110 protein-coding genes and 1 tRNA gene (2 of these 111 only partly in view) are annotated in these 113255 nt (G+C 65.4%); 63 read left to right on the forward strand and 48 right to left on the reverse strand.

The genetic code is table 11. The annotated features are described in order from the left end of the window. From DK842_RS01425 to DK842_RS01440, 3 genes are all read left to right on the forward strand, one after another. Window positions 1-818: the 3' portion of an NRAMP family divalent metal transporter gene (locus DK842_RS01425; RefSeq protein WP_198414609.1), read on the forward strand. The gene continues 436 nt to the left of window position 1, outside the view; only the last 818 of its 1254 coding nucleotides appear in the window; its start codon lies off the left edge, out of view; its stop codon occupies window positions 816-818. Window positions 819-842: 24 nt separating this feature from the next. Beyond that, window positions 843-1907 carry a YjbE family putative metal transport protein gene (locus DK842_RS01430; RefSeq protein ID WP_114059764.1) on the forward strand — a complete coding sequence of 355 codons (1065 nt, stop codon included), beginning with the start codon at window positions 843-845 and terminating at the stop codon, window positions 1905-1907. Between the two features lie 382 nt (window positions 1908-2289). Further along, a complete protein-coding gene (locus DK842_RS01440) occupies window positions 2290-4662 on the forward strand; it encodes a chitinase C-terminal domain-containing protein (RefSeq protein ID WP_198414610.1) in 2373 nt (790 codons plus the stop codon). A 4-nt stretch (window positions 4663-4666) separates the two neighbouring features. On the opposite strand, the gene DK842_RS01445 is transcribed toward DK842_RS01440, so the two are convergent. Further along, on the reverse strand, window positions 4667-4867 hold the full coding sequence (locus DK842_RS01445) for a hypothetical protein (protein ID WP_145963952.1): 201 nt from the start codon (window positions 4865-4867) through the stop codon (window positions 4667-4669). An 86-nt stretch (window positions 4868-4953) separates the two neighbouring features. Here DK842_RS01445 and sgrR point away from each other — a divergent pair, with 86 nt between their 5' ends. Beyond that, the gene (sgrR, locus tag DK842_RS01450; RefSeq protein ID WP_114059766.1) at window positions 4954-6639 is read left to right on the forward strand and encodes an HTH-type transcriptional regulator SgrR; all 1686 of its coding nucleotides are present in this window, start codon (window positions 4954-4956) and stop codon (window positions 6637-6639) included. Between the two features lie 9 nt (window positions 6640-6648). Here the strand turns inward: sgrR and DK842_RS01455 are convergent, their stop codons facing one another. Continuing rightward, entirely contained in the window at window positions 6649-7221 is a 573-nt protein-coding gene (locus DK842_RS01455) for a hypothetical protein (protein WP_145963953.1), read from the reverse strand. Between the two features lie 492 nt (window positions 7222-7713). On the opposite strand from DK842_RS01455, the gene DK842_RS01465 reads away from it, so the two are divergent. The 7 genes from DK842_RS01465 (at window position 7714) to DK842_RS01495 (ending at window position 21165) form a co-directional block, all read left to right on the forward strand. After that, the gene (locus tag DK842_RS01465) at window positions 7714-9699 is read left to right on the forward strand and encodes a methyl-accepting chemotaxis protein (RefSeq protein ID WP_114059769.1); all 1986 of its coding nucleotides are present in this window, start codon (window positions 7714-7716) and stop codon (window positions 9697-9699) included. Window positions 9700-9703: 4 nt separating this feature from the next. Then, window positions 9704-11551: a methyl-accepting chemotaxis protein gene (locus tag DK842_RS01470; protein ID WP_114059770.1), complete on the forward strand. Its 1848-nt coding sequence runs from the start codon at window positions 9704-9706 to the stop codon at window positions 11549-11551. A gap of 121 nt (window positions 11552-11672) precedes the next feature. Further along, window positions 11673-16577, forward strand: a complete 4905-nt coding sequence (locus DK842_RS01475) for a PAS domain S-box protein (RefSeq protein WP_114059771.1) — start codon at window positions 11673-11675, stop codon at window positions 16575-16577. Window positions 16578-16895: 318 nt separating this feature from the next. Continuing rightward, window positions 16896-18056 carry a lytic polysaccharide monooxygenase gene (locus DK842_RS01480; RefSeq protein ID WP_114059772.1) on the forward strand — a complete coding sequence of 387 codons (1161 nt, stop codon included), beginning with the start codon at window positions 16896-16898 and terminating at the stop codon, window positions 18054-18056. Window positions 18057-18124: 68 nt separating this feature from the next. Continuing rightward, window positions 18125-18673: a cytochrome b gene (locus DK842_RS01485; protein WP_114059773.1), complete on the forward strand. Its 549-nt coding sequence runs from the start codon at window positions 18125-18127 to the stop codon at window positions 18671-18673. Window positions 18674-18885: 212 nt separating this feature from the next. Then, window positions 18886-18959, forward strand: a tRNA-Gly gene (locus DK842_RS01490). Window positions 18960-19014: 55 nt separating this feature from the next. Continuing rightward, a complete protein-coding gene (locus DK842_RS01495; RefSeq protein ID WP_114059774.1) occupies window positions 19015-21165 on the forward strand; it encodes an AsmA family protein in 2151 nt (716 codons plus the stop codon). Window positions 21166-21223: 58 nt separating this feature from the next. Here the strand turns inward: DK842_RS01495 and DK842_RS01500 are convergent, their stop codons facing one another. Beyond that, window positions 21224-23194 carry a cation:proton antiporter domain-containing protein gene (locus DK842_RS01500; RefSeq protein WP_114059775.1) on the reverse strand — a complete coding sequence of 657 codons (1971 nt, stop codon included), beginning with the start codon at window positions 23192-23194 and terminating at the stop codon, window positions 21224-21226. Window positions 23195-23305: 111 nt separating this feature from the next. Here DK842_RS01500 and DK842_RS01505 point away from each other — a divergent pair, with 111 nt between their 5' ends. From DK842_RS01505 to DK842_RS01575, 15 genes are all read left to right on the forward strand, one after another. Next, window positions 23306-24283, forward strand: coding sequence for a KpsF/GutQ family sugar-phosphate isomerase (locus DK842_RS01505; protein ID WP_114059776.1), 978 nt, complete (start codon window positions 23306-23308; stop codon window positions 24281-24283). A gap of 53 nt (window positions 24284-24336) precedes the next feature. Continuing rightward, window positions 24337-24861: a KdsC family phosphatase gene (locus DK842_RS01510; protein ID WP_114059777.1), complete on the forward strand. Its 525-nt coding sequence runs from the start codon at window positions 24337-24339 to the stop codon at window positions 24859-24861. Next, entirely contained in the window at window positions 24858-25427 is a 570-nt protein-coding gene (lptC, locus tag DK842_RS01515; RefSeq protein WP_114059778.1) for an LPS export ABC transporter periplasmic protein LptC, read from the forward strand. The genes DK842_RS01510 and lptC overlap by 4 nt, the downstream gene beginning before the upstream one ends. Beyond that, a complete protein-coding gene (lptA, locus tag DK842_RS01520) occupies window positions 25417-25974 on the forward strand; it encodes a lipopolysaccharide transport periplasmic protein LptA (protein WP_114059779.1) in 558 nt (185 codons plus the stop codon). The genes lptC and lptA overlap by 11 nt, the downstream gene beginning before the upstream one ends. Further along, window positions 25971-26699 carry an LPS export ABC transporter ATP-binding protein gene (gene lptB, locus DK842_RS01525; RefSeq protein ID WP_114059780.1) on the forward strand — a complete coding sequence of 243 codons (729 nt, stop codon included), beginning with the start codon at window positions 25971-25973 and terminating at the stop codon, window positions 26697-26699. The genes lptA and lptB overlap by 4 nt, the downstream gene beginning before the upstream one ends. A gap of 3 nt (window positions 26700-26702) precedes the next feature. Continuing rightward, window positions 26703-28106 carry an RNA polymerase factor sigma-54 gene (locus tag DK842_RS01530; protein ID WP_114063561.1) on the forward strand — a complete coding sequence of 468 codons (1404 nt, stop codon included), beginning with the start codon at window positions 26703-26705 and terminating at the stop codon, window positions 28104-28106. 73 nt (window positions 28107-28179) lie between these two features. Continuing rightward, window positions 28180-28512 (forward strand): ribosome hibernation-promoting factor, HPF/YfiA family, encoded by a 333-nt coding sequence (gene hpf / locus DK842_RS01535; protein ID WP_114059781.1) that lies wholly within the window; start codon window positions 28180-28182, stop codon window positions 28510-28512. A gap of 122 nt (window positions 28513-28634) precedes the next feature. Next, window positions 28635-29096 carry a PTS IIA-like nitrogen regulatory protein PtsN gene (gene ptsN, locus DK842_RS01540; RefSeq protein WP_114059782.1) on the forward strand — a complete coding sequence of 154 codons (462 nt, stop codon included), beginning with the start codon at window positions 28635-28637 and terminating at the stop codon, window positions 29094-29096. Next, window positions 29089-30045, forward strand: coding sequence for an HPr(Ser) kinase/phosphatase (gene hprK / locus DK842_RS01545; protein ID WP_011136882.1), 957 nt, complete (start codon window positions 29089-29091; stop codon window positions 30043-30045). The genes ptsN and hprK overlap by 8 nt, the downstream gene beginning before the upstream one ends. Continuing rightward, window positions 30026-30868, forward strand: a complete 843-nt coding sequence (gene rapZ / locus DK842_RS01550) for an RNase adapter RapZ (RefSeq protein WP_114063562.1) — start codon at window positions 30026-30028, stop codon at window positions 30866-30868. The genes hprK and rapZ overlap by 20 nt, the downstream gene beginning before the upstream one ends. A 44-nt stretch (window positions 30869-30912) precedes the next feature. Beyond that, window positions 30913-31521 (forward strand): flavin prenyltransferase UbiX, encoded by a 609-nt coding sequence (locus tag DK842_RS01555; RefSeq protein WP_114059783.1) that lies wholly within the window; start codon window positions 30913-30915, stop codon window positions 31519-31521. A gap of 1 nt (window position 31522) precedes the next feature. Beyond that, the gene (locus DK842_RS01560) at window positions 31523-32983 is read left to right on the forward strand and encodes an NAD(P)H-hydrate dehydratase (protein ID WP_114059784.1); all 1461 of its coding nucleotides are present in this window, start codon (window positions 31523-31525) and stop codon (window positions 32981-32983) included. Between the two features lie 68 nt (window positions 32984-33051). After that, window positions 33052-33963 carry a DMT family transporter gene (locus DK842_RS01565; protein WP_114059785.1) on the forward strand — a complete coding sequence of 304 codons (912 nt, stop codon included), beginning with the start codon at window positions 33052-33054 and terminating at the stop codon, window positions 33961-33963. 122 nt (window positions 33964-34085) lie between these two features. After that, window positions 34086-35597: a sensor histidine kinase gene (locus DK842_RS01570; RefSeq protein WP_168194797.1), complete on the forward strand. Its 1512-nt coding sequence runs from the start codon at window positions 34086-34088 to the stop codon at window positions 35595-35597. After that, window positions 35594-37192 carry a DUF3369 domain-containing protein gene (locus tag DK842_RS01575; protein WP_114059787.1) on the forward strand — a complete coding sequence of 533 codons (1599 nt, stop codon included), beginning with the start codon at window positions 35594-35596 and terminating at the stop codon, window positions 37190-37192. The genes DK842_RS01570 and DK842_RS01575 overlap by 4 nt, the downstream gene beginning before the upstream one ends. A gap of 61 nt (window positions 37193-37253) precedes the next feature. Here DK842_RS01575 and trhA read toward each other — a convergent pair whose 3' ends face one another. The 7 genes from trhA to DK842_RS01610 all read right to left on the reverse strand — a co-directional run bounded on the left by trhA (window position 37254) and on the right by DK842_RS01610 (window position 41742). Beyond that, a complete protein-coding gene (trhA, locus tag DK842_RS01580; protein ID WP_114059788.1) occupies window positions 37254-37871 on the reverse strand; it encodes a PAQR family membrane homeostasis protein TrhA in 618 nt (205 codons plus the stop codon). Window positions 37872-38036: 165 nt separating this feature from the next. Further along, entirely contained in the window at window positions 38037-38693 is a 657-nt protein-coding gene (gene adk, locus DK842_RS01585) for an adenylate kinase (RefSeq protein ID WP_114059789.1), read from the reverse strand. A gap of 58 nt (window positions 38694-38751) precedes the next feature. Next, on the reverse strand, window positions 38752-39507 hold the full coding sequence (gene kdsB, locus DK842_RS01590; protein WP_114059790.1) for a 3-deoxy-manno-octulosonate cytidylyltransferase: 756 nt from the start codon (window positions 39505-39507) through the stop codon (window positions 38752-38754). Beyond that, complete coding sequence (locus DK842_RS01595) at window positions 39504-39686, reverse strand: Trm112 family protein (RefSeq protein ID WP_114059791.1); 183 nt, start codon at window positions 39684-39686, stop codon at window positions 39504-39506. Before DK842_RS01595 ends, kdsB begins: the two co-directional genes overlap by 4 nt. Beyond that, complete coding sequence (gene lpxK / locus DK842_RS01600; RefSeq protein ID WP_114059792.1) at window positions 39676-40695, reverse strand: tetraacyldisaccharide 4'-kinase; 1020 nt, start codon at window positions 40693-40695, stop codon at window positions 39676-39678. Before lpxK ends, DK842_RS01595 begins: the two co-directional genes overlap by 11 nt. Window positions 40696-40708: 13 nt before the next feature. After that, window positions 40709-41125 (reverse strand): ExbD/TolR family protein, encoded by a 417-nt coding sequence (locus DK842_RS01605; RefSeq protein ID WP_114059793.1) that lies wholly within the window; start codon window positions 41123-41125, stop codon window positions 40709-40711. Between the two features lie 2 nt (window positions 41126-41127). Then, entirely contained in the window at window positions 41128-41742 is a 615-nt protein-coding gene (locus DK842_RS01610; protein ID WP_114059794.1) for a MotA/TolQ/ExbB proton channel family protein, read from the reverse strand. Between the two features lie 277 nt (window positions 41743-42019). Between DK842_RS01610 and DK842_RS01615 the strand changes: the two genes are divergently transcribed. Beyond that, window positions 42020-42478 carry a DUF4442 domain-containing protein gene (locus DK842_RS01615; RefSeq protein WP_114059795.1) on the forward strand — a complete coding sequence of 153 codons (459 nt, stop codon included), beginning with the start codon at window positions 42020-42022 and terminating at the stop codon, window positions 42476-42478. 57 nt (window positions 42479-42535) lie between these two features. Here DK842_RS01615 and DK842_RS01620 read toward each other — a convergent pair whose 3' ends face one another. After that, window positions 42536-42832, reverse strand: a complete 297-nt coding sequence (locus DK842_RS01620) for an ArsR/SmtB family transcription factor (protein ID WP_232538571.1) — start codon at window positions 42830-42832, stop codon at window positions 42536-42538. A 108-nt stretch (window positions 42833-42940) separates the two neighbouring features. Here DK842_RS01620 and gpmI point away from each other — a divergent pair, with 108 nt between their 5' ends. The 8 genes from gpmI to ettA all read left to right on the forward strand — a co-directional run bounded on the left by gpmI (window position 42941) and on the right by ettA (window position 53560). Continuing rightward, entirely contained in the window at window positions 42941-44464 is a 1524-nt protein-coding gene (gene gpmI, locus DK842_RS01625; RefSeq protein ID WP_114059796.1) for a 2,3-bisphosphoglycerate-independent phosphoglycerate mutase, read from the forward strand. Window positions 44465-44539: 75 nt separating this feature from the next. Further along, a complete protein-coding gene (locus tag DK842_RS01630; protein WP_114059797.1) occupies window positions 44540-45880 on the forward strand; it encodes a murein hydrolase activator EnvC family protein in 1341 nt (446 codons plus the stop codon). A gap of 43 nt (window positions 45881-45923) precedes the next feature. After that, on the forward strand, window positions 45924-47333 hold the full coding sequence (locus tag DK842_RS01635) for a S41 family peptidase (RefSeq protein ID WP_114063564.1): 1410 nt from the start codon (window positions 45924-45926) through the stop codon (window positions 47331-47333). Between the two features lie 141 nt (window positions 47334-47474). Then, complete coding sequence (argA, locus tag DK842_RS01640; protein WP_114059798.1) at window positions 47475-48782, forward strand: amino-acid N-acetyltransferase; 1308 nt, start codon at window positions 47475-47477, stop codon at window positions 48780-48782. Between the two features lie 98 nt (window positions 48783-48880). After that, window positions 48881-49153 (forward strand): oxidative damage protection protein, encoded by a 273-nt coding sequence (locus DK842_RS01645; protein ID WP_114059799.1) that lies wholly within the window; start codon window positions 48881-48883, stop codon window positions 49151-49153. Window positions 49154-49223: 70 nt separating this feature from the next. Further along, a complete protein-coding gene (gene ppk1, locus DK842_RS01650; protein ID WP_114059800.1) occupies window positions 49224-51302 on the forward strand; it encodes a polyphosphate kinase 1 in 2079 nt (692 codons plus the stop codon). Window positions 51303-51306: 4 nt separating this feature from the next. Continuing rightward, the gene (locus DK842_RS01655; protein WP_114059801.1) at window positions 51307-51786 is read left to right on the forward strand and encodes a DUF456 domain-containing protein; all 480 of its coding nucleotides are present in this window, start codon (window positions 51307-51309) and stop codon (window positions 51784-51786) included. 106 nt (window positions 51787-51892) lie between these two features. After that, the gene (gene ettA, locus DK842_RS01660; protein WP_114059802.1) at window positions 51893-53560 is read left to right on the forward strand and encodes an energy-dependent translational throttle protein EttA; all 1668 of its coding nucleotides are present in this window, start codon (window positions 51893-51895) and stop codon (window positions 53558-53560) included. Between the two features lie 51 nt (window positions 53561-53611). On the opposite strand, the gene DK842_RS01665 is transcribed toward ettA, so the two are convergent. Next, window positions 53612-54334 (reverse strand): substrate-binding periplasmic protein, encoded by a 723-nt coding sequence (locus tag DK842_RS01665; RefSeq protein WP_114059803.1) that lies wholly within the window; start codon window positions 54332-54334, stop codon window positions 53612-53614. 56 nt (window positions 54335-54390) lie between these two features. Here DK842_RS01665 and DK842_RS01670 point away from each other — a divergent pair, with 56 nt between their 5' ends. The 3 genes from DK842_RS01670 to DK842_RS01680 all read left to right on the forward strand — a co-directional run bounded on the left by DK842_RS01670 (window position 54391) and on the right by DK842_RS01680 (window position 57529). Further along, a complete protein-coding gene (locus DK842_RS01670; protein ID WP_114059804.1) occupies window positions 54391-55071 on the forward strand; it encodes a peptidoglycan DD-metalloendopeptidase family protein in 681 nt (226 codons plus the stop codon). A 96-nt stretch (window positions 55072-55167) separates the two neighbouring features. Continuing rightward, window positions 55168-56382, forward strand: coding sequence for a DUF1615 domain-containing protein (locus tag DK842_RS01675; RefSeq protein WP_114059805.1), 1215 nt, complete (start codon window positions 55168-55170; stop codon window positions 56380-56382). A 118-nt stretch (window positions 56383-56500) separates the two neighbouring features. Further along, on the forward strand, window positions 56501-57529 hold the full coding sequence (locus DK842_RS01680) for a DUF475 domain-containing protein (RefSeq protein ID WP_114059806.1): 1029 nt from the start codon (window positions 56501-56503) through the stop codon (window positions 57527-57529). An 87-nt stretch (window positions 57530-57616) separates the two neighbouring features. On the opposite strand, the gene DK842_RS01685 is transcribed toward DK842_RS01680, so the two are convergent. From DK842_RS01685 to coq7, 8 genes are all read right to left on the reverse strand, one after another. After that, window positions 57617-58297: a hypothetical protein gene (locus DK842_RS01685; RefSeq protein ID WP_114059807.1), complete on the reverse strand. Its 681-nt coding sequence runs from the start codon at window positions 58295-58297 to the stop codon at window positions 57617-57619. Window positions 58298-58432: 135 nt separating this feature from the next. After that, a complete protein-coding gene (locus DK842_RS01690) occupies window positions 58433-59038 on the reverse strand; it encodes a hypothetical protein (RefSeq protein WP_114059808.1) in 606 nt (201 codons plus the stop codon). Between the two features lie 208 nt (window positions 59039-59246). Then, window positions 59247-59609: a fumarate reductase subunit FrdD gene (frdD, locus tag DK842_RS01695; protein ID WP_114059809.1), complete on the reverse strand. Its 363-nt coding sequence runs from the start codon at window positions 59607-59609 to the stop codon at window positions 59247-59249. Next, on the reverse strand, window positions 59606-60004 hold the full coding sequence (locus tag DK842_RS01700; protein ID WP_114059810.1) for a fumarate reductase subunit C: 399 nt from the start codon (window positions 60002-60004) through the stop codon (window positions 59606-59608). The genes frdD and DK842_RS01700 overlap by 4 nt, the downstream gene beginning before the upstream one ends. Next, the gene (locus DK842_RS01705) at window positions 60001-60747 is read right to left on the reverse strand and encodes a succinate dehydrogenase/fumarate reductase iron-sulfur subunit (protein ID WP_114059811.1); all 747 of its coding nucleotides are present in this window, start codon (window positions 60745-60747) and stop codon (window positions 60001-60003) included. Before DK842_RS01705 ends, DK842_RS01700 begins: the two co-directional genes overlap by 4 nt. After that, entirely contained in the window at window positions 60744-62519 is a 1776-nt protein-coding gene (gene frdA, locus DK842_RS01710) for a fumarate reductase (quinol) flavoprotein subunit (protein WP_114059812.1), read from the reverse strand. Before frdA ends, DK842_RS01705 begins: the two co-directional genes overlap by 4 nt. A gap of 13 nt (window positions 62520-62532) precedes the next feature. Then, window positions 62533-63861 (reverse strand): anaerobic C4-dicarboxylate transporter, encoded by a 1329-nt coding sequence (locus DK842_RS01715; protein WP_114059813.1) that lies wholly within the window; start codon window positions 63859-63861, stop codon window positions 62533-62535. A gap of 239 nt (window positions 63862-64100) precedes the next feature. Continuing rightward, entirely contained in the window at window positions 64101-64721 is a 621-nt protein-coding gene (gene coq7, locus DK842_RS01720; protein ID WP_114059814.1) for a 2-polyprenyl-3-methyl-6-methoxy-1,4-benzoquinone monooxygenase, read from the reverse strand. A 128-nt stretch (window positions 64722-64849) separates the two neighbouring features. Here coq7 and ppa point away from each other — a divergent pair, with 128 nt between their 5' ends. After that, window positions 64850-65377, forward strand: coding sequence for an inorganic diphosphatase (gene ppa, locus DK842_RS01725; protein WP_114059815.1), 528 nt, complete (start codon window positions 64850-64852; stop codon window positions 65375-65377). Window positions 65378-65542: 165 nt separating this feature from the next. Next, window positions 65543-66268: a hypothetical protein gene (locus DK842_RS01730; protein ID WP_114059816.1), complete on the forward strand. Its 726-nt coding sequence runs from the start codon at window positions 65543-65545 to the stop codon at window positions 66266-66268. Window positions 66269-66494: 226 nt separating this feature from the next. Here the strand turns inward: DK842_RS01730 and DK842_RS01735 are convergent, their stop codons facing one another. Next, complete coding sequence (locus tag DK842_RS01735) at window positions 66495-67067, reverse strand: phasin family protein (RefSeq protein ID WP_114059817.1); 573 nt, start codon at window positions 67065-67067, stop codon at window positions 66495-66497. Between the two features lie 411 nt (window positions 67068-67478). Between DK842_RS01735 and minC the strand changes: the two genes are divergently transcribed. Genes minC through DK842_RS01755 form a run of 4 tightly spaced genes read left to right on the forward strand, consistent with a single transcriptional unit; the run spans window position 67479 to window position 70225 of the window. Then, entirely contained in the window at window positions 67479-68198 is a 720-nt protein-coding gene (gene minC / locus DK842_RS01740) for a septum site-determining protein MinC (protein ID WP_114059818.1), read from the forward strand. 20 nt (window positions 68199-68218) lie between these two features. After that, window positions 68219-69031, forward strand: coding sequence for a septum site-determining protein MinD (gene minD, locus DK842_RS01745; protein ID WP_114059819.1), 813 nt, complete (start codon window positions 68219-68221; stop codon window positions 69029-69031). 3 nt (window positions 69032-69034) lie between these two features. Continuing rightward, complete coding sequence (minE, locus tag DK842_RS01750) at window positions 69035-69292, forward strand: cell division topological specificity factor MinE (RefSeq protein WP_114059820.1); 258 nt, start codon at window positions 69035-69037, stop codon at window positions 69290-69292. A gap of 3 nt (window positions 69293-69295) precedes the next feature. Beyond that, window positions 69296-70225: a LysR substrate-binding domain-containing protein gene (locus tag DK842_RS01755; protein WP_114059821.1), complete on the forward strand. Its 930-nt coding sequence runs from the start codon at window positions 69296-69298 to the stop codon at window positions 70223-70225. Window positions 70226-70387: 162 nt separating this feature from the next. Here the strand turns inward: DK842_RS01755 and DK842_RS23280 are convergent, their stop codons facing one another. The 12 genes from DK842_RS23280 to metK form a co-directional block, all read right to left on the reverse strand. Further along, window positions 70388-71086: an alpha/beta fold hydrolase gene (locus tag DK842_RS23280; protein WP_168194779.1), complete on the reverse strand. Its 699-nt coding sequence runs from the start codon at window positions 71084-71086 to the stop codon at window positions 70388-70390. A gap of 5 nt (window positions 71087-71091) precedes the next feature. Beyond that, window positions 71092-72324, reverse strand: coding sequence for an MDR family MFS transporter (locus tag DK842_RS01760; RefSeq protein WP_114059822.1), 1233 nt, complete (start codon window positions 72322-72324; stop codon window positions 71092-71094). A 35-nt stretch (window positions 72325-72359) separates the two neighbouring features. Further along, the gene (locus DK842_RS01765) at window positions 72360-73319 is read right to left on the reverse strand and encodes a TauD/TfdA family dioxygenase (protein WP_198414611.1); all 960 of its coding nucleotides are present in this window, start codon (window positions 73317-73319) and stop codon (window positions 72360-72362) included. Beyond that, on the reverse strand, window positions 73316-74926 hold the full coding sequence (locus tag DK842_RS01770) for an asparagine synthetase B family protein (protein ID WP_168194798.1): 1611 nt from the start codon (window positions 74924-74926) through the stop codon (window positions 73316-73318). The genes DK842_RS01765 and DK842_RS01770 overlap by 4 nt, the downstream gene beginning before the upstream one ends. Before the next feature lie 4 nt (window positions 74927-74930). Beyond that, window positions 74931-76412 (reverse strand): class I adenylate-forming enzyme family protein, encoded by a 1482-nt coding sequence (locus DK842_RS01775; protein WP_114059824.1) that lies wholly within the window; start codon window positions 76410-76412, stop codon window positions 74931-74933. 47 nt (window positions 76413-76459) lie between these two features. Next, the gene (locus DK842_RS01780) at window positions 76460-77203 is read right to left on the reverse strand and encodes a class I SAM-dependent methyltransferase (protein WP_114059825.1); all 744 of its coding nucleotides are present in this window, start codon (window positions 77201-77203) and stop codon (window positions 76460-76462) included. After that, the gene (locus DK842_RS01785; RefSeq protein WP_114059826.1) at window positions 77190-78572 is read right to left on the reverse strand and encodes a 2-isopropylmalate synthase; all 1383 of its coding nucleotides are present in this window, start codon (window positions 78570-78572) and stop codon (window positions 77190-77192) included. Before DK842_RS01785 ends, DK842_RS01780 begins: the two co-directional genes overlap by 14 nt. A gap of 8 nt (window positions 78573-78580) precedes the next feature. Then, entirely contained in the window at window positions 78581-78808 is a 228-nt protein-coding gene (locus tag DK842_RS23535; protein WP_198414612.1) for an acyl carrier protein, read from the reverse strand. A 20-nt stretch (window positions 78809-78828) separates the two neighbouring features. Continuing rightward, on the reverse strand, window positions 78829-79470 hold the full coding sequence (locus tag DK842_RS01790; protein ID WP_198414613.1) for a phytanoyl-CoA dioxygenase family protein: 642 nt from the start codon (window positions 79468-79470) through the stop codon (window positions 78829-78831). Next, on the reverse strand, window positions 79467-80111 hold the full coding sequence (locus DK842_RS01795) for a thioesterase domain-containing protein (protein WP_114059827.1): 645 nt from the start codon (window positions 80109-80111) through the stop codon (window positions 79467-79469). Before DK842_RS01795 ends, DK842_RS01790 begins: the two co-directional genes overlap by 4 nt. Beyond that, the gene (locus DK842_RS01800; RefSeq protein ID WP_114059828.1) at window positions 80083-83340 is read right to left on the reverse strand and encodes an amino acid adenylation domain-containing protein; all 3258 of its coding nucleotides are present in this window, start codon (window positions 83338-83340) and stop codon (window positions 80083-80085) included. The genes DK842_RS01795 and DK842_RS01800 overlap by 29 nt, the downstream gene beginning before the upstream one ends. A 67-nt stretch (window positions 83341-83407) precedes the next feature. After that, complete coding sequence (metK, locus tag DK842_RS01805) at window positions 83408-84610, reverse strand: methionine adenosyltransferase (RefSeq protein WP_114059829.1); 1203 nt, start codon at window positions 84608-84610, stop codon at window positions 83408-83410. A gap of 18 nt (window positions 84611-84628) precedes the next feature. Between metK and DK842_RS22860 the strand changes: the two genes are divergently transcribed. From DK842_RS22860 to DK842_RS01825, 5 genes are all read left to right on the forward strand, one after another. Then, on the forward strand, window positions 84629-84907 hold the full coding sequence (locus DK842_RS22860) for a hypothetical protein (RefSeq protein ID WP_145963954.1): 279 nt from the start codon (window positions 84629-84631) through the stop codon (window positions 84905-84907). 213 nt (window positions 84908-85120) lie between these two features. Next, window positions 85121-87145, forward strand: coding sequence for a M3 family metallopeptidase (locus DK842_RS01815; protein WP_114059831.1), 2025 nt, complete (start codon window positions 85121-85123; stop codon window positions 87143-87145). Window positions 87146-87221: 76 nt separating this feature from the next. Further along, the gene (locus DK842_RS01820; protein WP_145963955.1) at window positions 87222-87815 is read left to right on the forward strand and encodes a hypothetical protein; all 594 of its coding nucleotides are present in this window, start codon (window positions 87222-87224) and stop codon (window positions 87813-87815) included. A 103-nt stretch (window positions 87816-87918) separates the two neighbouring features. Beyond that, a complete protein-coding gene (locus DK842_RS23285; protein WP_168191776.1) occupies window positions 87919-88074 on the forward strand; it encodes a hypothetical protein in 156 nt (51 codons plus the stop codon). Further along, window positions 88071-88532, forward strand: a complete 462-nt coding sequence (locus DK842_RS01825) for a MarR family winged helix-turn-helix transcriptional regulator (RefSeq protein WP_114059833.1) — start codon at window positions 88071-88073, stop codon at window positions 88530-88532. Before DK842_RS23285 ends, DK842_RS01825 begins: the two co-directional genes overlap by 4 nt. A 63-nt stretch (window positions 88533-88595) precedes the next feature. Here DK842_RS01825 and greB read toward each other — a convergent pair whose 3' ends face one another. From greB to DK842_RS01850, 5 genes are all read right to left on the reverse strand, one after another. Then, complete coding sequence (gene greB / locus DK842_RS01830) at window positions 88596-89150, reverse strand: transcription elongation factor GreB (RefSeq protein WP_114059834.1); 555 nt, start codon at window positions 89148-89150, stop codon at window positions 88596-88598. 28 nt (window positions 89151-89178) lie between these two features. Next, a complete protein-coding gene (locus tag DK842_RS01835; RefSeq protein ID WP_168194799.1) occupies window positions 89179-89649 on the reverse strand; it encodes an NUDIX domain-containing protein in 471 nt (156 codons plus the stop codon). A gap of 89 nt (window positions 89650-89738) precedes the next feature. Next, window positions 89739-90881 carry a pseudouridine synthase gene (locus DK842_RS01840; protein ID WP_406850467.1) on the reverse strand — a complete coding sequence of 381 codons (1143 nt, stop codon included), beginning with the start codon at window positions 90879-90881 and terminating at the stop codon, window positions 89739-89741. Between the two features lie 319 nt (window positions 90882-91200). Then, window positions 91201-91833 (reverse strand): SMC-Scp complex subunit ScpB, encoded by a 633-nt coding sequence (scpB, locus tag DK842_RS01845; RefSeq protein WP_114059837.1) that lies wholly within the window; start codon window positions 91831-91833, stop codon window positions 91201-91203. Between the two features lie 76 nt (window positions 91834-91909). Next, window positions 91910-92425 (reverse strand): GNAT family N-acetyltransferase, encoded by a 516-nt coding sequence (locus tag DK842_RS01850; RefSeq protein WP_114059838.1) that lies wholly within the window; start codon window positions 92423-92425, stop codon window positions 91910-91912. Window positions 92426-92542: 117 nt separating this feature from the next. On the opposite strand from DK842_RS01850, the gene miaA reads away from it, so the two are divergent. After that, window positions 92543-93520 (forward strand): tRNA (adenosine(37)-N6)-dimethylallyltransferase MiaA, encoded by a 978-nt coding sequence (gene miaA / locus DK842_RS01855; RefSeq protein WP_114059839.1) that lies wholly within the window; start codon window positions 92543-92545, stop codon window positions 93518-93520. Between the two features lie 45 nt (window positions 93521-93565). Here the strand turns inward: miaA and DK842_RS01860 are convergent, their stop codons facing one another. Both DK842_RS01860 and DK842_RS01865 read right to left on the reverse strand, forming a co-directional pair. After that, window positions 93566-94150 (reverse strand): C39 family peptidase, encoded by a 585-nt coding sequence (locus tag DK842_RS01860; protein WP_114059840.1) that lies wholly within the window; start codon window positions 94148-94150, stop codon window positions 93566-93568. A gap of 11 nt (window positions 94151-94161) precedes the next feature. Beyond that, window positions 94162-94839 (reverse strand): hypothetical protein, encoded by a 678-nt coding sequence (locus DK842_RS01865; RefSeq protein WP_114059841.1) that lies wholly within the window; start codon window positions 94837-94839, stop codon window positions 94162-94164. A gap of 270 nt (window positions 94840-95109) precedes the next feature. On the opposite strand from DK842_RS01865, the gene DK842_RS01870 reads away from it, so the two are divergent. Then, window positions 95110-95364 carry a hypothetical protein gene (locus DK842_RS01870; RefSeq protein WP_114059842.1) on the forward strand — a complete coding sequence of 85 codons (255 nt, stop codon included), beginning with the start codon at window positions 95110-95112 and terminating at the stop codon, window positions 95362-95364. A gap of 54 nt (window positions 95365-95418) precedes the next feature. Here DK842_RS01870 and DK842_RS01875 read toward each other — a convergent pair whose 3' ends face one another. From DK842_RS01875 to DK842_RS01895, 5 genes are all read right to left on the reverse strand, one after another. Next, window positions 95419-95766: a RidA family protein gene (locus DK842_RS01875; RefSeq protein WP_021478614.1), complete on the reverse strand. Its 348-nt coding sequence runs from the start codon at window positions 95764-95766 to the stop codon at window positions 95419-95421. Window positions 95767-95825: 59 nt separating this feature from the next. Continuing rightward, on the reverse strand, window positions 95826-96968 hold the full coding sequence (locus DK842_RS01880; protein ID WP_021478613.1) for a trans-sulfuration enzyme family protein: 1143 nt from the start codon (window positions 96966-96968) through the stop codon (window positions 95826-95828). Window positions 96969-97027: 59 nt separating this feature from the next. Further along, window positions 97028-98398 carry a pyridoxal-phosphate dependent enzyme gene (locus DK842_RS01885; protein WP_114059843.1) on the reverse strand — a complete coding sequence of 457 codons (1371 nt, stop codon included), beginning with the start codon at window positions 98396-98398 and terminating at the stop codon, window positions 97028-97030. Window positions 98399-98505: 107 nt separating this feature from the next. Beyond that, window positions 98506-99342 carry a class I SAM-dependent methyltransferase gene (locus tag DK842_RS01890; RefSeq protein WP_198414614.1) on the reverse strand — a complete coding sequence of 279 codons (837 nt, stop codon included), beginning with the start codon at window positions 99340-99342 and terminating at the stop codon, window positions 98506-98508. 172 nt (window positions 99343-99514) lie between these two features. Beyond that, window positions 99515-100732, reverse strand: a complete 1218-nt coding sequence (locus DK842_RS01895; protein ID WP_232538572.1) for a DesA family fatty acid desaturase — start codon at window positions 100730-100732, stop codon at window positions 99515-99517. A 127-nt stretch (window positions 100733-100859) separates the two neighbouring features. Here DK842_RS01895 and DK842_RS01900 point away from each other — a divergent pair, with 127 nt between their 5' ends. Next, a complete protein-coding gene (locus DK842_RS01900) occupies window positions 100860-102461 on the forward strand; it encodes a YdgA family protein (protein WP_232538573.1) in 1602 nt (533 codons plus the stop codon). Between the two features lie 57 nt (window positions 102462-102518). Here the strand turns inward: DK842_RS01900 and bfr are convergent, their stop codons facing one another. Both bfr and DK842_RS01910 read right to left on the reverse strand, forming a co-directional pair. Next, on the reverse strand, window positions 102519-102995 hold the full coding sequence (bfr, locus tag DK842_RS01905; protein WP_011136946.1) for a bacterioferritin: 477 nt from the start codon (window positions 102993-102995) through the stop codon (window positions 102519-102521). A gap of 124 nt (window positions 102996-103119) precedes the next feature. Then, on the reverse strand, window positions 103120-103320 hold the full coding sequence (locus DK842_RS01910; RefSeq protein ID WP_114059845.1) for a (2Fe-2S)-binding protein: 201 nt from the start codon (window positions 103318-103320) through the stop codon (window positions 103120-103122). Between the two features lie 60 nt (window positions 103321-103380). On the opposite strand from DK842_RS01910, the gene DK842_RS01915 reads away from it, so the two are divergent. The 11 genes from DK842_RS01915 to DK842_RS01965 all read left to right on the forward strand — a co-directional run bounded on the left by DK842_RS01915 (window position 103381) and on the right by DK842_RS01965 (window position 112158). Beyond that, window positions 103381-103848: an NUDIX hydrolase gene (locus DK842_RS01915; protein ID WP_114059846.1), complete on the forward strand. Its 468-nt coding sequence runs from the start codon at window positions 103381-103383 to the stop codon at window positions 103846-103848. Window positions 103849-103870: 22 nt separating this feature from the next. Continuing rightward, the gene (locus DK842_RS01920) at window positions 103871-104464 is read left to right on the forward strand and encodes a hypothetical protein (RefSeq protein WP_114059847.1); all 594 of its coding nucleotides are present in this window, start codon (window positions 103871-103873) and stop codon (window positions 104462-104464) included. Next, window positions 104461-105537, forward strand: a complete 1077-nt coding sequence (mnmA, locus tag DK842_RS01925; RefSeq protein WP_114059848.1) for a tRNA 2-thiouridine(34) synthase MnmA — start codon at window positions 104461-104463, stop codon at window positions 105535-105537. Before DK842_RS01920 ends, mnmA begins: the two co-directional genes overlap by 4 nt. A gap of 123 nt (window positions 105538-105660) precedes the next feature. Then, on the forward strand, window positions 105661-105897 hold the full coding sequence (locus DK842_RS01930; protein ID WP_114059849.1) for a type 2 periplasmic-binding domain-containing protein: 237 nt from the start codon (window positions 105661-105663) through the stop codon (window positions 105895-105897). Window positions 105898-105963: 66 nt separating this feature from the next. Further along, window positions 105964-106371: a type 2 periplasmic-binding domain-containing protein gene (locus tag DK842_RS01935; RefSeq protein WP_114059850.1), complete on the forward strand. Its 408-nt coding sequence runs from the start codon at window positions 105964-105966 to the stop codon at window positions 106369-106371. Continuing rightward, window positions 106368-107219 carry a substrate-binding domain-containing protein gene (locus DK842_RS01940; RefSeq protein WP_114059851.1) on the forward strand — a complete coding sequence of 284 codons (852 nt, stop codon included), beginning with the start codon at window positions 106368-106370 and terminating at the stop codon, window positions 107217-107219. The genes DK842_RS01935 and DK842_RS01940 overlap by 4 nt, the downstream gene beginning before the upstream one ends. 16 nt (window positions 107220-107235) lie before the next feature. Beyond that, window positions 107236-108312, forward strand: coding sequence for a TAXI family TRAP transporter solute-binding subunit (locus tag DK842_RS01945; protein ID WP_114059852.1), 1077 nt, complete (start codon window positions 107236-107238; stop codon window positions 108310-108312). A gap of 26 nt (window positions 108313-108338) precedes the next feature. Then, complete coding sequence (locus DK842_RS01950; RefSeq protein ID WP_114059853.1) at window positions 108339-108632, forward strand: hypothetical protein; 294 nt, start codon at window positions 108339-108341, stop codon at window positions 108630-108632. 23 nt (window positions 108633-108655) lie between these two features. Beyond that, window positions 108656-109723, forward strand: a complete 1068-nt coding sequence (locus DK842_RS01955) for an SLC13 family permease (protein ID WP_114059854.1) — start codon at window positions 108656-108658, stop codon at window positions 109721-109723. Window positions 109724-109939: 216 nt separating this feature from the next. Then, window positions 109940-111757 carry a glyceraldehyde 3-phosphate dehydrogenase NAD-binding domain-containing protein gene (locus DK842_RS01960; RefSeq protein ID WP_145963956.1) on the forward strand — a complete coding sequence of 606 codons (1818 nt, stop codon included), beginning with the start codon at window positions 109940-109942 and terminating at the stop codon, window positions 111755-111757. Next, window positions 111757-112158 (forward strand): 3TM-type holin, encoded by a 402-nt coding sequence (locus DK842_RS01965; protein WP_168194800.1) that lies wholly within the window; start codon window positions 111757-111759, stop codon window positions 112156-112158. Before DK842_RS01960 ends, DK842_RS01965 begins: the two co-directional genes overlap by 1 nt. A gap of 2 nt (window positions 112159-112160) precedes the next feature. Here the strand turns inward: DK842_RS01965 and DK842_RS01970 are convergent, their stop codons facing one another. Further along, a protein-coding gene (locus tag DK842_RS01970; RefSeq protein WP_114059857.1) for an MFS transporter crosses the window boundary here: on the reverse strand, window positions 112161-113255 show its 3' portion. Its footprint extends 159 nt past the window's final position; only the last 1095 of its 1254 coding nucleotides appear in the window; its start codon lies off the right edge, out of view — the gene reads right to left on this strand; it ends in the stop codon at window positions 112161-112163.

Below are 113255 nucleotides of genomic sequence, written 5' to 3' on the forward strand. Positions count from 1 at the left end.
GCAGCTACCGCTCGGTGGAACGCATCGCCATCTGCCTCGGCGTTTTCGAACTGGCTTTCCTGGCCGAAGCCTGGCTGGCCCACCCCGACCCGGGCCAGATGGCGGCGCAGTTGTCCAGCCTGCCGCTGGGCAACCATGACTTCCTGCTGCTGGCCGCCGCCAACATCGGCACCTGCGTGATGCCGTGGACGCTCAGCTATCAGCAGTCGGCGATGCTGGACAAGGGGCTGACGCTGGACGACCTGAAGCCGGCGCGGCTGGACACGCTGCTGGGGGCCGTGCTGTGCCAGCTCATCACCGCCGGCATCCTCATCGCCGCCGCCGCGGCCTTCGGCAGCGGCGCGGGCGGCCAGAGCCTGGACAGCATCCCCGAAATCGCCGGCGGCTTCACCCGCCTGCTCGGCCCCACCGGCGGCCGCCTGCTGTTCGCGCTGGCGCTGGGCGGCGGCGCGCTGGTCGCCGCCATCGTGGTTTGCCTGACCAGCGCCTGGACGCTGGGCGAGCTGGCCGGACGCCGCGACTCGCTGGAAAAGCATCCGCTGGACGCGCCCTGGTTCTATGGCGGCTTCGCCGCGATGCTGGCCGGAGCCGGCGCGTTGGTGGCCTCCGGCGTCAATCTGGTCAAGCTGTCCATCGCCACCTCGGTGGCCAACGCGCTGCTGCTGCCCGTCATGCTGGCCGGACTGTACTGGCTGGCCTGCCGCGAGCTGCCCGCGCCGCTGGCGCCCAGCCGCCGCTACCGGATGGCGCTGGCGCCGCTGTTGCTGCTGCTCGCCGGCTTCAGCCTCTACGCCGGCATCGTCGGCAGCCTGGGCTGAGGCCCGCCCCTCAAGGAATACGGTATGGAACCCGACAGCCTCGCCCACTCGCTGAGCCTGACCTTCCAGGTCTCCTTCCTGGACCTGATCCTCAGCGGCGACAACGCGCTGGTGATCGCGCTGGCCTGCCGCTCGCTGCCCGAGACGCTGCGCCGCCGCGCCGTGCTGTGGGGCACCGGCTGCGCCATCGTCCTGCGGGCGCTGCTGGCCTCGGCCGCCGGCGCGCTGCTGCGGGTGCCGATGCTGAAGCTGATCGGCGCCGTCATCCTGCTGGCCATCGCCATCCAGCTGCTGCTGGGCGGAGACGAAGACGGCGGCGGCGAGGCGCTGGCGGAGCGCGCCGGCCACAGCCAGCAATTGTGGAACGCGGTGATGCTGGTGGTGGGCGCCGATCTGGCGCTGAGCCTGGACAATGTGGTGGCGCTGGCCGCCGCCGCCCAGGGTAGCGTGATGTTCCTGCTGCTGGGCCTGGCGCTCAGCGTGCCCTTGCTGATGTACGGCAGCCTGCTGCTGTCCAAGCTGATGGACGACTACCCGCTGCTGATCCCGGCCGGCGCCGCCGTGCTGGGCTGGCTGGCCGGCGGCCTGGCCGCCAGCGACGCGCTGTGGGGCGACTGGGTGGCCAGCCAGGCGCCGGCCCTGCTGGTCGTCGCGCCCATGCTGGGAGCCGGCTTCGTCCTGCTGGAAAGCCGCATCATCCGCGAACAGCGCGCCAGACTGCCGCCGCCGCCCCTTTCGCTATCGATTCCCTTCGCCAGCCGCCTCGCCCGCCTTGGCGAGGCGAACGCGGATGCCGCGCCCTTCTCCCCGGTGCCGATCACGACCGCAGCCAAGCCGCATTCTCCAATGTCGGCGCTTTCGCCGGAGCCGGCTCGCCAGGCGCCCCCTCCGTCCGCGGCCTTCTCTACGACGCCCCCCGCGGCCAATGCCCCCGCTCTCGACGAATCCGGCCTCCCGCCCGCTCTCAAGGCGCTGGTAGGATTGACGGCGGCCATAGGCGCCATCGCGCTGCTATGGCTGCTATGGCATCTGTTCAGCCAAGGTCTGCTGCCCGCTCCGCATCATCGCGCGCCGTCTCTGCACCCCTGACAGCTGGTATGTATCTGGTATGCAACACATTGCGGCGCAGCATGGATAAGCCAGTCCATCATTAGCGCCTGCCGAACTGGCGTCGCCGCGCGCAACGACGCTGCCTCCCCGATTCGACAAAGCCCCCCTGAATTCAGACTCAACTGGAATGGCAAGCCTTTCCCCGCAAAGACAAAGGACATTGTCATTTTAGTGCTTTTGCGCCAAACACCACTATTGATTAACAGAAATCCTTTTATTTGAAAGTTAATAATTACAAGTAGTACCTGTAAAAAAGTACAGTCTCATTTTTCCTCCTAGTCGCTACATTCCAATTTGCAATACCACTTCAATACAACTCACAACGCTTGTTTCCGTAGCCACGCACAAAGGGAGAGACAGAGTGAGCAAGACCCTGATGCTTGTGAAAAGCGGCCTGGCGGCCGGCGCCATCGGCGGCGTCGCGCTGGTGGCCGGCACTGCGCCGACCCATGCGCCCCAACCCGCCCAAGCCGCCGCGCATATGGTCAAAACCGCAGCCGCCAGCTGCGCCGACCCGGCCTGGAACGCGACGACCGTCTATACCGGCGGCCAACGCGTCAGCTACCAGGACCAGACCTGGCAGGCCAAGTGGTGGACCCAGGGAAACACCCCGTCGGCCGGCGACGCCAGTCCCTGGCAATTGATCGGCCAGTGCGGCGGCGGCACGCCGTCCGATCCCCCTCTGGTCCAAGTGCCGCCGCCGACCGGCAACGCGCTGTGCCGTCCGGAGGCGCTGGCGCAGACCGGCGGCGTGGACGTGCCCTACTGCGCGGCCTATAAGCAAGGCGGCGCGGAACAGCTGGCCAACGGCAGCCGCCGCCGCATCATCGGCTACTTCACCAGTTGGCGCACCGGCAAGGACGGCAGCCCGGCCTACCTCGCCAGCGACATCCCCTGGAACAAGCTCACCCACATCAATTACGCCTTCGCCCACGTGGACGGCAACAACAAGCTGTCGGTCAATGAAACCGCGCCGGGCAACCCGGCCACCGACATGAGCTGGCCGGGCGTGGCCGGCGCCGAAATGGACGCCAGCCTGCCATACAAGGGCCACTTCAACCTGCTGACCCAGTACAAGCGCAAATTCCCCGGCGTGAAGACGCTGATCTCGGTAGGCGGCTGGGCGGAGACCGGCGGCTATTTCGACGCCAGCGGCAAGCGGATCGACAGCGGCGGCTTCTACGCCATGAGCACCAACGCCGACGGCAGCGTCAACCAGGCCGGCATCAACGCCTTCGCCGACTCCGCCGTCGCCTTCCTGCGCAAATACGGCTTCGACGGCGTGGACATCGACTTCGAATACCCCACCTCGATGAACGACGCCGGCAATCCGCTGGACTGGACCATCGCCAATGCCCGCCGCGGCGCCTTGAACAAGGGCTTCGTCGCGCTGGCGCAAACCTTGCGCGACCGGCTGGACCGGGCCGCCGCCCAGGACGGGCGCTATTACCAGCTGACCGCCGCCGTGCCTGCCTCCGGCTACCTGCTGCGCGGCATGGAGGCCTTCCAGGGATTGCGCTACTTCGACTTCGTCAACGTGATGTCCTATGACCTGCATGGCGCCTGGAACGAATTCGTCGGCCCCAACGCCGCGTTGTACGACGATGGCAAAGACGCCGAACTGGCGCGCTGGAGCGTATACACCACCCCGCAATACGGCGGCATCGGCTACCTGAACACCGACTGGTCCTACCACTACTACCGCGGCGGCCTGCCCGCCTCGCGCGTCAACATGGGCGTGCCCTACTACACCCGCGGCTGGAAAAACGTGAGCGGCGGCAGCAACGGCCTGTGGGGAACCGCGGTGGGCGGCAATTGCCCGACCGGCCTGAAAACCTGCGGCGACGGCGCGGTAGGCATCGACAACCTCTGGCATGACCTGGATGAGAAAGGCCAGGAAGTGCCTGGCGGCTCCAACCCGATGTGGCACGCCAAGAACCTGGAGAAAGGCTTGGCCGGCAGCTACCTGGCATCCTACGGCGTCGACCCTTCGCTGCCGATCAACCAGCTCGTCGGCAGCTACCAGCGCAACTACAACGCCACGCTGGCCGCCCCATGGCTGTGGAACGCCAGCAAACGGGTGTTCCTGTCCACCGAAGACGAACAATCTCTGGCGCAGAAAGCGGCCTGGATAGACGCCAACAACGTCGGCGGCGTGATGTTCTGGGAGCTGGCGGGCGACTACGACTGGAAACCGCAGCGCAACAACGGCCAAGGCGAGTACTTCATCGGCAATACGCTGACCAACTTACTGCACAACGCCTTCAGCCAGCCGGCCAAGGTTAGCGCCCGCCGCGCCGACGCCTCCCCGGCGCCGACCGCGGCGATAGACGTGGGCTTCAGCCTGAGCGGCTTCAAGCTGGGCGATCAGAACTATCCGATCAACCCCAAGCTGACCATCGTCAACCGTTCCCAAACCACGCTGCCCGGCGGCACCGAGTTCCAGTTCGACGTGCCCACCTCGGCGCCGGCCAATATCGCCGACCAGTCCGGCTTCGGCCTCAAGGTGATCAGCGCCGGCCACAGCGGCAACAACATCGGCGGCCTGAAGGGCGACTTCAACCGCGTGTCGGTGAAGCTGCCCAGCTGGCAGAGCCTGGGCGCCGGACAGAGCGTGACGCTGGACGTGGTGTACTACCTGCCCATTTCCGGACCCAGCCACTACACGGTGGGCCTGAACGGCAAGACTTACGCCATCCGCGACGAGGCGCCCTACTTGCCTTATCTGCGCTGAGCGCTCAGCCCTCTCGGGGGCTGTCGATTCGAATCCCTTGTTCCTCCGCTTGCGGCCGGTTTGCTCCGGCCGCCTTTTTTTCGCTCTCTTCCCACTGCATCACCTCGTTCAACCGGCTCAAGGCCTGTTGCGGGTCGATGCCGAGCAACTTGCGCTGCCCCCGCAGGTAATGCTGGAAAAAACGAGACAGTGAATGATTGGCCATGCTGGACTCCTTGTGCTGGAGGCCGTATTGTCGCGCCAATAATGGGAACAAAAAATTGCTGAACTTTTACTACAAATTTCCTCTTTATGAACCATAAACGCCTGTTGCAACAATACAGCCGCCTGCACCAGCGCTTTGAGGGGCAAGATGTCGACACCTCGCTGCAGGAACTGTCCGAACTGCTGTGCTGCACTCGCCGCCACATGCGCAGCCTGCTGGCGCAAATGCAGGCGCTTGGCTGGCTGGACTGGGCCGCCCGGCCCGGCCGCGGCCAACGCTCCCGGCTACGCTTCCTGCGCGGCGTCGCCGAATTGCAGCGACAGCAGGCGGAACAATTGCTGGAACAGGGCCGCGTGGAGCAGGCGGTGGCGCTGCTGGACGACGACCCTCGCCAGCTGGCACCGCTGCTGCTGTCGCGGCTTGGACACCGCTGGAACCAGGACCGCCAAGTGCTGGGCGTGCCCTATTACCGGCCGTTGCCCAATCTGACGCCGGTGACGCCGCTGCGGCGCTCCGAACGCCATCTGGTGGCCCAGATTTTCAATGGCCTCACCCGGCTAAATGAGGAAAAAGGGGAAATAGAAGGCGATCTCGCCCATCACTGGGAACAACACTCCGATCGGGAATGGCATTTCCACCTGCGCCCGCGCGTACGCTGGCATGACGGCCGCGAGCTGAGCCTGGACGACATCGCCGCCGCCATAGCCAGGCTGCGGCGGCAGCCGCTGTTCTCCCACCTGGAATCGGTTCAGCGGCTGTCGCCGCGCAGCATCGCGCTGCGGCTGTCCGAATCCGATCCCTGGCTGCCGAGGCTGCTGGCCGATCCGGCCGCGTTGATCCTGCCCGCCGACCACGAAACCCGCGCCGGCTTCGCCTCCCGCCCCGTAGGAACCGGCCCTTACCGAGTAGCGGTCAACGACGAACACCGGCTGTCGCTGCAAGCCTTCGACGATTACTTCGGCCTGCGGGCGCTGCTGGACCAGGTGGACATCTGGATGGTGCCCAAGCTGGGCGATCAGCTGGCGCTGGATGTCAAGGGCGCTTGCGACCTGACAGTGGAGATCAATCCGCAACCGGTTGCGGAGCAAACCGAGATGGCGCTGGAGACCGGAGTCTACTACCTGCTCTGCGACGGCCGATCGGAAACGATGCGGAGCGACGCCGTCCGCCGGTGGCTGGCGCAGACGCTGGCACCGCTGGCCGTCATGCAGCAAACGCCCGCCGCCGTCCGCCAATACTGGGTGGCCGCATCCGGCTTGCTGCCGCGCTGGCACCACAGCGAGCCGCAGGCGCCGCCCGCTGCGCCGGCCATCCGCAGCCTGCGGCTGGCTTATTACGAGCAACATCCGGAATACCGGCAGATCGCTGACGCCATCACGCAATGCCTGGCGCCGCTCGGCATCGAGCTGCGCTGCCAGGTCCACAGCTACCAGGACTGGGAGCGGGGCCTGGCGGAAACCGACTTGTGGCTGGGCACGGTCAACTTCAGCAGCGACGTCGACTACGCGGTGCCGGCCTGGCTGCTGGGCACGCCGCTGCTGCGCCGCTGCCTGGAGCCGGCGCTGCCGATGGACGAGTGGCTGCGCGGCTGGCGCGCGGGCTCGCAGCAGGCGAGCGGTCTGGCGGCGCAGGTGGTCAGGCGACATTGGATGCTGCCGCTGTTCCATAACTGGCTGCGGCTGAAAGGGCCTGGCCAGATCGAGGATTTCCGGCTGAACAGCATGGGCTGGTTCGACTTCAAGTCCGCCTGGCTGCGGCCCCAAACCAGTTGAACGCTCCGCTCAGTTATACGGCAGCTCGTACACCTGCAGCGTTTGCAAGGCCAGCGGATTCACCGACTCCACCTTGCCGCTGCGGTAGTCGACGATCAACGGATGCCGTGCCGGATCACAGGTGGTCGCGACGCCGCCAACCCTGTCCCCGCCGGAAATATTGACCGAAGTCGGCCCCACGCCGGAAGGCTTGCGGTCCAGATTGCTCAGTTCCAGCGCGTTGGCCAGATCGCCCGACAGCAACAGCGGACGCACGCCGCGCGGGTGGTTCCGCACGCACAGAAAGGACTGGAAATAACGCACCTTGCGGTCGTTGATCAGATAGAAGTTGTTGTCGTAAAGCGCCTCGTTGACCACATAGGCCATATCCTGCGCCTCTCCCAGCGCGCCTGCCGCGTTGACGATGAAGCGGCTGCCCGGCTTCAAACACCCCAGGCGCTGATCCAGCCACATGTCATCCTTCCCCGCCGCCGCGCACTTGAGCGGCCCTTGATAGGGCTTGACCGCTTCCATCGCGCGCGCGGGCATGGCCAGACAGGCCGCCAGCGGCAGCCACAACAATAATTGCAGTATTTTGCGCATTTTCAGCATCACCATAAGCAGAATGCATGCCCGGCAACCGCCCGCAGGCGAGATGCCGAGCGGCCGCCATGCCCCAGCCCTGGCTCGCTCATCCATGATGTTCCACGCCGCGCGCCGCGCGCCTCATTGTTTTTTCTCCCGGCCCCTCCCCAGGATGCCGGGCCGCGCGGCATGCGCGCAACCCTGCAGCATATTCCCTGGAAAACGTTATGTCATTAGAAATTTCCCCCTTCTGCCATTTCGCATGGCGACTCCGCGACAACCCGCCGGATCGCGACGCTTACGGGGGACTCTCCAGAATCAAGATTTCCGCATGGCCGGCGCCGATCGCCCCCCCTCCGGCCATGCCCATCCAGAATGACAATGAGTTGCCGCTCCGCCCGGCAATGGATTGCCAACTCGGGCCAATCCCCTCTGCATACTCGCCTATAGTGGAATCCTGCTTCCGCATCTGCGCCACCATGCGTTTTCCATTCCCGGAGGAATAGATTCATGCTGTCCAGAATGTCGATCGCCAGCAAGCTGCTGCTGCTGCTCATCCCCTTTTCCGCCGCCTTGATCATCCTTGCCTGCATCCTGTCTCTGGCGCGGCTGCAAACCCTGAACGAGCTGCAGCGCTCCGACCGCCTGATCGGCATCGCAGGCGGCGCCAGCCAGCTGATACACGACTTGCAGACCGAGCGCGGCCTCAGCAACGGCTTTCTCAGCGGACAAGCCACGGCGCCGCCTGCGCCGCTGCAAGCCGCCCGCGCCAACAGCGACAAGGCGCTGGCCGCTTTCTCCTCCGTCAGCGGCGAGCTAGGCGACGCCAAGCTGAACGAACGGCTAAGCTCGCTGAACGGGAAGTTGCAGGAACTGGGCCAGTTGCGCGGGAATGTGGAAAAGCGCGGCGTCTCCGCGCCTGACGCCTTCTCCGCCTATTCCAGCGACATCGACTCGCTGATCGGCCTGATCGCCCGCCTGGCCCAGGCCAACAACGACGGCGATCTGTTGCGCAGCACCATGGCTCTGCTCAATCTGCAGTGCGAGAAAGAATTCGCCGGGCGCGAGCGCGGCTACGTCAACGGCCTGCTGCAAGGCGGCGTGCTCAATCAGCAGAGCCACGCGCAGGCCGCCAGCCTGGCCGCCAAACAGGATGCCTGCGCCAATCAGTTCAAGCTGATCGCCGACGATACCCTGCGGGGCCAGAAGGAAGCGCTGGACGGCGGCGATGAAACCCGCACGGTGCAAGCGCTGCGCGCCAAGGTGATGGGCCAACCGCTAGGCCAGACGGTGGGCGTGTCGCCCGGCGAATGGTTCCAGGCCACCAGCAAGCGCATCGATGCGTTGAAAGCCGAACAAGACCAGCTGCTCCAGCAAATGTCCGACATGGTGGCCGCCAAGGTGAGCCAGGCCCGCTCCGACCTGACGCTGACCATGGGCGGATCCGCGTTGGTGATTTTGCTGCTATGCGGCCTGGGCTTCTCCATCTACCGCGGCATTCACGTGCCGGTGCAGCGGCTGGAAGACCTGATGACCACGATGAGCCAGGATTTCGACCTGCGTCCGCGCGCGACGATACATGGCCATGACGAGATCGCGCGCATGGGCCAGGCCTTCGACCACCTGGTGGACGCCTTCGCCCACACCCTGAGCGAAGTCAACCGCAACGCCCACACCCTGGTGGAAGCCGCCAACAGCATGCTGGACATCGCCGACCGCGCCGCCAAGGCATCGGAGACGCAAAGCCAGTCGGCGACGGAAATCGCCGCCGCCGTCGAGCAGATGTCGGCCGGCATCGAATCGGTCACCTCCAACACCCAGCAATCGCTGACCCTCGCCCAACAGATGCAGCGCAGCGTCAGCGACGGCCGCGAGCGAATGGGCGACACCACGTCCGCCATGCACCAGACCTCCACGGTGCTCAGCGACGCCGGCAACCGCATCGAATCGCTGCAGCAAAAGTCGGAGGATATCCGCTCCATCATCACCGCCATCCGAGAAATCGCCGACCAGACCAATCTACTGGCGCTGAACGCCGCCATCGAAGCCGCCCGCGCCGGCGAGATGGGCCGCGGCTTCGCCGTGGTGGCAGACGAGGTGCGCAAGCTGGCGGAACGCACCGGCAAGGAAACGCTGGACATCACCGCGCTGATAGAGGACATCCGCGGCGAGACCCAGACCGCAGCCCACCACATGCAAGAAGCGCAGGAAAAGATGGACACCGGCCTGCAGATGGTCAACCGCACCGTCGACGATCTGGAACAGATACACAGCGAAGCCGGCCATGCGGCCAGCAAGAGCCAGGACACCGCCAGCGCCATGGTCGAGCAAACCTCGGCCAGCAACGAGGTGGCCACCAACATCAGCGTGATCGCCTCGCTGGCCGAGGACAATGCCTCGCTGGTGCAGGAAGTGGCCAAACTGTCCGACCGGCTGAACGCGTCGGCGGGAGAGCTGGTGCGGCTGGTGGACCGCTTCAAGCATCTGACGGAATGAGGCCATGCCGCTGAAACTGAAACTGATCCACAAGCTGGTGCTGCTGACCGCGCCGCTCGCTCTGCTGCTGCTGGCAGGCGGAGCGATTTACACCATGGACCGGCTGCGCGCGGCCGCCGAGCTGCGGCAAGACGTGACGCTGTCGGACAACGCGTCCATGGTCGGCGAGCTGATACACGCGCTGCAGCGCGAGCGCGGGCTGAGCAATGGCTATCTGAACGCCGCCGCCCCGATGACGGATGAGTTGCGGCGGCAGCGCGCCGAGGCGAGCGAGCTGCTCACCCGGCTGCGCGGCCAGCCCGGCAACCGGATGACGCCGCAGCTGCGCGCCTTCATCGACGGCAACGTGCCCGACGCCGGCCAGTTGGAGCGGCTGCGCGACGGCGTCGCCGCCCGCCGCATCGCGCCGCTGGACATGTTTGCCCGTTATTCGGCGATGATAGACCAGCTGACCGGCGTGGCATCGCTGTTCGACAGCCACGGGGAAGGCATCCGCGCCCGCGTCCAGCAATGGTCGGCGCTGCAATGCCAAAACGAGTTCACCGGCCGTACCCGCGGCCTGGTCAACGGCGTGCTGTCCACCGGCCGAATCACCGTGGAGGACCTGCGCCGGGTCAGCGGCGTGGTGTCGCAGGAAGCGCTCTGCCAGCAGCTGTACCTGCAGCATGGCGGCGACCCGGTCTCGCTGACCGGCGCGCTGCAAGCCTCCCGCAGCTACGACACCATGCGCGACGCGCTGTTGGAGCGAGATCCGGGCGCCTTGCCCGGCCAGCCTACGCCCGCCGACTGGTTCCGAACCGCCAGCGCCCGCATCGACGCACTCTACGCGCTGCAGCGCCAATTGCTGCAGGACATCCGCCAGCGCGCGGCGGCGCAGGCGGATGAGGCCAACCGCCACGGCTGGATGACGCTGGCCGCATTGCTGGCCCTGCTGCTGCCGATCGGCGCGTCCATCCTGCTGGCTCGCGACATCATCCGCACGCTGGGCGCGGAGCCGGACGATGTGGCGCTTGGCATGCGCGAACTGGCCGACGGCAGGCTGGATTTCCAGCTGCCGCTGGCCAAGCGCGACTCTCGCAGCCTGGCGGCCCACATCCGCAAGATGGGGGAAAAACTGTCCACCGTCATTCTGCAGGTGCAGGCCGACGCCGATGCCGTCGCCAACGCCTCGCTGCAGCTCAACAATGCTTCGCAAAGCCTGTCCGCCAGTGCCTGCGACACCTCGGCCAACATAGAGAAGACCTGCGTGACGGTGAACGACATCAGCCGGGAGATGTTCCGCATGGCAGACCAGGCCAGCCATACCGGCGACATCGCCAGCGAAGCCGCCAGCCAGGCCGATGCCGGCAACCAGGTGGTCGGCGAGGCGATACAGGCGATGCGCAACATCGCCCAGCGCACCGACATCATCGACGACATCGCCTACCAGACCAACCTGCTGGCGCTGAACGCCGCCATCGAGGCCGCCCGCGCCGGAGAAGTGGGCAAGGGCTTCGCGGTAGTGGCCGACGAGGTGAGGAAGCTGGCGATACGCAGCCAGGACGCGGCCAAGGAGATCGGCCAGGTCGCCGCCCGCAGCGTCAAGCTGGCGGAAAACGCCGGCGCCAGCCTGGACGCCATCGTCGCCTCCAGCGGCCGGACCCGGCAGCTGGTGGAGGAGATTTCCCGCGACGCCACCATCCAGGCCAGGCAAGTGGGCGCGATCACGGCGACGATGCAAGGACTCAGCCACTTGTCGCAAGACAATGCAGCCACCAGCGAACAGCTGTCGGCAGCCGCTCATGAGACCGCCCAGCGAGCCGACAGCCTGCGGCGACAGATGGAGTACTTCCGCCAGCCGCCCATGAACTGACGGGGCCGGCTTGGGCGAAGCCTCCCGCTGGTTTATACCGATGAGATAAACGAAATAAAGCGCGGCGGCGCCCTGACGAATCCTGCAGGCTTCGCCGAGCATTCCACACCTGGGGAATCACATGCGCAAGCGCGGCCGTTACCCGTCGCAGCCCCAATATTATCTGGAAGGCTTCATCTCCCACCCTTACGCGGTGCTGCTGGTCGGCCTGCTGCTGACCGCGGCGCTGGCCTGGGACGTCTGGAGCCATAACCGGCAGGCGATCCAGCAGGCGATGAGCGCCACGCTGTCCAAGAGCGCCGACGACATCCAGAAGCAGTTGCAGCGCTATCAATACGGCCTGCGCGGCGCGCGCGGCGCGGCCGCTGTGATCGGCCTCGACCATCTGAGCCACGCCGACTTCCTGCGCTACAGCCAGACCCGCGACCTGAAGGCCGAGTTTCCCGGCGCCCATGGCTTCGGCATCATCCGCCGCATTCCGCAGCGGCAGGAGACGAGCATGATCGAGCGGATACGCGCCGCCGGCCAGCCCGGCTTCACCATCCACCAGTTGCAGGCCCACGACGGCGACCGCTATGCGATCCAGTATTTCGAGCCCGAAGCGCCCTACGCCGGCGCCATCGGCCTGGACATCGCGTCGGAGACCCAGCGCCGCGAGGCCGCCGTCGCCGCGATGCGAAGCGGCAGCGCCGCGCTCAGCGGCCCCATCACCCTGGTGACCGGCCGCAGCGCGCCGCTGCAATCGTTTCTCCTGATGCTGCCCATTTACGACAGCCCGGCCACGCCCGCCAGCGTCGCCGCGAGGGAAGCGCGGATAGCCGGCTGGAGCTTCGTCGCGCTATCCATGTCCGGCGTGCTGGGAGACGGCGGCCTCAAACCGAAGCAGGCCAGGCTGCGTCTGTTCGACCTGAGCGAAACCGCGCCGCCATTCGAGTTTTACAGCACCTCCGGCCCCTCTTCCGCCGCCGCGCCACTTAGCGTAGCGCTGCAGCGGAAAATCTACGGCCGCCAGTGGCGGATGCAGCTGGACGCCTATCCCGCCTTCATCGACGCCATGGCGCTGCCCTCGCCCTTCCTGATCGGCCTGCTCGGCGCGCTGGCAAGCCTGGTAAGCGCTGCCTTGTCCTGGGTATGGACGCAAAGCCGTCAACGCTACCAGCGGCTGAGCGAGACCCAGGCCGAGCTCGCCGCCATCGTCGAAGGCTCGCGCGACGCCATCATCGGCAAGACGCTGCAAGGCGTGGTCACCAGCTGGAACCGGGGCGCGGAGCGGATGTTCGGCTACAGCGCGCGCGAGGCCGTGGGCCGCGTTCTGGCCGACCTGATCGTCCCGGACGGGCTCAAGGGAGAAGAAGCCCATATCCTGGCCACCATCGCCAGCGGCGAACATCTGGAGCATTTCCGGACCCGCCGACACCGCAAGGACGGCAGCCTGGTCGAAGTGTCCGTGGGCGTGGCGCCCATTCTCAATTCTTACGGCGAAGTGGTCGGCGCCTCCAAAACCGTGCGCGACATCACCAAACAAAAGGAAATCGAAGACCAGATACGCGCGCTGAACGCCAACTTGGAAGAGCAAGTGGCGCAACGGACCGGAGAGCTGGCCGCCGCGCTGCACGAAAACCAGGTGCTGCTGGACACAATCAACGCCCAACTGCTGTACTCCTCCACCGACTCCGAGGGACGCATCACCGACGCCAACGACCTGCTGTGCGGCGCGCACGGCTACGGCCGGGACGAACTGCTGGGCAAAAAACACAGCATGCTGGGTTCTGGGCTGCATCCGCCGGAATTCTGGCGCGAGCTATGGCAAACGCTGAAGAGCGGCCTCGCCTGGCGCGGCGAAATCTGCAACCGCTCTCGCAGCGGCAAATTGTTGTGGTTCGACACCGTGATCGCCCCCATCTTCGACGACCAGGGCCAGCTTGAGCGCTACATCGCGCTGCGCGTAGACACCACCAAGCGCAAGCAGGCCGATGCCGAGGTGCAGCGCCTGAACCTGCTCCTGGCCAACGTGCTGCGTTCCGCGTCCGAGGTGTCCATCATCGCCAGCGACATCGACGGCCGGATCACCATTTTCAACGCCGGCGCGCAGCGGATGCTGGGCTACCGAGAGGATGAAATGGTGGGCGTCTCCACCCCGGCTCGCATCCACTTGACGGAAGAGGTCGCCGCGCGCGGCCGCGAGCTGACCGAGCGTTACGGGGAAACGGTGGAAGGCTTTCGCGTGTTTGTCCACGTGCCCTCGCTAGAGGGAGCGGAAACCCGCGAATGGACCTATGTGCGCAAAGACGGCAGCCATCTGACCGTATCCTTGTCCGTTACCGCGCTGCGCGACGCGGCGAATGAAATCGTAGGCTATCTGGGCATCGCCACCGACATCAGCGCGCTGCGCCGGCAGCAGCAGGAATTGGCGGCCGCCCGCGACCAGCTGGTATTGGCTGCGGAGGTGGCGCGGCTGGGCGTATGGACCTGGACGCTGGCCGACGACGCGCTGGACTGGAATCGGCAGATGTTCGAACTCTACCATCAGCCGGAATCGCTGAACGGCAACGGACTGAATTACCAGCACTGGCGCAGCCGCGTGCATCCGGACGATATCGCCGCCGCCGAGACGATGCTGATGGATGCCGTCGCCGGCCGCGGCGAATATGTTCCAGTGTTCCGCGTCGTGCATCCGGACGGCGCGGTGCGATACGTCCAGGCCGGCGCCTATGTCGAGCGCGACGCTGAGGGCCAGCCGTGGCGGGTAACCGGCATCAATCTGGACATCACCGAGCGCAAGGCCTTCGAGGAAACCCTGCTCGAGGCCAAGCGGCAAGCGGAGCAGGCCAGCATCGCCAAGGGGCAGTTCCTGGCCAATATGAGCCATGAAATCCGCACGCCGATGAATGCCGTGCTGGGCATGCTGCAGCTGCTGCGGCAAAGCCCGCTGGATGCGCGCCAGGCCGATTTCGCCGCCAAGGCGCAGATCGCGGCCAAATCGCTGCTGGGCCTGCTCAACGACATTCTGGACTTCTCCAAGATAGAGGCCGGCAAGCTCCAGTTGGACGAGCACCCCTTCGAACTGGATGAACTGATGCAGGATCTGGCAGTGGTGCTGTCAGGCAATCTGGGCGACAAGGACATCGAGCTGCTGTTCGAGATCGACCCGCAGCTGCCCAAAGCCGTGCAGGCCGACCGGCTGCGCCTGCAGCAAATCCTGATCAATCTGGCGGGCAACGCGATCAAATTCACCCGGCAGGGCCAGGTCGTCATCCAGCTGCAGCGGCTCTCGCTGAAGCCTAGACTGGCGCGCGTGCGCTGCAGCGTCAGCGACACCGGCATAGGCATCAGCCCGGAACAGGCCGCCCGAATCTTCGAAGGCTTTTCGCAAGCGGAAGCCTCCACCACCCGCCGCTATGGAGGCACCGGCCTTGGCCTCGCCATCAGCAAACGGCTGGTGGAGTTGATGGGCGGAGAGATGAAGCTGGAAAGCGAACCGGGCCGGGGCAGCCGTTTCTGGTTCGACCTGGAGCTGAAATGCGACGAAACCGCCACCATCCTGCCCCCGGCGCAAGACATTCCCCTCAGATTGCTGGTGGTGGACGATAACCGGCTCGCCGGCGAGACGCTGTGCAATATGGTGGAGGCCATGGGCTGGCGCGTGGAATATGCCGGCAGCGGACAAGCCGCGCTGGACAAGGCGCGCTCCGCGCCAATGCCATTCGACGCCATCCTGATGGACTGGCGGATGCCGGACATGGATGGGCTGACCGCCGCCAGGCGGCTGCGATCGCCCCCGCAGCGCGGCCAGGCCCCCGTCGTCGTCATGGTCACCGCGTTCGGCCGCGAAGCTCTGGCGGAAGCCGCCAACCAGGATGAACCGCCTTTCGCCGACTTTCTGACCAAGCCGGTCACCCCGCAGCAACTGCAACGCGCCATTCTGCGCGCCGTAGGCCGGCAAGTGCCGGAGCCATCCGCGCCGGCGCAGGCCACCCGCCGCCTGGAGGGCGTCCGCGCGCTGGTGGTGGAGGACAACGCGCTGAACCGGGAAATCGCGCAGGAACTGCTGAGCGCCGAAGGCGCGCAGGTCGAACTGGCGGAAGGCGGCGTGGACGGCGTGGCCAAAGTGCTGGCCGCCCCAGACAGCTTCGACGTCGTGATCATGGACGTGCAAATGCCCGACATAGACGGCATGGAAGCTACCCGCCGCATACGCGCCGACGCGCGTTGCCTGAAGCTGCCGATACTGGCGATGACCGCCAACGTGTCCCAAAGCGACCGCGACGACTGCCTGGCCGCCGGCATGGACGAGCACGTTGGAAAACCGATAGACGTGCAGGAAGTGGTGCCGCTGCTGCTCAGACTGACCCGCGGCCGGGCCCCCGCGGACGAGAACCAGACCGTGCCCGCGGAGCCAGAGCCGGAAGCGCCCACCGAACCCATTGCCCGAATACTGGAGCGGTTCGGCCACAACGTCCGCCTCTACCGCAGCCTGCTCGCCCGCTTTCAGCCGGAATGCGAATCCATGCTGCAGGCCCTGGGCGAACATGCGGCCGCCCAGAACATCGCCGCCGCCGCCGCCGTTCTGCACGCGCTCAAAGGCCTTGCCGCCACCACCGGCGCCAGCGCGCTGGCTCTGAGCGCGGGCGAGTTCGAGCGCCAGGCCCGACTCCATCCGGAACAATGCCCGGGCCATTGGCCGTCGAAAACCGCGCTGGCCGCGCTCTACCAGTTGCTGACCGACAGCGTGGCCAGGCTGAATCTGGAACTTCCCTCGGACCCGCCCGCCGCCGCGCCGCCGCTGGCCGCCGCCTCCACGGACTGGGCAGCGAAACTGGGCGCGCTGCTCGCCAGCTTGCGGGCCAGAGACATGGGCGCCATGCAACTGGCGGAAGAAGCGCTGGCCATCTCCCCGCCCGCCTATCTGAACGACATGCAGATGCTGGATGCGCAAATCCAGACCTTGCAATTCATCGAAGCCGAACAGGCGCTGGAGCGCCTGCTGGCCAGCTTGCCAGCGAACTTGGCCGCGAAGGACGCCTGAGGCGGACAGTACTGGCGAGGCCTGGACCCTCGCCAAGATCCGCCTTGATCCTGTCCGCTTCCGGCGATGGGGAAAAGACGATGCCCCGCGCCGCCAAATAATGTAAGACAATCAAACTGTAGGTTTTTTACAACTGCTCGCGCATTCCATGCCATCAAAATTGATCCATGTCGACATTGCGGCAATTTAATTGCCAAAATGAGCGATTTTTGCAAGTTTGGACAATGTCCACCGCATAGCTTGGACCCTGTTCGAGGCAACTGGTACCAAATTGGTATCAGAACCTCGACTCCCCGCGAACCGATAGAGGAGTCCAAGATGAAGCCATCCCAACCCATCGTCATCGCCATCGTCCTGGCAAGCCTGAGCAGTCCGATCTGGGCGCACGGCACCATGGAAGTGCCGATCAACCGCACCTACAGCTGCTTCAAGGAAGGCGCGGAGTCGCCAAAGAGCGCCGCCTGCCAGGCTGCCAAACAGGCGGGCGGCACACAGGCGATGTACGACTGGAACGGCATCAACCAGAACCCGCCAGGCGACAACCATAAGGCAGTGGTACCCGACGGCACGCTGTGCGCCGGCGGCCAGGAGAAGTTCAAGGGCTTCAACCTGGCGCGCGCCGACTGGCCGGCCACCAACATCGTTCCGGACGCCAACGGCAATTTTGAATTCATTTACAACGCCTCCGCGCCGCACGCCACCAAGTACTTCAAATTCTATGTGACCAAGAACGGCTGGAATCCGAATCAGCCCCTCAGGTGGTCGGATCTCGAAGCCGAACCATTCGGCACGTATACCGGCACGCCTCCGCTGGACGCCAACAAGCGCTACCACATGACCATGAAGCTGCCCACCGGCAAGGCCGGCCGCCACATCATCTACAACGTGTGGAAACGCTCGGACAGCGAGGAAGCCTTCTATTCCTGTTCCGACGTCAACTTCACCAACGGCACCACGCCGCCCGAGCCGCCGCCGGTCGCCAACCCGTGGAAGGAAGTCGGCAGCGTGACTGCCCATGAAAACCTGCCGAACAAGAGCTCAGTGACGCTGCGCATCTTCGACAGCCATGGCCGCGACGTGGAAAGCCACAAGGTGGACCTGACCGCGGCCACCGGCCAGGCTGCCAACTGGCCGTACGAGCTCGGCGTCAAAGTCAACGCCAATTCCCAGCTCGCCCGCATCGGCGTGATCAGCAGCAAGCAGCGGGCTGTGACCATCGCCCCGGTCCGCAGCGCCACCGCCAACCGAGTCTGGATCAACGAGCGTTTCAGCGGCTACCAGTACCAGATCGACATCAAGAAGGGCGACGGCGGCATCACCCCTCCGCCGGGCGAGGAATGGCGCGAAGGCTTGGCCTACGCCGTGGGCCAGGTGGTCAGCTATCAGGGCCGCCGTTATCGCTGCCTGCAGGCGCACACCGCCTGGGCCGGCGCGGGCTGGACCCCTTCCACCCAGCCGGCGTTGTGGGCTCCCGTCTGATCCTGTGAACGCATAGGCCGGGAACGGGAGGCGGCGAGCCGCTTCCCGCTCCCGCCGCTGGAGCCCCCATGAAACGCTATCCTCCCCTGGCGATGGCGCTGCATTGGCTGAGCGCCTCGGTGATGCTATGGGCGCTGTTGAGCGGTTTCGCGCTGGCTGCGCGCGCCCTGCCGCCCGCGCTGGCCTCGACGACCGCGTCGCTGAACGTCGCCCTGGCCGCGCTACTGATCCCGTTCTGGCTGCTGCGCCTCGGCTACCGGCTCTGTTTCCGCATGCCGCCGCCCGAAGGCATGGCCGAGCGAGACTGGCGCAAGGCCAAACTGGGCCATCGCGCGCTTTACGCTCTGGCCTCGCTGTCCCTTCTCAGCGGCGTGCTGATGATGGAGCGGCCCATCGCCGTCTTCGGCTGGTTCGTCTTAAACGCGCCGCTGGCCGCTGGCGTCTGGACTCGCGGCTTCGCAGCCATCCATTTCGCCGTCAACCTGCTGCTGGCGCTGGCCGTGGTCGCCCACATCGCGGCAGTCGCCCTGCATCATCGCCGCGGCCTGCCCATCCTGCAGCGGATGAGTCCCGTCAGAGCGCCGGCCGCGGCCGTCCCGCCGCTCAGGCAAAAATGATTCCGCCCCGCCTCCCCGCGGCCACGCCTGCGGGGGGCGGTTTCCTCGCCCCATTGCCGCCCCCAGCCGCATGAATCTTTTCACATCAATCACTTAGCGAAACATCAGTGAACAGGCATCCCGAAATCCGCCGCGGCCATCGCGTTTGTTGCGCCGCAAAACCTTGCCAAGCCTGCCGAAACCCGATAGATTCGTGGGCTCCAGCGAAGCGCGCGGGTGTAGCTCAATGGTAGAGCAGAAGCTTCCCAAGCTTACGACGAGGGTTCGATTCCCTTCACCCGCTCCACAGACCTCCCGCGCTTCCAAAACAACTCCATGCATGGCCTCTCCGAGCGATCCCGATGAAATTGAACTCCGGCCGGCTGTGGCTAAGAATCGCGACCTACGGCACCCTGGCCGTGGTCCTGCTGCTGGTATTGATCCGAACGCTGATCTACTGGCAATTCGATGAAGCCGCCGTGCGCGGCACCCTGACCCACGCCCTGCAAGACACCGGGCGCAGCGTACGCATAGACGGACGCATCACGCCCCAGGTATTCCCCTCCCCCGGCATCGAGGTCGAAAAGCTCAGCGTCAGCGAACCCGGCAAGCCCGACGTCTTCGCCCGCGTGGAAACGCTGCGCGTATCGCTTTCCTGGCTGCCGCTGTTGCTGGGCAACCGCGAAATCAAGGGGCTGGAATTGCATGGCCCCAGCGCCAATGTCAGCCGCGACCTTGACGGCCGGCTCAACATCGCCGACCTGTTCCAGCCCCGCAAGCAGGGCAACTACAGCGTGAAGCTGGAGCGCCTGGCGATACGCGAGGGCACGCTGCTGCTATCCGACCAGCTCACCCACACCGACAAGCGCCTGTCCAACATCAGCCTGGACGCAGACAATCTGCGCGGCACCTCCGACCTGAGCTTCGGCGCCATTCTCGACGACGACAAGCGCCCGGTGCGGCTGGCCTTGACCACGCCCTTGACCATACAAGACGATCAAGTCAGCCTGCCCGAGCTGGAAGCGGTGGCGATCAGCGCCATTCCCGGCCTGGGGGACACCAAGCTGACGGTCACCGGCCAGTACAAGCTCAACTTCGCCTCGCTGCAGGCTACCGGCAGCGACGTCACCGTCGACTTCAGCAGCGAGCGCCCCAGCAGCGAGGTCAAGCTGACCCTGCCGCAGATCAACGCCAGCCTGCGCGAACTGACCATGCCCTCCGGCAGCCTCAGCGCCAAGCTGACCTACGCCCGCAGCCAGTATCAGCTGCAGGCCGCTCTGGACAATCTGAAGCTGAGCGAGAACGGCCTCTACGCCGACAAGCTGGATGGCGAATTCAACTGGCTGGCGGGCTCCGGCAAGGTCAACGTCAAGCTGAACGCGCCGCTGTCGCTGGCCGGCATGAACCAGTTGCTGATGCAGCCGCTGAAGCTGACCAGCACCATCACCACGCCGGCGCTGCCGCGCGGCCGCCTGGTGGCCAGCATGGAAGGCGCGCTGGACGGAGACATCGACGAACCGCGCTTCAACTTGCGCGTGGCCGGCAAGCTGGACGGATCCGACGTATCCGCCACGCTGAGCCAGTACGGACTGATCAAGCCGCGCCACGAGGCGATGCTGAACATCGGCAAGCTGGATCTCAACCGCTACCTGCCGGAAGCCCAGGGAGACCCGGTGGCCATTTTCCAGAACACCAATGAGATTCCGCTGGACTGGCTGGACTTCTTCGACCTGAACGGCAAGGTGGCGATAGGCGAACTGGAAATGGGTCGTTTCCGCATCAACAACATCAGCAGCAATGTGCGCATCAATCCGCGCGCCTTCGAGCTGGACCAGATGTCGGCCGACATCTACGACGGCCGCCTGCAGGGCGACGCCTCGCTCAGCCGGCGCGACGTGCCCCACCTGCAGGTCAAGCAAACCTTGCAAGGCATGAAGATACGCCCGTTGCTGGTGGATCTGTTCAGCTTCAGCCGCCTGGATGGCAAGGGCAACGGCAAGATAGACATCAACGCCGACGGCAAGTCTTTCGCCGAACTGCGCAGCACGCTCAGCGGCGACGCCTCGTTCAGCCTGAACAACGGCGCGCTGACCGGCATAGACCTGGTGGCGGCGCTGAAAAATCTGCCGGCCGAGCTGAAGGAATGGAACGGCGCCGCGCAAAACGATCAGAAGACCACCTTCTCCACGCTGTCCACCAGCTTCAAGCTGGACAAGGGCGTGGCGCGCAGCCAGGACCTGAAGCTGGCCTCGCAGCTGGTCAACGTCAACGGCGGCGGCAAGATGGACCTGAAGCAGAACATCGTCGACTACACGATGGACGTACAGGCCAACCCTCAGGAGTTCGCCCGGCTGAAAGGCGTCAACGTGCCGCTGAAGATCACCGGCCCGATCAACTCGCCGGTATACGCGCTGGACTTCAACGCGCTGGTCAAGGGCAAGAAGACCGAGGGCGAGAAACAGCAGGCGCTGAAGCAGCAGCTGCAGAAACAGATCACCACCATTCTGCCTTGAGCCGCCCAGCCCAAGACAAAGCCCCGGGAAACCGGGGCTTTTCGCATTGCGGCCAGACTCACTCGCCCTGCAATATCCTGGACTCCGCCAGCGCCAGCTGCTCCGGCGTGCCCAGCAGCACCATCACGTCATCCGGCGCGATCTCGAAAGCGGCATCGAAATCGGTGCGGCGCACCCGCTGGCGCCGAATGGCCTTCACCTCAACCCCCAGCTCCGCCAGCCCCAGCGCGCCCAGCGGCTGGCCTATGGCCGACGCGCCGCCGCATACCTGCACGCTCAGCAAGCGCGGCACCAGCGACTCCTCCAGGCTTTCCGTCTCGTCGCTGCTGCCGCGGAAGAAGCCACGGAACAGGTCGTAGCGCTCCTCCCGCACCGCGCGGATGCGCCTCAGCACGCGGCTGGGCGGCACGCCGGCCTCCAGCAGCGCTTGCGAAGCCAGCATCAGGCTGCCCTCCATCACTTCGGCCACCACCTCATCGGCGCCCGCCTGGCGCAGGGTGTCCAGCTCGCTGTCGTCAACCGTGCGCACGATCACCGGCAGCTCAGGCCTGGCCTCGCGAACCGTATGCAGGATGCGCAGCGCGGCGTGGGTGTCGGCGAAGGTCACCACCACCACCTTGGCCCGCATCAGGCCGGCCGCGATCAGCACCTCCTTTTTGCCGGCGTCGCCGAACACCACCTGGTCTCCCGCCTCGCCGGCCTCCCGCACGCGCTCCGGGTCCATGTCCAACGCGAACATATTGATGTTCTCCGCCTCCAACAGCCGCGCCAGCGCCTGGCCGCTGCGGCCATAGCCACAGATCAGCACGTGATCGTCCTTGCTCATGCCGGCCACCAGCATCTGGTGCAGATCCAGCGACTGCAGCATCCAGTCCTGCTTGATCAGCCGACGGGTGATGCGCTCGCCGTGCAGAATCAGGAATGGCGCCGCCAGCATCGAAATCAGTATCGCGGCGATGGCCGCCTGCGCCATCGGCGCCGGCACCAGATTCAGGTTCAGCGCCAGCGACAGCAGCACGAAACCGAACTCTCCGCCCTGCGCCAGCGCCAGCGCCGAGCGCATCGCGTCGTTCGAGCGGTGGCCGAATAGCCGCCCCAGGCCGAACACCACCGCCAGCTTCAGCGGCAGCAGCAGGGCCAACAGCAGCAGCACCTCGCCAAAGCGATCGAACAGCACCGCCAGCTCCAGCTTCATGCCCACGGTGATGAAGAAGAAACCCAGCAGGATATCGCGGAAGGGCTTGATGTCCTCTTCCACCTGATAGCGGTATTCGGTTTCGGAGATCAGCATCCCGGCGACAAAGGCGCCCAGCGCCAGGCTGAGCCCGGACAACTCGGTCATCCAGGCGATCCCCAGCGTCACCAGCAGCACGTTGATCATGAACAGCTCGCCGGAACGCTGCCTCGCCACCAGATGGAACCACGGCCGCACCAGCCGCTGGCCGAAAAACAACAGCAGCGCCAGCACCACCAGCACCTTGCCGCCGGCCTTGGCCAGATCCAGCCACAACGTGTCGCTGCCGCCGGCGAAGGCCGGCAGCATGATCAGCAGCGGCACCACGGCGATGTCCTGGAACAGCAGCACGCCGATCGCCAGCTGGCCGTGCGGCTGATTCAATTCCAATCTCTCGGCCAACAACTTGCTGACGATGGCGGTGGACGACATCGCCAGCGCGCCGCCTATCGCGAAACCCGTCAGCGGACTGCCGGTCAGATAAGCGATGGCCATCGCCACCAGCAGCATGGTCAGCGCCACCTGGGCGAAGCCGACGCCGAACACCAGCTGCCGCATCGCCTTCAACCTGGGCAGCGAAAATTCCAGGCCGATGGTGAACATCATGAACACAATGCCGATCTCGCCGAGAAAGGCCGTCTCCTGTCCCTGGGGAATCAGGTTCATCACCCCCGGCCCCGTCAGGAAGCCCACCACCAGGTAGCCAAGCATGGCCGGCACTTTCAGGCTGCGGCACAAGGTGACCACCAACACGGCGGACAACAGGACAAGGACGATGGGGGCCATGGAATGCATCGGCGGTCGGGGCTCCAGGGAAAGAATTGGCAACGGAAAACACGACCGCCAAGCAAAACTTGCACCAGCACCCGCGTCAATCGATTATAACCTTTGATATACTTTTGCCTTATGGAAAAAACTCACACCAGCCGCCTGGAGACGGCGCGCGACGTGCTGCTGACAGAAGCGGCCGCGCTGAGCACCCTGGCCGAGCGCCTGAACGGCGAATTCCTGGACGCTGTGGAAGCCATCCTGGCCTGCAAGGGCCGCGTGATCGTCACCGGCATGGGCAAGTCCGGCCACGTGGGGCGCAAGATCGCCGCCACCCTGGCCAGCACCGGCACGCCGGCCTTTTTCGTTCATCCGGCCGAGGCCGCCCATGGCGACTTGGGCATGATCACCGGCGACGACATCGTGATCGCGCTGTCCAACTCCGGCGAGTCGGCCGAGGTGGTGTCCCTGCTGCCGGCGCTGAAGCTGAAGGGCGGCAAGCTGATCGCGGTGACCGGCCGGACCGAATCCACGCTGTCCCAGGAAGCGGACATCCTGCTGCACACGCATGTGGACAAGGAAGCCTGCCCGCTGAACCTGGCGCCCACCACCAGCACCACCGCGCAGATCGCGCTCGGCGACGCGCTGGCGGTGACGCTGATGGAAGTGCGCGGCTTCGGCAAGAGCGATTTCGCGCTGTCCCACCCGGGCGGCAGCCTGGGCCGCCGCCTATTGGTGCACGTGAAGGATCTGATGCACGACGGCGATGCCCTGCCCCGCGTCGCGCCAGGCACGTTGTTGAAAGACGCGCTGCTGGAAATGTCGCGAAAACGGCTGGGCATGGTCACCATCAGCGACGCCGACGGCACGCTGCACGGCATCTATACAGACGGCGATCTGCGCCGCACGCTGGAAAAGGGCGCCGACCTCTACAGCCTGAAGATAGACGAGGTGATGGGCCGCCAGCCGCGATCCATCCAGCCGGACAAACTGGCCGCCGAAGCTGGCTTCCTGATGAAACAGCACCAGATCACCAGCCTGGTGGTCGTAGACGCCCAGGGCAAGCTGGCCGGCGTGCTTCACATGCACGACCTGCTGCGCGCCGGCGTGTTTTAAATATCGAACATCGCAGCCGCCAACCGCATGGCTGGCGGCTGCAAGGACAAGCAATGCGTATGATTTCCGAGCAGGCCCGCAAGGTGAAGCTGCTGATCATGGACGTGGACGGCGTCCTCACCGACGGCCGCCTGTACTACAACGCCCAAGGCGAAGAGAGCAAGTCCTTCTACGTGCAGGATGGTCTGGGCCTGCGCCTGCTGCAGGGCACCGGCGTGCAGCTGGCCATCATTTCCGGCCGCGCCGACCGCTGCGTCGAGCACCGGGCCCGGGCGCTGAAGATAGACCACTACTATGGCGGCGTGCACGACAAGAAAGTCGCCCTGGCCGACCTGCTGGACAAAACCGGCTTCGCGCCCGACGAGTGCGCTTTCATCGGCGACGACCTCATCGACCTGCCCATCCTGACCCGAGTAGGCCTGGCGGTGGCGGTCCCCGAAGCCCCGCCGCAGGTTCGCCAGCACTGCCATTACGTGACCGGCAACCCCGGCGGGCACGGCGCGGTGCGCGAGCTGGCCGAGCTGATCATGCAGGCCCAAGGCACGTTCGAAGGCGTGCTCGCGCGGTATCTGGCATGATCAAGCTGTTGCGCTCCCACCGCCTTTTCCCGGTGCTGCTGATCGGCCTCACCGCGATGCTGACGCTGTGGCTGGATCAGATCTCGCGCTGGGATACCCGCCATCGCGAGCTGGACCCGGACAAGCCCGAATACGTGGCGGACAACCTGGTGGCCATCCGCTACGACGCCCAGGGCAGGCTGATGGACAAGCTGGTCGCCAGCCGCATGTGGCAATACCCGGGCAAACCCGACGCCTACTTCGAAAACCCCGACCTGTACCAATACCAGCAGGGCGTGCTGCAATACCATGTGACCGGCGAAACCGGCCGCTACAACAGCAAGAACCAGCAGGCTTACTTCGACAAGAAGGTCGTCCTGATCAAACCCGCAGACAGCAAACAGCCCGAAACCAAGCTGGTGAGCAGCGCGATGTTCGTCGACACCGGCAAGCGCTTCGCCAGCTCGAAGGCGCCGTCGGTGATCTACCACGGCAACTCGGTGGCCAACTCCATAGGCTTCAGCTACCTGGAGTCCCAAGGCGTGCTCAATCTGCACTCAAAGACCAAGATCATCTATGCCAAATAACACCCGACTCCTGCTCGCCGGCCTGCTGCTGTCCGCCGTCTCGTTCGCGCACGCCGAGCAGGCCGACCGCAACAAGCCCATCGAGATCACCAGCGACAACGGCTGCACCATGGAGCAGACCAAGGGGATCTCCACCTGCACCGGCAATGTGGTGGTGATCCAGGGCACGCTGCGCCTGAACGCCGACAAAGTCGTGGCCATGCAGGACCAGCAAGGCAACCAGACGCTGCAAGCCAGCGGCCGCATCGTCACCTTCCGTCAGAAGCTGGACAACAACGGCGGCTGGATCGAAGGCCAGTCCAGCAAGCTCGACTACGACAGCGCCAAACACTTCGCGGTGCTGACCGGCAATGCCCGCGTCAAACGCAACGGCGACCTGGTGATAGGCAACGTGATCACTTACGACACCCAGAGCGAGGTTTACCAGGTGATGGGCGGCGGCGCCAATGCCGGCAAGGGCGGCCGCACCACCGTCATCCTGCAGCCGAAGAACGCCGCGTCGCAGCCGGCCGCCGCCAAGCCCGCCGCTGGAGCCTCCAAGCCATGAAGCGCAGCGTACTCGCCGTATCCCGCCTGAAGAAGCGCTTCAAAAAACGCACCGTGGTCAAGGACGTGTCGCTGAGCATCGAAAGCGGCGAAGTCGTCGGCCTGCTCGGCCCCAACGGCGCCGGCAAGACCACCAGCTTCTACATGATCGTCGGCCTGATCGGCGCCGACGACGGCGACATCCGCCTGGACGACGAAGCCATCACCCGCTATCCGATGCATCAGCGCGCCCAGCTGGGACTCGGCTACCTGCCGCAGGAAGCGTCCATCTTCCGCCGGATGACGGTGGAAGAGAACATCGCCGCCATCCTGGAAATCTCCGGCCTCAAGGGCAAAGAACTGGAAAAAGAGCTGGACCTGCTGCTGGACGACCTCAACATCGGCCATTTGCGAGAAAACAACGCGCTGTCGCTGTCCGGCGGCGAGCGCCGCCGGGTGGAAATCGCCCGCGTGCTGGCCACCCGTCCTCGCTTCATCCTGCTGGACGAGCCGTTCGCCGGCGTGGACCCGATCGCGGTGATCGACATTCAGAAAATCATCTCCTTCCTGAAGGAGCGCGGCATCGGCGTGCTGATCACCGATCACAACGTGCGCGAGACGCTGCGCATCTGCGACCGCGCCTACATCATCAGCGACGGCTCGGTGCTGGCTTCCGGCCAGCCGGAAGAACTGGTCAACAACGAAAGAGTGCGCGAGGTCTACCTCGGCGAACATTTCCACCTGTAAATGATGAAACAGTCACTTCAGCTCAAGGTTTCCCAACAGCTGACGCTGACGCCGCAGTTGCAGCAATCCATTAAGCTGCTGCAGCTGTCCACGCTGGACCTGCAGGCGGAAGTGGAGCGTTTCCTGCTGGATAATCCCTTGCTGGAGCGCGGCGACGATCCGCGCGACGGCGAAGCCGCGACGAATGGAGCGGAGCAGAAAGACGGCGCGGCCGAATCGGCCGAAGGCGACAGCCGCGACGACAGCGCCGGCGAATTGCTGGACTGGGGCGCGGGCGGACGCAAAAGCGACGACGACGATTTCGACCCCATGCTCAACGTGCCCTGCCCGGTCAGCCTGCGAGAGCACCTGCTGACGCAGTTGGGCGAAATCGTCCTCTCCGACCGCGACCGCGCGGTGATGCGCCTCTTGATCGAAGAGCTGGACGAGGACGGCTATCTGCCGCAGGACTTGGACGAACTGGCCGGCAACCTGCCGCTGGAGCTGGAGCTGGACAGCGACGAACTGGCCGTCGGCCTCGCGTTGCTGCAGCAGTTCGATCCCGCCGGCGTCGGCGCCCGCTCGCTGGCTGAATCGCTGGAACTGCAGTTGCGGCGCCTGCCCGGCGGCAAACCCGGCCACCCGCTGGCGCTGGCCATCGTCCGCGAGCATCTGCCGCTGCTGGGCGGCCGCGATTACGCCAAGCTGAAAAAACTGCTGCGCTGCGACGACGCCGCGCTGCGCGAGGCGCAGGCGTTGATCGCCCGCCTCAACCCGCATCCGGCCACCGGCTTCAGCCACGGCGACGTCCATTACGTGATTCCCGACATCAGCGTGCGCAAGCTCCGTGGCCGCTGGGCCGCGGAGCTCAATCGCGCCGCCATGCCTCGCCTTCGCGTCAACCGCCTGTACGAGCGCATGCTGGCAGACAGCCGCGGCCAGGGCGGCGAAATGTCCGGCCGGCTGCAGGAGGCGCGCTGGCTGGTCAAGAACATCCAGCAGCGGTTTGACACCATACTCAAAGTGGCGGAAGCTATTGTCGAGCGTCAACAGTTGTTCTTCGAGCGCGGAGAGGTGGCGATGCGGCCGCTGATCCTGCGCGACATCGCGGAAGAGCTGGGACTGCACGAATCCACCGTTTCCCGCTCCACCAGCCAGAAATACCTGCTCTGTTCACGAGGTTTGTTCGAGCTCAAGTATTTCTTCGGCAGTTCGCTGGAAACTGAAAGCGGCGGAGAGTGCTCCGCCACCGCGATCAAGGCCCACATCCGCGGCATGATAGACGCCGAGGACCGCGCCAAGCCGCTGTCCGACAGCGCCATCGCCGACGCGCTGGCCAAGCAGGGAATACAGGTTGCCAGACGCACCGTAGCCAAGTATCGTGAAGCCATGCAGATTCCGGCGGTGAGTCTGCGCAAGGCGCTATAAAAACCGAGACGCCTCAGGAATACAATGCCGCCCGACAACCCGACCGGGCGGACAAACCAGAAGGAGCTAGGGTATGAACCTCAAAGTAACCGGCCTGCACCTGGAAGTCACTCAGTCGCTGCGCGAATACATTGAAAACAAGCTGGAGCGCGTTACCCGCCACGTCGACCACGTGATCGACATCTCCGTCACCCTGTCCGTGGACAAGCTGATCCAGAAGGCTGAGGTCAACGTCCACCTGTCCGGCAAGGACATCCACGTGGAAGCTTCCGAAGCCGACCTCTACGCCGCCATCGACCTGCTGATGGACAAGCTGGACCGCCAGGTGCTCAAGCACAAGGAAAAACTGACCGAGCACCGCGCGCTGGGTTCGGGCGAAGCCTCCCAGACCCAGGCTTCGCTGTAAGGCCTGATTGAAGACAACGGGAGCCTCGCGGTTCCCGTTTTTCTTTGCGCTTGCCGGTTTTCAGTACTATCAAGGCAACGTAGAATTCGGACTTTCCCCAAGAGCCGCATGCATAAGCCAACATGAATCTCATCGGCAAGATCCTGACTCCGGACCATATCCTGCTGGATCTGGACGTCGCCAGCAAGAAACGGGTGTTCGAACAAGTGGGCCTGCTGGTGGAAAACACCCGCGGCATCGCCCGCAGCGAAATCTTCGACAGCCTGTTCAGCCGTGAAAAACTGGGCTCCACCGGACTCGGCCAAGGCGTGGCCATTCCCCACGGCCGCGCCCGCGGCCTGAAGGAGGCGACCGGCGTATTCATCCGCCTGAAGGCGCCGATTCCCTTCGACGCCCCGGACGGCAAGCCAGTGCAATGCCTGTTCGTGCTGCTGGTGCCCGAACACGCCACCGATCTGCACCTGCAGGTGCTGTCGGAACTGGCGCAGATGTTCTCCAGCCGCCAGATGCGCGAGCAGATGCTGGGCCTGAACGCGCGCGACGACCTCTACAAGCTGCTTAGCGACTGGACGCCCCATGCCTAGCATCACCGTACGCCGGCTGTATCAGGAAAACCAGCAGAAGCTGAACCTGACCTGGGTCGCCGGCACCGGCGGCTCGGACAACGTCATCGGCAACGACGACCAGCGCCCCACGCTGGCGCTGGTCGGCCACTTGAACTTCATCCACCCCAACCGGGTGCAAGTGCTGGGCCTGGCGGAAGTGGACTACCTGAACAAGCTGGAGCAGTCGGCGGCCAAGACCGCGCTGGACCAGCTGTTCCACAAGAGCATGTCGGTGGTGATGGTGGCCAACGGCCAGCCGGTGCCGCGGCTGCTGCGCGACTACTGCCACAGCCACAACGTGCCGCTGATGTGCAGCACGCTGGAAAGCCCGTACCTGATGGACGTGCTGCGGATCTATCTCGCCCGCGCGCTGGCGGTGTCGACCGTGCTCCATGGCGTGTTCCTCGACGTGTTCGAGATCGGCGTGCTGATCATGGGCGACTCGGCGATGGGCAAGAGCGAGCTCGCGCTGGAGCTGATTTCCCGCGGCCACGGCATGGTGGCCGACGACGCGGTGGAGCTGTACCGCATCGGCCCGGATACGCTGGAGGGCCGCTGCCCGCCGCTGCTGCGCGACTTCCTGGAGGTCCGCGGCCTGGGCATCCTCAACATCCGCACCATCTTCGGCGAAACGGCCGTCCGCCCCAAGAAAGTGCTCAAACTGATCATCCACCTGGTCAAGGCCAACGACCAGGCGATGCAGGCGCTGGACCGGCTCAACATCCAGTCCGAAACCCAGGACATCATCGGCGTCACCGTGCGCAAAGTCGTGCTGCCCGTCGCCGCCGGCCGCAACCTGGCGGTGCTGGTGGAAGCCGCGGTGCGCAACTACATCCTGCAGCTCAGGGGCATAGACAGCACCCGCGAGTTCATCGAGCGCCACACCAACTTCTTGAGAGACCAGGAAAATGCGCCTGATATTGATTAGCGGCCTGTCCGGTTCCGGCAAGTCGGTGGCGCTGCGCGCGCTGGAAGACTCCGGATTCTATTGCGTGGACAACCTGCCCGCCACTTTGCTGCCCGAGGCGATGACGATGTACGCCGACTTCGGCTACGAAGACATCGCCATCAGCGTGGACACCCGCTCCGGCCCCTCGCTGGGCGCGCTGCCTCAGGTCGTGGAATCGCTGAAAGCCCAGGGCATCGACGTACGCCTGCTGTTCCTGGAGGCCAAGCCGGAAACGCTGGTCAAGCGCTTCTCCGAAACCCGCCGCCGCCACCCGCTCTCCGATGCCGGCATCACGGTGGAGGAAAGCATACGGCTGGAACAGGAAATGCTGGCCGAGGTGCTGGAGCTGGGAACACGCATCGACACCAGCGAGCTGTCGGCCAACGCGCTGCGCGGCTGGGTCCGCGAGCTGGTGGACGCGGACAGCAGCCGGCTGACGCTGATCTTCCAATCATTCGGCTTCAAGCACGGCGTGCCGCAGGATGCCGATTTCGTGTTCGACGCCCGCTGCCTGCCCAATCCCTACTATGACCCGCAGTTGCGCCCGTTCACCGGCCGCGACCAGCCTATCGTCGACTTCTTCGCCGGCCACCAGGAAGTGGCCGAGATGATAGCCGACATCCAGGCGATGATAGCCAAGTGGCTGCCCTGCTACGGCAAGGAAAACCGCAGCTACCTGACCGTGGCCGTCGGCTGCACCGGCGGCCAGCACCGCTCGGTGTTCATCATTGAAAACCTGGCGCGCCTGTTCGCCGACCGCCAGGTGCTGGTCCGCCACCGCCAGCTCCACACCGACCACTGAACCGGGCTAACGGGCCGCGCAGGCCCGTCCCTGGAGAATGCCAGATGCCCCGCCGCAAAACCGTCACCGTCGCCCTCACCGGCGCTTCAGGCCTGCCTTACGGCCTGCGCCTGATCGAAGCCCTGCTCGCCGCGGACATCCGCGTGTGGGTGCTGTGCTCCCAGGCCGCCCAGGTGGTGGCCAAACAGGAAATGAACCTGACTCTGCCCTCCCGGCCGGCTGAAATGAAAGCGTGGCTGTTGCAGCGCTATCCGGCGGCGCCGGATCTGCTGGAAGTCTACGGCCGCGAGGAATGGTTCGCGCCGGCCGCGTCAGGCTCCAACCCTCCCTACGCGATGGTGGTGTGCCCATGCTCGATGGGCGCGCTGGCCGCCATCCGCCACGGCATGAGCGACAACCTGATCGAGCGCGCCGCCGACGTCTGCATCAAGGAGCAACGCAAGCTGGTGCTGGTGCCAAGAGAGACGCCGCTGTCCGCCATCCATCTGGAAAACATGCTGGAGCTGGCCCGGCTGGGCGTGGTGATCCTGCCGCCGGCGCCCGGCTTCTATACACACCCCAAGAGCGTGGACGACATGGTGGATTTCGTCGTGTCCCGCATCCTGGATCAACTCGGCGTCGAACAGACATTGACGCCGCGCTGGGGGGAATGACATGGATGGCGGCCCGATCCTGAGCCTGGAGGCGCTGCGCCGGCTGGAGCGGGCCGCCGCCGGGCTGGACCTGATGCGGCGCGCCGCCTGGGCCGCCGCCGACTGGGTATCGGCGCGAGCGCCCGCCGGCGCGCCGCTGCTGATCTGCGCCGGGCCTGGCAACAACGGCGGCGACGCGTTGCACGCGGCGCGGGAGCTGCAGGCCCGCGGCTACCCCACTCTGGTCTACCAGCCCATCCCGCCGGGCAGCGCGGAATGCGCGGAGGCCCGCCGGCTGGCGGAAGACGACGGCATCGCCATCCTGAGCGCGCTGCCCGAACGCGCCCCCCCTCCCGCGCTGCTGATCGACGGCCTGTTCGGCATCGGCCTGTCTCGTCCGCTGGATGCCCATTGGCAGGAGATCCTGCGCCGGCTGGACCGGATTGACTGCCCTCGGCTGGCGCTGGACTGCCCCAGCGGCCTCGATGCCTACACCGGCCAGCCCCAGGGCGCAGCGCTGCGCGCCGACCACACCCTGACTTTCCTCTGCCACAAGCCCGGCCTGTACGGCGGCCCAGGCGCCGACCTCGCCGGCTCGGTGGAGCTGGCCCCGCTGGACTGCCCTTTCGATCTTTACCCCGCGGCCGAAGGAGAGCTCAACCGCCCTTCCGCCGCGGCGCTCGCCCGCTCGCGGGACAGCCACAAGGGCAGCTACGGCGCGGCAGCCGTCGTCGGCGGCGCGCCCGGCATGCTGGGCGCCGCCCTGCTGGCGGGACGCAGCGCGCTGGCCGGCGGCGCCGGCAAAGTTTATCTATGTCCGCTGGACGGCCGGCTGCCGGTCGATCCGGCCGCGCCGGAGCTGATGGTCCGCCCTGTCGACGAGGCTGCCGAACTTCCGGCGGCAGACGCTTTCGCCGTCGGCCCCGGACTGGGACAACAGGAGCAGGCGGCGCACCTGCTGGAACAAGCCATCGCCCGCCCCTGCCCGCTGGTGCTGGACGCCGACGCGCTCAATCTGCTGGCCGCGCGCGACGAACTGGCGGAGCGCGTCGCCGCGCGCGCGGCCCCCACCGTGTTGACGCCGCACCCGGCCGAAGCCGCGCGCCTGCTGAGATCCAGCGTTGGCGAAGTCCAATCCGACCGCGTGCGCCACGTCCGCCGGCTGGCCGAGCGCTTCAACTGCGTGGCCGTATTGAAGGGCGCCGGCAGCCTGATCGCGCGGCCCGACGGCTTTTACCGCGTCAACACCAGCGGCGGCCCCGAGCTGGCCTCCGCCGGCCAGGGCGACGTGCTGACCGGCCTCATCGCCGCGCTGCTGGCGCAGGGGCTGGACGCCTTCGACGCCGCCTCGCTGGCCGTCAGGCTGCATGGCCTGGCCGGCGACGACTACCGCGCCGAAAACGGCGGCCCCATAGGCCTTGCCGCCTCGGCCACCGCGCCGCGCGTCAGCCGCGCGCTCAACCGCCTGCTGGCAAGCGGCTGACGCGCTTTGCCGGCAACGGCTGTTTGTGGTTAACATCGACCGGCAAGCCCACCACCCGGAGAGCCGTGTTGTCGTCCGTACCCAATCAGAAAAAAGCCTACGCCTTCGGCCTGGGCGCCGTGCTCGCCTGGTCCACCGTCGCCAGCGCCTTCAAGCTCAGCTTGCAGCACCTCTCGCCCATGCAGCTGGTGCTGTACGCCAGCGTCGCCTCGCTGCTGTCCCTGCTGTCCATCCTCGCCTGGCAACGCCGGCTGCCTGAACTGGCGGCCGCTTTCCGGGCGCACTGGAAAGCGTCGCTGCTGTTCGGCGCGGTCAATCCCTTCGCCTACTACCTGGTGCTGTTCGAAGCCTATTCGCTGCTGCCGGCGCAGGAGGCGCAGGCGATCAACTACACCTGGGCGCTGACGATGACCCTGCTGGCTGTGCCGTTGCTGAAGCAAAAGCTGCGCGCCCGGGACGCCGCCGCCGCGCTGATCTGCTACCTGGGCGTATTGGTGATAGGCACCCGCGGCCAGTTGCTGGATCTTCACCTCTCCAATCAATTGGGGGTGCTGCTGGCGCTGGCCTCGACGTTGCTGTGGGCCGGCTACTGGATATTCAACACCCGCGATGCCCGCGAACCGGTGCTGGGCCTGACGCTGAACTTCGCCTGCAGCCTGCCGCTGAGCCTGGCTTGGTGCGCCTGGCATGGCCAGCTGACAATGCCTGCCTGGCAGGGACTGGCCGGCGCCGCCTACGTCGGCGCGCTGGAGATGGGCTTTACCTTCGCGCTGTGGCTGTCGGCGATGAAGCTGACTCGCAGCACCGCCAGCGTCGCCAATCTGATCTTCCTGTCGCCGATGCTGTCGCTGCTGCTGATCCACCTGATCGTCGGCGAACCCATCCTGCCGTCCACCCTGCAGGGACTGGCGCTGATTCTGGGCGGCCTGCTCGCGCAGAAAGTCCCTCGCGGCCGCGCCTCTGCGCAAGCGGCGGCCTGAGCCGCGCGCAGCGGCGGCTCGATCCAGCATGGCATTTCCGGCTCGCTCTGCCTACGATTCAGTGAGGGCAAGAGCAAGCAGGCACCATGAAAAGCATCAAGACAAGGTTAATGTTATGGCTGATGGCATGGATCACCACCATTCTGGGGACGACCGGGCTGTATTTCTACATCCATGACTACAACATCGACCAGAATGACTTCCAGACTCAGCGCGCCGCCGTGCAATCGCGCCTGTCGCTGTCCCTGCCGCACGGCATCTGGCAACTGGACGACGAGAACGTCCGGCTGGCGCTGGACAGCGAGCTGAGCTGGCCATCCGTCATCGCCATCAACGTCAAGGGAGAAAGCGGCCTCAACCTGGGCCGCACCCGCGACAACAACGGCAATCTGCGCGACATGCTGCCCAATGAGCAGCCCAAGGTCGACGACAAGCTGAGCATCCCCATCATCTACCAGGGCAAGGAGCACCTGGGCACCGCCACCGTATACCTGTCCCACGACGCCTTGCGCATGCGCGAAGACCAACACCTGATCACCATCATCGCCCAGATCGTGCTGCTGGACAGCCTGATCTTCTTCATCATGTCCTTCAACCTGCAGCGCTTCATTTTCCAGCCGCTGGCCAAGCTGCAGCAGGCGCTGAACACCGCAGTCCGCGCGCCGGACGCCAGCGGCGCTCAGATCACGCACCTGGCCGACGACGAGATAGGCGGCATCGTCAACGGCTTCAACCGCATCGTCGCCCGCACCGCCGCCGATCTGGTGAAACGCACGGCGGCCGAGGCGATCGCCCGCGAGGAAAAGGAAAAGGCGCAGCAGGCGTACAGCCAGTTGATGGCGACGCAGGAAACACTGGTAGAGGCGGAAAAAATGGCTTCGCTGGGCAGCCTGGTGGCCGGCGTCGCCCACGAGATCAACACCCCGGTCGGCATCACCCTGACCGCCGCGTCCCACCTCGGCACCGCCACCTCTCACATCAACGGCAAGCTGGAAAGCGGCAACATCAAGAAAAGCGACTTCCAGAGCTATCTGGAGACCGCGCAGGAATGCTGCGAGCTGATCCTCGCCAACTCCGAGCGCGCCGCCAACCTGATCCACAGCTTCAAGCAAGTGGCGGTGGACCAGACCAGCGAAGCGAGGCGCAGCTTCCACCTGCACGACTATCTCAACGAAGTGATCACCAGTCTGAAGCCGCGCTTCAAGCACACCAAGGTCTCGATAGACATCCAGTGCGAAGAGGACGTGTTGCTGGACAGCTACCCCGGCGCGCTGGCCCAGGTGCTGACCAATTTGGTGGTCAACGCGCTGATCCACGGCTACGAAGGCGGAGACACGGCCGGCGTCATCCTGATCGAAGCGCATCGCAATGACGGCCAGCACGTGTCAATGACCATCAGCGACAACGGCAAAGGCATCTCGGCTGAAAACCTGAGCCGGGTATTCGAGCCTTTCTTCACCACCCGTCGCGGCAGCGGCGGCAGCGGCCTCGGCCTCAACATCGTCTATAACATCGTGCGGCAGCGGCTTGGCGGCAATATCGAAGTGCATAGCGAGCTGGGGCAAGGCACTCGATTCACGCTGGACATGCCCTGCATCGCCCCCACCGTCCAGCACAAGGAGAATGTGGCATGAGCAGCGACACCCTGCCTCCCGACGAAGACAACTGGCTGCTGGACGACGACAGCGACGGCAGCGAAGTCGCTGCGCGGCCTTCTGAAGCGCGCAAGCCCTGGAAGGTATTGATCGTCGACGACGAAAAGGATGTCCACACCGCCACCCGCATCGCGCTGCGCGGCATCAGCTACAAGGAAAGACCGCTGGAGCTGCTGAGCGCCTACAGCGGCGCCGAGGCCTTCCAATTGCTGAAGCAGCATCATGACATCGCCCTTATCATGCTGGACGTGGTGATGGAGAGCGAAGACGCCGGCCTCAGGCTGGTGCATCGCATCCGCGAGGAGCTGGACAACGGCGTGGTCCGCATCGTGCTGCGCACCGGCCAGCCCGGCCAGGCGCCGGAACAGGAAGTCATCCTCAATTACGACATCAACGACTACAAGACCAAGACCGAGCTGACCACCCAGAAACTGTTCACCACCACCATCGCGTCCTTGCGCGCCTACGAGAACCTGGTGTCCTTGGAGAAAAACCGCCAGGGTCTGGCCAAGATACTGGAGAGCGCGTCCGACCTTTACCAGTTGCATTCGCTGCGAGAATTCGCCTCCGGCGTGCTGCGCCAGATCAGCGCGCTGCTCGACATCGGCACCGACGGCATCTTGTGCGTGCGCAACGAGAGCCATAGCGGCAGGCCGGAGCTGGAAATCCTGGCGGTGTCCGGCTCTTACGAATACCTGGCCGAGTCCGGCGACCTATCCAGCGAGCCGCACCTGGCCTCGGTGATACAGCAGGTATTCCAGGAAAAGCGCAGCATTTACCAGCACCCCTACGACGTGCTCTACATTTCCTCGCGCAATCGCCGAGAATTCGCCGTCCACTTCATGCCGCAATGGCCGCTGGACGCGGTGGAGCGCGACCTGCTGGACGTGTTCTGCCAGCGGATTTCCGCCGCCTACGACAACCTCTACCTGTACAACCAGCTGCGCAGCGCCCAAGAGGCGACGGTGGTCGCGCTGGCGGACCTGGCGGAATTCCGCGACACCGATACCGGCGACCACGTGCTGCGGGTGCAGAAGCTGACCGACGCCATCGCCGACGAGATGGTGAGGCAAAACCGCTATCCCGACCTGATGGGCCGCGAATTCATGGACATGGTCGGCATGGCCAGCATCCTGCACGACATCGGCAAGGTGGCCACGCCAGACCACATCCTGCTCAAGCCGGGCAAGCTGGACCCGGAGGAGCGGGCGATCATGGAGCAGCACGCGACCATAGGCGCGCAAATCCTGGCGCGCTCCGCCAAGCTGGTGGAGGGCGCCAGCTACCTGTCGCTGGGGTCGGAAATCGCCGGCGGCCACCACGAGCACTTCGACGGCAACGGCTATCCCAGCAAGCTGAAGGGGCAGGATATCCCGCTGTCAGCCCGCATCGTCGCCGTCGTCGACGTGTTCGACGCCCTGCTCAACAAGCGGCCGTACAAGGAACCGTGGAGCATGGAGGACACGATGAAATACATCAACGGCCGCGCCGGCAGCCAGTTCGATCCCCACGTGGTGTCGGCATTGAGCCGCCTGGTCGACGAAAAACGGTTGCCGGTCAAGTTCGGCGAATAGCCTCCGCCCCAAAGCAAAACGGCAGCCCTCAGGCTGCCGTTTTGCTTGCCGCGGCCCGCGCTCAAGCCACGTAATTCAGCACGCACATGTATTGACAGATGCTGCCGCCCAGCACGAACAAGTGCCAGATGCCGTGCCCGTGGCGTATCTTCTCGTCGTTGAGGAACCAGTAGATGCCTACGCTGTAGAGCACGCCGCCCAGCGCCAGCCAGAACAAGCCACCCGGCTCCAGCGCCTCGATCAGCGGTTTGATCGCGATCAGCACCAGCCAGCCCATCGCCACGTACAGAATCATCGACAGGATGCGCGTGCGCCTGCCCAGCGTCAGCTCCTGGACAATGCCGAACAAGGCCAGCCCCCAGCTGAGGCCGAACAGCGTCCAGCCCCAGGCGCCGCGCAGCGTCACCAGCGCGAACGGCGTGTAGCTGCCGGCGATCAACAGATAGATCGCCGAGTGGTCGCACTTCTGCAGAATGGCCTTGGCCCTGCCCTTGAAGCTGTGATACAGCGTGGAGATCAGGTACAGCGTGACCAGCGTGCCGCCGTACAGGCTGAAGCTGACGATTTTCCATGGATCGCGCTGCATGGCCGCCTCGACCACCAGCACCACCAGTCCGGCTATCGCCAGCAAGGTGCCGGCAAGGTGGGAATAGCCGTTGAAACGTTCCCCGCGGTACATATTGTTTTCCCTGGCCGGCGCTCCGCCGGCTTGATGCGTCAAAACGAATTGGAGCGCTCGCGGCTCCGCAGGGTTCCATTGTCCTCTCCCCGCCGGCGCAAGACCAGCGGTTTGCGCAAACAAAAAGCGGACCGCGAGGCCCGCTTCGTCGCTGGAGAACCGGGATCAGGCGCCCAGCGCCTTCAGCACCTCGTCGCGAACGGTTTCCACCGCGCGGGCGCCATCCACCTTCACGTACTTCGGGGCTTTGGCGCTGCCGGCGGCCGCCAGCTTGCCGTAGAAGCCCACCAGCACGGCGGTCTGCTCATGGTAGACGGACAGGCGCTTCTTGACGGTTTCTTCCTGGTCATCGTCGCGCTGGATCAGATCCTCGCCGGTCACGTCGTCCTTGCCGGCCACTTTCGGCGGATTGAACGCGACGTGGTAAGTGCGGCCGGAGGCCAGGTGCACGCGGCGGCCGGCCATGCGCTCGACGATGGCGGCGTCCGGCACGTCGATTTCCACCACGTAATCGATGTCCACGCCGGCGGCGATCATCGCCTCGGCCTGCGGAATGGTGCGCGGGAAGCCGTCGAACAGGAAGCCGTTGGCGCAATCATCCTGGGCGATGCGCTCCTTGACCAGGCCGATGATGATGTCGTCGCGGACCAGGCCGCCCGCGTCCATGATGGACTTGGCTTCCAGGCCCAGCGGCGTGCCGGCCTTCACCGCGGCGCGCAGCATGTCGCCGGTGGAGATTTGCGGAATGCCGAACTTCTCCTTGATGAAGTTGGCCTGGGTGCCTTTGCCGGCGCCCGGAGCGCCCAACAGGATCAATCGCATTTGTGTGACTCCAGTCTGTTTTGATTTATGAATTCTTCGCGGAGCGCTCGCTCCCCTCTCAGGCAAACAGCCGGCGCACCCTCTCCAGGTCTTCCGGCGTGTCCACCCCGGCGGCGGGCGCCTCGTCCGCCAGCGCCACCATGATGCTGTAACCATGCCAGAGCACGCGCAATTGTTCCAGCGCCTCGCACTGTTCCAGCGGCGCCGGCTCCAGGCCGGCATAGGCCGCCAAAAAACCGGCGCGATAGCCATACATGCCGATGTGGCGATAGACCGGCAGCCCGGCCGGCAGCGTCGAACGGTCGACAGCATAGGCGTCGCGGGCGTAGGGAATCGGCGCGCGGCTGAAGTACAGCGCGCGGCCATGCTTGTCCAGCGCCACCTTCACCACATTCGGATTGAAGTGATCGGCCGCGTCGTGCAGCGCGTGCGCCAGCGTCGCCACCGGCGCGTCGGTCGCGGCCAGCAGCTCGGCCAGGCGATTGATCAGCTCCGGCGCGATCAGCGGCTCGTCGCCCTGCACGTTGACCACCAGCGCATCGGCCGGCAGCGCCAGCTTGGCGGCCACCTCGGCCAGGCGATCGGTGCCGCTGGCATGGTCGTCGCGCGTCAGCACCGCCTCGACGCCGTGCGCGGCGCAGGCGGCCAGGATGTCGGCGTGGTCGGTGGCGACCACGACGCGGCCGGCGCGGCTCTTCGCCGCCTGCTCCGCCACGCGCGCCACCATGGGCTTGCCGGCGATGTCGGCCAACGGCTTGCCCGGCAAACGGCTGGAGGCCATCCGCGCCGGAATCACCACCGTAAAGCCGCTCATTTTACGTCTTCTTCCGGCGCCAGCTCGCGCGCTTCGCTCTCCAGCATCATCGGAATGCCGTCCTTGATCGGGAACGCCAGGCGGTCGCCCTTGCAGATCAGCTCTTCCTTGCTCTTGTCGAACACCAGCGGGCCCTTGCACAGCGGGCACACCAGGATTTCCAGAAATTTAGCGTCCATGTTTCGTCTTCAAGCGGGCTAGTATCCACTCGCACAGATCAGGCGCCAGCATGGCCTGAACCGGCAAAACCCATAGTCTAGCACGCTGCGCCGCGTCATGAAGCGCGCGCGAGAGCTTGACCGCGTCCTTGCTGGTGACGATCACCGCGTCCGCATCGGCTGGAATGTCACCCGGCGAGAATGGATGATGGTCGGGAAATGACAACTTCCGATCCACCGCCATGCCCATTGCCGCCAAAGTATCGAAAAAGCGCTGCGGATGGCCGATGCCGGCCAGCGCGGCTACCCGCAAGCCGGCAAAGTCGGCCGCCCCGCGCGTGACAGAGGCATCGTCCAGCGCATGGCAGAGGCCAGGGCGCAAGGTCATGGCGAAGCGCGGCAAACCGTCCGGCAAGGACAGATCGGCTCCTTCGCCATTCACGACGACTGCGTCCACGCTGCGCAAGCGGGAAGCCGGCTCGCGCAGCGGGCCGTTAGGCAGCAGCCTGCCGTTGCCCAGACCGCGCCTGCCGTCCAGCACCGCGATCTCCAGGTCGCGCGCCAACCGGTAATGCTGCAGACCATCGTCGCTGAGGATCAGCTGCACATCCGGATGAAGCGCCAGCAAACGACGGCCGGCGGCGACGCGATCCCGCCCCACCACCACCGGCGCGCCGGAGGCGGCCAGCAGCAACGGCTCATCGCCCACCACAGCCGGATCGCCGCCCGGCTTCGCCTCGGTAGGAATCGTCGCCTCGCCGCCGTAGCCGCGGCTGATCACCCCGACCTTGACGCCCCGCGCGGCGAAGTCGCGCAGCAACGCCAGCGTCAACGGCGTCTTGCCGACGCCGCCGACATTGATGTTGCCGATCACCGCCACCGGAACCGCGAGCTTCTCGCTCGTTTTCCAGCCGCGGCGGAACGCCTGCCGGCGGATGGCGGCCAGCAGCGCGAAAAGCCCTTCCAGCGGAGCCAGAAGGGCTGTCAGCCAGCCTCGCGGCCGGTACCAGTGCTGTTCTATCAACCTCATGCCGTTTCAGGCTTCACTTCAGGTTCTGGGTGGCGAAGGTCAGTTGCGACAAGCCGGCCTCGCGGGCCGCTTCCATCACGGTGATCACCGACTGGTGGGTGGACTTGGCGTCGGCGTTGACCACTACCACCACGTCGCTCTTGCCTGCGGCCGCGGCCTTCAGCCTGGCTGCCAGCCCGGCCTTGTCGCCGCCGGGCAACTTGGCGTCGTTCACCGCCATCTCTCCGTCGGCGGCCACCGATACTTTAATCTCCAGGGTCCTGCTCTGCTGTTGCTCGCCCTGCGCGGTCGGCAGATTGATCTTCAGCTCGGAAAAATGGGAATAGGTGGTGGTGACCATCAGGAAAATCAGGATCACCAGCAGCACGTCGATCAAGGGAATGAAATTGATCTCCGGCTCGTCCCTGCCCCGGCCGCGACGAAAATTCATGCTCAGCCCCCGTTCTTGCGCTCGCCGTGCGCCACTTCGACCAGCTTGATCGCCTGCGCCTCCATTTCCACCAGCAGGCCGTCGACCTTGGAACGGAAATAGCGATAGAACATCATGCTGGGGATGGCGACGATCAAGCCGAAGGCTGTGTTGTACAGCGCCACGGAGATGCCATGCGCCAATTGCTGCGGATTGGCCCCGCTGGCGTTCTGGGAGCCGAAGATTTCAATCATGCCGATCACGGTGCCCAATAGACCCAGAAGCGGCGCCATCGCGGCGATGGTGCCCAGCGTGGTCAACAGCCGCTCCAACTGATAGGCCACCTGGCGGCCTTCATCCTCGATCGACTCCTTCATCACCTCGCGGCTGCCGTGCACATTGCGCAAGCCGGCCGCAAACAGGCGGCCAAGCGGAGAATGGCCGTGGAGACGCTGCATCAACTCGTCCTTGTCGCCCACCCGGCGGTACTCCTGCAGCGTCTGCGCCAGCAGGCCATGCGGCACCACCGCGCCGCGCCTCAGGGAGTACAGCCGCTCCAGGATGATGGCCAGCGACACCACCGACGCCGCGATGATGGTCCAGATCGGCCAGCCGGCCGCTTCAACGATAGCCCACACGAAGCATTCTCCGTCATCGATACAAACGCCAGACTTTATTACCTCCAGCGGGGTTCAGGCAACCTCGCGGGAATAAATTTCACGCAGTTTGCCACTTTTTTGGGCAACAGCTGTCAAAAGCCGTTGCCACCGGAACGCCTCCCTAGTTATCCACAAGGTTATTCCGCGGTTGCTGTGGATAATTTGACAAGCGATTGGACGGATTTTCCGCGCAGGGCATTGACATCGCGCAAACCTTTGTCAACGATGGATCATCAAAACGACCGTTTGAATCGATATGAACCTGCCCATCTGGCTGATCAAGCTGCTATTCAATCTGTGGCCGCCCTTCCTCGGCGCCGGCATTCGCGTGCGCGAGCTGTCGCCGGACTTCCGCCAGGCCGAAGTCCGGCTCAAGCTGGGCCTGGGCAACCGCAACTACGTCGGCACCCATTTCGGCGGCAGCCTGTACGCGATGACGGACCCGTTCTACATGCTGATGCTGCTGCGCCAGCTGGGCGGGGACTACTACGTGTGGGACAAGGCGGGGCGCATAGACTACATCAAACCCGGCCGCGGCGTGGTTCGGGCGCTGTTCCATCTGTCAGACGAGCAGTTGGCCGACATCCGCGAGCGCACCGCCGCCGGCGACAAATACCTGCCCGAGATGACGGTTGAGATTCGCGACGCCGACGACGAACTGGTCGCCACCGTGCACAAGACGCTATACGTGCGCAAAAAGCCGCGGCAACGCTGAACCCGCATGAAAAAAGCCGCGCATGGCGGCTTTTTTCGCATGGGCCCCGGGCAGCGCTCACTCCCCGAAACCACAGAACACTTCGCGCATCATCCTGAGCACATCCAGCGTGCGGATGTCGCCCACCCGGTAGAAGACCCGGTTGGCGTCCTTGCGCGTGCGCAAAACGCCCTTGTCCCGCATAATGGCCAAGTGCTGGGATATATTGCTCTGGGACGTGCCGACCTGCTCGACGATGTCTTGCACGCTCACCTCCCTGTCTTCCAGCACCGATATGATCTTCAGACGCAGCGGATGCGACATGGCCTTCATCGCCCGCGATGTCTGTTCGATCTGGTCGTCGTTGAACAGCAAAGCTTTTCTCCTAATGTAGCCCGACATTTTCTTGATTTGACTGCGGTACAATAGTATCCACAAAACCGGATACTATCAAGGTTTTCTAATATTCTGAATGCGAATGCCATGAAATCCATCAAGCCTGTGCTGTTATTGATCCTCGACGGTTTCGGCCACCGCACGGAAGGCGATGACAACGCCATCCTGCATGCCAACATGCCGGTGTGGAGCCGCCTGCGCCAGCAGTACGCGTACGGCACCATCAACGCCTCGGAAAACTTCGTCGGCCTGCCCTCCGGACAGTTCGGCAACTCCGAAGTCGGCCACCTGAACATCGGCGCCGGCCGCATCGTCCAGCAGGATATCAGCCGCATCGACTGCGACATCGAAGACGGCCGTTTCGCCGGCAATGACACGCTGCAACAAGCCATGAGCAAAGCTCAAGGCTCAGCCCTGCATATCCTGGGCCTGCTGTCCGATGGCGGCGTTCACAGCCACGAGAACCACATCCACGCGCTGATCCGCGCCGCCCAAGCCGCCGGCGTGCCCAAGATCTACGTCCACGCCTTCCTCGACGGCCGCGACACCCCGCCGCGCAGCGCCGAGACCTACCTGAAGCGCCTGGACGCGGTACTGGCCGAGTGCCCGAACGCGCGCCTGGTCTCCGTCACCGGCCGCTACTGGGCGATGGACCGCGACAAGCGCTGGGAGCGCGTCGAGCCCGCCTACCGGCTGCTGGTGGACGGCGAAGGCCTGTTCCGCGCCGAAACCGGCCTGGAGGCGCTGGCCGCCGCCTACGCCCGCGACGAGAACGACGAGTTCGTCAAGGCCACCGGCATCGGCGCTCCGGTGAAGATGCAGGACGGCGACGCGGTGATCTTCATGAACTTCCGCGCCGACCGCGCCCGCCAGCTCACCACCGCGCTGACCGACCCGGCCTTCGACGGCTTCCCCGCCCGCCAGCCCACATTCGGCTGCTACGCCACGCTCACCAGCTACGGCGAAGCCTATTCGGCGCTGCCCACCGCCTACGCGCCGCAGAAGATCCACAACGGCATGGGCGAATACCTGTCCTCGCAAGGGCTGAAGCAGCTGCGCATCGCCGAGACCGAGAAATACCCGCACGTCACCTATTTCTTCAACGGCGGCGAAGAACAGGTCTACCCGGGAGAAGACCGCATCCTGGTGCCGTCCCCCAAGGTGGCTACCTATGACCTGCAGCCGGAAATGAGCGCCGGCGAAGTGACCGACAAAATCGTCGCGGCGATCCAGTCCGGCCAGTACCAGGCCATCTTCTGCAACTACGCCAACGGCGACATGGTCGGCCACAGCGGCGTGTTCGACGCCGCCGTGAAAGCGGTGGAGGCATTGGACGGCTGCATCGAGCGTTGCGTGGAAGCCATGCTGGCAGCCGGCGGCGAAGTGCTGATCACCGCCGATCACGGCAACTGCGAGCAGATGTACGACGGCGAGCACCACCAGCCGCACACCCAGCACACCACCAACCAGGTGCCCTTCCTCTACATCGGCCGGCCGGCCAAGATTCGCGCCGGCGGCTCGCTGCGCGACATCTCGCCGTCGCTGCTGGCGATGATGGGCCTGGAACAACCGGCCGAGATGACCGGTCAATCGCTGATCGACTTCCAATAATCGCCTAAACTGGCGACGGCGGCCGCGTTCGCGCGCGGTCGCCGTCGTCGCCTCAAGCGAGAGAACGCCAAGGGAATGAAACCTTACCTGCTGCTGGCCCTGCTGGCCGGCGCCGCCCACGCGGCCAACACCAACACATCTTCCTCCAGCCTGTCCGCGGCTCCGCACCAGCAGGACCTGAAAAACGTGCGCAAGGAAATCGACACCCTGAAAAAGGACCTAGCGCAGAAACAGACTGTGCAGAAAGAAGCGCAGTCCGCGATCAAGGAATCAGAACAGGCCATCAGCCAGACCAAGCAGGCGCTGGCCACGCTGGAGCAGAAGCAGAGCCAGTCCGAGCAGCAGTTGACCGAGCTGCGCGCCAAAATCGAGCAAACCCGGACCAAGCTGGCCGGCACCCGCCAGCGCGTCGGCCAGATGCTGGTGCGCCAGTACAAGAACGGCCAGCACGACGCGATGAAGCTGATGCTGAACGCCGACGACCCCAACCAGAACGCCCGCGATCTCACCTACTACCAGCACATCGCCCGCGCCGAACAACAGCTGGTGCAACAGCTGGTGGCCCAGCAGCGGCAACTGGAAACGCTGTCCGCGCAGCTGGAGCAGGAACTGGCCAAGCTGAACAACCTGTCCGACCGCAAGTCGCAGGAAAAGAGCGATCTGGAAAAGGACAAGACCCAGCAGGTGCAACAGCTGAACAAGGTGGCCGGCGAGATCAAGCAAGGCCAGAGCAAGCTGACGCAACTGCAGGAGGACGAGAAGCACCTGGCCAATGTGATCGCCCAGATCAACCGCGAGATCCAGCGCCGCCGCGCCGAAGCCGCGCGCAAGGCCGCGGAAGCGCGCAAGGCCAAGCTGGCCGCCGCCCGCGAGGCCGCGCGCAAGGAAAACGAGCGCCGCCGCAAACTGGCTGAAGAAGCCAAAAAACAAGGCAAGCCGGTGCCGGAAGAAGCGAAGAAAACGGTGATCGTCAAGGAAGAGCCGGCACAGACTGTGGACGATGTGGCCGACGGCAGCGCTTCCGGCCGCGCCTTCGCCAGCCTGCAGGGCAGGATGAAGATGCCGGTGGCCGGCCAGATAGGCGGCGCCTACGGCAAACCGCGCAAGGAAGGCACCACCTGGAAAGGCGTGTTCATCCGCGCCGCGGCCGGCCAGCCGGTACGCAGCGTGGCGGACGGCACCGTCGTGTATGCCGACGAGTTGCGCGGATTCGGCAAGGCGGTGATCATAGACCACGGCGGCAATTACATGACGGTGTACACCAATCTGTCCGCCATCGCCAAATCGTCCGGCAGCGGCGTCAAGGCCGGGGAAACACTCGGCAACACCGGCGCGCTGGACAATGGCGAATCCGGACTGTACTTTGAAATCCGGCACCTCGGCCGCACCCTCAACCCGCAAGCCTGGACACGCTAAGGTGCCGGACACGGAGAATCAGCAAAGCATGAGCAGCCAAAAAATGAAGAAAATCGCATGGTTGATGGCAGGCGCCATGGCCGGTGGCGTCCTCACCCTCAGCATGCAGGCCCTGGCCGACAAGGAAGCCTCGCCGCTGCCGCTGAACGAGTTGCGCACCTTTGCCGAGGTGTTCAGCCTGATCAAGCAAAGCTACGTCGAACCGGTCACCGACAAAAAGCTGATCGACGAAGCCATCAAGGGCATGCTGACCGGCCTCGACCCGCACTCCGACTACATGGACGCCGAAGAATTCAAGGAACTGCGCGAAGGCACGCAAGGCGAATTCGGCGGGCTGGGCATCGAGATCGGCGCCGAGGACGGCCTGGTCAAGGTGGTATCCCCGATCGAGGACACCCCGGCGCAGAAGGCCGGCATCAAGAGCGGCGACCTGATCATCAAGATCGACGACACGCCGGTGCGCGGCCTGTCGCTGAACGACGCGGTGAAGAAGATGCGCGGCAAGCCGGGCAGCAAGGTCACGCTGACCATCGCCCGCAAGAACGAGGCCAAGCCGCTGGTCTTCACGCTGGCTCGGGCCATCATCAAGACCAAGAGCGTCAAATACCGGATGCTGGAGCCGGGCTACGGCTACGTGCGCATCGCCCAGTTCCAGGAGCACACCGCCGAGGATCTGGCTGCCGGCCTGCAAAAGCTGTACCAGGAAAACAAGCAGCCGCTGAAGGGCCTGGTGCTGGACCTGCGCGACGACCCGGGCGGCCTGCTGAACGGCGCCGTCGGCGTCGCCGCCGCCTTCCTGCCCAAGGACAAGCTGGTGGTCTACACCGAAGGCCGCACGCCGGACGCCAAAATGCGCCTGACCGCCACCCTGCAGAACTACGCGCGCCAGAACGGCACCGACCCGCTGGCCAAGCTACCGCTGGCCGTGCGCAGCGTGCCGCTGGCCGTGCTGGTCAACGGCGGCTCCGCCTCGGCGTCGGAAATCGTCGCCGGCGCGCTGCAGGACCACAAGCGCGCGGTGCTGGTGGGCACCCAGACCTTCGGCAAGGGCTCGGTGCAATCCATCCTGCCGCTGGGCACCCAGGGCGGCATCAAGCTGACCACCGCCCGCTATTTCACGCCAAGCGGCCGTTCCATTCAGGCCAAGGGCATCACGCCTGACGTGGCGGCCGAAGACGCGACGCTGACCGCCGCCGACCAGGCGCTGCGAGTGCGCGAGGCCGACCTGGAAAACCACCTGGCCAATCCCAACGGCGACGACAAGCCGGCCAAGGCGGCGAAGCCGACGGCCAAGCCGCTGCCGGCCCCAGCCGCTCCGGAAAGCAAGGACAAGGCCCCGGACACGCCGGAAACCGGCGCGCCGCGCGCGCAAAACCCCAGAAGCGACTACCAGCTGTCGCAGGCGCTGAACGTGCTCAAGGTGCAACAGATCCTGCAGAAGAACGAGAACTGACCCCGCCTCTTCCCGCCCCGTGCCGCCCGGCCTTGCCGGGCGGCATTTTTCATGGCCGCGCGCTTACGTTCCGAAACACAGCGCCGGGGCAATCCTGATATTCTTGATGGTTATCCACTCCACCAGGCCGGAGCCCGCCGCATGCTGACCCGCGAGTTCGTCCATACCTTCCGCGAAGCCGCGCCCTATATCAACGCCTACCGCGGCAAGACCTTCGTTCTGGCCATGGGCGGCGAGAGCCTGCTGGACGGCGACTTCTCCAGCATGGCGCAGGACATCAACCTGCTGGTCAGCCTGGGCGTGCGCATCGTGCTGGTCCACGGCATCCGGCCGCAGATCGAAACCCTGCTGCAGCGCCAGGGCATCGCCCCCCAATTCCACCAGCAGCGCCGCGTCACCGACGCGGCCACCATGGACATCGTAAAACAGGCCGCCGGCGCCACCCGCCACGATGTGGAGGCCCGGCTGTCGATGGGCATGCCGCACTCGCCCATGCACGGCGCCCACCTGCGCGTGGCCGGCGGCAATTTCGTCACCGCCCAGCCGCTGGGCGTGCTGGACGGCGTGGACATGCAATACACCGGCCAAGTGCGGAGGGTGGACGCGGCCGCCATCCGCCAGCGGCTGGACGGCGGCGAATTGGTGCTGCTGACTCCGGTGGGCTACTCGCTGACCGGCGAAAGCTTCAACTTGGCCATGGAGGAGCTGGCCACCCATGCCGCCATCGCGCTGAAAGCGGAAAAACTGATTTTCGTGGTGGAAGGGCGCGGCGCGGTGGAACAGGACAGCGAGCTGATCAGCACGCTGACCGCCCACCAGGCCGAGCAGCTGCTGCAAGCGGGCAGCTTGCAGGACGACGTGGCCGCCTGCCTGCCCTATTGCATACGCGCCACCCGCGAAGGCATCCCGCGCGCCCACCTGGTCAGCCGCCATCAGGACGGCGCGCTGCTGCTGGAGCACTTCACCCGCGGCGGCAACGGCACCATGATCGCGCGCGATCCGCTGGTCAAGGTGCGCCACGCCAGCATCGAAGACGTGGGCGACATCCTGGGCCTGATCCGCCCGCTGGAAGAGCAAGGCATCCTGGTGCGCCGAAGCCGCGAGCGGCTGGAGGTGGAAATCGGCGAATACTCGGTGCTGGAGCACGACGGCAAGATTTACGGCTGCGTGGCGATGCACCCGTTTCCCGAGGCCGAGACCGCCGAGCTGGCCTGCCTGGCCGTGTCGCAGGAAAAGCGCGACGGCGGCTTCGGCGAACAGCTGCTCAAGCACGTGGAATACCAGGCCCGCACCCAGGGCTTGCAGTCGCTGTTCGTGCTCACCACCCAGACCTCGCACTGGTTCGTCGAGCGCGGCTTCGCCGAAGTGGACAAGAGCGCGCTGCCGTTGACGCGCCAGCAATTTTACAATTACCAACGCCGTTCCAAGGTATTGGTCAAGAAGCTGTAACAAATAGCGGCGATGATGCCGCCACGGTTGGAACGACGCGGTCTCTGTGACACAATAGCCTGTTGTTTCAATCCGATTCCAAGCAAGGATTTCAAGCCATGAGCAGAACCGTCAATTGCGTCAAGCTGGGCCGCGAAGCCGAAGGCCTCGACTTCCCGCCGCTGCCGGGCGAACTGGGCAAGCGCGTCTTTGAGAGCGTGTCCAAGGAAGCCTGGCAAGGCTGGTTGCGCTACCAGACCATGCTGATCAACGAGAACCGGCTCAGCCTGGCCGACGCCCGCGCTCGCCAGTACCTGGCCAGCCAGCTCGACGCCTACTTCTTCGGCCAGGGCGCCGACGCGCCGGCGGGCTACACGCCGCCGCAGAACTAAAGCAGCAAAACAGCCCTCCAAGCGAGGGCTTTATTGTTTCCGATCACCGCTATCTTGGCTCGCATACCGTATGTCACAACCGCAAGACCTGCTGCTGAACCGTGAACTGGGACTGATAGAATTCAACCGCCGGGTGCTGGCCCAGGCGGAAGACCCGGATCTGCCGCTGCTGGAACGCCTGAAGTTCCTCTGCATCGTCTCCTCCAACCTGGACGAATTCTTCGAGGTCCGCGTCGCCTGGCTGCAGGATGCCGCCCATGCGACGCCGGACCGGATGCTGGCCGACGGCGGCACGCCGGAACAGACGCTGGCCAAGGTTTCGCGCGCCAGCCACCAATTGGTGCGCGAGCAGTACGCGGTGATGAGCGAGGTGCTGTTTCCCGCGCTGCGCGAGCAGGGCATCGTCTTCCTGCGCCGCAGCGAGTGGACCGAGCAGCAGCAGGAATGGGTGAAGGGCTATTTCTTCCGCGAGTTGATGCCCATTCTGACCCCCATCGGGCTGGACCCGTCCCACCCTTTCCCCAAGGTGCTGAACAAGTCGCTTAACTTCGCGGTGGAGCTGGAAGGCCGCGACGCCTTCGGCCGCGCCTCCGGCACCGCCATCGTGCAGGCGCCGCGCATCCTGCCGCGGGTGATCAAGCTGCCGGCCGACGTCTGCGACGGCAAGCCGCACTGCTTCGTCTTCCTGTCGTCGATACTGCACTCGCACGTGCACGAGCTGTTCCCCGGCATGACGGTCAAAGGCTGCTACCAGTTCCGCGTCACCCGCGACAGCGAGCTGTCGGTGGACGACGACGACTTCAAGAACCTGCGTACCGCGCTGCAGGGCGAATTGCGCCAACGCCAATTCGGCGACGCCGTGCGGCTGGAAATCGCCGACACCTGTCCGCAGCACATGGAGTCCTTCCTGCTGACCCAGTTCAACCTGCAGCCCCGCGACGTCTACCGAGTTAACGGCCCGGTGAACCTGGTGCGGCTGATGCAGGTGCCGGACCTGGTGGACCGCGCCGACCTCAAGTTCGCGCCGTTCACCCCGACGCTGCCGGCCAACCTGCAGAAAAAGGCGAAGTCCTCGCTGTTCGACGTCATCCGCAAAGGCGACGTGCTGCTGCACCATCCGTACCAGAGCTTCCAGCCGGTGATCGACTTCCTCACCCAGGCGGCCACCGATCCGCACGTGGTGGCGATCAAGATGACGGTGTACCGCACCGGCACCGACTCGGTGCTGATGGAGTCGCTGATCGCCGCCGCCCGCGCCGGCAAGCAGGTGACGGTGGTGGTGGAACTGATGGCGCGCTTCGACGAAGAAGCCAATATCGGCTGGGCCAGCCGGCTGGAAGACGCCGGCGCCCACGTGGTCTACGGCGTGATCGGCTACAAGGTGCACGCAAAGATGCTGATGGTGGTGCGCCGCGAAGCCCACGGCCTGCACCGCTACGTGCACCTGGGCACCGGCAACTATCATCCGCGCACCGCGCGGCTGTACACCGACTTCGGCCTGTTGACCTGCAACGAGGAAATCGCCAGCGACGTCAACGACATCTTCATCCAGCTGACCGGCCTCGGCCGCGCCGGCAGCCTGAAGCGGCTGTTCCAGAGTCCGTTCACGCTGCACAGCATGATCATGGAGTCGATCCAGCGCGAAACCGAGCACGCCCAGGCCGGCAAGCCGGCGCAGATCATCGCCAAGATGAACTCGCTGCTGGAGCCGCAGGTCATTCACGCGCTGTACCGCGCCAGCCAGGCTGGCGTGAAGATCCAGCTGATCGTGCGCGGCGTGTGCGCGCTGCGTCCCGGCGTGCCGGGGCTGTCGGACAACATCACCGTCCGCTCCATCGTCGGCCGCTTCCTCGAACACCCGCGCGTGTTCTACTTCTACAACGATCACAAGGAAGACCTGCTGATGTCCAGCGCCGACTGGATGAGCCGCAACTTCTTCCGCCGCATCGAAACCTGCGCCCCCATCCTGGACGGCAAGCTGAAGCGCCGCATCATCAAGGAAGCGCTGCGCCTCTATCTGGAAGACAACGTCAACAGCTGGGAGATGCTGCCCGACGGCGGCTACAAGCGCCGAACCAGCCGCGGCAAGCCGCACTGCGCGCAGCGCGAGCTGCTGGCCTCCTACACCGGCAATCCGGAAGCGGAGTAAGCGCATGGAGATTCTCGGCTATCTCGCGGCCGCGCTGATGGTGCTGGCCGGCCTCGCCGGCACCGTCCTGCCCGCCATTCCCGGCCTGCCGTTGTTGTTCGGCGGTTTCCTGCTCGCCTCCTGGCTGGACGGCTTCCAGCACCTGGGCGCCATCAGCCTGGCCATACTGGCCGTGCTGGCGGCGCTGGGCCTGTTGATAGACTTCGTCGCCGGCCTGCTGGGCGCCAAGGCCACCGGCGCCAGCCGCCAGGCGCTGTGGGGCGCCTTCATCGGCAGCCTGGCCGGCATGTTCTTCGGCATCGCCGGCGTCATCCTGGGGCCGCTGATCGGCGCCGTCATCGGCGAATTCATCGCCCGCAAGGACGCCTTCCAGGCCGGCAAGGTGGGCGTCGGCACCTTCATCGGCTTCATCGTCGGCGCGGTAGCCAAGGTAGCCTGCGCCTTCGCCATGCTGGCCACCGCCGCGCTGGCCGTGGTGTTCTGACCGCTCTCTCTTCGCGGCCGGCTTCCCGCCGGCCGCTCGGCCATCTGGCCTTGGCCGCCCGTTTTGGTAGAATCGGCGTTTGACCTTACCAACAGAACGCAAACCCATGGCCCAATACGTGATGTCGATGCTCCGCGTGAGCAAGATCGTCCCGCCCAAGCGGCAAATCATCAAGGACATCTCGCTGTCCTTCTTTCCCGGCGCCAAGATCGGCCTCTTGGGCCTGAACGGCGCGGGCAAGTCCACCGTGCTGCGCATCATGGCCAACGTGGACAAGGAATACGACGGCGAGGTGCAGCACCTGGCCGGCGTCAAGATCGGCTACCTGGAACAGGAGCCGAAGCTGGACCATGACAAGACCGTGCGCGAGGAAGTGGAAAGCGGCATGGGCGACGTGATGGGCGCGCAAAAGCGCCTGGAGGAAGTCTACGCCGCCTACGCCGAGCCGGACGCCGACTTCGACGCGCTGGCCGAAGAGCAGGCCAAGCTGGAAGCCATCATCTCCGCCGGCGCCGGCGACAACGTGGCGCTGCAGCTGGAACTGGCCGCCGACGCGCTGCGCCTGCCGCCGTGGGACGCCAAGATCGGCCCGCTGTCCGGCGGCGAAAAGCGCCGCGTGGCGCTGTGCAAACTGCTGCTGTCCAAGCCGGACATGCTGCTGCTGGACGAACCGACCAACCACCTGGACGCCGAGTCCGTGGAATGGCTGGAGCAATTCCTGGTGCGCTTCCCCGGCACCGTGGTGGCCGTGACCCACGACCGCTACTTCCTGGACAACGCCGCCGAATGGATTCTGGAGCTGGACCGCGGCGAAGGCATTCCGTGGAAGGGCAACTACTCGTCCTGGCTGGAGCAGAAGGAAGAGCGCCTGGCGCAAGAAGCCAAGAGCGAAGGCGCCCGCATGAAGGCGATGAAGCAGGAGCTGGAATGGGTGCGCCAGAACCCCAAGGGCCGCCAGGCCAAGTCCAAGGCGCGTATCGCCCGCTTCGAGGAACTGTCCAGCTTTGAAACCCAGAAGCGCAACGAGACCCAGGAAATCTTCATCCCGGTGGCCGAGCGCCTGGGCAATGAGGTGATCGAGTTCGACGGCGTGTCCAAGGGCTTCGGCGACCGCCTGCTGATCGACAATCTGAGCTTCAAGGCCCCGCCGGGCGCCATCGTCGGCATCATCGGCCCCAACGGCGCCGGCAAGTCGACGCTGTTCAAGATGATCGCCGGCAAGGAACAGCCGGACAGCGGCGAGGTGAAGATCGGTCAGACCGTGCAGATGGCCTTCGTCGAACAGAGTCGCGAAGGCCTGGACGGCGACAAGACCGTGTTCGAGGACGTGGCCGCCGGCGCCGACATCCTCACCGTCGGCCGCTTCGAGATGTCCAGCCGCGCTTATCTCGGCCGCTTCAACTTCAAGGGCGCCGACCAGCAGAAGAAGGTGGGCATGCTGTCCGGCGGCGAACGAGGCCGCCTGCACCTGGCCAAGACGCTGCTGAAGGGCGGCAACGTGCTGCTGCTTGACGAACCGTCCAACGACCTCGACGTGGAAACGCTGCGCGCGCTGGAAGACGCGCTGCTGGAATACGCCGGCACCGTGTTCGTGATCTCCCACGACCGCTGGTTCCTGGACCGCATCGCCACCCACATCCTGGCGGCGGAGGGCGAATCGCAATGGACCTTCTTCGACGGCAACTATCAGGAATACGAAGCCGACAAGAAAAAGCGCCTGGGCGAGGAAGGCGCTAAACCCAAGCGCCTGCGCTACAAGCCGATCACCCGCTGATCCGGCTCTGACAGATCGCGCCAAGCCCCCGTCCTCGGGGGCTTTTTGCTCTCACTCCAGGTAACGCGCCGCGATGCGCGCGCTGGTGCCGTCCTCGCGCAGCTGCTTCAGCGCCGCGCCCAGCTTGAGCGCCACATCGTCGGGCAGCTTATGGCTGCAGGCCAGATAGATGCTGGTATCCTGCAACTTCAGCGCCTCCCGTATCGGCAACGCCCCGCTGCCCTGTTTCTTCACCAGATAGCGCGCCACCGGCGCGTGCACCGCCCAGGCGGCGGCGACGCCGCTGCTCAGCTCGCGGTAGGCGTCTTCCGTCGTCGGCAGCTCCGAAAACGACACCAGGTGGCGGCGCAGCCACTCCGCCATCGACGAACCCAGCAGCGCCACCACGCGCAAGCCTTTCAAATCGGCAAGATCGTGGATTTTGACCTTGCTGTTGGAGGGGATGAACAACGACTGGCTGCTCTCGTCTATCACGCCCACCCAGCGATACAGGTCCTCGCGCTTGGGCGATCGCGTCAAGGGCAGCAGGCAGCCGTTCTCCTCGGTTTGCACCTGCATCTGCGCCCGTTTCCACGGCAGGTCCACATACTGCGCCCGCACGCCGCTGCGCGCCAACGCCTGGCTCATCAGCTCGATGGCGATGCCGCGCTGCGCATGCCCGGGATCGTCCTGAATCACGAAGGGCGGATAATCGACCGTGTACAGATTGATGACCGGTTCAGCGCGGCTCAGGGAACCAACGCAGCACAGCGCCAGCCAAAACCATTTCCTCATCGCGGCACCTCGTCCTGTCCGCGGCCAATGCCGCCGACGGTGTTAGAATCCCGATCATGTCCTTGCGTACCCTTATTCTTTGTAGCAGCTTATTGCTGACGGCCTGCGCCACGCCTTCGCCATCGCTCGCCCCCGCGCCGTCCGGCTATTACCGGGTGCAACCAGGCGATACGCTGTACCGCATCGCCCGCCAGCACAAGCAAAGCGTCGCCAGCCTGGCGCGCTGGAACCAGTTGGCCGACAGCGCCAGCATCCAGGCCGGACAACTGCTGCGCGTGCAGCCTCCCGCCGGCGCGGGCAAACCTTCGGCCGGCAAGCCATCCGCGTCCAGACCCGCGGAGTCGAAGCCCGCGCCGCCGCCGGCCAGGCTGGACATCAAGCTGCAATGGCCGGCTGACGGCGCTTTGCTAGCCGGCTTCGACGGCAACCGCAACAAGGGGCTGGACATCGCCGGCCAGGCCGGCGACCCGGTGCGTGCCGCCGCCGCCGGCAAGGTGATCTATGCCAGCAAGGGCATACGCGCCTACGGCAATCTGCTGATCGTCAAACACAACGAGAGCACGCTGACCGTCTACGCACACAACCAGAAGCTCCTGGTGCAGGAAGGCCAGCAAGTCAGCGCCGGCCAGCAGATCGCCACCATGGGCGACTCCGGCGCCAATCGGGTCAAACTGCATTTCGAACTGCGCCTCGGCACCCGGGTGGTCGACCCCGCCGCCTATCTGCCGCCGCGCTGAAAGCGCCAGGGCCGGCCGCGGGCTTGATGCAGGCGCTTGCGTGCCGGGGCGGCTTGGCCTAACCTCGCCGCTGTCGCACCGCTCAGATCCGCCAGAATGAAAAAGCTTTCGTTGATTTTGTTGTGCTCGCTGCTGGCCGCCTGCGCCGGCACGCGCCCCGCGCCGGCCTCCGCACCCATCGTCGCGCCGGAAATCTTGCCGCCCGCCGCAGAACCCAGTCTTCCGCCCAGCCCCGTTGAGCCGCCATCTAGCGCGCCCAGCCCGCAGCCATCCGCCAGCGCGCTCAAGACGGCGCCAGTCTCGCGAGCCTTCATCGCGGCCGCGGTTCCCTCCGGCGCGCGCGACCGCCAGGGCTGGGTCGCCGACATCGACAGCGCCTTCCGCCATTTGCAGATTCCCGCCACCGCCGAAAACGCCTGCGCGCTGGCGGCGGTGATAGAACAGGAATCCACCTGGCAGGCGGACCCGGTGGTGCCGGGCCTGCCCAAGATCGTGTGGGGCAAAATAGAAGAGCGCGCCCACCGCTACCTGGTGCCGCTGACCGTGGTGAAAGGCGCGCTGCTGAAGACCTCGCCCAACGGCCAGAGCTACAAGGCCCGGATAGACAACCTGCGCACCGAGCGCGAGATGAACCTGCTGTTCGAGGACATGTCGCGCGAAGCGAAACAATTGGGCCTGCCGCTGGACATGAAGAATCCGATCCGCACCGGCGGGCCGATGCAGGTCAGCGTGGAATTCGCCGAGGGGCACGCCAAGGTCTGGCCCTACCCCTATCCGGTGCAGGGCAGCATCCGCCACGAAGTGTTCAGCCGCAAGGGCGGCGTCTACTTCGGCGCCGCCATCCTGCTGCAGTATCCCGCCCCTTACCAGGACATGCTGTACCGCTTCGCCGATTTCAACGCCGGCCGCTACAGCAGCCGCAACGCCGCCTTCCAGGCCGCGCTGTCCCGGCTTTCCGGCCGCAAGCTGGCGCTGGACGGCGACCTGTTGAACTACCAGAGCAAAACCGCCTCCGGCAGCCAGCAAGCGGCGCTGTCTATAGCCGGCCGACTGGGCATGGGCGCCGCGGCCATCCAGCGCGATCTGCAGTTGGAAAAGAACGCCGGCTTTGGCCAAAGCCAGCTGTATCGGCAGGTGTTCGCGCTGGCTGACAAGCAGGCCGGACGCGCGCTGCCGCGCGCGGCGATGCCTCAAATCGACCTGAAAAGCCCCAAGATCACCCGCAAGCTGACCACCGAATGGTTCGCCAAACGCGTGGACGGCCGCTACCAGGCCTGCCTGGCCAGAGCCAGACCATCCGCATCGTCATGATGCCAGACGGCTGAAAATTCATTACAATTAACCACCCAACGGCCGGTACGCCAACCGGCCGTTTTCTTGTTCTCACTGCAAAACAGCGGGCTTCACCGCATATAATCGGACATTGCACATGCGTTCTACCTTTTCCTATTTCCGCGGCTCGCTGCTGTTCAGCGCCGTCATGCTGGCCGCCGTCGCCTGGTACGGCCACGCCCGAGGCGGCGTCGAGCAGGCCGGCGCCTTTCTGTTGACCGCCGCCGTGCTTGCCGTGCTGGAAACCAGCGTCTCCTTCGACAACGCCGTGGTCAACGCCACCGTGCTCAAGGCGATGAGCCATCGCTGGCGCCAGATATTCATGACAGTGGGCATCGCGGTGGCGGTGTTCGGCATGCGCATCCTGTTCCCGCTCCTGATCGTGTCCACCGCCGGCGGCGTGTCGCTGGCGGAAGCCTTCGCCGTGGCCACCAAGCAGCCGGAGCGCTATCAGCAAATCATGCATGACAGCCACCTGATGATCATGGGCTTCGGCGCCACCTTCCTGCTGATGGTGGTGATCGAATACTTCGTCCAGCACGAGAAGGATGAGCACTGGCTGCCCGGCATCGAGCCGCTGCTCTCCAAGCTGGGCAGCGTGGAGAACGCGCAATCGCTGGTGACCATCCTGCTGGTGGCCGCCGTCGCCGCCTTCCTGCCCGCCGGCCAGAAGATGACCTTCATCAGCAGCTGCTTCTGGGGCTATGTGGTGTTCATGGTGCTGCACATGTTCAAGCAGCTGTTCGGCGGCGTGGACATCCAGACCGCGGCGGCCAAGAATGGCCTGATCGGCTTCGTTTACCTGGAAGTGCTGGACGCCAGCTTCTCGATGGACGGCGTCATCGCCGCCTTCGCCATCACCAACGACTTCTGGCTGATCGCCGCCGGCCTGGGCATCGGCGCGATGTTCGTGCGCTCGCTGACCATCTATCTGGTCGAACGCGACGTGATGGGCCAGTTCAAATACCTGGAGGCATCCGCGTTCTGGGCAATCGCCGCGCTGGTCGCCATCATGTTCGCCGCCGCGCTGCACGTGGAGCTGGGCGAGGTCGTGACCGGCCTGATCAGCGTCGCCATCATCGGCCTGGGGGTGCTCACCAGCCTCCCTTCGCGCAATAAGCAGTAAGCCAGACAGGCTTCCGCCAAGACAAAGGCCGGGGTTTCCCCCGGCCTTTGTCCATCCCGGCTCGGCGCCCCGCGCGGGGCAACCTCCTCAGGCGGAAGTGCTCAGCAAAGCGCCCACTCCTGCGCTGGCGCCCAACTGGTTTTGCTGCAGATTCTTGGCCAGGTTCTGCAGGAAAGTCTGCAACGAGGACTGCGACGACTGGCCGCCGCTTATTCCCAAAGCCTGCTGCAAGTTCTGAAACGCGGATTGCAGGCCGGTGGCGGCATCGTTCTGCGTGCCGTTGGCGATGTCCTGCAGCAACTGCTGCAAATTGTTCTGCAAGCCGCCATACGCGCCCGCCGCGCCGCCCGAGTCCTGATCCGCGCCGCCATTGTCCACATCGCCGTCGGTGTCCGCGTCCCCTGACGCCGATGCGGCCGCCGTCGACGAAGCGCCTTCCTGCTGCAATGCCTGGAACAGCGAATGAATGAAAGCATGCACCGCCTGGCGCTGACTGCCGCCCACCGCGCCGGCGGCATCGGCTCCATCGCCGCTGCCGTCCGAGGCGGAGGAAGCCCCGCTGGAAGGCCCCTGCAACAAGCCGGACTGCTGCAGCGCCTGCAACACATCCTGTCCGAATCGTCCTCCATCCTGGCGATGGCGGTGGCCGCCGCTCTGCACCGCTCCGCCGCTGCCGATCTGACCGCCGTCGGCGGAGAAGGATTCTTGAATGCTGACCTGCGTATATTGCAGGGAAATGGAGCTATTGCCCAGAGATCCGACTGACATGACGCTCTCCTTCACAGAACCGGCAGTCCGCTTTCAGTTACCGCTGATATCGGTATATCGGAATAAATGCCGCGACGGACAGGAACAAGATGCAAATCTTTGTTAATCAAGAGAAATCAAGCAACCAGCCGACCATCAAGCGCTGGTATTGATCAATGACCCCACCGCGCCGCCGGAACCAAGCTGGCTGTTTTGCAGCAACATCAGGTTCTGCAGGAATTGGTGCAAAGAGGCCTGGGACGAGGAGGAGCCTTCCGCGGAGCCGCCCAGCGACTGCTGCAAATCGCGGAAAGCAGAATTGAGAGACTGGGTGGCATTGTTGTGCACCCCGTTGCCCACATCCTGCAACAGCTTCTGGAGATTGCCCTGAAAAACGCTGTAGCCGCCGGAAGCGCCGTCCTGCCCGCCTGAGCCTCCGTTGGAAAAGCCCTCCGCCTGCACCGCCTGGTATACGGCATGGACAAAGGCGTGCAGCGCCTGCTGGGGTCCGGGAACGACGCCGCCGCTCTCGGAAGCGGCGAACCCATGCCTGCCTTGCCCGCCGCCGGCGGCCTGGATGCCGGTTAGCTGCAAAGCCAGCACGACATTCTGGCTGAAGCCGCTGCCGTTGCCGTTATCCGGCGCGGCGGCCACCGACTGGGGCGCGCCGGCCTCGCTCTGGATGGATTGCCGCGCCGAAGGGCTTAGCGGGGCAAGATGGGATATCGAAGAGAAAGGGCTGCTGATGGAGCTGATGGACATGGCGCTCTCCTCAGACCAGTGCCATGTCCTATCTCCAGCCCGCCAGCGGCAGGGCGTCACCCTTTTGAATAGGAAGCACCGGTATTATTTTAAATTAAAATACCAGCAATTTGGCTGCATCGTTCTTGCCTCACTATAAGCATGGGAAAACGCCCGAACCGCCTCAAACAAACATGCTAAGTGTTTTTACTGCTCCTTTCCCATCGCCTTAGATCAACGCCAACATGGCCAATGCGGCCAAGGTGCCGGCGGCGGCGACACCATAGGTCAGCGCCTTGGCCAGCGGACCGCCGTGGATGCCGACATCGTGCAGGCTGTGGTAGATGCGGTGCGCCGCATGCCACAGCAGCAGGCTGATCAGCCCCCACAGCGCCGCCTTGCCGATCAAGCTGTGCGCCAGCGCCAGCGCGCCCTGATAGCTGGCCGCCTTAGCCGGCAGCCAGCCCAGCGGCGCGGCGAAGCCGGTGATGGCGACCAGCATGGGGCCAAACAGCGCGGCCAGCATGCCGCCAGCGCCGAACAGCCCCCAGAAGATGGGCGCATGGGAACGCTTCAATTGCCGGTTTTTCATTGCGAGATCCCCCAGACGATGAAGAGCAGCGCCAGGCTGGCCAGCAAGGTGGCGGCGAAGCCGCCGGCGGTGATGGCGGCGGCGGACACGCGCCTGCCGCCAATGATCACCGGCGGCAAGGTGCGCGGCATGATCTTGAACCAGGTGTAGCTGTGGTAGCCGATCATGGCGAGCAGGATCAGGTGAAACAGCAGCGCCAGCGGGCTTTGCAGCACTGTCATGAAGCCATCCCATGCCGCTTCGCCCTGGCTCAGCCGCCACAGGCCGCACAACAGCACGAAAGCGTAAGCGGCGACGAACAGCGCCGTGCCCTCGTGGATCATGTACTCGATGAAGTAGGGATTTTTCTTCCACCAGCCTTGCATAGGCCGGACATAAGGCTTGCGCTTGCTCATTTGCATGCTCCCTTGGGCCGAGCGAAGCGCAGGAAATAGTCCTTGGCCACCGCCGTCTTGTTCAGGTTCACCGCATTGGCCGGGTCCACCGCCTTGGGACAGACTTCCGAGCAGTAGCCCACCGCCGTGCAGTTGAACACGCCCTCCTGCGCGGCCAGCAGCGCCATGCGCTGCTCGGACGCGCCATCGCGGCTGTCCTGGTTGTAGCGGTGCAGCAGCGCGATGGCGCCGGGGCCGAGGAAGTCAGAATTCAAGCCGTACTGCGGACAGGCGGCGTAGCACAGCAGGCAGTTGATGCAGCCGCTGAACTGGGCGTACCAGTCCATCTGCGCCGGCGTCTGCTGGTATTCGCCCTCGGACAAGGGCTTGTCTTCCTTGGGCACGATATAGGGCGTGATGCTTTCGAGCTTGTCGATGAAATCGTCCAGCACCACCACCAGATCGCGTTCGATCGGAAAGTGGTTCAAGGGCTCGATGCGCACCTTGCCGGGGTAGTCGCGCAGAAAGGTCTTGCAGGCGAGCTTGGGCACGCCGTCCACCATCATGCCGCAGCTGCCGCAGATGGCCTGGCGGCAGGACCAGCGGAAGGCCAAGGTGCCGTCGAGATAATCGCGGATGTATTGCAGGCCCTGCAGCACCGACATGTCGTCGCTGTACGGCACCTCGAAGCCCTGCAGCCACGGCTCTTTGTCCTGCTCCGGCCGGTAGCGCAGCACCTCGATCTGGATCGTTTTGTCCGTCATGCCTGTTCTCCTTTTTCTGCGGCCACCCCCGCCGCGCCGTAAGCGCGCACGCCGGGTTGGGACGTGGTGATCTTGACCGCGCCATACTCGATGCGCGGGGCGGCGTCCGGCTGATGTACGGCGTGGCTGTGCTTGAGGAAGTTGGCGTCGTCGCGTTGTTCGTAGCCATCCAGACGCTGGTGGGCGCCGCGCGATTCCTTGCGGTTCAACGCCGAATGCGCCATCGCCTCGGCCACGTCCAGCTGGTAGCCCAGCTCGATGGCCAGCAGCCAGTCGCTGTTCCACACGCTGGACTTGTCTTCCACATTGACGTTCTGGAAGCGCTGCTTGAGTTCGGCCAGCTTGTCGCAGGTGGCGCGCATGCTGTCCTCCATCCGGTAGATGCCGCAGCCGGCCTCCATGGTTTCCGCCATTTCGCGGCGCAGGTCGGCGATGCGCTCGGTGCCGTCCTTGGCCCGCAGCGCGCGCAGACGGGCCTCGGCCGCCTCCGCCTGCCTCAACAGCGACTCACGACTGGCCGACTTTTGCTCTCGGGCAAATCGGGCGGCTTCGACGCCGGCCACCTTGCCGAACACCGACAGCTCGGCCAAGGAGTTGGAGCCCAGCCGGTTGGCGCCGTGGATGCCGACGCTGGAGCACTCGCCCGCCGCGTACAGGCCGGGCATGGGCGCGGCGCAATGGCCATCGACCAGGATGCCGCCCATGGTGTAGTGCACCGCCGGGCGTACCGGGATCGGTTCCTTGGCCGGGTCGATGCCCAGGAACTCCTCGGCCAGTTCGCAGATCTGCGGCAGCCGCTCGCGCAGCTTGGCGTGGCCCAGATGGCGCAGGTCCAGATACACCGCCGAGCCCCACGGCCCCTCCACGGTGCGGCCCTTTTGCTGCTCGTACCAGAAGGCTTGGCTCAAGCGGTCGCGCGGGCCCAGCTCCATGAACTTGTTGCGCGGCTTGTCCTCGGCCGGCCCCAGGCCGTAGTCCTGCAGATAGCGGTAGCCATCCTTGTTGATCAGCAGCCCGCCCTCGCCGCGGCAGGCCTCGGTGAACAACAGGCCGGTGCGCGGCATGCAGGTCGGATGGTATTGCACGAACTCCATGTCGCGCAGCGGCACGCCGTGGCGATAAGCCAGCGCCATGCCGTCGCCGGTGACGATGCCGCCGTTGGTGTTCTCGCGGAACACCCGCCCCGCGCCGCCGGTGGCCATCACCACCGCGCCGGCCTCGATCAAGACCGATTCGCCGCTGGCGATCTCGATGGCCAGCACGCCTCGGGCCTGGCCGTCCTCGACGATCAGGTCGGCGCAGAAGTACTCGTCGAACCGCTTGATGGACGGGTACTGGATGGATGTCTGGAACAAGGTGTGCAGCATGTGGAAGCCGGTCTTGTCGGCGGCGAACCAGGTGCGTTCTATCTTCATGCCGCCGAAGGCGCGCACGTTGACGCTGCCGTCCTCCTTGCGGCTCCACGGGCAGCCCCAGTGCTCCAGTTGCACCATCTCTTCCGGGCACTGGCGGACGAAATACTCCACCACGTCCTGTTCGCACAGCCAGTCGCCGCCGGCCACGGTGTCGTGGAAGTGGGCGTCGTAGCTGTCATGCCCCTGCTTGACCGCCGCCGAGCCGCCCTCCGCCGCCACCGTGTGGCTGCGCATCGGATACACCTTGGACACCAGCGCGATCTTGAGCTGGGGATCGAACTGGGCGGCGGCGATGGCCGCCCGCAATCCGGCGCCGCCGGCGCCGACTATCACCACGTCTGCTTGGTAGGTCTTCACGGACTCCCCCTCGTCAGAAGTAAAAATGCGTCAATGCGTAGGCCGCCACCGTCGACACGCCCACCCCGATCAGCCCCGGCATCATGAAGCTGTGGTTGAGCAGATACTTGCCGATGCGGGTGGTGCCGCTGCGGTCCATATTGATGGCCGCCAGGTCGCTGGGATAAAAAGCGAAGAAGAAATAGGCGTAGCAGGACGGCATGATGGCCAAGAGCTGGTGCGGGCTCAGGCCCAGCGCCAAGCCGAATGGCACCATGATGGTCAAGGTGGCGGCCTGGCTCTTGACGAAGGCGGACACCGCGAACATCGCCAGCGCGAAGGTCCACGGCGCGTAAGCCACCATCACCTTGATGTTGTCGACCAGGAAAGCCTCGTTGGCCTTGACGAAAGTGTCGCTCATCCAGGCGATGCCGAAGATGGACACCACGGCGATCATGCCGGCGGTGAACACCTCGGAACGGGCGATGGCCGCCGCCTTGGCGTTGGACAGGAACAAAATGAAAGCGCCGAAGGCCAGCATCACGAACTGCACCGCCGTCGTCATCGGCACCGTCTTGCCCTTGCCGTCCACCGGCAGCCAGTGCGGGAACAGCGCCAGCAGCACCACCAGCAAGATGCCGGAGAAGAACAGAATCACCGCCGGCTTGGCGTGGGCGGGCAGCGTCTTGTCCAGCGTGGTCACCGATTTTTCTATCGAGGCTCGGAAATCCGGGTCTTGCAGCCGCGCCTGGTATTCCGGGTCCTGATCCAGCTCGGCGCCGCGCTTGAGGCTCCAGAAAGCCGCGGCCAGCAAGCCGATCAAACCGGCAGGAATGGTCACGATCAGAATCTGCCACAGCGTCAAAGGCTGGCCGCTCTTGGCGGTCATCGCCAGCAGCGTGGTCACCGCCGCCGCCGCGGGGCTGGCGGTGATGCCCATCTGCGAGGCCACGCTGGCCATCGCCATCGGCCGCTCCGGCCGAATCTTGGTCTTCAGCGACACGTCGGCGATCACCGGCAACAGCGAATACACCGCGTGGCCGGTGCCGACGCACATGGTCAGCAAAAAGGTGGACAAGGGCGCGAGGAAGGTGATCTGCTGCGGATGCCTGCGCATCAGCCGCTCCGCCTGCTGCACCAGGAAATCCAGCCCGCCCGCCACCTGCAGCGTGGCCGACGCGGTCACCACCGCCAGGATGATCAGCATCACCGTGATCGGCGGCTCGGCCGGCGCCACCCGGAACACGAAGGCCATCACCGCCACCCCCAAGCCGCCTATCATCCCCAGCGCCACGCCGCCGCGCCGTATCCCGATCAGGATTGCGGTCAGCAGCAGCGCGAATTCAACCCAGAACGTCCACATGCCTGCTCTCCTTGGCCGCCGCCCCATCGCCCACCGCGGGCTGGGCCGGAAACGAAGCCGATTGCTATTGCATCTGTTTATATGGCATGGACGGGGAGGGCCGGTTAGACCTTGATCAAGCAAGCCGGCTGACGGTTGACAGGATATGAATGCGGCATGGCGAATCCGGACAAAGCTTGAGCCAGGACAAACAAAAAGCCGGCGCGCGGCCGGCTGTGAGGGCGTAAGGGACGGCGTGCTTACAGATGGTAGCTGCTGCCGGTCATCAGCTTGGCCGACAGCTTCATCGCCGCCTTCAAGGGCCCCGGCAATTCGGCCGCGCCCAGCTCGTGGGCCTTCTCGGCGTGCTGCAGCTCGTCGTCGCGCATCTGGCGCACGATGGCGCGGCTGCGCGCGTCGCCGTCCGGCAGTTCGCGCAGATGGCCGTCCAGGTGCGCGCCCACCTGGCGCTCGGTTTCCTGCAAAAAGCCCAGATTCCACTTGTCTCCCAGCACGCCGGCCGCCACGCCCATCGCCAAGGAGCCGGTATACCACAAGGGGTTAAGCAGGCTGGGACGGCCGCCCAGCTCCCGGATCCGGCGTTCGGTCCAGGCCAGGTGCTCCACCTCCTCCTGCGCCGCCTGCTTCAAGGCGTCGCGCGCCGAAGCGTCGCGCGCGGTCAGCGCCTGGCCCTGGTACAGCGCCTGCGCGCATACCTCGCCGCAATGATTGACCCGCATCAGGCCCAGCGCATGCTTTTTCTCGGCCGAGGAAAGATCGCTCTCCGCCACGTCCTGATCCGGATGCGCGCGGCCGCTGTTGGCCGGCGCGCACAAGGTGCGCAGGCCCTTGTCCAGTTCGATGATCAGCTTGTCCAGCATAGCCGCGCTTCTCCCGCATGCGTATTTCGTCAAACCGCCGATTATACCTCGCCGGCACAGCGCCGGCAGCTGCTGATATAATCGGCCGGTTAAACCCATTCATTACTCAACACGAAGGATTGCGCGCAATGAACCTCGCAAGCATCGGCCCGGGCAAGGACATGCCGGGCGACTTCAACGTCGTCATCGAAATCTCCGCCAACGCCGCCCCGATCAAGTACGAATTCGACAAAGAGTGGAACACTCTGGTCGTTGACCGCTTCATGGGTACCTCCATGATGTACCCGGCCAACTACGGCTTCGTGCCGCAAACCCTGGCCGGCGACGGCGATCCGGTCGACGTGCTGGTGGTGACCCCGTTCCCGCTGCCGCCGGGCGTGGTGGTGCGCTGCCGCGCCCTGGGCCTGATCAAGATGGAAGACGACGGCGGCGTGGACGCCAAGCTGGTCGCGGTGCCGGTGGAAAAACTGTGCCCGATGTACAAATCCATCCAGAAGCTGGAAGACCTGCCGGAACTGCTGCGCGCGCAGATGGTGCACTTCTTCGAGCACTACAAGGATCTGGAAAAGGGCAAGTGGGTCAAGATCCAGGGCTGGGGCACGCTGGAAGACGCCAAGGCCGAGCTGGTCGAAGGCATCGAGCGCTTCGGCAAATAAGCCGTTCCCCGCGAGACAAACCGGCCGCTTGGCCGGTTTTTTTATCGCCCGACGCATGCTGCATTGCACAATATTCAACTTCCACGGGATAATGGTTTGCCGTGGCCGGCGTTATCTGCCACGCTTCCCATGCAACCTCGCTTCATGGCGGTCCGTGGTATCCGAATGATGGACGTTTTCTATCGCATCGGAGGGCAAGCCCCTCACCTCCCCTGGTTCTTGCGCCGGCTGGAAGCGCAGGGGCTGGCTGCCGCCCCCTCTGGCGCCGGCGCGGCGAGGCTGCCTGCGAGCTGGATAGGACTGGAATGCGCCGATGGCTGGCTGGACCTGGGACGCGACGGCGACCAGGCTCTGGCCGAGCGCGCCGGCCATTGCCGCGCCATCGGCCTGCCTTTTTCCGAGCTGGCGGGAGAATGGGCGCTGGCGAGCGGGGAACATGGCTTCATGCTGCTGGCCGGCAATCCCCCGTCGCCAGGCTCTTCCGCTCGCGCCGTGCTGGACGCGCTGGCGCCCCAGCCCGGTTGCTGGCTCAACAGCGGTCCCATCCATAGCGCCCGCTTCTGCCAGCGCGCTCTTTCCGCCCTGCTGCACGCCGGCCTCTCTTCATTGCCGGAGCCGGATGGACAGCCCCGCGCGCTGGAATGGGAGCGCCAAGTCAGCCGCCAATGGCAGTTGGCCGACAAACTGCGCCAACTGGCCGAAGCTTATCTCGCCGAACGCATGGGCCTGCTGCCGCCATATGAGTCCACTCCCGAAGCGGCCGCCCATTACGCCGCCAACCTGGCGCGCACCTTATTGCTGACCCTGCCCGACCCATCCCGCTGGGAACAGATGCGCGACGCGCTGGAAGCCTGTTTGAACGACGGGTCCCGCATCGAGAAAAACCGCTGACGCCAGCGACATTGGCCGCCTTCCACAGCCCAAGCGCCAAGCGCGCTCGAACCAAAGCGTCCGACCCAAGCCGCCGGAGTCCAAACGCGCGATGCGGCGGCTAAGACAACGCGTCAAGGAGATGCCGGCCCAGGAACAGGGCTTGGATTGGCGTTCCCTGCGCGCCCAAATGAAAAACCCGCCGACGGCTAGCCGTCGGCGGGAGCGACTTGACCAGGCCGCCGTATCAGGCTGCGGTGGCGGTGGTCTTCTTGCCGCCGCGGGACACGGCGGCGCTGGCGGCCTTGGCGGAGTTGGTGGCGGCTTCCACGCCGGCTTCGGCGATTTCGGCGCTCACCTTCTTGGCGGTCTTGGACACGCTTTCGAAAGCGGCGGTAGAGGTGTTCAGCAGGGTTTTCAGCGCGGACACGGCGATGTCGGAACCAGCCGGGGCGTTCTTGGACAGGCGGTCCAGGCTGGTTTGCAGCGCCTTGTTGTTCTCGGCGATCTGCTCTTCGACAAAGCTGGTCAATTCGTTCTGGGTAGCCAACGCGGCGTCATAGACGTTGCGGGCGGCGGAGAAGGCTTGATCCAGCGCCGGCTGCGCCAGCGTGTTCTGCAGTTCGCCCAAGGCCTTGACGTCCTTGGCTTCGCTCAAGGCCTTGAAGGCTTCGGCATTGTCGCTCAGCAGTTTGCGGGACAGGTCCAGCTGCAGGCTGGCGAAACGCTCGGCTCCGGCCAGTACGATGGAGGAAAGGCGAACGGCCTTGTCGAACTGCGACTGGCCGAGAGAGGAGAGTTCCTGAGTAGTGGTAAACATTGTGATCGGCTCCTAGGTATGTCGGGTAGACAACGACTCGGTACGGCAGCGACAACACCGCTGTTCCGCGAATGCTGCATTGCAACAACCACACTGTACCGCTCCGGGAAAGGTCGGGTCAAGCAATTGTTGCATCGCACAAAATGGTAAATGGCTAATCCGCCACAGGTTTTAACATGCAATTATTCCATAATCATTAAGACGCCACACCTGTCCCTGAAGGCAAATCGCAACGTGGAAATTTCGCAACGCAACAGCCGTCCTCGCCCCTCAAGCCAGCCGCAGCCGCCGCGCTGTCTTTCCGCCGCCACGATGCGCGCCATGACCGAGCCGCCGCCATTGAAAGCGCGGCGGCAAGCCAGTACACTCGCGCCATAGAAGAAATCTATCTACCGAATAAAAGCTAGCCCAATGAGCCCCGTGGCCAACGCCTTCGACATTAAATCCGCCAGCCTCGATTTGCTGGCGCTCATGCTGCGCACCGACAACCTGGACGAACTGAGCCAGGCGCTGGATGCGCGTTTCGGCGACACCAGCGACGCCCCCGCGGAAGCCTTCGTGCTGGACGTGGAGGCATTGCCCCATCCGGCGGAGCTGGATCTGGGCCGCTTGTTGCCGCTGCTCAGCCGCCGCGGCATCCGCGCCGTCGCCCTGCGCCACCCGGACAATGCGCTGGCCGCCGTCGCCAGCCGCTATGGTCTGGCCTTCGCCAACAACGCCGCCCAGCCGCGCTCGGCCCAGCCTCCGGCGGAACCTGCGGCCAAACCGGCCGTCGAACCCCAAGCCGCGTCGGCTGCGGCGACGATGATCGTCGACCGCCCGGTTCGTGCCGGCCAGCAGATCTACGCCAAAGGCGGGGACCTGGTGGTGTTGGCCATGGTCAGCGCCGGCGCCGAGGTCATCGCCGACGGCCACATACATGTTTACGCGCCCTTGCGCGGGCGCGCGCTGGCCGGCGCGCGCGGCAACCACAACGCCCGCATCTTCGCCCGCAGCATGGAGGCGGAGCTGGTCTCCATCGCCGGCGTGTACCGCACGATCGAGCAGGCCCTGCCGGACAGCATCCTGGGCAAGCCCACCCAAATCTATCTTGAAAACGAGCGCCTGGTGATGACCGCGCTCGGCGAGTAACACTTCCAAAGGAAAGCCAAGTGGCAAAAATCATCGTTGTGACATCCGGCAAGGGTGGCGTAGGCAAAACCACCACCAGCGCGAGCTTCGCCTCCGGCCTGGCGTTGCGCGGCCACAAGACTGCCGTGATCGACTTCGACGTCGGCCTGCGCAACCTGGACCTGATCATGGGCTGCGAACGCCGCGTGGTGTACGACCTGATCAACGTGGTCAACGGCGAAGCCAGCCTGAACCAGGCGCTGATCAAGGACAAGCACTGCGACAACCTCTATATCCTCCCCGCGTCGCAAACCCGCGACAAAGACGCGCTGACCATAGAAGGCGTGGAGAAGGTGCTGAAGGACCTGGAAGACGCCGGCTTCGACTACATCGTCTGCGACTCTCCGGCCGGCATCGAGAAGGGCGCGCTGATGTCGCTCTACTTCGCCGACGAAGCGCTGATCGTCACCAACCCGGAAGTGTCGTCGGTGCGCGACTCCGACCGCATCCTGGGCATCCTGTCGTCCAAATCCAAGCGCGCCGAGGAAGGCCGCGAGCCGGTGAAGGAGCATCTGCTGATCACCCGCTACTCGCCGGGACGCGTCGACAAGGGCGAAATGCTGTCGGTGGACGACGTGAAGGAAATCCTGCGCGTGCCGCTGATCGGCGTGATTCCGGAATCGCAGAGCGTGCTGCAGGCATCCAACTCCGGCACCCCCGCCATCCATCTTAAGGGCAGCGACGTGGCCGACGCCTACGGCGACGTAATCTCCCGCTTCATGGGCGAAGAGCGCCCGATGCGCTTCCTGGAGGCGCCCAAGGTGGGCATTCTCAAGCGCTTGTTCGGAGGTTAAGCCATGTCATTGATCGATATGATTTTCGGCAAGCGCCAGAAGTCCGCAGCCATCGCCCGCGAACGCCTGCAGATCATCCTGGCGCACGAGCGCAACGGCCGCCACGCGCCCGACTACCTGCCCGCGCTGCAGCGCGAACTGATGGAAGTGATCTCCAAGTACGTGGCCGTCAATCTGGAAGACATCAAGGTTCAGGTGGAGCGCCAGGACGACTACGAAGTGCTGGAAGTCAACATCGTGTTGCCGGAACACCAACGCTAAGCCATGACGCTGACCGAACTGCGCTATATCGTGGCGGTGGCGCGCGAGCGCCACTTCGGCCGCGCGGCCCAGAGCTGCTTCGTCAGCCAGCCGACGCTGTCGATCGCCATCAAGAAGCTGGAAGACGAGCTGGGCATCACCCTGTTTGAGCGCGGCGGCCAGGAAGTGGCCGTCACCGAGATAGGCGAACGCATCATCGAGCAGTCCCAGCGCGTGCTGGAAGAAGCCGAGGCGGTCAAGCGCCTGGCCGGCGAGCACCAGAACGAACTGGCCGGGCCGCTGAAGCTGGGGGTGATCTTCACCATCAGCCCCTATCTGCTGCCCAAGCTGATTCCGGCGCTGCGCATCCTGGCGCCGGACATGCCGCTGATCCTGGAGGAGAACTACACCTCCCGGCTGGCGGAAATGCTCAAGCGCGGCGAGGTCGACGCCATCATCGTCGCCGATCCTTTCGAGGAAACCGGCATCGAGGCCTGGCCGCTGTACGACGAGCCTTTCGTCGTCGCCACGCCCAAAGGCCATCCCTGGGAAAAACAGCCGGCGGTCCAGCCCTGTCAATTGGCCGAGGAAAGCGTGCTGCTGCTCACCCAGGGCAACTGTTTCCGCGACCAGGTGCTGCAAACCTGCAGCGACCTGTCCAGCCGCCAGAACCACGGCCACAACCTGGCCAGCGCGCTGCAGGGCAGCTCGCTGAACACCATACGCCACATGGTGGCCAGCGGCATGGGCGTCACCGTGATGCCGGCCACCTCCATCGGCCCGGGCGACGAATCCCTGCTGTCCATCATCCCTTTCGACGCGCCCGCGCCGCAGCGCCGCGTGCTGCTGGTGACCCGCAAGCAGTTCTTCCGCAAGAAGGCGATAGAGACGCTGCGGCAGGCGGTGTTCCGCTCCGGCCTGCCCGACGTCGTCATGCTGGAAGGCGAGCGCTGAAGCTTGACTGAACCGCCGCCCTCCCGGGCGGCGTTTTCACATTGGCCGGCGGCTAGGGGCTGAGTTTTCGAGCACCGCTCTTCGCCCGACTTTCCTGGCGGCGGACGCCGCCGCCGCCGCGGGCCATGCTTCGCGCCCTGCATTCGCTGGGAATGGCCGCCATCAGAAAAAGCCGGGCAGGCATTGAGGCCAACCCCGGCATACCTCGTCCAGCCAGCCGACCTCCCGCAGCGGCCCCATATGCCCGCCCCTGCGCTCCAGACGGCGCGCGCCCGCCAGCTCCGCCGACGCCGCTTGCGAGGACGCGTCGGCGATTTGGTCATCCAGGCAGAGCACGTAGTGCTGCGGGCATGCCAGCGGCAGCAGCGGCAGGCTTTCCACCAGCAGGGACAGTGGCTCGTAGCCGGCCAGCCGCGAATGGCCTGGAACCGGATCCGGCGCGTGCAGCCGGACGGCGAAAGCCTCCTGGTCGACAAGCGCCACCCGCCCCTGCGCCGCGTCCAGCCGGCAGAAGTCCGACATCGACCGCTGCGCCGTGGCCTGGTAGGCCTCGGCCGCAGACTGCCCGTCCGCGACGGCCAAGCCCGAGATCAACGCCAGCCGGACGCGCTCCGGCACCAGACGCTGCGCCAGCAGACGGGCCGGGACGGCGCCGAAGCTGTGCCCCAGCAGCAGATAGGGCGGAGGCAGTTCCAGCAAGGCGCGCTGCGCCGCCTCCAAGTAGGCGGCGAAGCCCAGCTGGGGATCATCTCGCATCGCATCCACGCAGACGAAACGCTCAAAACGCGCCTCCACCGCCGACCACGCCTCCCGGCGCAGGAAAAAGCCGGAGAACGCGATGCAGCTGGCAGCCCAGCGCATGGCGCCTACTCCTGCGCCTGCCGGGCCGGGCTCAAGGCTGGCTCGGCGGACGCGGCGCGGTTGAACAGCGCGACCAGCGCGCACACCGCCGCCAGGCCAAGATACAGCGCGCCGCCCCCGAAATGGTCGAGGCACAGCCCGCCAAGCACCGGCGCCAGCGCCGTGCCCAGGCTGTACAGATTGGACGCGCCGAAATACGTGCCGCGCAGATGATCCGGCGTATTGCGGTCCACCTCCACGCTGAAAGTCGGGAAGGCGATCAGCTCGCCTACGCTGAGTATGAACGTCGCCAGGATGAACGCCGCCAGGCTGCTTACCGGCGCCGCGGCGAACAGCAACTGCGACGCGCCCATCAACGCGACGCCGATCACGATGCGCTGCCGCGGCCGCAACGGTTCCATCATCCGCAAGATGGGGAACTGGCCGAAGATCACGGTGGCCGCGTTGACCGCCACCAGCGTGCTGATCATCGCCATCAACTGCGGCGCCCGGCTGCGCGTCAGATATTGCACCAGGCTGGAATCGAAATTGGCGTAGACGAAAGCCATCGCCACATTGGACAGCAGCAGCAACAGGAATACCCGGTCCCGAAACACCTGTCCGCAGGCCGCCGCGAAACCCGGCCTGGCGCGTCCCGCCTGCGGCGCCCGCGGCGCGCTGTCGCGCAGCTTCGCCACCAGCAGCAGCCAGTAGCCGACGTAGACGCAGGCCGTGACCGAAAACGCCCATTGCTTGCCGGAAAGCCCCAGCCACACGCCGATCAGCGCGCCGACCGCCACTCCGGCGTTGATCATGAAGTAGCGGACATAAAACGCCAGCTCTCTGTCTCTGGCATCGGCGATCTTGTCTCCCAGCAGCGCCTTGGACGTGGACTCCAGGAGCGCGTTGCCTATCGCGACTCCCGCTATCGCCAGCAGGTAGACAGCGGGATGCTCGGCCAGCGCCAGCCCGAAGAATGCGATCGCCCCCAGCGCGCAGCCGGCCAGGATCACCTTCCGGCGCCCCACCCGGTCCGAATGGTAGCCGGACATCAGCCCCGCTGCCGCGCCCAGCAGGCTGGCGCAGGTCAACATCATGCCGATGCTGGTCGCCGACAGATGAAACTTGCGGTACAGGATCACCGCCAGGAACGGCCACACCATGAAGTAGGCCATCCGGACCAGGAAGGTGCCGGCCAGAACCAGGTGGATCTCCGGAGTCAGGCCGCGGAAACGCTGCCAAGTGAACACACTCGCCATGAATGCTCCAAATCAGGATGGTTTCGCCGCGCGGCTCACGCCGTAGCGGCCTGCCTCACGCCGCCGCGCAACACGCCGGCCCGCACATCGTGGAACAGCGGCAGGAACGCCGGCGGCAACGGCCGGGTGTACTCGCTGGCCAGCCAGCACCGCAGCAGGCAGCGCGTGTGCGCCTCGTCGTCGCGGAAGGCGTGTCTCGAATGCAAGGTGGTGTGGTTGTTGCACAGCGCCACCACGCCCTTGTCGAATACCACTTCGGCGGCGATGCCCGGCTGATTGACCGCCTCATCCGCCGCGTCGAGCAGGCGGACCGCGTCGGCCGGTAGCTGGATGCCGTGCCGCAGCACAGACTCGTTGAACTTGCGGATATAGCGGAAAACGAAGCCGGCCCCGGAGTCGGACAGGATGGGCAGCTGGACGTAATCCTCGCCGCCCTCCCCCCGCAGATCGTGCGGCAGGGGCCGGGTCAGCAGCGCCGAAAGATCAGGATGCTTATCAGCGATCCACTCCGCCACCCAAGACGAGGAAACCACGCGGAATTCGCCGCCGCTGGCGGCCGGCGACCAGCAGGCGAGGCAGGTGACGTCGGCGCGGTCGGAGTGGAAAGCCAGCTCCTGGTTGGTCATGTGGCCGCGCTGCGGCGCCATCAGGCTGTCGGTCACGCCCTCGTCCCGCACCTCTTTCAGCGTGTCGCCGCGCAGGTTGATCGGCACCGGCATGCCCAGCCAGCGGCACCAGGCCTGGAAGGTCCGGTAGAACGCCTGCCGCGGCAAGTCCCGCAGCGTCGGGCTGGCGAAAGCCAGCGCGCCGCTCCCCTGCTCCAGCATGCGGTGGATGGCAGCGCGGCAGGCCTGCAGCCGCGGTTGCAACAGCGCAGCGTCATCCCCGCCGGCCAGCGCGACGAGCGAGTATTCGATATCGGCCAACAAGGCGGCATCGGGCCGGATGGCGGCATCGCCGGTCCAGGCCTTCGGCCTTTGGTGCCAGTCATTCATTGCAAATGCTCCGCGAAAGCCTGCCGCCACAACAGCAGGGTTGTCAAAGTGAAGGCGTCGCCTGCGGCCATGCTCCGCACCGCGTCCGGCGACAGGCGGGCCAGCCCCAGCCCATGCAGCGCGTCCAGCCCGTTCGACAGAAAGCCGCGCATCTCGTCCACCACCCCGGGCCACTGCGAGAACGGCAGCCGGAAGTGGCGTTTTTTTTCTATCGGGTAACTCGGCAGCCGCCGCCTGATCAGTTCCTGCAGCGGCGCCTTTTGCCTCAGTCCCTCCAGCCTGGCGCGCCCCAGGCCGCGCGCCCGAGCGGGCACGCCCCCATGAAGGAAAGGCAGCCGGGCCTCTATGGTTTGCGACATCAGCAGGTGGTCGGCCCGCCTCAGCAGCGGCTCAAGCGAGTAATGGAGATCGAAACGCCAGACGGCTTCGTCCAAACCGTCCGCGCACATCTCCCCGGTCGCCTCGTCCACCCGCGCCAGGGCGGCGGCCTCCAGCTCCGGGGCCAGCCAGGCGGCCCTGGCGGAGAAGTCGCCGAAATACTGGGCGGCCAGTTGCCGCGGCGTCAGCTCGAAGCCGCTCTCGGCCATGGCCAGGTGGCGGGGATAGCCCCAGAACAGCTCATCCGCCCCCTCGCCCAGCAACACGCAGTAATAGCCGTGCCGGCGCACCAGTTCGGCCAGTTCCTGGTACATCAGGATGCTGGACATCCGCGTCGGCGCAGAAAAATTGCGCACCGCCCGCCGGGCCAGCGCCCAGAAATCGCCGCCGGCGACCCGGCACACATGCAGCGCCCGCTGCTGGCCCGGATGGTCTCCGCTGTCGGCCACTTCCACATGGAACTTGGCCGCGCCGTCCGGCAGGTAGGAGTTGAGCAGATTGGAATCGATGCCGCCGCTCAGCAGCAGGCCGACATCGCGGAAGGTATGCGAGCATTTCGCGACCGAGCTGGCCAGCGCCTCCTCCAGCGCCTCCTCCCGCTCCGCCGCCGCCGTCCGCAGTGGGCTCAGGCGCGGCGCCCGGTGCGGCTCGCACATGTCCAGGCTGAGCAGAGTGCCCGGCGGCAGCAGCCGGATGCCTTCGAACATGGTGCGATAGCCCAGCACCGCGCCGGTCGCCGCGACGTCGGCCACCGATGCGCGGTCCAGTTTGCGCGGCCCCAGCAGCCGCAGCAGGGCCGGCAGCTCGGACGCGAAGGCGAACTCGCCCCGATCCGGATCGTGCCAGTAGTACAGCGGCTTGATACCCAGCGCGTCGCGCCCCAGATGCAGCCTCGCGCCGGACGGCTCCAGCAGCGCGAACGCATACATGCCGTCGGGAAAGTCTCCTCCCTCGCGCAGCGCGTCGATCAGCAGTCCGACCTCGGCCGGCAGTCCGCCGACCGCGCCGCGGTAAATCTCGCCGTTATAGCTGGCCAGCCAGCCGTCGACGCGAGGCGGCAGCGGATAGTCGTCGCGGCTGGACATCGGCAGCCGCGTCATGCCTAGCCGGAGCAGGCCGGCCTCAGCCTGCCCGCGGTCGAACGGACCGCGGTGCTCCAATTCGCCCAGCGCCCGGTCGAAAAGCGCGCCGTCCACGCGTCCCGACACACATCCCAGAATGCCGCACATGGCCCTATCCCTCCACGCCGGCCAGCGCCAGCAGGCCCTTGCGGTCATACTTGCCGGCGCCGTTGCGCGGCAGCTCCCCCGGGCACAGCACCACCTGGCGCGGCGCGCGCGCCACGCCCAGCTCGCGGGACAGGAAGTCCTGCAGGCCGGCGGCGCCCTGCTCCGGCTTGACCCGGGCGAAAGCGATGTAGTCCTCGCCGTAAAGCTCGCAATCCACCTTCAGGCTGCACGCCTCTATCACCTGCTCGTGGTTCAGCAGCAATTCGTCGCACTCCACCAGGTGGAACAGATTCCCGCCCTTGTTGATCGTGCCGTCGCAGCGGCCGACGATGTAGCAGCAGCCGTCGGCGTCGAAATAGGCGAGGTCCCGGGTGTCCAGCCAGCCGTCGCTCACCACGGCGGCGGTCAGCCCCGGATTGTTGACATAGCCTTCGAACAGGCTGGCAGTCTTCACATGCAGCCGGCCCTGGCGCATCGGCTCCGTGACCGGCAGGCCGTCTTCGCCGGTGAGCTTCAGCTGCAAGCCGACCGCCGGACCGACGGAGTGGGTGTAACGCCGGCCGTCGAAATGGCCGAACAGGAAAGCGAAGCCGCATTCGCTCAGGCCATAGATGTTGGCCAGCGGCGCGAACGCCTGCTGGAAGCGGCGCTGGATCTCCGCATCCAGCCGTGCCGACCCGGCCACGCACAGCAGCTGGTCCGCCCCGAAAGGCTGCTCCAGCGCCTGCCCTTCCTTGACGATGTAATTGGCGATCGGCGGCACGATGTACAGGAAATTGACCTGCCACTGCTTCACCAGCTGCCAGAAAGCGGCCACGTCGAAGTAGGCGAACTGGGGCAGGATCACCGTGCTGCCGCCATGCAGGATCGGGAACAGGAAATGGATGCCGAGAATGCCCAGCCCGCTGACGCGATAGAAACAGCCGGAGCGGGTGTGCGGCCCCAGTCCCAGGCACTGCCCGCCCAGCCGGTAGGCGTACAGCATCGCCGCCTGGCTGAGCTCGATGCCCTTGGGTTTGGAGGTGGTTCCTGAGGTGAAGACCACCACCCGGCTGCGCGCGGACAGCGCCTCATCGGCGGCGAAGCCGTCGGCGGGGCGATCAAAGTCCAGCGGAACGCACAGCTCGGACAGGGCGTCGACGCAAGGCTCCGCGCTCAGCAGATGCCGCAGCCCCATCTCGCGGATGACGGCGTTCTTCGCCGCCAGGCCCCACTCCGGGTCGAGCAGCACCACGTCGCGCCCGCTTCGGATCACCGCGTAAATCAGGCACAGGCACTCGTAGCGGGTGGACAACAGCACGCCCACCGCCTGGCGCGGCAGCGCAGACAGCTGGCCGGCCAGCGAGTCGATCAATTCGTTCGCCTGCCGGTAACTGTGGCTCGTCTCCGCGCCGGGCCGGCTCGCATCCAGCACGAAGCATTTATCGGGGCTGCGCGCCGCAGTGAGCGCCACCGCCTGGTCCAGTGAAGTGAAATCGCCGAGCATGATCCTCCCTACCTTTTATCGCCGACCGTTCCTATCGCCCGCACCGCTCAGCGGCGGCCGATGAAGGCGTGGATGTCGAAGTTGACCTTGACCGCGTCGCCGCGATCGATTTCCTCCACCGCCCGAATGAAGGCGTCGACATAGCCCGCGCCGCCTTCCTGGTCCATGTAGCGGGTCACATAGCTGGTGGACAGGAAGAACAGCGCCACCTCCCTGGGGCTGAGCTCGATGATGTTGGACACCACGTGGCGCTCGGCGGAGGAGAACACGCCGGAAGCCTGGATCAGCTCCAGGGTGTTGTCATAGTTGACCAGACGGTCGTCCCGGTGCTTCGCCCACTTGGTCACCAGCTCGCGCTCGATGAAATTGCGCAACGGGCCGTAGACCACGGGAAAATCGTACTTGTAGGCGCAGAACACGCCGCCGTCCTTCAGCCATTGCCCCATCTTGCCGAGCACGGCCTGGCGGTCCATCCAGTAGAAGGAGGTGGCGCTGGTGATCAGGTCGTAGCGGCGCTCAGCCTGGAACTGCTCGGCCGGGCTGGCGCTGAAGCGCAGCGCCGGGTAGTTGGCCTTGGCTTTTTCGATCAGGTTCTCGCCCAGATCCACGCCTTCGACGTGGGAGAAGTAATCGGCCAGGCGGATGGTGGACACGCCGTTGCCGCAGCCGATGTCCAGCGCGGCCTCCTGTCCGGAACAAGCGGCGGACAGCGTCTGGAACAGCTTTTCGGGATAGGCGATCTTGCCGCGGACAATGTTGTAGGCTTCGGCGTGCAGGTCAAATTGTTTCATGGTCGTCGATCTCGATTAGGCTCTGGTTGTAATTGCCGTTGTTGACAAAGTTGATGAAGGTGCCGCGTCCGGACAGGAAGCGGTAAGTATGGCGGCAGCCGGCCGGGACGAACACGGTGGCCGGGCTTTGCAGCGTCCGTCGCCGCTCGCCCACCGTGACCTCCACTTCCAGCCCCTGGTAGCCATCGCCGTCGCCCAGGAACATGAACACGGAGTCGCAACGGTGGATGTGGCTGTCGACGTGGCCGGGCTCGGTCGGCGCGATCTCGTCCACCTTGCGGGCGATGAAGTAATACGGCGAAGACGGCACCAGCCTGTGGTCCAGCATCACGAAGCGCCGGCCCGGACCATGCCGGTGGTACTTGAGCTCGGTGGCCGATTTCTCGAACGGCTGCGCGAACACGTCCTGCTCGCTCAGCGGCGCGTCCTTCTCCAGCGCCACGTGGCCGTCCATCAGCGCGGGGTCGATCACGCTGTAGGCCTGCGGATCCTCCAGCATCGCCAACTGGTGCAGCCGCGCCACGTGGACGAAGGCGTTTTCGCCGACCAGAGGCTGCATCGGGGAGCGGACGATGCGGCTGAACACCTCCACCAGCTGCGAAAGCTTGCGCGCCTCCTTCAACTGGAAGCGATGCTGGCCGTGCCGGGTGTGCAGCAGCGTGGCCAGCTGGAAGGTGTCGGTGATGCCAGCGCGCTCGCCGATGCCGTTGCAGCTGGTGGAAAGCCAGTTGACGCCGGCGCGCAGCGCCTCCAGCGAGCAGGCCAGCGCCAGCCCCTGGTCGTTGTGGACATGGTGCTCGAACACCACGTCCGGGAACTCATGCCGCAGCAGCGACAACACGTCGTAAGTCTCCAGCGGCAGCAACTGGCCGACGCTGTCGGCGAAGCACACCCGGTCCGCCCCGCTCTCCTTCGCGGTGCGGATCAGCCAGACCAGGTCGCTGACCGAGGTGCGGCCGGCGTCCTCTACCGTCGCCCGCACCGACAGACCGTGGCGCTTCGCATAGCGGATGGCCTGCTCGAACAGGGCGACGACCTGATCTTTGCCCAGATGCTTGAACTTGGTGCGCAGCGAAATATCGTTGATCGAGGCGAACAGCCCGATCCATGGCGCGCCGGCAGCCAGCACCGCGTCGATATCGCTCAGCTGGCAGCGGGAATGTGCCAGCACCGGCACCGACGACGCTGCCACCACGGCCCGCACCCGGGCGATTTCCCGCTCGGAAATCATGGGATGGCCGCACTCGAGCATGTCGATGCCGAAGGCGGAAATCCGCTTGGCCAGCAACGCGCTTTGTTCGATGTCGAATGAGCACTGCTTGGCCTGCACCCCTTCGCGCAGGGTGCAATCGATGATCTTGGGCTGCATGGGATGCCTCAGGATTGCGTGACGGGCTGCGCCGCGCTAAGCGTGGCCAGGCAGGGGCGCTCGAGAAAATCCATGATTTTCGGCGCCCCGCCGAATTCCCGCGCGAAGCGGGCCAGGAAAGTCACCATCTTCAGCGAATGCCCCCTCAGCGCGACCAGGTGGTCGTCGATGTCCTCAGCGGCGATAGATTCGGCCGCCAACAGTTCCTGCAGATGCTTGATGATCCATTGCTCCATCGCGTCTCTCCTTACAGACTTCAGATAAACCCTTCGTATTCGTCTTCCTCGACGAACACCAGCGGCATGCCCACCCTCAGCAGGCCGTTCTCGTTGGCATGGCTGCCATGGGCGGTGGCCGCGTCCCATTGCAGCACGTCGCCGGCGTCCAGCTCGGCGTCGACGATGCGCGTCATGTCCACCCGCGTCTCTTCTTCGTTGATGCACTTGAACATCGGGTAGCGGATGTCCAGCACATGCCGGTACACCACCGAATTGTCCGGGTAGAAGAACATCCCTCCGTTGGCGCGCTTGGCCTCGGTCAGCGCCACCCAGAAGGTGACTGCGCTCCGGTACTTGCGCTCCCACAGCGCGATGTCCTGGTGCAGCGGAATATAGGATTCGTCCCTGCCCCGCTTGATGAAAGCCGCGTGCTTGATCAGCTTCGGCTTCTTCAGCACCTGCCGGCACAGGCCGTCCAGCCCGCTCTCCGCCAGCCATGCGTCCCAGAACGGCTGGTCCGCCCAGTAGAGCTTGCGGATCTTCTTGGCCAGCCGGCGCTCGTCGTCGCAAATGTCGAACTCCGGCTCCAACGCCCCCGCCGGCTGCTCCGACCGGCCCATCACCCACTCCAGCGCCGCCGCGGTGTGCTTCGGCGACAACAACCCCCTGACAATCTTCATGCGCGCTCCCTTGAGTCGAGTACCGACAAAATCGCCTCCAGCGCCGACGCGTCGGCCAGCATGTCCTGGTGGGCGACATCCACCTGGCGCAGGCCCGCATCCGGCAGATACGCGCGCCAAGGCGCCATCGATTTGTATGGCTCTTCTCCCTGCCGGCCGGCGATCAGCGTCGCGTCGCGCAAAGTCCGCGGCGGCCGGTAGCCCGGGAAAAGGCGCAGATTGGCTTCCACGCAATCGCGATCGACCTCTCCCAGCGCGGCCAGGAGCTCGATCTTGTGCCGCAGCTGGCCGTAGGCGTCCGAGCCCACCAGTTGCGCCAGCGCCGTCGCGCCGCCGCCGCCCGCCGAACCCAGCCGCGAGTCGACCAGCAGCAGGCGCGGCGCCTCGCCGCGCTCCCGCAGCAAGCTCGCCAGTTCGCAGCCGACCAGGCCGCCGAAGGAATAGCCGACAAGCCAGTCGGGCTCCGGCCCATGCCAGTCCTCCGCCACGGCCCGGGCCAGGCCGGCGATGCCATCATACGGCCAGTAGCGGTGGTAACTGACCAGCCGCGCCTCGGCCCGCCCCTCCAGCCTGGCGGCCAGCGCAGAGAAGCACAGCGGATGGCCGATGAAGTCAGGCAATAGCCAGATCGTCGCGGACATCGGCGCCCTCCTCGTCCAGCAGCGAATCGCAAGCCGCCAGCAATCCGTCCAGCAGCGACTCCAGCGCCTGCGGCGGCAACCTGCCGGCCAGCGTCAGCCTCGCCAGGCGCCCCGCGCGCAGGAAAACGGTCAAGGTGAGCGGGCGGCGCACTTTCAGCTGGTTGCAGGATTCCGCCCAGCCATCCGGGTGGTCCTGGCGCTCCTCGACGATATTGATCAGTACCGCGCTCTTGCCGCCCAGGCCGCCGCATGCCTCCGCCAGCTCCTCGTAGGGCAGGCAGCCCGCCGCCATGGCCTGCAGCGCCTCGCGCCCGGCGGCGGCGATCGCCGCCTCGATGTCCCCGTCGGTCCGGTCCAGCGCCAGCGGCAGCAGGTTGATGTAGCAGCCGGCCCCATCCGGGCTGATCCCGCCGTCACGCTGCGTGCACGTGGTCGAAACCAGGCGCGGCCGCCATGACAGCGCGCGCTCGCACACCCGCTGCAGCAGCGCCGAAAACACCGGCAGCAGCCCCTGCTTGCGAGAAACGGCCCAGCTCAACAGCGCCCCTGCGCGGGAAGCCGCGCAATCGCGCTCGGCCATGCACGTCTGCTCGACCAGGCCCGGCGGCATGTCCGCGCCCATCTTCTCCAACCGCGGCCGCAACCCGGCCCAGTAGCCCCGAGCTTCGTCCCGGCCGCTCTCCAGCCTGCGGGCGATCCGCCAGTTCTGCTGCGCGAAGCTGAGGTCGGCGTCGCCGCAATCGCCGCCGCCCTCTAGCGCCGCGCGCAGTTCGGGCAGCAAACGGCCGATGAAATGGGCATCCGCGGCGACATGGTGCAGCCATAGCCCGAATACCGGCTTGCCGGCCGCCTCGGCGCGGACCAGTCTCAGGTAGCCCCGCTCGAATACGGAATGGGGGTGGTGCAGGTAACGGAGGCGGAAAGCCTCCTCGTCCGCGTATCCGGCCTCGTCGAAAATCGGCTCCGGCGCGGGCGCGTCTTCCTCCAGCAGAAAGACGAAACGCTCGCCCTCCAGGCTGACGCGGGCGTTCAGCAGCGGATGGCGCCGGTGGATGGCGTCCGACGCGCGCCGCAGCCTCTCATCGCTCCAGGGCGCGGCGGGCCTCAGCTGGTAGAACATCGAGTTGCCGTCCAGATTGCCGTTGATCATCTCGTCCAGCGCCATTGAGCGTTGAAACGGATTGAGCTCGCACTCCAGCGGCCGCCCCGCCAGCGCCGCCACCGCCTGGCAATGCCTTGCGGCCAGCCACCTCAGGCATGCCGGGGCCAGGCCGGCGGTCTCCCCGGCCAGAAACAGATCGCCGCGGTGCTGGAACAGCCGCACGCGGTCCGGCTCCGGGAAACGCCTGGCGAGCTCGGCCGCCAGTTCCGGTTCCTCGGCTGGCGCGGCCAGATCGGGCTCCACCCGGATCAAGGCCGAGCCGGCGGTCTCGGGCAGCGCTCTGCCCGCGCCGCGCTCTGCCAGCCAGCGGCAAAACTCGTCGAAGCGGCTGGCCTGGTAGAACGCCTCCATCGGCAAGCGCGCGCCCAGCAGGCGCTCGGCCTCGGCCAACATGCGCAGCGCCAGCAGCGAGTTGCCGCCATCCGCGAAAAAATCGCTGCGCCGCGACGACGGCGGATGGCCGACATGGCGCCGCCACAGCGCGGCCGCGCCCCGCTCGCCGGCATCGAACCCGTCCATCCCGGCGCCGTCTTCGCGCCACCGCTCGAGCAGGGCCGCCCGGTCCAGCTTGCCGTTGGCCGTCAACGGCAGCGCGTCGACCGCGAACAACGCGTGCGGGCGTTCGTGCAGGGGCAGCTGACCCAGCCACCCGGCCTCCAGCGCGGCCAGCGCCTCGCCGCCGCTCGCGTCCGCCGGCGCGATCGCCGCCAGCAGCAGCTTGCCGCCCTGATGCGCCACGTCGATCAGCGCGCAATCGCGCACTTGCGGACAGCCGCGGAAAAAGTTCTCCAGTTCGGCCAGATCGATGCGGAAGCCGTTGATCTTGACCTCCTTGTCCATGCGGCCGTGGTACTCCAGCAGTCCGTCCTCGCCCAACCGCGCCAGATCGCCGGTGAGGTAGACGCGCCGCGCCGCGCCGCCCAGCTCCAGCGTCCGGAACTTGGCTTCGGTCAGATCGGCGTTGCCCAGATAGCCATGGGCGAGGCCGGCGCCGAATGCCACCAGCTCGCCGATCCGCCCGGACGGCAGCGGCCGGAGCGACGCGTCGCAGATCGCCACGCCGGAGCCGTTGATCGGCGCGCCTATCGGCAGCGACGGCCGCAGCAAATCCTCTTCGGTCAGCAGGTGGCAGGCGGTGAAGGTGGTATTCTCGGTCGGGCCGTAGCCGTTGATGAAACGCACGCCGGGGTTCGCCCGCATCGCGCGGCGCACATGCGCAGCCGACAGCGCCTCGCCGCCGGCCAGCACCTGGCGCGCGCCCTGCATGCAGCCGGGATCGAGATCGACCATGGTGTTGAACAGCGCCGAGGTCAGCCACAGGGTATTCACGCCCTGGCCGCGGATCAGGCCGCGCAGACCGGCCGGGCTCAGCAGCCTCTCGCCATGGAACACGCACTGCCCGCCGTTCAGCAGCGCTCCCCAGATTTCCAGCGTGGACGCGTCGAACGACAACGGCGCATTGACCAGCATGACGGTGGAAGCATCCAGCCCCAGCGCCGGCTGCTCGACGCACAGGCGGACGATGCCGCGGTCGACGCAGGCGATGGCCTTGGGCTGGCCGGTGCTGCCGGACGAGAAGTTGACGTAGGCGATGGCCTCCGCGCCGCGCTTCAGAGAAGGCCGAGCCGCGCCGTCTCCCGGGACATCGGATACCCGCAGGCAGGACAGGCCCAGCGCCGCCAGCGCGGCGCCGGCGTCGCCGACGCACACCGCATGCCGCGCGGCCAGGCGATCCGCCATCCCGCGCAGCCGCTGCCCGGGCAGCGCCTCGTCCAGGCAAGCGTAATGCGCGCCCGCCTTGAGTATCCCGAGCAGCGCCACCGCCGTCTGCAAGCCGTAGCGGCCCGCCACCCCGACGCAATCCCCCGCCGCCACGCCGCGCGCGGCCAACTCCGCCGCCAGCCTGTCGCTGAGGCGATCCAAAGTCCGGTAATCCAGGCTGTCCGCGCCGGACCGCAGCGCCGTTCTATCGCCATGGAGGGAAACCATCCGCTCGAACCGGCTGACCACGTCCTGGTACGGCCAATCCACGCCATCCGTCGCAAGCACCCCATCAGGCCATTTCATCGCTTCGCCTCAAGCACTCAATTGCAAGACTCCGGACTACCGTCGCGGGAGAACCTCCCCCGCGCGCTCAACCGGCGAACGCCGCCTCTTCGCTCCGCCGCGCCAGCCCGGCGTCGGCGCGCAGCGCCTCCACCTTGTCGGTGCGCTCCCAGCTGAATTCCGGCTCCTCGCGGCCGAAGTGGCCGTAGGCGGCGGTCTTGCCGTAAATCGGACGCAGCAGGTCCAGCATCTGGATGATGCCCTTGGGACGCAGGTCGAAGTGCTTCTTCACCAGTTCCACGATCTTTTCGTTCGGAATCTTGTTGGTGCCGAAAGTGTCCACCGCGATCGAGGTCGGCTCCGCCACGCCGATCGCGTACGACACCTGGATCTGGCACTGGCGCGCCAGGCCGGCGGCGACGATGTTCTTCGCCACGTAGCGGCCGGCGTAGGCGGCCGAGCGGTCCACCTTGGACGGATCCTTGCCGGAGAACGCGCCGCCGCCGTGCGGCGCCGCGCCGCCGTAAGTGTCGACGATGATCTTGCGCCCGGTCAGGCCGCAGTCGCCCATCGGGCCCCCGATGACGAAGCGCCCGGTCGGATTGATCAGGAACTTGGTTTCCGCCGTCACCATGTCCGGCGGCAGCACCGGCTTGATGATGTCCTCGATCACCGCTTCGGTCAGCGTCTGGTGGTCGATGTCCGGACTGTGCTGGGTGGACAGCACCACCGTGTCGATGCGCTTGGGCAGGCCGGTGGCGGCGTCGTACACGCAGGTGATCTGGCTCTTGGCGTCCGGACGCAGCCACGGCAGGCGGCCATCCTTGCGCAATTCGGCCTGGCGCTGCACCAGGCGATGCGCGTAGTAGATCGGGAACGGCATCAGCGTCGGGGTTTCATCGCAGGCGTAGCCGAACATCAGGCCCTGGTCGCCGGCGCCCTGATTCAGGTCCAGGCCCTCGCCCTCGTTCACGCCCTGGGCGATGTCCGGCGATTGTTTGTCGTAGCAAGCCATCACCGCGCAGCCCCGATAATCGAAGCCCAGCTCGGAATCGTCGTAGCCGATGCGCTTGATGGTCTCGCGCGCGATCTTGATGTAATCGATGTTGGCCGTGGTGGTGATCTCGCCGGCCAGCACTACCAGGCCGGTGTTCACCAGCGTCTCGGCGGCGACGCGGGCGTGCTTGTCCTCGCGCAGGATGGCGTCGAGGATGGCGTCGGAGATCTGGTCGGCTACCTTGTCCGGATGGCCTTCGGAGACGGATTCGGAAGTAAACAGATATTCGCTCATATTCTCAGTACAGGCTCCATGAACCGCATCGCGCCTGGGCAAGGCCGGCCGACTCCCGCAGAGCGGTGGGACGAGTCTCGCGCCACGCTTATGGCCAAGTTAATCCAGTTGTCTTTTCAGCATCGAAACATTATGACAATAGACTTTTATTTTCAATTAAAAGTTCACTTGTCAATTCAATTTAAATGCAAGTGGCATAAAATGAAAAACAATTGGCACATGTTTTCAATTTTCAAAAAAATCATGGCAAAAACATCCCCGCGCGCCGCAAAATCCGCCGACTCCGCAACGCCATGACGCACAGCGCCAGTCGCGCGGGCATATCCCGCCTGAACCGACGAGTCGCCGCCAGTCCCTCGCCCCATGCGGACGCTCCCGCCCGCCTCCAATGAGCGCACTGCGGCTCGCCAAGAAAGACCCTCTCATACCATCGGCATGATGTGGTTTGTCCGGTCCAGAAACAATGCTAAAGTCATGCATTGACCGCCAACCACGCCCGATAAAAACACCATGAACGACAATCCCTTGCTGCAAGACTGGAATGCGCCCCATCAACTGCCGCCGTTCGCACGCATCCGTCCCGAGCACTTCGAACCGGCGCTGGATGCGCTGTTCGCCGAACACCTGGCCGAAATCGACGCGCTGGCCGCGCTGGCCGAACCGGCCAGCTTCGACAATACCGCCGCCGCCTTCGACCGCAGCGGCCTGAAGCTGGAGCGCGCCCAGCTGCTGCTGGACAACCTGACATCCTCGGAAACCTCGCCAGCGCTGCAGGAAGTGGAACGCGTCATGGCGGGCAAGCTGGCCGAACACCACAGCCGCATCCATATGCACGAGGGCTTCTTCGCCCGCTTGGACGCCGCGCACGCCCAGCGCGACCGCCTGGGCCTGTCCGAAGAACAGGATAGGCTGCTCGATCTGATCCACCGCAACTTCGTCCGCGCCGGCGCCAAGCTGCAGGGCGAGGCGCGCCAACGCTACGCCGCCATCGTCTCCCGCCTGGCCGAACTGACCACCGCCTTCGGCCAGAATGTGCTGGCCGACGAAAGCGAATACGCGCTGCAGCTGGGCGAGGCCGACCTCGCCGGCCTGCCGCCCTTCCTCCTGGACGCCGCCAGCGCCGCGGCCGAAGCCCGCGGCCTGACGGGCTGGGCCATCACGCTGTCGCGCTCGTCCATCGTGCCCTTCCTGACCTTCTCGCAGCGCCGCGCGCTGCGAGAACAGGCCTGGCGCGCCTGGACCGGCCGCGGCGAACACGCCGAGCGCGACAATCGCCCGCTGGCCAAGGAAATCCTGGCGCTGCGCGTGGAGCAAGCCAAGCTGCTGGGTTACGCCAGCTTCGCCGACTACGCGCTGGCCAACCGCATGGCCGGCGCGCCGGCCGCGGTGCACGCGCTGATGGAGCAGGTATGGGAGCCGGCCAAGGGACGTTTCGAAGCGGAACAGGCGATGCTGCGCGAGGAAGCCGCCAAACTGGGCGAGCCGACGGACATCCAGCCCTGGGACTGGTTCCACCTGGCGGAAAAAGTGCGCATCGCGCGCTACGCGCTGAACGACGCCGAGATCAAGCCCTACTTCAGCCTGGATAATATGATCGCCGCGATGTTCGACGTGGCCGGCCGCCTGTTCGGCCTCAATTTCGCCGAGCGCCATGATCTCAAGCTCTACCATCCGGACGTTCGCGCCTGGGACGTCAGCCGCGAAGGCAAGGTGATCGGCCTGTTCCTGGGCGACAACTATGCGCGCCAGAGCAAGCGCGGGGGCGCCTGGATGCACGTCTACCGCTGGCAGGGCCGCAACGGCGGAGAGGCGCTGCCCATCGTGGTCAACAACAACAATTTCGCCAAGGCCGGCCACGGCCAGACGCTGCTGAGCTTCGACGACGTGCGCACACTGTTCCACGAATTCGGCCACGGCCTGCACGGCCTGCTGTCCAATGTGGAATACCGGTTGCTGGCCAGCCCCAACTGCCCGTGGGACTACGTCGAGCTGCCGTCGCAGCTGATGGAGAACTGGGCGCTGGTGCCGGAGGTGCTGGAAAAGCACGCCCGCCACGCGGAAACCGGCGCGGCCATTCCGGCCGAGCTGGTCGCCAAGATCAAGGCGGCCCGCCACTTCAACCAGGGCTTCGAAACGGTGCGCTACGCGGCATCCGCGCTGATCGATCTGGCGCTGCACGAACGCGCCGACGCCGAAGGCATCGACATCGCCGCCTTCGAAACCGCCGAGCGCGAGCGGCTCGGCATTCCGCCCGCAGCCGGCATGAACCACCGCCCGCCGCACTTCGGCCACATCTTCTCCGGCGACGCCTACGCCGCCGGCTACTACGTCTACATGTGGGCGGAAGTGCTGGAGGCCGAGGCCTTCGCCGCTTTCGAGGAGGCCGGCGATCCATTCGATCCGGCGCTGGCGGACAAGCTGTACCGCCATATCTACAGCGCCGGCGACGCCCGCGAACAGCGGGCCGCCTTCCGCGCGTTCCGCGGCCGCGATCCGCAAGCGGAGGCCATGCTGAAGGGCCGCGGCCTGGCATAACAGACCAAGCCGCCGGGCCCTCCCGGCGGCTGCCGTTGACTGCTACACTGCCGCTCCCTCAAATCAAGATCGCATCATGCCCAACGCTTCTCGCATGTCCCGCAAATGGCTGGCCGCCATCCTCACCATTCTTGCCGTCGCCGTTGGCGGCGCGCTGCTGTGGCAGAAATGCCGCGACGCATCCTCTCCCGAGCGCCATTTGGCCAGCCAGCCGCCCTCCGCGACCCATTACGGTCGCTACGTCAACGCGCGCTTCGCCTTCAGCGTCCCCTACCCGGACAAGCTGCTCCAAATGGGAGAAGAGTCCGACAACGGCGACGGCGTCCGCTTCGCCTCCCCGGACCGGCATACCGAAATGGCGGCCTGGGGCAGCAACAACGCGCTGGAAGAGACGCTGCAAAGCCGCTTCCGCGACGAGTTGCGGGAAAAAAGCGCCTCCGGCAAACCGCGCAAGGTGACATTCAAGACGATCAAGAACAACTGGTTCGTCATTTCCGGCACCGAGGGCGATCGGATCTTCTATCGAAAAACCTACTTCTCCGATGACCAGTTCATCGTCGTCGACTTGCGTTATCCCGCCTCGCAGCGGACAACATGGGACCCGCTCGTCAGCCATATCGCCGCCGGCATCCGCGTGTGCCTGACAGCCGACGCGAAAGACGCATCTTAGACTTCACCGCCAGCCAGAATAGCGTCCCTCTAGCGTCAAACCCAGCCTCCGCCGCAGCCGCCCCGCAACACTATTCCTCTCGCCCATTGGCAAAAGAATGAAAATGTCATTGATCTATTCCGCCGCTGCCGGGATACTGACGCATCCATGGCAAAGCGTCCCAGCGTCCGGCATCAACGCTGCGGCCCGCCAACGCCTGGCCCATTTTTCCGAACCGGCAACCGCCGGCATCCATCAATCTGAACAGGACATGACATGAGCCAGTCTGTTGCAGCAAGCAAGGAGGCGGAAACCGGCCTGGACACCCGGGCAGCGATCGAAATTTTCTACTACGCGTACAAGGCGCTGACCGCCAAGCCCGACGAAATGCTGGCCCGCCGGGGCCTTGCCCGCGTCCACCACCGCATCCTGTTCTTCGTGGCGCGCTATCCCAAGCTCTCGGTCAAGGACTTGCTGGCCTTTCTGGGCGTCACCAAACAAGCGATCAACATCCCGCTGCGCCAACTGATGGAAATGGAGCTGATCCTCAGCCAGCCCGCCCCGCACGACAAGCGCGTCAAGCAGCTGACGCTGAGCGAAGAAGGCGCCAGGCTGGAGGAAAGCCTGCACCGCGAGCAGCAACGCGTGCTGCAGACCGCCTTCGACGATTGCGGCGACAAGGCCACCCGCGATTGGTTCATGATCAACGGCAAGCTGTCCGAGCACATGATGCCCTGAGCCTGCCGGTCCAAAACAAAACGGCCCGTCTTGTAGACGGGCCGTTGCTTTTTCGTTCCAGGCTCAGTCCAGCCGCTGGTAGCAGACCTCCAGCACCTCGATATCCTCGTCGCCGTCCGGGCCGCGAAACAGCACGCTGTCGCCCTCGCGCGACTTCAACAGCGCGCGCGCGATAGGCGAAATCCAGCTGATGCGTCCGCGCGGCAGATCGATCTCGTCGACGCCGACGATGGACAACCGCTGCTCGCTGCCGTCGCCGCGCTGAATCAGCACGGTGGCGGAGAAAAACACTTGGTCGGTGGCTTCGCGCGCCTCGGGGTCCACCACTTCGGCGATCTCCAGCCGCTTGGTCAGGAAACGGATTCGGCGGTCTATCTCGCGCAAGCGACGCTTGCCGTACAAGTAATCGCCGTTTTCCGAGCGATCGCCGTTGCTGGCCGCCCAGTTGACCACTTGCACGACTTCCGGCCGTTCCCGGTTGACCAGTTGGTACAGCTCGTCCTTCAAACGTTGCCAGCCGGCAGGCGTGATGTAGTTCTTGGTCGAGGCCGGCAAGCGGCGCTCGGCCGGCAGGTCGTCATCCTGCGGCTCGTCTTCTTTGGTAAACGCCTTGCTCATATCGCTATCCCCGATGCGTCTTGCGCCATTATGCCCGACTCCGCTCGGCGGCATCCAGCAAGGCCAGGCAATGCGGCAGCAAGGCTTTGGGCCGCAGCTTGACCCGTGTCAGCGCCGCGGCGTCCAGCCAGACCAGCTCGTAATGATTATCCGGCGCCAGCTTGGCCAACTCCGGACCGCCCAGCCTCAGCATGCCGCGATACTCGCGGGCGACGAACACATGCTCGGTCCGCTTCTCGCTTTCCAGCACGCACAACGGCCCCTCTTCCAGCCAGACGTTGAGACCGGTTTCTTCGCGCGTTTCGCGCACGCAGGCGATCGCCGCGGTCTCGCTTTTCTTGATGTTGCCGCCTGGCAGCGCGTAATAGTCCTTGCCGGGCTTCACCCTATGCATCAGCAACAGCTTGCCGTCCTCGATGATGACGATGGACGCGCGCAGCTTGCGCGGCTCGGCCGGTTCCTGCAAGGAGCCGGTGGAGAGTTGACCGAGTTCTTCCAACTGCCTTCCCCCGAAAACAAAACGGGCAACCGCCAGCCGGCGGTCGCCCATATTCGCGACGCGGATCGGGCCCGACGGGCCCTCCCGCCTTACTCGCCGCGCGCGGCCTTGGGCTTGCGGGGCGAGGCGCGGCGTTGGCCGCCGGTTTTCTTGCCGCCGGTCACGGTCAAATTGGACCATTTCATCACGGCGGCCACCTCGGCGGCGTTCAGCTCGTAGAACTGGCCGCGCTTCAGCCGCGGCGGCAGGCCGATGTTGCCAAAACGCACGCGCATCAAGCGGCTGACGGTCAGGCCGAAATGTTCGAACATGCGGCGCACTTCGCGGTTGCGGCCTTCCTTGATCACCACGTTGTACCACTGGTTGGCCGACTCTTCCTGGCCGCCGGTCTGGAAAATGCGGTCGAAGCGCGCTTCGCCGTCTTCCAGCTCCACGCCCTTGGTCATTTCCTTCATGATCTCCGGCGTCAATTCGCCCAACACGCGCACCGAGTACTCGCGCTCCACTTCGAAGCTGGGATGCATCATGCGGTTGGCCAGCTCGCCGCTGGTCGTGATCAGCAGCAGGCCGGAAGTATTGACGTCCAGGCGGCCGATGGCTACCCAGCGGCTGGACTTCGCCTGCGGCAGGCGCGCGAATACGGTGACGCGGCCTTCCGGATCGTCGCGGGTGACGATCTCGCCCTCTTCCTTGTGGTACATGATCACGCGCGGCAGGCGGTCCGGCCACTTCAGCTTGATCGGGTCGCCTTTGACCGTCACCTTGTCATGCGGGCCGACCTTGTCGCCCAGGCTGGCCTTCTTGCCGTTGACCAACACCAGGCCGGCCTCGATCCACTCTTCCATCTCGCGGCGGGAACCGACGCCGGACGAAGACAGCGCCTTCTGCAGACGCACCGGCTCGATCTCGTTCAGATCGACGCGCACTTCCTTCAGCTTCTGCGCCTTGTTCTTGATGTCCTGGCTGGGGCTGCGCAGGCGCAGCTTCTTGGCCTTCTGCACCAGTTGCTTGGGCTTGGCGTCGCCGCGCGGCTTGGCTTCGGCCTTGGGTTGGGCGTCATCCCGCCCCTCGGCCTTGGCGCGGCCGCCTTCGGCCGGATTGCGCCCCTTGCCGGCCGGACGGGCGGCGTTCTTGTTGCCGAAGCGCTTTTCATGATCCAGCGACACGTTGCCGTTGACGTCGCCGTTGCTGTCGCGCTGATATTGCGGCTTGCGGTTGCCGGTGGACAGCATCTGCTGTTCCTGCTCGCGGCGGCTCATCTTGAACAGCGGCACGCCGTCCTGCTGCGGCATGATGGGATTGCCGTAAGCGTCGCGCGCCTGGCGCTGGCCGCCGCGGCGCGCCTGTTGGCCTTGCTGCTGCGGGAATCGCGGCTGGATGCCGGCGGAAGGGTTCTTGCCCTGGCGCGGCTGGCCTTGGCCGCGGCCGGCGTTCTGGCGCGGCTGCGAGGTCTCGCGGCCTTTGACACGCGCGACCGGTTGGCGCGCGTGGTTACGTTGTCCTTTTGTAGACATGTGCTTGCTCTTTCCATGCGAGCAACTGGCGGAAGCTTTATTCCGCGACTGGCTCTAAATTGTCCGCCTCATCGTCGAGGGGGATGTCGTCCGCGCCCGCGTCGGGGCTGTCGTCTTGCGTTTGGCTGTCCGGCACCACCAAGCTGCCCAGCTCCGCCAATGGCGGCAGGTCGTTCAGCGAGACGAAGCTCAGATCATCCAGAAATTTGCGTGTGGTGGCGTACAGGCCGGGGCGGCCCGGCACGTCCTTGTGGCCGATGACTTCGATCCAGCCCCGCTCCAGCAGGGTCTGCATCACATTGGTGGACACCGACACGCCGCGTATCGCCTCGATGTCGCCACGAGTAACAGGTTGTTTGTAGGCGATGATCGCCAGCGTTTCCATCACCGCCCGCGAGTAACGCGGCGGCTTCTCCGGGTTGAGCCGGCTCAGGTAAGGCGTGAATTCGGCCCGCGCCCGAAAGCGCCAGCCGGAAGCCAGCTTGACCAGCTCCACGCCCCTGCCGCGCCAGTCCCCCTGGATGTCTTCCAGAATGTCGTTGATCAGCGCGGCCTTCACATCTTCGGTGAACAGCCGCTTGAGCTGGGAAACCGAAAGCGGTTCCTGCGCTGTCAGCAACGCCGTCTCCAGCACAATCTTCAAATACTTTAAATCGGTAATGGTGGACATTAAACCGGGATGCCGGAGAATTCGGGGTTAAGCGCGGGAAGCCGGGGATTCTACACGACTTCCGCCGCAAGCGAAACTATTGCATCAAGCCAAGCGAAGCCAGACTGTAGCGTCTGAGCACTCTGCCGTCCGGCTGCGGCATGTCCTCCAGCCGCTGGCCGCCGCAGGCCTCTATCGTCCGCACCGCTGCGGGGTTGTCCGCATCGCAAACCAGCACCCAGTTGCCGCAGGCCGGCGACGGCGCCATCGCCTGCACATATTGCAGAAGCACCCGTCCGTAGCCGCTGCCGCGCCATTGCGGCAGCACCTCGAAGCCGATATGGCCGATCACATCCTGGATCACCTCGGTCTCGCCTTCGCGCAGCCTGGCGGCTCCGGCGATCTCGCCGCCGTCATTGAGCAGGAACCAGGTCTGGCACGGCACCCAGCCATCAGGCAGCGCGTGGCCGTCGGCATGGAGCACCACCTTGCGCAGCCAGCCATCGGCGTCGTCGGCCAGATCGCGGTAATACTCGAAACCCTCGTCGCGGCAAGCCTGAAAATAGCGGCGATAGGCGGACAGATGCTGTTCGCTGGCGGCTTCGATTTTCATTGGCGGCTCCCAAGGTCAATACTCACATCGTAAACAGATGCGCGGCAAGGTCAAGCCTTTCGCGCATGTCCCCGCCGGCTATGCGACAATCGCCCCCTGACCGCAACGAGCAATACCATGAGCGACACCCCGCAAGCGATACTGCTGATGGGCCCCACCGCCTCCGGCAAGACCGGGTTGGCGCTGGAGCTGGCCCGTCGTTTTCCCGTCGAAATCGTCAGCGTCGATTCGGCGCTGGTCTACCGCGGCATGGACATCGGCACCGCCAAGCCCTCCGCCGAGGAAATGGCCGCCTGCCCCCACCATCTGATAGACATCATCAGCCCGCTGCAAAGCTATTCCGCCGCGCAGTTCCACGCCGACGCCAACCGGCTGATCGAGGAGATCCAGGCCCGCGGCCGGCTGCCGTTGCTGGTGGGCGGCACCATGCTCTATTACAAGGCGCTGCTGGAAGGCCTGTCCGACCTGCCGCAAGCCGACGCCGCGCTGCGCGCCGAACTGGACGCCGACGCCGCGCTGCTGGGCTGGCCGGCGATGCACGCCCGCCTGGCCGAGCTGGACCCGGCCACCGCGGCGCGGCTCAATCCCAACGACTCGCAACGCATCCACCGCGCGCTGGAAGTGTGCCTGCTCAGCGGCAAGCCGATGTCGGAGCTGATCGCCCTGGGCAAGGAGGCGGCGGCGAATTTCCGTTTTCTGCCGCTGGCACTGGTGCCGCGCGAGCGCGGCTGGCTGCACGCGCGCATCGCCGAGCGCTTCCATCTCATGCTGGAGCAAGGCTTTCTGGACGAAGTCACCCGTCTGCGCGCCCAATACCCCGAGTTGACGCTGAACCTTCCCTCGATGCGCTGCGTCGGATACCGACAAGCCTGGGAGCATCAGGACGGCTTGTACGGCATGGATGAGTTTGTCGAACGCGGCGTCGCCGCCACCCGCCAACTGGCCAAGCGCCAGCTGACCTGGACCCGCAGCCTGGACGTGATCCCAATCGACGCGCAGCGCGATGGTGTGTCCGGGCTGCTGGCACAGGCGGTCGAGCGCTTTCTGCATGAACAGCCGCAGGACGACACGCTGCCTTACCGCGGCGTGTTCTGAACGCGGGCGGGGCCGCCCGGCCCCGCCGCATGCCCAAGCCGGCGCTCAGGGACTAACGCTCATCCGCAACGTATGCGTCCAGTCGTGATCGCTGGCCGACACCACGCTGTTGTACGAGGCGTAAGTCATGCCCTCTCCCGGCCACGGGTTCATCATGTACAGGTAATTGCCGCTGCCGGTCTGATAGCCGCGGCCGACGATGAAGTGGCCGCCGCCGCCCGTCCAGCCGTAGCGGATCACGAACGGCCGATTCGCCTTGATGTCATCCAGCACATGCTGCCAGGACAGATAGTCATAAACGGTGAAGTTGGGCACGCCCCAGTTCTTCAGAATGCCTTGCAAGCTGCCATTGCTGCCAAACATATCGTTGGGCCTGTTGGCATAGCTGTTCCAGTTGAAATTGCTGTTGCCGCAGGCGTAATTGATGCCGAATGCCCAGTTCACGATCGCGCACTGGGTAGGCGTCTTGCTGTACAAGCCCAGCACCGCCTTGCTCGAGCCGGCCCAGCACCACTGGCTGTGCTCCTGCGTCGTCAGCGGCACGTTCAGCACCTTGCTCTCCGCCAGCGCCCCCAGGCTCGCCGCCAGCAAGGCCGCGGCCAGAATGGTTTGATTCAAATGCTTTCCCATCGTCGTTCTCCTTAGCGGAAGCTGGCCAGATTGGCGCGCACCGCCGCCCGCAGCGGCTCGATCAGGTCCGCGCCGTCCAACAGCGCCTCCTCCTGCGTCAACGACAACGCCTGACGTGCCGACAGCAACGCGGCGAAGCGCGGCTTGCCGCCCGCCGCCGTCATTTCGAGAAAATCTGACTGCGCTTGGTAAACCCGCAGGAAGCGGGCCTGCGCGCCGGGATGGCTCGCCGCGGCAGCCTCGAGATTGCGGGACAGCGCCGCCGCGCCGAAGGACGCCGCCTGCCAGCGGCCGTCCCGCTTCTCCACCGTCACCAAGCCCACTGGCTTGCCGCCGGACAGGATGACGAAGCGCCAGTTGCCGACCGGCGTCATCATGCGGCTGAGATCGGCATCGGCGGCCTGCAACTGCTGCGGACTGATGCTGTAAACCGGAAAGCCCCTGCCCAGCTTCAAGCCGGCCAGCTCGCCGGCGCCGGCCAGCGCCAACGGAAAGCCCGCCGGCAGGCGGCCGCCGAACTCGCGGGCGTTCTGTCGCGAAAAATCTTCCAACCCCAGCGCGGCGGCGGCGGATGCCTCGCCGAACTGAGCCGCGACAGGCGCCGGAGCGGCCGCCTGCGCGGACGCGGGACTGGAAATGACGGCGGCCAGGCCAAACCAGGCCGCCAGGATCACGGATTTCGACTGCATGGCTAGACTCCTTCGCAGAAATGCGGTTGCGACACGATGCGTGAATACCAAACGCATACCAGTAGTCTTAGCCTTGCCTATTTCTCCATTCAATCCGTGAAATCAGGTCCATGAAATTGATTTTTCACAAACAAATCAATTCATTACATCAACTTAGCCTGCGCAGTTAAAGTAAGCAGTCAAATACAAACTGTTCGTAAGATCAGGATGGGTCTTGTTTCATGCAGGAAGGTCTGTCTATCGTGAAATATTGCCTGCGATGGAGAACACATGATGCGCGCCATCCTTTCTATTTCACTCGCGCTGCTGACCGCCGCCGCAGCCGCCGAAGCGCCGCGGGACCGCATGCCGCCGGATGAGGCGTTCCAGGCCTGCAATGGCAAGAAGGCGGGCGATACAGTCAGCTTCACCACCCCGCGCGGAGAAAAGATGAGCGGCAAATGCAAGATGATGCCCGCCCGCCTGGCCGCCGCTCCGGACCATCCCCCGCCGCCGCCAGACAAACCTCCCCAGCCTCCAAAATGAAAAAAGCCCGCGCCGTAAAGGCTGCGGGCCGTGAGGCTCTCTGACAGGCCTGGCTTAGCGCGCGGCCACCAGCTTGATTTCCACTTTCCACGCCGGATTCGCCAGCTTGGCTTCCACCGTGGCGCGGGCGGGCACGTTGCCGGCCGGCACCCAGGCGTCCCAGGCGGCGTTCATCGCGTCGTAATCGGCCAGGTTGGCCAGGAAAATGGTGACGTCGACGATCTTGCTCTTGTCCGAATCCAGCTCTGCCAGCAGGGCATCGATCTGAGCGAGCACGTTCTCGGTCTGGCCGCGCGCGTCGGCGTCGGTGTTTTCCGGCACCTGGCCCGCCAGGAAGATCAGGCCATTGGTGACCACGGCTTCGGCCAGGCGGGCGCCCTGCTTGTGACGGTAAATGCTCATATCGTTCTCCTTATTGGATGAGTGGGTGGGCATGACGGCTGATTCTAGCGATAAAGCGCTCAGCTGTCCCGCTGCGCCCGCTCCAGATCCGCAATCAGCGCCGCTTCGCCCTCGACGCCGACCGACAGGCGGATCAGATTGTCATGGATGCCCAGCGCCGCGCGGCGCTCCGCCGGAATCGACGCATGGGTCATCGCCGCCGGCAGGCAGACCAGACTCTCGACGCCGCCCAGGCTCTCGGCCAGCGTGAACAGTTTCAGCCTGGACAGGAAGGCCTTGACGTCGCCTTTCAGGTAGAACGATACGATGCCGCCGTAGCCCTGCATCTGGCGGCGCGCCAGCTCATGCTGCGGATGGCTTTCCAGGCCCGGATACAACACTTTCTCCACCCAGGGCTGCGCCTCCAGCCAGCGCGCGATGGCCAGGCCGTTGCGGTTGTGCTGCTCGATGCGCAGCGCCAGCGTGCGCAGGCCGCGCAGCACCAGGAAGCTGGGGAAGGCATCCAGAATGGCGCCCACCGCGTTGTGCAAGAAGGCCAGCTGCTCGGCCAGTTCCGGCTTGTCGCGGCTGACCACGGCCACGCCGGCCACCACGTCTGAGTGGCCGTTCAGATACTTGGTGGCGGAGTGGACGACGATGTCGAAGCCGAAATCCAGCGGCCGCTGGTTGACCGGCGAGGCGAAGGTGTTGTCGACCACGCCGATCAGATCATGGCGGCGAGCGATGGCGGACACCTGCTGCAGATCCACCAGCTGATTCAGCGGATTGGACGGCGTTTCCACCCAGATCATCCGCGTGTTCGGCCGGATCGCGGCTTCCAGCGCGGCGCTGTCCTCGGAAGCGACATAGGTCACTTCCAGATTGGCGCTGGCCTTGCGCACCTTCTCGAACAGGCGGTAGGTGCCGCCGTACAGATCATTGACCGCGATCAGGTGGCTGCCGGCCGGCAGCAGCTCCAGCACGGTGGAAATCGCCGCCAGGCCGGAACCGAAAGCATAGCCGCGGACGCCGCCTTCCAGTTCGGCCACCGCGCGCTCCAGCGCTTCGCGGGTCGGGTTCTGCGAGCGGGAATACTCGTAGCCGGTATGTTCGCCCGGCGCGCTCTGGCGGTAGGTAGAGGTGGCGTAGATCGGCGGCATCACCGCGCCGAACGGATCCTCGTGGGCGCCTGCGGTCACGGCCAGGGTGTGGAAATCGGTCATGTTTTATCCTTTCTCAAAATCATGCGCCCCGGCGCATGGCGTCAGGGCGGAAAATCGGTTTAAGCAGCGCGCGGCTGGCGTCGCCAGAACGACAGCAGGTCGGCCTGGGTGATCAGGCCCAGATAGCGGCCCTTGTCGACGATCAGCGCGATGTGGCCGTCGTTGAACACCTGCAGCAGATCCTGCAGCGAAGCCTGCGGCGACAGCGTGCGCACATGGCCGCTCATCGCAGTGGCCACGGTCTGGCGGAAGTTTTCCGGCTCGCCGTGCACCGACAGCAGCAGGTCCCACTCGTCCAGCACGCCGACCACCTTGTCGTCGTCCAGCACCGGCATCTGCGACACGTCGTGCAGCCGCATCCGCTGGTAGGCGACATTGAGCGGCTCGTCCGGATGGCACGACACGGTGCTGCCGTCCTGATGGCGGCGGACGATCAGGTCGGTCAGCCCGCCCACCTCGGGCAAGCGCAGCATGCCCTGGTCCACCAGCCAGTCGCGGTTGTACATCTTGGACAGATACTTGTTGCCGCTGTCGCACACCAGCGTCACCACCCGCTTGGGCTCGGTCTGCTCGCGGCAGTAACGCAACGCCGCCGCCAGCAGCGCGCCGGACGAGGAGCCCGCCAGAATGCCTTCGCTGCTCAGCAGTTGCTGCGCGGTGTCGAAGCTTTCCTGGTCGCTGATGCGGAAGGCGCGCTTCACCATCGACAGATCGGTCAGCGGGGGAATGAAATCTTCGCCTATGCCCTCGATCAGCCAGCTGCCGGCCTGGCCGAAACTGCCGGTCTCGACGTAGTCGGCCATCACCGAGCCCACCGGGTCGGCCAGCACGAAGGCGGTGGCCGGCGATTGCGCGCGGAAGAAACGGGTCAGGCCGGTCAGCGTGCCGCTGGAGCCGACGCCAACCACCACCGCGTCCACTTCACCGTTCATCTGACGGAAGATCTCCGGTCCGGTGGTGGTTTCATGCGCCAGCGGATTGGCCGGATTGTTGAACTGGTCGATGTAGTAAGCGCCCGGCGTCTCGCTGGCGATGCGCGCCGCCATATCCTGGTAATATTCCGGATGGCCCTTGCCGACATCCGAACGGGTCAGCACCACCTGGGCGCCCAGCGCCTGCAGGTGCAGAATCTTTTCCCGGCTCATCTTGTCCGGCACCACCAGCGTCAGCGGATAGCCCTTCTGCGCCGCCACCAGCGCGAGGCCGAGGCCGGTGTTGCCCGCGGTGGCCTCGATGATGGCGCCGCCGGGCTTCAGCTTGCCGTCGCGCTCGGCCGCCTCGATCATGGTCAGCGCGATGCGGTCCTTGATCGAGCCGCCCGGGTTGTGGCTTTCCAGCTTCAGATACAACTCGCACGGGCCGGTATCCAGATGGCTGACGCGGACCAGCGGCGTATTGCCGATCAACGATAGAACGCTATTGTCCTGCATTTCCATACTCCTGGCTATTTTAAAATTACTTTTAGTAATTTTTTGTTATATAAAAATGGCAAAATCTTCTACAAAATCGAAGTAGTCCTACTAAATATAATCAGCCTTCACGCCACCGCACTGGCCTGCATGAAGCTGTAGAAGAATACCAGTTCCGGGTCGCTCCTAAGCAACCTTAATTCCTTTGTCATTGACTCGACCAGCTCGGCGTCCACCCTGCCCGCTTCTATCAACTGGTCGGCGGCGGACAGCAAGAGCTGGGTCCAGTAATCCAGCACCTGCTGGCGCCGGTGCGGCTCGCGGCTGTCCAGATGCCAGGTTTTCACCTGGGTCTCCACATGGCGAAAGCCCAGCCGCATCAGGATGTTGCCCAGCTTGGCGCCGACGAAGGGATCGCCGCCCACCGACAGCTGGTGGTCGTTGAAAGCCATCCAGTACTTTTGCAGATTGGCCGAATACGGCGCCAGGAAGAAGGTGGCGTTCATCGCCTCCGTCGCGTACAGCCTAGCGCCGGGCTTCAGCACCCGCCGAACCTCGGCCAGCACGCGCTCCGGCGAATGCACATGCTCGAGAATCCAGCACAGGAAGGCGCCGTCGAAGCTGGCGGGCGGGAAGTCCAGATCCTCCGCGTCCATGTGCAGCAGCGTCGCCCTGCCGTGCTCAGGGCTGCCCTGCAAGCGCTGGCGCGCCACCGCCAGCTGCCGCTGGCTGAAATCCAGACCGGTGATGTCCACCTCGGGGAAGCGGCGCAGCAGGATCTCGGTCTGCGCGCCAACGCCGCAGCCAACCTCCAGCAACTTTTTCACGCCGGAAAGATCGACGTCGCGGTACACCATCGCCTCGGAAAAGCGCGCCTGGCGCACCAGCCTCGCCTGCTCGGTGGCGGAAAACCCGTGGATGTAAGGCAGATCGGACTGCGTCTGCATCAATTGCAATGCACTCATCTCGATGACCTCGCTCGAATAGCAACAGGCCATCATTATATTTCTTTCAGCTATTTTGAAATCAAACTTTATTTTCTATTTGAATATAGAAAAAAACGCTAACGGCATGCCGGACGATAAAAAACCCCGCATCGTCGGATGCGGGGTTGGCAATGAAAACGGGAATCAGGCTTCAGGCCAGCGCGGTCTGCCTCAGATTCTGAGAGAAACGCTGCAGCGCGGCGATGCCGGACGCTTCGGCGCGCGCGCACCAGTCCTGCAACTCCTGCAGCAACTGCTCGCGGGTCAAGCTGGAACGCTCCCACAGACGGGTCAGTTCCTGGCGCATATTGTAGATGGTGGCCAGCACGTGGCTCTGCTCCAGGATGCGGGCCAGTTGATCGCGGTCGCACTCGGGCAGGTCTTTGGCATCCTGCTTCAGCCACACCTTCATCTTGCGCGGCAGGTTGACCTGCGGCAGCTCGGGCAGGCTCAGCTTGGCCAATTCCGCGCCGCACTCGGCCTTCAGCTCGCGCGCGTAACGCGAGGCGATCGCGTAGCGGTTGGCGATGATGGCCTGCAGGTGCTCCAAGTCCAGTTGCGGCCGAGACGGATCGTGGGCCAGTTGCGGAGCCACCTTGCGCACCTTGGCCAGGCCGCAGATTTCCAGCATGCGGATGTACATCCAGCCGATGTCGAACTCGTACCACTTGTACGACAGCTTGGCCGAAGTGCCGAAGGTATGGTGGTTGTTGTGCAGTTCCTCGCCGCCCACCAGAATGCCCCAAGGCACCAGATTGGTGGAGGCGTCCTCGTTCTCGAAGTTGCGGTAGCCCCAGTAATGGCCTAGTCCGTTGATCACGCCGGCGGCCCAGAACGGAATCCAGATCATTTGCACGGCCCAGATCGACAGGCCGATCGGCCCGAACAACGCCAGGTCGATGAGCAGCATCAGCACGATGCCCTTGGCGTTGTGCTTGCTGTAAACGTTGCGCTCCAGCCAATCGTCAGGGGTGCCGTGGCCGAATTTGTCCATGATGGACTGGTCCTTGCTTGCCGCGCGGTACAGTTCGGCCCCTTCCCACAACACCTTCTTGATGCCGAGCACCTGCGGGCTGTGCGGGTCTTCCTGGGTTTCGCAGCGCGCGTGGTGCTTGCGATGGATGGCTGCCCACTGTTTGGTGACCATGCCGGTGGTCAGCCATAGCCAAAAGCGGAAAAAGTGGCTGGGAATGGCATGCAGGTCCAGCGCGCGGTGGGCCTGATGGCGATGCAGAAAGATGGTGACCGAAGCGATCGTAATGTGGGTCAGGATCAGCGCGGCAACGATATTGCCCCACCAAGGCAGATCCAGCAGACCATTGAGCCAGTTCAGGTTCATGTATTCGCGGCGTCCGATATCTAGAGACAAAGCTCTATTCTATAACATGCCTGCCGCCTGCCGAAGCAAATTCGTTCGCAAGCCGAGCCGACAGCGCATCCGTCCATGCATTGGTGTACCATAGGACATCATTTCACCCTAGTTCAGAAAAATACTAGTGTTGCCAAAACGTCGACTGATCATTGCCGGCGCCGCCATCGGCGGCCTGTTCGTTCTGTACGCGGGCTCCAGTTACTGGGCCGGCGTCAAGGCTGAGGACACCTTGCAGGAACAACACAGGATGCTGGCCGGCCTGCCCCTGTTCAAGGTCAAATCGCACAGCTACGAGCGCGGCTGGTTCTCCTCCACCGAGACCACCGAGCTGGTGTTCAACCGCCATCTGTCCGGGCCGTACGAAAACATGCTGCCGGATAACATGAAGCCGTTGCTGAACGCGACCATCAAGTTCACCAACCACGTCAAGCACGGTCCGTTGCCGGGCTTGGGCGACTTCGACTTCCGGCCGGGCCGCGCCTTGGTTCGCACCGAGTTCGCGATGAGCGACGCCACTCGCAAGACGCTGAAGACCTTCTTCGGCGACAAGGACCCTATCGCCATCACCAACCGCATCGGCTTCGGCGGCGGCGGCATGCTGGAAGTGGCGGTGCCGGCCTTCGACTACGAAGAGGCGCTATCCGGCGTCAAGATGAAGTGGAAGGGCTTCGACCTCAAGGTCGATTACGCCAACGGCTACCAGGAGTACAAGACCGAGGCGCTGTCGCCAGGTTTCCTATTGGAAGCGGCCAGCAAAGGCAACGTCTCGTTCGAGGGCGTGCGCTACGTGTCGGACATGCGTCCGGGCAACACCGGCGTCAAGCTGGGCACCAGCGAGCTGACCATAGGCAATGTGCAGCTGAGCTCGCGAGAGAGCGTGCCGTACAGCATCAAGCTGAACGAGCTGATCTACCTGATGACCCGCGTCCGCGTCGGCGAATTCGTCAATCCGTCCGGCGAATTCAAGCCGTCGTCGGTGGTGCTGAAAAACTTCAGCTACCAGATCGTCACCAGCGAACAGGACGAGTTCGTCAACACCCGCGGCAAGGTCAACTTCGCGGAGCTGAGCTTCAACGCCAACCGCTACGGCCCGCTGCGGCTGGACGTGTCGGCCAACCACCTGCACGGCCCCACCCTGGTCAAACTGGACAACGCGATCAGCGAGATTCCGTTCGAAGGCGTGGACCCGGCGGTACTGCGCAAGCAATACGTCGACACCATCAAGAAAAACGCGATCCCGCTGCTGGAGAACAATCCCAAGCTGCTGATCAACGAGTTCTACCTGAAAATGCCAGCCGGCGAAGCCAAGCTGCAGGGCAGCCTGGGCATCAGCGGCTTCGTCAAGACCGACCTGAACGACATCGCCCAGTTGGCCAAGCGCATCGAAGCCGACGCCAAGCTGAGCCTGCCGCGCCAAACGCTGGAAGATCTGGTGCTGACCCAGGCGCGCAATCTGTTCACCGTGGATCAGAGCGCCGAAGAGCAGCCGAACATGCAGGAGGTGGAGGATCTGGCCAGGAGCCTGCTGGACAGCCAGCTGTCGCAGTGGAAATCCGGCGGCTACCTGGTGGAGGAAAACGGCCAGATCTCCACCGACCTGAAATACGACGCCAAGGGACTGGCCATCCACCAGCAGAAAGTGCCGCTGCCATGGGAGGAAAGCGAGGAGCCGGCCGACGCTTCCGCGCCCGCCGCCGAGTCCCCCAAGCCGGCGGCCAAGAAATAAGCCGGACGCAAAAAAGGGCTGTCGCGACGACAGCCCTTTTTCTTTTGCTCCGCAAGATCAGGAAGCGTCTTCCATCTGGCTTTGCAGATAGTTTTGCAGACCGACCTTCTCGATCAGGCCCAGCTGGGTCTCCAACCAGTCCACGTGCTCTTCCTCGCTCTCCAGGATGTCTTCCAGCAGATCGCGGCTGACATAGTCCTTGGAGGTCTCACAGTAGGCAATGGCCTCGCGCAGCAGCGGCAGCGCGTCCATTTCCAGCTTCAGGTCGCACTCCAGCATTTCTTTCGGGTTCTCGCCGATATGCAGCTTGCCTAGATCCTGCAGGTTGGGCAGCCCCTCCAGAAACAGCACGCGCTCGATCAGCTTGTCGGCGTGCTTCATTTCATCGATGGACTCTTCGTATTCGTGCTCGTTGAGCTTCTTCAGGCCCCAGTTCTTGTACATGCGGGCATGCAGGAAGTACTGGTTGATCGCGGTGAGCTCGTTCTTGAGAATCTGGTTCAGGTACTTGATGACCTTCTTGTCGCCTTGCATGTCATATTCTCCTGAAAAATCGTTCAGGCATTATGGCACAGCAGGGACATAGCTCAAGGCATAAATGGGAATAGCCAGCTCACCGGCTGGCATGGGGGCTGAGATCCGCCCCGCGGAGAGAGGATCAGGCCGCGGTGCGGGCCACCGAGCAGGCGGTCAGTTCGCTTTGCGCGTCCTTGCGTATCTGGTTGGCCATGCAGGCGCACTTGCCGCAATCGGAAGCGACGCCCAGTTCCCGACGCAGGTCGCACATGCGCGTGGCGCCGCCATGAACCGCCTGGCGGATCTGGCTATCGGTCACTGCATTGCACAAGCAGACATACATCGGAAGCCCCCTCTGGCTTACAATCAAGAATAGTTATCATCATCATAGGGACAGACAAGAATGATTGTCAATAACAAACCTCATCAATGGAAGCCGAATGCGACAGTCGCCGCCATCATCGAGCGCGACGGCCGCTTCCTGATGATCGAAGAGGAAACGCCATCCGGACTACGGCTCAACCAGCCCGCCGGCCACCTGGAGCGCGGCGAGACGCTGCTGCAGGCCGTGGCGCGCGAAGCCCGGGAGGAAAGCGGCTGGCTGTTCACGCCGCGCGGGCTCACCGGCATCTACCTGGCCGATGCGCAGCATGGCGACATCACCTACATGCGTTTCGCCTTTCACGGCGACGCCGTCCCGCCCGCCTTCCCGCCGCGGCTGGACGTGGGCATCGTCGCCGTGCACTGGCTGGCCTACGAGGACATCTCCGCGCAGTCGGCGCGGTTGCGCAGCCCGGTGGTTCTGCAATGCCTGGCAGACTATCGCAATGGCATCGCGTATCCTCTGCAACTGATACGCGACCTGCGCTGACCCGCCCGCCACAGGATGCCCGATGCGACTACTGATACCCCTGCTGCTTGCCCTGCTCCTGCCCGCCGCCCGCGCCGACGCGCTAAACATCTGTTATCATTACGGATGTTCCAGGCACGCCCAATTCGGCATTTCAGAAGAGGAGCATGACTGGCTGGCAACGCGGCTGGCCCGCGCCGAGACGGCCCCCGACGAACGCGACGCGGTAGCCGACGCCGTGCTGGCGCTGTACCGCATCGCCGCCCGGACAACGCCAATCTGGCAAGATAGGGGCGGCAATTTCCGCGACGGCCCGGCCGAAGGCCGGATGGACTGCGTGGACCACAGCAGCAACGTCACCACTTTCCTCAACTACCTGCAACGCCAGGGATGGTTGAAATTCCACCGCGCGGCGCCACCTGAATGGCGCGCGCCATGGATTCTGGATTTGCATTACACCGGCGTGCTGCGCGACAACGCCGACGGCCAGAACTGGGCGGTGGACAGCTGGTTCAAGGATTTCGGGGAACCGCCCGTGGTGGTTCCCCTTTCAGTTTGGATGACGGGATACGAGCCTCCGGCCGTGTCCGAGCCTGTCAGGCAGGCAAGAAAAAGCAAGGAAGGAAGCACCCCGTGACGGGTAAGAAACGCATCGTCGTCGGCATGTCCGGCGGCGTGGATTCGTCGGTGACCGCCTGGCTGCTGAAGCAGCAGGGCCATGAAGTGATCGGCGTGTTCATGCAGAACTGGGAAGACGACAACGACGACGAGTACTGCTCGATCAAGCAGGACGCGCTGGACGCGATGAGCGTGGCCGACATCGTCGGCATCGACATGGAGATCGTCAACTTCGCCAAGGAATACAAGGACCGCGTGTTCTCGTACTTCCTGAAGGAATACTCGGCCGGCCGCACGCCGAACCCGGACGTGCTGTGCAACGCCGAGATCAAGTTCAAGGCCTTCCTCGACTACGCGATGGCGCTGGGCGCCGACTGCATCGCCACCGGCCATTACGCGCGCAAGCTGGAGCAGGACGGCACCCACTACCTGATGAAGGCGGTGGACCATACCAAGGATCAGAGCTACTTCCTGTACCGCCTGCAGCAGCATCAACTGGCCAAGGCGATGTTCCCGCTGGGCGACATCCGCAAAACCGAAGTCCGCCAGCTGGCCGAACAGGCAGGATTGCCCACCGCGGCCAAGAAGGACTCCACCGGCATCTGCTTCATCGGCGAACGGCCATTCCGCGAATTCCTGCAACGCTACCTGCCCACTTCGCCGGGCCAGATGGTGACGCCGGAAGGCAAGGTCGTCGGCGAGCACATCGGCCTGATGTACTACACGCTGGGCCAGCGCAAGGGCCTGACCATAGGCGGCAGCAAGGACGGCAACGGCGAGCCGTGGTTCGTCGCCGGCAAGGACATCCCCGCCAACAAGCTGATCGTGGTGCAAGGACACGACCACCCGCTGCTGCTGAAACCCACCTTGGCCATGGCCGACCTGAGCTGGACGCTGCCTGACGCGCCCGCAGCTGGCGAATACAGCGCCAAGAACCGCTACCGGATGGCGGATGCGGCCTGCTCGCTGTCACCCATCGTCGACGGCCGCGCCAGCCTCACTTTCCAAGAGAAGCAGTGGGCGGTGACGCCTGGCCAATCCGCCGTGCTCTACCACGGCGACATCTGCCTGGGCGGCGGCATCATCCAGTAAACCGCGCCAGCCCTCGCCACGCGCCCCGCTCTCGCGGGGCGCGCTCTTTTTCGTCACACCCGCGCGCCGCCTTCGTTCATCCGGATATCCGCCGCACCCCGCCGGCGCTGGAGGTTCCGTTAGATGCGCCTGTCCCGTTTCTGCCTGTCGCTGCTGATCGCCTGTTGCGCGCTTGCCCAAGCCGCTCCATTGCCCGCAGTCCAGGTGCGCGGCTCCCTGGCGCTGCTGCCCTGGGCCAGGCGGGCCGCGGAAGACTACATGGCTCGCTATCCCGGCAGCAGCGCCTTCGGCGCGCAGTCGCTGCTGGACGGCAACGCCGACATCGCGCTGGCGCACGGCGCGATGCCGCCCTCCTGGTAATCCCGTCTGGCGCGCAGCGGCGTCAAGCTGGCGCAGATCGTCGCCGGCTACCAGGCCCTGCTGCCGGTGGTCTCCCCGGACAATCCGATAAGCGATATCGATCCGCTGCGGCTTCGCGCCGTCTTCACCAGCGCCATCGTCGACTGGAAAGAACTGGGCGCGCCGCCTGGACCGGTGACGCCGCTGGTGGGCCCGCCCTCCGGCGGCCAGGCCTGGCGCGAAGCGGTACTGGGCCCGCTCGGCCGTTTTGCGCCTCATAGCGCGCTGATAGGCGGCGACTGGGCGGCGGAGCTGGCGCCGGGGCTCAAACCGTTGACGCTGTCGGGCCTGCGGGCCGATCCGGCCCTGGTGGCCAGCGGCCGCTATCCGTTGCGCATTCCCTTGCTGTTGCTGACCCCGCAACCGCCGACACCCGCCGGAGCCTCCTTTCTCCGCTATCTGCAAAGCCGCCTGCGCGCCGGAGACCGGCCATGAGCCTAGCCCGCCTCTGGCATCGCTTCGCCGCGGCGCCCCTGAAGTGGCGGCTGCTGCCGCTGCCGGCGGCATTGGCCCTGCTGGCGCTCGCCAGCTCGCCTTGGTGGCGTACGCCGATGGCGCCCGCGCTGACGCTGGCCGGCGCCAGCCAGCTTCAATCCCTGCTCGCCGAACTCGGCGCCGCCTACGAAGCCGGCCGCGGCAAACTGCTGGTGGAGGGCGGCGGCTCCGTCGCCAGCCTGATCGCAGCGCGGCGCGGCGTGATCGATCTCGCCGCCGTCAGCCAGCGCCTGCCGGACTGGCAGGACGAAGCGGACCTCCACTACCACCTGCTGGCGCGCAACAGCATCGCCTTCATCGTCAATCGCGCCTCGCCGCTGCGCGCGCTGGCGCGGCGGCAATTGCGCGAAGCCCTGACTGGCGACATCCGCAATTGGCGGGCGCTGGGCGGTCCCGATGCGCCGATACGCCTGTTGACTCGAACCGAACCCTCGTCCGCCCGGCAGTTCGTCGAGGAAGTCGTGCTGGAGCACCATGAATTCAGCGGCCTGGCCGAACCGCTGGACAGCGCGGCGCGGATGCTGGCGACGGTGGAAAGCGATCCGCTGGCGCTGGGATACCTGTCCATGCAGAAAACGGAACTGGACAAACGGGTGGCGCTGCTGGCGATTGACGGCGTGGCGTTCTCCCGCGCCACCATCCTGTCCGGCCGTTACCCCTACGTTCAGGACCTCTACCTGGCCTATCAGGACGACGCCGCCGGCCGCGTCCGGCCGCTGCTCGACTGGCTGAAAACGCCGCCTGCCCAAGAGGCGATAGAGCGGCATCAGCTGATAGCCGTCTACTAGCCGCCGGACACGCGACATGGCCCAAGAACTCGCCGACATCGCCAATCAACTGATCAACCGCCTGCCGCTCCAGCGGCGCCGGCTCCTCGCCGCCGGCCTGCTGGCGGCGTTGGCCGCCGCTTCGCTGGCCTTCCTGCTGGATACGCTGCCGCGCCGCGCCACGCTTCGCATCGCCGGCGGGGAAGTGGTCAGCAATCGCCAGTTCCTGGCGCGCATGCTGCAAGAGGAGGCCGCCGTCCGCGACCTGACCCTGGAGATTCTCCCCGCCCGCGACGCCGAGCAAACGCTGGAGCGGTTGAACCGCAGCGAGATCGACCTGGCCTTCGTCCAGGGCGGCCTCACCGGCCATTATCCCCATGTGCGCCAATTGAGCGCCATGCCGCCGGAATTGGTCCACGTTCTGGTTCGCCCCGGCATCGCCCAACTGGCGGAGCTGAAAGGCAAACGGGTAGACCTGGGTGGACAAAGCGGCCAATCCAGCGACAACGCGCGCCAACTGCTGGACTTCGCCGGCCTGCGCACCGATCGGGACTATCTGGCGAGCGACCTGCCTCAGGAAACGCTGATGGCGCTGCCGGCCGACAAATTGCCGGACGCCGTCGTCAACGCCTCCTACCCGCCGTCCATGCTGGCCGACTTTCTGATCCGCCAACGGGATTACCACCTGATCGCCCTGCCCTTCCCGGCCACGCCGCCCAGCCGGCTGGATTGGGCGGCGGCCGCGGACATCCCCGCTTCGCTATACGGCCCGGACGCGCCGGCGCAATCACTGCGCAGCGTCGGCACCAGCCTGCACCTGCTGGCCAGCGACCAAGTGGACGCCCGGGCCGGATACCAGCTGCTGCAAGCCCTGTACAGCCCTTCGATGGCCGCGCGGCTGCAGATGAGGCTGGACGAGACACAGTTGACGCGTCCTTCCGGCTTTCCGCTGGCGAACGGCGCCCAATCCTTTCTGGAGCGGAACACACCGCTGATCTCCCGCGAGAACTTCGACAAGGCCAAGTCGCTGGGCGGCTTCCTGGTTTCGCTGCTGTCGGCGTTGCTGGTGGCCCGGCGCTGGTTTCGCGGCGAACCGGTCCAATTGGGCAAATGAATTTTCCACCTGAGCAGGCACTTGACATGCGGGAACCCGATGACAAAGAGCTGGAAGAATTCTGGCGGCACCCGGCGCTGCAGGCGCTGCCTCCGGAAGAACGCGCGCGGCTGGCCGGCCAGCTGCGCCTGCTGCGACTGGAGCCGGACCAGGTGCTGTTCGCCGACGAGCAAACGGCCAGCCACACCTACCTAAGGAATGGCGGCGGCGACAAGGCTTCATCGGCGGCGAGGCCGCGCTGGGAGAAGCCCGGCGGCGCGGCGACGCCTGGGCGGATGGGGAGGCCACGCTGTACGCGCTGCCGCTGGCGCCGCTGCTAGAACTGGCCGAGCGCCATCCCGGCTTGCGGCGGGCGCTGCGCTCCGCCCCCGCCGGACAGGACTGGCGGCGCGCCTGCCTGCTGCTCTATGGCCTGGCGCTGACGCCGGTGATGCCGTCCCAGCTGGCGCGCGGCGCCATCGTCTCGCCCTTCCTCGGCACCTTGCTGGAGCAGGACGGCAGGCGTCCGCGCGAAGGCGCCGCCCTGTTCGCCAGCGCCATTGCCGGCATCAGCCTGGCCGCCGCGGTGTTCCTCACCGGCAAGCCGGCCAACTTGGTGGTGTTCGGCCTGTTCGACAGCCAGACCCAGTTCGCCTTCGACTGGCTGCCCTGGCTGTGCGCGGCGTCCTTCTCCGGCGCGCTGCTGCTGCTGGCCCACTGGCTGGCGATGCGGCTGCTGTTTCCCGCAACCGAAGCGCCGGCCGCGGGCGACCGCCTGCTGCGGCTGCAAGCCGAAGCCCTGGGCCCGCTCAGCCGGAAGGAAAGGGGCGCGCTGGCCGCCATCGCGCTGATCCTGCTGGGCACGCTCAGCCAGCCCTATCACCAGGTGGATGTGCCCTGGCTGTCGCTGGCCATTCTGGTGGTGCTGCTGCTGTTCGGCGCGCTGCGGCGCGAAGACCTGAACCAGCGCGTGGACTGGTCGGTGCTGATTTTCATCGGCTCCATCATCGCCTGGGCGCCCATCATGCACCAGACCGGCATAGACCGGCAGATCGCAGCCTCGCTGGCCTGGGTCGGCGCGTTCATGAAAGCCTCGCTGCCCGCTTTCCTCGCGCTGCTGTGCGCGGCCATCGTTCTGATCCGGCTGGCGCTGCCGGAGCTGGTAGCAGAAGTGCTGCTGCTCACCTTGCTGCTGCCGTTGGCCGCCGCCGCCGGCGTATCGCAATGGCTGATCGGCTACGCGGTGCTGACCATGTGCGAGGCCTACCAGTTCGCCTACCAGTCTCCATACCAACTGTACCTGGAAAGCCAGCACCCAGACGGCGCGTTCGACCGCGCGCGGCTGCTGCGCTACAACCTGGCGATGACGCTGGCGCGCGCGCTGGCCATCTTCGCCTCCCTTCCCTTCTGGTCGCTGCGGAATATCCTATGATCAAGCCACTGCTCGCCGCCGCCAAACTCGCTTTCGCGCTGGGATTCTCCGCCCTGGTCGTCATCCACAAGCTGCACAGCCCGCGCATCCTGGTCATCCACAGCTACGATCCGGAGTACAGCTGGGTCAAGGAGGAGAACGAGGGGCTGCATCGCCTGTTCGACAAGCATCCGGACCGGCGCAATCGATGTGATCCAGCGCTGGAAACCGGACGTCGTGATCTTGGTCGACGACATCGCCCAGCGCCTTGTCGGCGCCCGCTATCTCAACCACCCTCGCATGAAAATCGTTTTCGCCGGCGTCAACAACCGTCCCGGCGCCTACGGCTACGATCAGGCCGGCAACGTCACCGGCGTGCTGGAGCGCAAGCCGCTGCAGGCGGTGGACGACACCCTGGAGATGCTGTGGCGGCAGATGAACGGCGCCGGCAAGCCGCGGGCCCTGCTGATAGGCGACCAGTCCTTTGATTTCGCGGCCGGCCTGTTCGAATACCAGGACTACCAGCGCCGCTGGCGCCATATCCGCTGGTCCGCTCCAGTCGCCGCCGCCACCTTCGAGGAATGGAAGCTGTTGGTGCTGCGCGCGCCCGCCGTCGCCGACTTCATCCTGGTCAGCGACTACCGCCAGCTGCGGCGCGACTTCGGCGGCAAGGCTTTCGTCCCGCCCGCCGAGGTGATGGCCTGGACCGAGCGCAATGCCAAGATTCCGGTGCTGGGGCTGACCACCGCCGCCACCCAGGACGGCGCGATGATGGGCGTGGCCACCGCCGGCTACGAGCAGGGCTGGGAAGCCGCGCGCATGGCCTACGCGCTGACCCAGGGCGTGCCCATCCGCCAGTTGCCCATCGTCAGCGGCAAGGAGTCGATGATTTCCACGCGCCGCGCCGCGCCGCGCTGCGCCGGCGCGGCTTCGACATCCCCTTCATCTACGAGGCCTTCGCCCGGGCCAAGGACCTTCAATTCGATTGAGCCGCCCCAGACGGCAGAAGGAGACAGCATGAAACCATTGCGTATCGGCCTGAACGGCCTGGGCCGGATCGGACGCGCCCTGTTCCGCCTCAACCGGCTGCGCCGCCAATTCGAGCTGGCGATGATCAACGAGGTGAACGAGGACGCGGCCAATCTCGCCTACTTGCTCAAGTACGACACCCTCTACGGCACGCTGCCGGAGCGAGTGGGCTTCGGCCGCGGCAGCCTGAGCGTGGAGGGACAAGCCATCCCGCTGACCCGTTGCGCCGACGTCACCGCCGCTCCATGGCGGGAACACGGCGTGGACGTGGTGATAGACGCCTCCGGCGACGCCAGGCATCCCGCCCGCATGGCAACCTGGAACGACTTCCCAGGCTGGACCATCACCACCCACGCCGTTGCCCACCCCGGCGTCCGCACCGTGATCTTCGGCGTCAATGAGCGGGATTTCGATGCCCGCGCCCAGCGGCGGTTGTCCTCCAGCATCTGCGACACCGTGGCGCTGGCGCCGCTGGCCGCGCTGCTGGAGCGCGAATACGGCATAGTCGGCGGCTTCGTCACCACCCTGCATCCCTGGCTGGGGCAGCAGCGCCTGCTGGACGGGGCCGCGGTGGGAACCGACTCCGACGCCATCGGCAGCCACTTCTCTCTGGGTCGCGCCGCCGCCGGCAACCTGATTCCCAAACCGACCAGCGTGGTGCAGGCCGCGGACATCGCGCTGCCCGGCCTTGCCCGCAAGCTGCAGGCCTTCTCCTACCGCGTGCCCACTCCCAGCGTCTGCTCAGCGGTGCTGGACGTAGAGCTGGAACGCCCCGCCTGCGCCCATGAGCTGTCGGCGCTGTTGCGCCAAAGCGAGCAGCGGCAGGCCTGGCCGGTCCTGCGCAATATCGGCGAGCCGCTGGTTTCCAGCGATTTCCGCGGCAGCGAGCACTCGCTGATCGTCGACCAGCGCTGGACCGCGGTGCAACGCGAGCGGCGCGCGCGGCTGGTCTATTGGTACGACAATGAATGGGGCTACGCCTCCAGAGTGCTGGACCTGGCGGCGATGATAGCGCACGCAGGCTGATGGATGCCCAACAAACAGCGGCGCTGCTGGATCTGCTCGGCCGCCTGGCCGACCGGGCCTGGAACGATCCGGCCAAGCGTGGCGAAATCCAGGCCGAGCTGCTGCAGGTGCTGCAGGCTGGGGAATTGCAGACGCTGGAGCCGCAACTGGCGCCGCAATCCCAGATGGCCGACCTGAGCCGGCAGGACGCGCTCAGCGACAGCCTGTTCAAATCTGGCTGGCGGCCTTACTGCGGCTGGGTCTGCGGCGTAGGCCTCAGCTACCAGTTCCTGCTGCGCCCCTTGCTCAACGGCCTGGCGCTGGGCAACTTCCCGTCGCTGGAGGTGGACACCCTGATGACGCTGCTGTTCGGCATACTGGGGCTGGGCGTCTACCGCACCATAGAAAAGGTCAGGCGCTGAGTTCAAGCCGGCGGCAAGGGCTGCAGCCGCCTCAGCCACAGGCCGATTCCCAGCAAGGCCAGCAAGGCCAGCGCCAGCACCGTAGCCACGCCATGCCAGCCGCCCCGTCCCCACATCAGGCCGGACATCGTGCCGAACACGCTGGAGCCCAGGTAATAGGCGGCGAGATACAGCGCCGATGCCAGCGCCCGGCCCTCGCGGGCGCGCAAACCCACCCAACTGCTGGCCACAGAGTGGGCGGCGAAGAAACCGAAGGTATACAGCGCCACGCCCGGCATCAGCAGCCACAAGGTGTCGCCCAGCGTCAGCGCCAATCCGGCCAACATCATCGCCACCATCAGCCACAACACGTTGCGCCGGCCCAGGCCATCGGCCAGCCGCCCCACCCAGGCGGACGACCAGATGCCCACCACGTACAGCGAGAACACCAGCGCCAGCGCGCTCTGGCTCAGATGGAACGGCGCAGCCAGCAAACGGAAGCCCAGATAGTTGTACAAGCTGACGAAGCAGCCCATCAACAGGAAGGCGGTGAGAAACAGCCAAGGCAGGCCGCCGTCGCGCAGCATGCCGCGCAGCTCGCGCCCCATGCGGGCGAAGTCGTGGCGGCGCGGCTGGAAGTGGCGCGAAGCCGGCAGCCAGCGCCAGAACTGCCAGGCGCCGACGCAGCCCAGCAGCGCCAAGGCCAGCACCGCGCCGCGCCAACCGAAGTGGTCGGCCAGCACCGCGCCCAGCAGCCGTCCGCACATGCCGCCCAACGCGTTGCCGGCGATGTAGAGCCCCATCGAATGGCCCAGCGATTTGGCGTCCACCTCCTCGCTCAGGTAAGCCATCGCCACCGCCGGCAGCCCGGCCATCACCAGGCCGAAGGCGGCCCGCAACTGCAGAAAGGCTCCGAAGCCGGCGACAAAGGCGGACAGCAGCATCAACACCGCGCCCAGCGCCAGCGCCAGATTCATCAACGCGCGGCGGCCGAAGCGGTCGGCCAGCAGACTGGCCGGAATCAGCGCCAGCGCCAGCGCGCCGGTGGACATCGACACCACGCCGCTGGCCGCGGCCGGCGTCAGCGAAAAATCGTGCGCGAACAAGGGCATCAAGGG

The organism is Chromobacterium phragmitis (assembly GCF_003325475.1).
GTDB classification, from domain to species: Bacteria; Pseudomonadota; Gammaproteobacteria; order Burkholderiales; family Chromobacteriaceae; genus Chromobacterium; species Chromobacterium phragmitis.

Coding starts and splice junctions, on each gene's coding strand:
- DK842_RS01475 (WP_114059771.1), top strand. CDS start 11,673: ATGCGCAAGCGCGGCCGTTACCCGTCGCAGCCCCAATATTATCTGGAA.
- DK842_RS23285 (WP_168191776.1), top strand. CDS start 87,919: ATGTCATTGATCTATTCCGCCGCTGCCGGGATACTGACGCATCCATGG.
- DK842_RS01680 (WP_114059806.1), top strand. CDS start 56,501: ATGCGTTCTACCTTTTCCTATTTCCGCGGCTCGCTGCTGTTCAGCGCC.
- scpB (WP_114059837.1), bottom strand. CDS start 91,833: ATGTCCACCATTACCGATTTAAAGTATTTGAAGATTGTGCTGGAGACG.
- DK842_RS01575 (WP_114059787.1), top strand. CDS start 35,594: ATGAGCAGCGACACCCTGCCTCCCGACGAAGACAACTGGCTGCTGGAC.
- DK842_RS01785 (WP_114059826.1), bottom strand. CDS start 78,572: ATGCAGCCCAAGATCATCGATTGCACCCTGCGCGAAGGGGTGCAGGCC.
- coq7 (WP_114059814.1), bottom strand. CDS start 64,721: ATGCTGGACAAGCTGATCATCGAACTGGACAAGGGCCTGCGCACCTTG.
- DK842_RS01755 (WP_114059821.1), top strand. CDS start 69,296: ATGACGCTGACCGAACTGCGCTATATCGTGGCGGTGGCGCGCGAGCGC.
- DK842_RS01470 (WP_114059770.1), top strand. CDS start 9,704: ATGCCGCTGAAACTGAAACTGATCCACAAGCTGGTGCTGCTGACCGCG.
- DK842_RS01945 (WP_114059852.1), top strand. CDS start 107,236: ATGGCCCAAGAACTCGCCGACATCGCCAATCAACTGATCAACCGCCTG.
- DK842_RS01850 (WP_114059838.1), bottom strand. CDS start 92,425: ATGAAAATCGAAGCCGCCAGCGAACAGCATCTGTCCGCCTATCGCCGC.
- DK842_RS01815 (WP_114059831.1), top strand. CDS start 85,121: ATGAACGACAATCCCTTGCTGCAAGACTGGAATGCGCCCCATCAACTG.
- DK842_RS01790 (WP_198414613.1), bottom strand. CDS start 79,470: ATGAAGATTGTCAGGGGGTTGTTGTCGCCGAAGCACACCGCGGCGGCG.
- DK842_RS01485 (WP_114059773.1), top strand. CDS start 18,125: ATGAAACGCTATCCTCCCCTGGCGATGGCGCTGCATTGGCTGAGCGCC.
- DK842_RS23280 (WP_168194779.1), bottom strand. CDS start 71,086: ATGCGCTGGGCTGCCAGCTGCATCGCGTTCTCCGGCTTTTTCCTGCGC.
- DK842_RS01770 (WP_168194798.1), bottom strand. CDS start 74,926: ATGTGCGGCATTCTGGGATGTGTGTCGGGACGCGTGGACGGCGCGCTT.
- DK842_RS23535 (WP_198414612.1), bottom strand. CDS start 78,808: ATGGAGCAATGGATCATCAAGCATCTGCAGGAACTGTTGGCGGCCGAA.
- DK842_RS01715 (WP_114059813.1), bottom strand. CDS start 63,861: ATGTGGACGTTCTGGGTTGAATTCGCGCTGCTGCTGACCGCAATCCTG.
- DK842_RS01645 (WP_114059799.1), top strand. CDS start 48,881: ATGAGCAGAACCGTCAATTGCGTCAAGCTGGGCCGCGAAGCCGAAGGC.
- DK842_RS01870 (WP_114059842.1), top strand. CDS start 95,110: ATGATGCGCGCCATCCTTTCTATTTCACTCGCGCTGCTGACCGCCGCC.
- DK842_RS01505 (WP_114059776.1), top strand. CDS start 23,306: ATGGAAAAAACTCACACCAGCCGCCTGGAGACGGCGCGCGACGTGCTG.
- DK842_RS01950 (WP_114059853.1), top strand. CDS start 108,339: ATGCGGGAACCCGATGACAAAGAGCTGGAAGAATTCTGGCGGCACCCG.
- DK842_RS01690 (WP_114059808.1), bottom strand. CDS start 59,038: ATGTCCATCAGCTCCATCAGCAGCCCTTTCTCTTCGATATCCCATCTT.
- DK842_RS01735 (WP_114059817.1), bottom strand. CDS start 67,067: ATGTTTACCACTACTCAGGAACTCTCCTCTCTCGGCCAGTCGCAGTTC.
- minE (WP_114059820.1), top strand. CDS start 69,035: ATGTCATTGATCGATATGATTTTCGGCAAGCGCCAGAAGTCCGCAGCC.
- rapZ (WP_114063562.1), top strand. CDS start 30,026: ATGCGCCTGATATTGATTAGCGGCCTGTCCGGTTCCGGCAAGTCGGTG.
- DK842_RS01465 (WP_114059769.1), top strand. CDS start 7,714: ATGCTGTCCAGAATGTCGATCGCCAGCAAGCTGCTGCTGCTGCTCATC.
- DK842_RS01965 (WP_168194800.1), top strand. CDS start 111,757: ATGGATGCCCAACAAACAGCGGCGCTGCTGGATCTGCTCGGCCGCCTG.
- DK842_RS01655 (WP_114059801.1), top strand. CDS start 51,307: ATGGAGATTCTCGGCTATCTCGCGGCCGCGCTGATGGTGCTGGCCGGC.
- DK842_RS01860 (WP_114059840.1), bottom strand. CDS start 94,150: ATGGGAAAGCATTTGAATCAAACCATTCTGGCCGCGGCCTTGCTGGCG.
- DK842_RS01765 (WP_198414611.1), bottom strand. CDS start 73,319: ATGAATGACTGGCACCAAAGGCCGAAGGCCTGGACCGGCGATGCCGCC.
- DK842_RS01555 (WP_114059783.1), top strand. CDS start 30,913: ATGCCCCGCCGCAAAACCGTCACCGTCGCCCTCACCGGCGCTTCAGGC.
- gpmI (WP_114059796.1), top strand. CDS start 42,941: ATGAAATCCATCAAGCCTGTGCTGTTATTGATCCTCGACGGTTTCGGC.
- DK842_RS01840 (WP_406850467.1), bottom strand. CDS start 90,881: ATGCTGTCCACCGGCAACCGCAAGCCGCAATATCAGCGCGACAGCAAC.
- DK842_RS01825 (WP_114059833.1), top strand. CDS start 88,071: ATGAGCCAGTCTGTTGCAGCAAGCAAGGAGGCGGAAACCGGCCTGGAC.
- DK842_RS01930 (WP_114059849.1), top strand. CDS start 105,661: ATGCGCCTGTCCCGTTTCTGCCTGTCGCTGCTGATCGCCTGTTGCGCG.
- lptA (WP_114059779.1), top strand. CDS start 25,417: ATGCCAAATAACACCCGACTCCTGCTCGCCGGCCTGCTGCTGTCCGCC.
- DK842_RS01495 (WP_114059774.1), top strand. CDS start 19,015: ATGAAATTGAACTCCGGCCGGCTGTGGCTAAGAATCGCGACCTACGGC.
- DK842_RS01820 (WP_145963955.1), top strand. CDS start 87,222: ATGCCCAACGCTTCTCGCATGTCCCGCAAATGGCTGGCCGCCATCCTC.
- DK842_RS01795 (WP_114059827.1), bottom strand. CDS start 80,111: ATGTCCGCGACGATCTGGCTATTGCCTGACTTCATCGGCCATCCGCTG.
- metK (WP_114059829.1), bottom strand. CDS start 84,610: ATGAGCGAATATCTGTTTACTTCCGAATCCGTCTCCGAAGGCCATCCG.
- DK842_RS01760 (WP_114059822.1), bottom strand. CDS start 72,324: ATGGCGAGTGTGTTCACTTGGCAGCGTTTCCGCGGCCTGACTCCGGAG.
- lptC (WP_114059778.1), top strand. CDS start 24,858: ATGATCAAGCTGTTGCGCTCCCACCGCCTTTTCCCGGTGCTGCTGATC.
- DK842_RS01500 (WP_114059775.1), bottom strand. CDS start 23,194: ATGCATTCCATGGCCCCCATCGTCCTTGTCCTGTTGTCCGCCGTGTTG.
- DK842_RS01730 (WP_114059816.1), top strand. CDS start 65,543: ATGATGGACGTTTTCTATCGCATCGGAGGGCAAGCCCCTCACCTCCCC.
- DK842_RS22860 (WP_145963954.1), top strand. CDS start 84,629: ATGAACCGCATCGCGCCTGGGCAAGGCCGGCCGACTCCCGCAGAGCGG.
- DK842_RS01780 (WP_114059825.1), bottom strand. CDS start 77,203: ATGAAACAATTTGACCTGCACGCCGAAGCCTACAACATTGTCCGCGGC.
- DK842_RS01875 (WP_021478614.1), bottom strand. CDS start 95,766: ATGAGCATTTACCGTCACAAGCAGGGCGCCCGCCTGGCCGAAGCCGTG.
- DK842_RS01560 (WP_114059784.1), top strand. CDS start 31,523: ATGGATGGCGGCCCGATCCTGAGCCTGGAGGCGCTGCGCCGGCTGGAG.
- DK842_RS01595 (WP_114059791.1), bottom strand. CDS start 39,686: ATGGACGCTAAATTTCTGGAAATCCTGGTGTGCCCGCTGTGCAAGGGC.
- DK842_RS01865 (WP_114059841.1), bottom strand. CDS start 94,839: ATGCAGTCGAAATCCGTGATCCTGGCGGCCTGGTTTGGCCTGGCCGCC.
- DK842_RS01915 (WP_114059846.1), top strand. CDS start 103,381: ATGATTGTCAATAACAAACCTCATCAATGGAAGCCGAATGCGACAGTC.
- DK842_RS01705 (WP_114059811.1), bottom strand. CDS start 60,747: ATGACGGACAAAACGATCCAGATCGAGGTGCTGCGCTACCGGCCGGAG.
- adk (WP_114059789.1), bottom strand. CDS start 38,693: ATGCGATTGATCCTGTTGGGCGCTCCGGGCGCCGGCAAAGGCACCCAG.
- ppa (WP_114059815.1), top strand. CDS start 64,850: ATGAACCTCGCAAGCATCGGCCCGGGCAAGGACATGCCGGGCGACTTC.
- hprK (WP_011136882.1), top strand. CDS start 29,089: ATGCCTAGCATCACCGTACGCCGGCTGTATCAGGAAAACCAGCAGAAG.
- DK842_RS01480 (WP_114059772.1), top strand. CDS start 16,896: ATGAAGCCATCCCAACCCATCGTCATCGCCATCGTCCTGGCAAGCCTG.
- DK842_RS01635 (WP_114063564.1), top strand. CDS start 45,924: ATGAAGAAAATCGCATGGTTGATGGCAGGCGCCATGGCCGGTGGCGTC.
- DK842_RS01615 (WP_114059795.1), top strand. CDS start 42,020: ATGAACCTGCCCATCTGGCTGATCAAGCTGCTATTCAATCTGTGGCCG.
- minC (WP_114059818.1), top strand. CDS start 67,479: ATGAGCCCCGTGGCCAACGCCTTCGACATTAAATCCGCCAGCCTCGAT.
- DK842_RS01685 (WP_114059807.1), bottom strand. CDS start 58,297: ATGTCAGTCGGATCTCTGGGCAATAGCTCCATTTCCCTGCAATATACG.
- greB (WP_114059834.1), bottom strand. CDS start 89,150: ATGAGCAAGGCGTTTACCAAAGAAGACGAGCCGCAGGATGACGACCTG.
- lptB (WP_114059780.1), top strand. CDS start 25,971: ATGAAGCGCAGCGTACTCGCCGTATCCCGCCTGAAGAAGCGCTTCAAA.
- DK842_RS01570 (WP_168194797.1), top strand. CDS start 34,086: ATGGCATGGATCACCACCATTCTGGGGACGACCGGGCTGTATTTCTAC.
- frdD (WP_114059809.1), bottom strand. CDS start 59,609: ATGAAAAACCGGCAATTGAAGCGTTCCCATGCGCCCATCTTCTGGGGG.
- DK842_RS01910 (WP_114059845.1), bottom strand. CDS start 103,320: ATGTATGTCTGCTTGTGCAATGCAGTGACCGATAGCCAGATCCGCCAG.
- miaA (WP_114059839.1), top strand. CDS start 92,543: ATGAGCGACACCCCGCAAGCGATACTGCTGATGGGCCCCACCGCCTCC.
- DK842_RS01775 (WP_114059824.1), bottom strand. CDS start 76,412: ATGCTCGGCGATTTCACTTCACTGGACCAGGCGGTGGCGCTCACTGCG.
- DK842_RS01890 (WP_198414614.1), bottom strand. CDS start 99,342: ATGAGTGCATTGCAATTGATGCAGACGCAGTCCGATCTGCCTTACATC.
- lpxK (WP_114059792.1), bottom strand. CDS start 40,695: ATGAGGTTGATAGAACAGCACTGGTACCGGCCGCGAGGCTGGCTGACA.
- DK842_RS01940 (WP_114059851.1), top strand. CDS start 106,368: ATGAGCCTAGCCCGCCTCTGGCATCGCTTCGCCGCGGCGCCCCTGAAG.
- bfr (WP_011136946.1), bottom strand. CDS start 102,995: ATGCAAGGCGACAAGAAGGTCATCAAGTACCTGAACCAGATTCTCAAG.
- DK842_RS01880 (WP_021478613.1), bottom strand. CDS start 96,968: ATGACCGATTTCCACACCCTGGCCGTGACCGCAGGCGCCCACGAGGAT.
- kdsB (WP_114059790.1), bottom strand. CDS start 39,507: ATGAGCGGCTTTACGGTGGTGATTCCGGCGCGGATGGCCTCCAGCCGT.
- argA (WP_114059798.1), top strand. CDS start 47,475: ATGCTGACCCGCGAGTTCGTCCATACCTTCCGCGAAGCCGCGCCCTAT.
- DK842_RS01700 (WP_114059810.1), bottom strand. CDS start 60,004: ATGAGCAAGCGCAAGCCTTATGTCCGGCCTATGCAAGGCTGGTGGAAG.
- DK842_RS01605 (WP_114059793.1), bottom strand. CDS start 41,125: ATGAATTTTCGTCGCGGCCGGGGCAGGGACGAGCCGGAGATCAATTTC.
- DK842_RS01675 (WP_114059805.1), top strand. CDS start 55,168: ATGAAAAAGCTTTCGTTGATTTTGTTGTGCTCGCTGCTGGCCGCCTGC.
- DK842_RS01885 (WP_114059843.1), bottom strand. CDS start 98,398: ATGCAGGACAATAGCGTTCTATCGTTGATCGGCAATACGCCGCTGGTC.
- sgrR (WP_114059766.1), top strand. CDS start 4,954: ATGAACCATAAACGCCTGTTGCAACAATACAGCCGCCTGCACCAGCGC.
- DK842_RS01920 (WP_114059847.1), top strand. CDS start 103,871: ATGCGACTACTGATACCCCTGCTGCTTGCCCTGCTCCTGCCCGCCGCC.
- ptsN (WP_114059782.1), top strand. CDS start 28,635: ATGAATCTCATCGGCAAGATCCTGACTCCGGACCATATCCTGCTGGAT.
- DK842_RS01800 (WP_114059828.1), bottom strand. CDS start 83,340: ATGAAATGGCCTGATGGGGTGCTTGCGACGGATGGCGTGGATTGGCCG.
- ppk1 (WP_114059800.1), top strand. CDS start 49,224: ATGTCACAACCGCAAGACCTGCTGCTGAACCGTGAACTGGGACTGATA.
- DK842_RS01510 (WP_114059777.1), top strand. CDS start 24,337: ATGCGTATGATTTCCGAGCAGGCCCGCAAGGTGAAGCTGCTGATCATG.
- ettA (WP_114059802.1), top strand. CDS start 51,893: ATGGCCCAATACGTGATGTCGATGCTCCGCGTGAGCAAGATCGTCCCG.
- DK842_RS01665 (WP_114059803.1), bottom strand. CDS start 54,334: ATGAGGAAATGGTTTTGGCTGGCGCTGTGCTGCGTTGGTTCCCTGAGC.
- DK842_RS01455 (WP_145963953.1), bottom strand. CDS start 7,221: ATGCGCAAAATACTGCAATTATTGTTGTGGCTGCCGCTGGCGGCCTGT.
- DK842_RS01630 (WP_114059797.1), top strand. CDS start 44,540: ATGAAACCTTACCTGCTGCTGGCCCTGCTGGCCGGCGCCGCCCACGCG.
- DK842_RS01670 (WP_114059804.1), top strand. CDS start 54,391: ATGTCCTTGCGTACCCTTATTCTTTGTAGCAGCTTATTGCTGACGGCC.
- DK842_RS01430 (WP_114059764.1), top strand. CDS start 843: ATGGAACCCGACAGCCTCGCCCACTCGCTGAGCCTGACCTTCCAGGTC.
- DK842_RS01445 (WP_145963952.1), bottom strand. CDS start 4,867: ATGGCCAATCATTCACTGTCTCGTTTTTTCCAGCATTACCTGCGGGGG.
- DK842_RS01530 (WP_114063561.1), top strand. CDS start 26,703: ATGAAACAGTCACTTCAGCTCAAGGTTTCCCAACAGCTGACGCTGACG.
- hpf (WP_114059781.1), top strand. CDS start 28,180: ATGAACCTCAAAGTAACCGGCCTGCACCTGGAAGTCACTCAGTCGCTG.
- trhA (WP_114059788.1), bottom strand. CDS start 37,871: ATGTACCGCGGGGAACGTTTCAACGGCTATTCCCACCTTGCCGGCACC.